Raw genomic sequence first — 115,343 nt, 5'->3', positions numbered from 1 at the left:
GGCCCGCCGTGCAGATGACGGCCAGCACCTCCCGCTCGCCCACCTGCTCGAGGATCTTCTCGGCGTCACGCGACGCGTCGATGACGATCACTTCGTCGTCGTCGCCGATGATCCACGTGTTGTTCTCGACCTTGTGCTCGGTGCCGTCGATGTCGACGACGCCCTCGGTCACCACTCGCTCGATACGCGCTGTCACGTTTCCGAACTCTAGCCCGTCTGCCCGACAGCGCGAATCGTGTTCACCGGCCTAATCCTCGAGCCGCGGTGAGAAGGCCCCGAAGGGCACGTCCAGGTCCTGGTCCCGGGCGTCGCGCAGGGCCAACTCCGACAGCGCGATCACCCAGCCCGCGTCGGCCGGCCAGGCGATGGCCCACAACCAGTTACCGAGCGCCTCACCGGCGTAGACCGCCCGGTCGTCGACGCCCCCCACGCACCACATGGCGGTGGGATGGCCGAGCACCTCGATCTTGGCGTTCGGCGGCCCGGCGTCGAATCCCTCGCCGGGGTCGGGACCGTCCAGCCCGGCGAAGGACGCCCCGAGCCCGATGCCCGGCTCCTCGGCGATGATCAGCAGGTCGGCCGGACCCTCCGCCATCAGCGACGGCCCGGACAGCGCCACCACGCTCGCCCGGCCCCCGGTGCGCTGGTCGCCCACCTCGGCGAATCCGGTGACCAGCCAGCCCGGTGGCAGCGGCCAGGGCAGCCACACGGGCACCACGGAGGTCTTGCGCATCGCCTCGAGCGCCATGCTGGTCGGCGGATGGGGAGGCTGGTAGGGCAGGACGTCGCCGTGCGTGTCGCATCGGAACGATGTCGACCACGCGCTCGGCCCGTGAAGCGGGCCAAAACACCGTGGGCAAGTTGGTGCCGCTCTCACAGCTACCCACGCTGCTTCTTCCAGGGTCGTCGCGTCAAGACCGGTTCACGTTATCCCGTCGTAATCTTGGTCATGTGCGCGTAAATTGTGTCGGCGCGATTATTTTCGACGCCTCTGACCGGCTGCTCCTCGTCCAGCGGGGCCATCCTCCCGGCATGGGCCTGTGGTCGATCCCCGGCGGGCGGCTGGAGCCCGGCGAGAGCGACATCGCGGGGGTGCGGCGCGAGGTCCTGGAGGAGACGGGGCTGCACGTCGAGGTCGGCCGGCTGGCCGGCACGGTGGACCGCCCGGGACCCGGCGGGGTCACGTACGTGATCCGCGACTACCTGGCCAGCGTCTCCGGAGGGGTGCCCACAGCGGGGGACGACGCCGCGGACGTGCGGTGGTACGGCATGGCCGAACTGGCCCACCTGCCCCTCTCAGAAGGACTCCTGGAGTCCCTGGCCGCCTGGGGCGTGCTGCCGAGGTGACCATGGACTCCCCGTGCTGGGTGACCGCTCGGGGCTATCGGTTCGCGGTCAGGCTGGAGGTCCACAGGATCAGGTGGTCGGCGTTGTACGTCGTGGACCGGCCGAGTGCCACCACCTCCGAGCCCGACACGGCCACCGCCGTCAGCCACTGCGCGCCCTGGCCCGCCAGGCGGTCCTTGGTCAGGACCATGCGGTTCCACGACAGGCCGTCCTGGGAGGTCCAGGCCGCGCTGTCGCCCTCGCCGGGCACGCCGTGCCAGCCGACGGCCACCAGTCCTTCTTCCGCCGCCGCCAGGTCGAACGCGTCCGCCGCCTGGTCCGCCGGCAACCAGGCGGTCCGCCAGGTCTCGCCGTCGTCGTCCGAGACGGCCGCGAAGGCACGGCGGGCGCCTTCCGTGATCGCGGTGCCGATGGCCACGAGATCGCCCTGGTGAATCGTGACCCGCCGGAGCCCGGCCGAGGTGGCCTCCGGCGGGGCCACGCGGTGGCGCGGGCTCCAGTTCACGCCGTCCTCCGAGTACCAGACCACGCTGCTCTCCTGGTCGGCGGCGCCCGAGCCGCCCACCGCCACGTACCCGTCGCCGCTCGCGACGACGTCGTGGATCCGCACGCCTGAGCCACCCTGCGGCAGCTTCTCCGACCTGGTGAACTTGCGCAGGTCGGGCGTGAACCACATGGCCGCGCGCACCGTGCCGGCCTCGTCCCTGGTCTCGCCGGCCAGGACGTAGCCGCGCGCGCCCGCCGCCACCACGTGGGTCTCCAGCGAGACGTGGCCGGCGTCGCGGGCGAGGTCACCGGTGTCGTTCACCCGCTTCCAGCTCTCGCCGTCCTCGGAGGTGACGAGGAGGGGGTCGATGACGCCCACGTTCGTCTCGGTGCCGCCGACGGCCAGCCAGCCCCGGCCGCCGTGCGCCACGTCCTCCAACGACTGCCTGCCCGCGCCGCCGAGGCTCATGGACTTCCAGCTCTGCCAGTTCTTGATCGTCCACAGGCCCGCGTCGCCCGAGGCCGAGCCGACCGCGACGTATCTGCCGTCGTGGCTGGCCAGGCCGTTGGTCTCGCGCGCGACCCGGGTCAGGCCGTCGACCTGGGCGAGCTGGACGCGCGACGCCTGGCCGCGCGGCGGCGCGGCCAGGAGCACGAGCTGGTTGTCCACGTCGGAGGCCGCCTGGTCGCCGCCGGCGAACAGGGTGCCGCCGTCGGAGATCGTGAACCCGCGTAACGTCGCGCCCCGCAGGTCGCCGAGGTCGGTGCGCTTGTCCCAGTCGCCGCCGTCGGTGGTGGTCAGCACCGCGTATTTGTCCAGCCCCGCCTGCGTGATCGCCGCGACGCCCGACGGGTAGGAGATCAGCGACTCCACGCCGGGGCTCTCGCCGCTGAGCCCGCGGATCGAGCCGCACTGTGACCACTGCGCGCCGGTCGGCGAGCAATAGACGCGTACGTCCCCGGCGACCGTGCGCTGCCGCGTCGGCACCAGCACGAACCGCTTGGGTAGCACCGCCACCGTACCGGTCCGCGGCACCGCCTCGGGAAGCTGGAAGCCGGTCGCCTGCCAGGTGCGCCCGCCGTCGGCCGAACGCAGCACCCGCGAACCCTCGCCTTCCGCGGGCTGCCCGATGGCCACGACCGTGTCGCCCTTGGCGACCACCGCCTTGATCTCCCGTACCTCCAGGCCCCTGGTCTCGACGCGCTCCCAGGTCCGGCCGTCGCCGGATCGCCAGGCCGCGGGGCCCGAACCGCCGTCGTCTCCCGTCGTACGTCCCACCGCGACGAACCCGGAGTCCGTCCTGGCGATGTCGTGGATCTGGTCGCCGGCCCGGAACGCGGCCATCCCGGTCTGCTCCACGGCCGTCCAGCTGAACCCGTCGGTGCTGGTCCACAGGCCGCGCCTGCCCGACGTCGCGTCGTCCCCGCTGGCCAGCCAGCGGCCCGCGCCGCCGACCACCCGCTGGACCGTGGGCGTCGCGGCACCGCTCACCTGGCCGAGCTGCCAGGTCTTGCCCGCGTCCGGGGAGAACAGGAAGAGCGGGCGCGGGGTCGGGCTCGTCGTGTCGCTGCCGACGGCCACCACCGTGCGGCCCACCGAGGTCATGTCGTTGAGCTTCTGGTCGGTGCCGTCGCCGGCGGCCGGAACGGTGAACAGCTCGTCCCCCGAGCGGCCCGTGCCCGCCTCCAGCCGCAGGCCGGAGGAGTCATCGCCGGCCCACCGCCACACGAGCACACCGGCGGCCGCCAGGATCGCCACGGCCAGGCTGACCACGATCGGGACCGCCCTGCTGCCGCGGTGTACCGGGCTGGACCTGCGCAGGGCGGCGGGGGCCGGGCCTCTGTGGTGCCTGCCGCTCGACCCCTGGGGGCGGGGTGGGCCGGTGGCGACCAGCCGATCGGGCCGCGTCGGCCGCCCCGCCGGCGGCCTCCCGACCCGCCGCACCGCTTCCCCGTCTTCCTCACCTTCGTCCCGCTCATCCCGCCAGGCGGCCTCATCGTGCCACTCCAGCTCGTCCTGCCGATCGGCCTCGTCGTGGTGCGCGGCGTCGTCCTGCGGATCGGACGTCTCCGCCCGCCCCTGGACGGGGAACGCGAGCCGATAGGGAGCCGTCCGGGGGTCCCGCCGGGGCACTGTGTCCCCTTCCTCGGGCGCGGACTCCTCCTCGGGCGCGGACTCCCGCTCAGGCGCCGCCTCCGCACCGGAACGAGCCGCCTCCACCTCCTGGGCCGCCTCCGGGTCAGCCGCCCCCGAGCCGGCCGCCTCCGAGCGGGCAGCCTCCGAGCGGGCAGCCTCCGAGCGGGCAGCCTCCGAGCGGGCAGCCTCATCGCCGCCCGCAGCCCGAACCTCCTCGGCGCCCCCGGTCGGGACTTCCTCGGCGCCCGGAGTCCGGGCCTCCCCGGTGCTCGCGGCTTGGGCTTCCTCCGCTCGCCCGCCCCCGGCCTCGGGGCTGGACGGGCCCGCCCCCAGGCGGGGGTCGGCGTGGAGGGGGCCGCCGGCGACCAGCTTGTCCGGGCGGTTGACGATGCGGCGGGGCCGGCGGCGCAGCGGGGGCTCGGGTTCCGCCGTCGCCGAGCTGTACGGCCTGCGCCCCTTGGGCGACTCCTGCGGCTCCTCCGGAATGGGCGCCGAGAACGGCGGCATCCCCCAGGGCGAGGTCAGGGGCAGCCCCCTGGCCCGGTCGTCGGTGGGGCCAGGCGGGGAATGGCTGATCCGGGGCTCTTCGGCGGATTGTGGTTCGGAGACGCCCTCAGGATGCGGGTCGTCGTCATCCGGCGATCGCCGTGGCGGTTCGCTGGGGCCGGAGGCCACGCGCCATACCTCCTAGTCGATCTTGTGATGCGGGTGCCACTTATCGAGTCGGACCTGGTCGTTCCACAGGATCCAGACCAGCATGCCTGAGCCGGAATAGCGAGACCTCTCTAGCGAGATTCCCAGCACCTTCCGCCCGATTTATTCAGAAATATCACTTATCGCACGCTTTTTGGCTAGATACAACGCACCCCACGCGTACACCCCGAGCTGCACCACGGTCCCCGCCAGCGCCTCCCACGGCACCGGCACCTTGCCCTGATTCAGCGCGTTGTCCAGCTCTCCGGCGGCCGCGCTCAGCCCGAAGGCCACCACGTTGTTCATGACGTGCAGCGCGATGGACACCTCCAGCCCTCCGGTCCGCACCACCAGCCACGCCATGACGGCCCCGAAGGCGAACACGTCCACCAGCCCGATCCACGAGTACCCGTGCAACGAGGCGAACAACGCCGACCCCAGGACGATGGCCCAGACGGGATTGCGTACGTGCGCCCCGACCGCCTGCACCAGCCAGCCGCGGAAGACGTACTCCTCGGCGGCGGCCTGGAACGGCACCAGCAGCACGATCGCGATGAGCGCGGGCAGGAAGACCGCCCATCCGCTCCAGCCGAACATGGGCCCGGAGCTCGCGCCCGTCAGCGACAGCACCAGCAGTTGCGTGCCCTGCCCCAGCGCCAGCGCCACGACGGCCAGCCCGGCACAGCTCAGCAGCCACGGCCAGCGCAGCCGCCCGGCCACGGACGACAACGTGCCGGGCCTGCGCCGCTGGACGAGCGCCGCCGTACCCACCACCAGCGCCAGCACGGGAGCGATCGACAGCAGCACCACCACCAGCCCGAACACCGGGTCGCCGAAGAGGTCGCCGGTGGGGTCCAGCGGCGCCGGGATGCCGAGGATCGCCGCCAGCACCAGGCCCGCGTAGACGACCACGATCCCGATGACGAAGAACCCGACCGCGACGATGAGCGTGCCGACGACCGCCCGCCACGGCTGCGCGGCGGCGTTCCTGGCCAGGTGGTCGTAGCGGACTCCACGCGGCATCGGCAGGAACCAAGGAGGTGGCGCCGGCCGGTAGTAGGGATGGCTGGGCGGCGGCGCCCCGTACGGAAGGTGAGGCCCTGGGTTTTCCTGCATCTATACATTCTGTCCGCCTGATGAGCATAAGTTCACAGACGGCCCGCCCTTTTAGGCGGATGCTCGGGGGCGTAGCCATTCCAACCCTGGGAGCAGTCCATGTCTAGGCTGGGACCTGTCATCACCCTCACGGCGGGCGCGGTGCTCGCCTTGGGGCTGGGTGTCGCCAGCATCACCGCGGCACCGGCGGCGAACGACACCGCCGCGAACACCGCCGCCGAGGCACCCGCGCCTGAGGAGACCATCACCGAAGCGCCCCCGCGGGAAGAGACCACCGCGGCCGAATCCCCCGCACCGGAGGAGAGCACCGCGGCCGAGTCCCCCGCACCCGAGGGGACGGCCGCGCCGGCGCCCGAGCAGACGGCGCCGAAGAAGATCGCCAGAGCCGACTACGGCGGCCGCGTCAAGGGCAACGGCGGCCTCATCGCGATCTCGATCAGGGACGGCAAGGCCATCGGCTACTTCTGCGACGGCAGGACCGAGGCCTGGTTCAAGGGCAAGGAGTCGGCGGGCGAGCTGGACCTGACGGGCTTCGGCGAGGCCAGGATCACGGCCACGCTGGGCGGCGGCCAGGCCAAGGGCAGGCTGGCCATCGGCGGCAAGAAGTGGAGCTTCGCCGCGCCCACGGTGGTCAAGCCGTCGGGCCTGTATCGGGCCACCGCGATGGTCCGGGGCGCCCGGCTGCGGGCCGGCTGGATCGTACTGAAGAACCCGCAGGGCGGGTTCACGCAGGTCGGCGCGGCCTTCGTGGACGAGGAGCAGCTCAACGTCCCCGAGTTGGACAGCGACCGGCCCACCTCCCCCGTGACTCTCGACGAGGCCACGCTCTACCCGAAGGACGTCGACGGCTTCATCCAGGAGATGCAATGACCACCGTCCACCAGCCCTCCCGCGGCCTCACCCCGCTGCTGGCCCCGTTGCTGATCGGCGCCCTCGTGGTGCTCGCCCTCGGCGTGTACGGCCGGGCGCACACGCCCACCGGGTTCGCCGTGGGCGTGGCCGGGTTCTCCGCCGCGCTGCCGATGAAGGCGTGGCTGACGACCGGGGCGTTCCTGCTGGCCATCGTCCAGGTGGTCTCGGCCCTGTCGATGTGGGGCAGGCTCGGGGTCTCCATCCCGCCGGCCGTGCACCGCTGGTCGGGGCGGCTGGCGTTCCTGCTCACGATCCCGGTGGCCTTTCACTGCCTCTACGCCCTGGGCCTGCAGTACGACGTGCCCAGGGTGCTCGCCCACTCGCTGCTCGGCTGCTTCTTCTACGGCGTGTTCACCGCGAAGATGCTGGCGCTGCCGAAGCGGGACGCGCCCGGCTGGACGCTGCCGGTGCTCGGCGGGCTGACCTTCACCGCGCTCGTCGGGCTCTGGCTGACCTCGTCGTTCTGGTTCTTCACCGCCATCGGCTTCAAGGTGTGAAGGTCTTCGTACGCGTGAGCCCGGCGGCCCGCCCCTTGGCGGCCACGACGAGCGCCATCTTGCGCGAGGCCTCGTCGATCATCTCGTCGCCGAGCATGACCGCGCCGCGCTTCTCCACCGAGGTGTAGTAGTCGTACGCCTCCAGGATGAGCTCGGCGTGGTCATAGTCCTCCTGCGTCGGCGAGAACACCTCGTTGGCCGCGTCGACCTGCGAGGGGTGCAGCACCCACTTGCCGTCGAACCCGAGCGCGGCGGCCCTGCGCGCCACCCGCCGGAACCCCTCGAGGTCCTTGATCTGCAGGTAGGGGCCGTCGATCACCTGCAGGTCGTGCATCCTGGCCGCCATCAGCAGCCGCATGAGGATGTAGTGGTAGGCGTCGCCCTCCTCGTAGCCGGGCGGCTGCTCGCCGACGACCAGCGAGCGCATGTTGATCGACGCCATGAAGTCGGCCGGGCCGAACACGAGCGTCTCCAGCCGCTTCGAGGACCCGGCGATGGCGTCCACGTTGACCAGGCCCCGGGCGTTCTCGATCTGCGCCTCAAGACCGATGCGGCCCACCTCGTAACCCATGGTCTTCTCGATCTGGGTGAGCAGCGTGTCCAGCCAGACGACCTCGGTGGGATCCTGCACCTTGGGCAGCATCAGGCAGTCGAGGAACTCCCCGGCCCCCTCGACGATCTCGATCACGTCCCGGTACGTCCACTGCGTCGTGAGGTCGTTGACCCTGACCACCCGGGTCCTGCCCGACCAGTCGCCCTCGCGCAGGGCGGCCACGACGTTCTTGCGCGCCTCCTCCTTGGCCAGCGGCGCGACGGAGTCCTCCAGATCGAGGAAGACCTCGTCCACGGGCAGGGTCTGGGCCTTCTGCAGGAATCTCGGATTGCTGCCGGGCACGGCCAGCACCGAACGACGTGAGCGCATGCGCCCACGCTACTTGCTCCCCCGGCCCGGCGAGGCGTCCGCCCGCACCGACGCGGCACCTGGAGCGGCCGGGGCGAAGCGGACTACAGTCATTGGCGTGAGCGACAACACCGCGGCCATCGAGGAGGGCGCCAAGAAGTCCGGCATCCTCTGGCTCACCCTCGACCGGCCCCGCCTGGCCTGGCACGCCTGGCACGACGGCGCGATCTACGTGGTGACCGGAGGCGGGGAGCAGCGGTTGCCGGGGCTCGACGCGCTCGACCGGGTCCGCGTCACACTGCGCAGCAAGGACAACGGCGCCAGGCTGGTGGAGTTCGAGGCGGCGGTCGCGGTCGTCGACCAGGCCACGGCAGGCGAGGCGGTGGCGGCGCTGGCCAAGGAGCGGCTCAACGCCCCCGACACCGAGCACCTCGCCGAACGCTGGGCCCGCGACTCCACCGTGCTCCGCCTCACCCCTGACCGCTGATCGCGCGCGGGCCGCTCAGCTCTGGGCCACGGCGCCGAGAGGCTCCTCGCCCAGGCCGGGCACGCTCCCGGGTGCCGCCGGCGGCGGAGGAGGGACGGAGGCCGTGGCGGTCTGCGCGAGGAGCGCGCCGGACAGCACGATCAGCCCGCCCACGACCTGGAACGCGCCCAGCGTCTCCCCCACCAGCGCCCAGGCCAGGACCGTGCCGGCGATGACCTCCAGCGACGCCACGGTGGCGCCCACGGCGGCCGACAGCCGCCGCACGGCGGTGATCCCCAGGATGTACGCGATCACGGTCGCGACCAGCACCATCCACAGGTACGCCACCAGCACCGGCAACGTCTGGGCCCCCGGGGCGGGCGTGGCGGACCCCGCGAACGCCTCCCACGGGACGTCCCACGGCCGCGCGAACGGGACCAGCACCACGGTCGCCCCCACCATCCCCCAGGCGATGAGGCCGAGCGGATGCAACTCATCCCCGAAGCTATCGCCCATCAGGAAATATCCGGCGCAACACGCCCCCGCCAGCAGGCCGAGCAGCAGGCCCAGCGCGTCCAGCCGCAACCCCTGCCAGGCCTCGACGACGATCCCGAGGCCCACGACCGCGACGACCGCCCCGATGTACGACGCCCGCGCCAGCCGTACCTTCCGTACGAGCCGCACCCACGCCACCACCATCACCGGCGACATGAACTCCAGCAGCAAGGCGATCCCCACCGGCAACCGCGTGATCGCGACGAAGTAGAGCCCCTGTACCCCGGCCACCCCGACGACCGCGAACAGGCCGACGAACGGCAGCTTGGACCGCGGGATCCGCAACGCCCGCGGCTTGACCAGGGCCAGCACGGCCACCAGCACCAGCCCGGCGCCCGCCATCCGGAGCCACACGGCCTCGATGGGCGCCAGCCCGGCCGCTATGAGGTATTTCGCCATAGGACCCGAGAACGCGTAGCAGCACGACGACACGAACGCGAGTGCGAGCCCCGCATACCTCATCACACACCACCCAGAGTAATTACCGTTAAGCGGGTTTGATACTGACATGTACGGCATCCCCGGCGCAACGGGGTACCGCTGTTAGCCTGGCGACGTGCAGATCTTCGTGGCCCGGCTGCCTGGGACCCCGGTCTTCGATCCCGCGGGCGACCAGATCGGGCGCGTCAGGGACGTCGTGGTCGGCCTGCGTCTCGCACGCCGACCGACCGTGCACGGCCTGGTGGTGGAGGTGCAACCGCGCCGCCGGGTGTTCATGCCCATCACCCGCGTCCGCCGCATCGAGGCCGGATCCGTGGTCTTCACCGGCCGGCTCAACCTGCGCAGGTTCGAGAAGCGCGGCACCGAGACCCTGGTCATCGGCGAGATGCTCGACCTGACCGTGCGCTACCAGGACCAGCCCATGACCGTCTACGACGTGGCCATGGAGGAGATCACGAAGTCCGCCTGGGAGATCACCAAGGTCGCCCTCTACAAGGGGCGGCGGCGCGAGCCGCGGACGGTGGACTGGGGTGAGGTGTCCGGGTTCGACATCTTGCAGGCGGACCAGGGGGCGGCCGGGCTGATCGCCGCGTTCGAGTCGCTGCGGGCCGCCGACATGGCCAGCGCGCTGCACGAGCTGCCGAGCAAGCGGCGCGTGGAGATCGCCCGCGCGCTCAACGACGACCGGCTGGCCGACGTGCTGGAGGAGCTGCCGCCCGACGACCAGATCGGCATCCTCGGCACCCTGGAGCCGGAGCGGGCGGCCGACGTGCTGGAGGAGATGGGCCCCGACGACGCCGCCGACCTGCTGCACGACCTGCCCGAGGAGCAGGCGACCAGGCTGCTGGCCCTGATGGAGCCCGGTGAGGCGGCTCCGGTGCGGCGGCTGCTGACCTATCCGGAGACCAGCGCGGGCGGCGTGATGACCAGCGAGCCCGTGATCCTGCCACCCACCGCCACGGTGGCCGAGGCGCTCGCGCACATCAGGCAGCAGGACCTGACGCCCGCCGTCGCCGCCCAGGTCTACGTGACCCGGCCGCCGACGGAGACGCCGACGGGCACCTACCTCGGGGTCTCATACTTCCAGCGGCTGCTGCGGGAGCCGCCGTCCGCGCTGCTCGGCAGCGTGATCGACCCCTCCATCGACCCGATCAGACCGGATCTCACGCTGTACGAGGTCACGTACTTCATGGCGAACTACAACCTCGTCGCCGCGCCGGTCGTGGACGGGCTCGGGCGGCTCGTCGGCGCGGTCACCGTCGACGACGTTCTCGACCACCTCCTCCCCGAGGACTGGCGCGAACGCTCCACCCACCCGGACCCGGGCCGCGACGCACCAGAGCCCGGCCCCAGCACACCGGACCCCGACCCCGGCACACCGGAGCCTGACCCCGGCTCATCGGACTCCGGCCGCGACGAGAGCGGGCGGGACCGGGCATGACGGCTGAACGCCTGGACCAACCGCGGGCCCTGCGCCGCCCGCTGCGACCGCACTACGACCCGGAGACGTTCGGCCGCCTCTCGGAGCGGATCGCCCGCTTCCTCGGCACGGCCCGCTTCATCGTCTACATGACCGTGTTCGTGGTGGTGTGGCTGATCTGGAACCTGGCGGTGCCACCGCAGCTCCGGTTCGACCCGTACCCGTTCATCTTCCTCACGCTGATGCTGTCCCTGCAGGCCAGCTATGCCGCGCCACTGATCCTGCTGGCCCAGAACAGGCAGGACGACCGCGACCGCATCCAGTACGAGCAGGACCGCGAGGCCGCCGAGCGCAACCAGGCCGAGATCGAATATCTCACCCGCGAGATCGCCGGCCTCCGCATCGCGCTCGACGAGGTGGCCACCCGCGACTACCTCCGCTCCGAGCTCACCCGCCTCCTGGAGGAGCTCAAGGAGCACCGCTGAGCGCGCGCTACCGGGGCCCGTGATCGAGCTTGGCGAGCACGGCCCGCACCGGGCCGATCTCGTCAGCGCCCAGCATGTCGAGGAACTGGGTCCGCACGCCGCGCAGGTAGGTCGGCGTCGCCTCGGCCAGGCGCTCCGCCCCGCGCTCCGTGAGCACCGCGAACAGCCCGCGCGCGTCGTCCGCGCACGCCTCCCGCGAGACCAGCCCGTCACGCTGCAACCGATCGATGAGCCTGGTCAGGCCGCTGCGGGAGAGCAGGACACGGCCGGCGAGATCATTCATCCGCAACCGCCGCGCCGGTGCCTCCGCGAGCTGCGTCAGCACCTCGTACGAGGCCAGCGGCAGATCGTGACCGACCAGCAACTCCGCCTCCAGGTGGCGGGTGATGCGCACCTGAGCCCGCTGCAACATCCGCCAGACCGCCAGTTTCTCGGTGGTGAGGCCCTCGTCGCGCAGAAGAGTCACGGAGTAACCTTAAGACGTTGTTGCACAGACACCTAACAGCGCGGATTAACCCCGTGAGGCCCGAGGTTCATACCATGGAGGGGCATCCTCACTGACGTCCAACGCCTGTGTCACATATACCAACTAAGGAGGGACGGCACTCCCTCGTGCCGAGACATCCATGGCACCAACCCAGGAACAGGTGACGGCCGCCCTCGCCACCGTCATCGACCCCGAGATCCGTCGTCCGATCACGGACCTCGACATGGTCAAGAGCATCGAGATCGCTCCCGATGGGGCGGTGCGCGTGGGGGTCTACCTCACCGTGGCCGGATGTCCGATGAAAGACACCATCCGCCGTGATGTCACCAACGCCGTCGCCAAGCTCGATGGTGTGACCGGCGTCCAGATCGAGATGGACGTCATGAGCACCGAGCAACGCAAGACGCTCCAGACCAAGCTGCGGGGCGACCGCGGGCCGGAGAAGGAGATCCCGTTCAACCAGCCGGGCTCGCTGACCCGCGTGTTCGCGGTGGCCAGCGGCAAGGGCGGGGTCGGCAAGTCGTCCGTCACGGTCAACCTCGCCGCGGCGATGGCCTCGACCGGCCTCAAGGTCGGCATCGTCGACGCCGACATCTACGGCCACAGCGTTCCTCGCATGCTGGGCGCCGCCGAGCGGCCCACCAAGGTCGAGGACATGATCATGCCCCCGGTGGCCCACGACATCAAGGTCATCTCGGTCGGCATGTTCAAGCCGGAGGGCAACACGCCGGTGGTCTGGCGCGGGCCGATGCTCGACCGGGCGCTGCACCAGTTCCTGGCCGACGTCTACTGGGGCGACCTCGACGTGCTCCTCCTCGACCTGCCGCCCGGCACCGGCGACATCGCGATCTCGGTGGCGCAGCGGCTGCCGACGGCGGAGATCCTGGTCGTGACGACGCCGCAGATGGCCGCCGCCGAGGTGGCCGAGCGGGCCGGGTCGATCGCGGCCCAGACCCACCAGCAGATCGCCGGGGTCATCGAGAACATGGCCTGGCTGCCCTGCCCGCACTGCGACGAGCGGATCGCGGTGTTCGGCGAGGGCGGCGGCCAGACGGTCGCCGACGCGCTCACCCGCACGCTGGGCGCCCGCGTACCACTGCTCGGCCAGGTGCCGATCGACCTGCGCCTGCGCGAGGGGGGCGACGAGGGCAAGCCGCTGGTGCTGACCGAGCCCGACTCACCGGCCGCGGCCGAGTTGCGCAAGATCGCGGCGGGCCTGAGCAAGCGCTCCTCCAGCCTGAAGGGCCTCCACCTCAACCTCTCCCCCCGTAAATAATTCCATCCTTTAGGGCCAGCACGGTGAGTTCGCCTCACCGTGCTGGTGCCTCACATCCCGGGGAGGGACGGTTACCGCGCCCCGTTTCCATCTTTTACGGCCAGCACGGTGGGCTCCACCCACCGTCGCTGGTGTCCGACATTCCAGGGAGACGGTTACCGACATCCCCGCTTCCCCGCCACAACGGCCGGGCACGGCCACCTGGGTGGTGAATCGCCGTCCTGAACCGTGACGTGGGTGTGGACCCAGGACCGCGAAGAGTCGTGGGCCCGAGATGTGAAGAATCGTGGGCCTGAAATGGCGAAGGGCGATTCGTGCGGGCGCACCGCGCCGGGAATGGTGAATCCTGGCGGGGCGGAGGGGCCGGGGTTGGGGTCTGTGGGGCGTTGAGGGCGTCTGTCAGGTCGCTTCGGCGTCGTAGGGTGGGATCTCCCCGTAACCGAGCGCGTTCTCCGGCTCAGGCGCGTACGGAGCCGTTGCGGCCGGCTCCAGCTCCCGCGACCTGTCGGAGTTGTTCCAGTCGTCCTCGAGGTCGTCGAGGAGGTGCTTGCGGACGAAGTTCCGCGGGTTGAGGTCGGCGGGATCGAAGTTCTGGAACTCGGGCCCCAGGCCGGACCGCAGGTCATCGCGGGCGTTGTTAGCCATCCGGCGCAGGTTGCGCAGCGTTTTCCCGGCCTGTGAAGCGGCCTGTGGCAGCCTTTCGGGACCGAAGACGAGCAGCGCGATGACGATCAGCGCTCCGATCTCCGCCCACCCGAGTCCGAACACCCTGAGCTCCTACCGCGCGGTCCGATCACTCCGGGGACGACCCCGGTCCCTCCACAGACTAAATGCTCCCGTGGGTGCGTCGCCCGTCCCCCCTAGGTCATATCACCCAAAATCTCCCCACAGCTCACCCGACCTGAACCACCCCGCCACCCGCCCGCCCATCTGAAGCGACCACACCCGGCACGACCTCGGCCCCCACACACACGCGCACCGGCCCACTATGGCGTCCGTCACTTTTCCGCCGGCAAGGCCGGGCACGCCGCTCACCCTGACGGCCCGGCTGGAGGTCAAGCTGGTGGACGGTCCGGGCCAAAAGTGAGCCCGCTCCGCGCGGGCCACGGCGGTACGACCGCCGTGGCACCGCGGATCAGGAGGGTGTCGGCGTGGGGACCGGCTCGTCGTCGGCGGTGACGATCAGGGTGGCGTTGTGTTCCTGACCGGCACGCTGGTACTTGATGGTGACCTTGGCACCCGGCGTCTTGCTCCGGATCAGGGCGATCAGCTCGGTCCCGTCCTGCAGGGCGAGCCCGTCCATCTCCAGGATCACGTCGCCGGCCTTCAGCCCGGCCTTGCCCGCGGGCCCGTCGGCGTCCACCGGCTGCTGGCCGTTGGCGGGCTCCGAGGCGATACGCACACCCTGGCCCCGGTACTGCTGATCCAGGATGACGCCGATCTTGGGGCGCTTGGCCTTGCCGGTGGTGATGAGATCCTCCGCCACCCGCCGCGTCTGGTTGACCGGGATCGCGAAGCCCAGGCCGATGCTGCCGCTCTGGCTGTTGATCGAGCGGCTCAGCGTGGCGATGGCCGAGTTGACCCCGACGACCTCACCCTTGCCGTTCACCAGCGGCCCGCCCGAGTTGCCCGGGTTGATGGCGGCGTCGGTCTGGATGGCGCTGATGTAGGCGGGCTCCTCGTTGCTGGTGCCGGTCTCGTCGCCCGCGATGACCGGGCGGTTGAGTGAGCTGACGATGCCGGTCGTCACCGTGCCGGTCAGACCCAGCGGGGAGCCGATGGCGACGACCGGGTCGCCGACCACGACGTCATCAGAGTTTCCGAGGTTGATCACCGGGTTTCCGAACGACTCCTCCGGCTTGATCACGGCCAGGTCGGAGCCCGGGTCACGGCCGACGATGCGGGCCGTCGTGGTCTTGCGGTTGTTGAACATGACCCGGATCTCACCGCCCTGGGCGGCCACGGCGACCACGTGGTTGTTGGTCACCACGTAACCGTCCTTGATCAGGAAGCCTGATCCTGACGCGCCCTCGGTGCTGGTGCTGTTACCGGCCTCGATCGAGACCACGCTGGGCAGGACCCGCGACGCCACGCCCGCCACCGAGTCGGGATCCCGGTTGGTCGCGCCCGTCGGAGCCGGGCCGAGGCTGTAGTTCGGGTCGCTGCCGGAGCTGCTCGGCCTGGTGAGCAGGTAGGTGCCGACGCTGCCGAGCAGCGAGGCCGCCACGGCGATGAGCGCGGCGATCGTGACGAGCGTGCCGGTGCCGGGCGGGCGCCGGCGCTGCCCGGCCAGGCTGTGCGGGCCCGTGGGCGGTGGCGCCCAGCCCGCTCCCATGCCCAGCGCCTGCTGCGGAGGAGGCGGCGGCAGCGGAGCTCCGCCGGGGGAACCGCCGAAGAGGCCGCCCTGCGGGCCGCTGCCGGGCCCGCCGAAGGGACCGTTGGCGGGACCACCGAAAGGTCCGCTCGGGGAGCCCCCGCCGGGAGCGACGCCTGCGGCCCCATAGGGCGGCCGGCCGCCGAACGAGGGGGCCTCGTAGGAGCGCGTGCCCCCATCCGGAGGACCGAACGAAGGACTCTCGTAGGAGCGCGTGCCGCCGTCCGGAGAGCCGAACGAGGGGGCCTCGTAGGAGCGCGTGCCGCCGTCCTCGGGAGCGCCGAACGACGGGCGCTCGAACGGCGACCCCTCGGACGACGGGGTCTCATAGGAACGGGTCCCGCCGTCCGGTGAACCGAACGAGGGACCCTCGTGGGAACGCGTGCCGCCGCCGTCCGGCGAGTCGAACGCGGACCCGCTGTAGCGGGGCCCGGTCTGCGTCGCGCCGTCGTTGCCTGGCGGAGCGTAGGAGGAACCGGTCCGCGGGACGTCGGGGGCCGGGGAGAAGTCGGGCTTGGGCGCCGCGCCGCCGCAGGACGCGTACGGTGGCGTGCCGTTGGTCTCGGAGCGGTCCGACGGGTCACCCCAGTCCGAGCCGAACGAGAGGGGCGGCTCAGGCCGCCGGCCCGGCTGTTCGGGCGAGTCCTCCGCGGGCAGGAAGTCCGGCCGCCCCTGTGGTTCGGGGGAGTCCGACGGCTTGCGTCCTTCGGTGGGGCGCGTCTCGTCGGTCATCTAAGTCTCACCACTCCTTGACTCGGCCACCGTAATCGTCGCTCTTACGGCATACGAGGGTCATAAAGCATTTGTCAGGAATCGCCTATGACAAATCCCGAACCCAGATCGTATGCCCCGCGCACCGCTGACTACGCCAACCCAAGCATCCACGGCATACCGGGGCATCAAGGTGTGGAGGTCGAGGGTGCGCCCGTCGGCGAGGTCCGAGCCTGCTGGAACAGCTCCACGGGCGGCGCCGGGTTGCCCTGGCCGACGCCGCTGGCGGCGAAGAAGGTGCCCAGCGCGACCGCGGCCGAGACCACCCCCACCGCGACGTATGTCGTGCGCCGCCGGCTACCCCGTCCAGGGCCAGAGCCACCGCCGGTCGCGTCCCTGCGCGGGCGGTTGTCCAGCGGAGCGATGCTGTGCGGCCCAGGGATGGGCACTCCACCGAACGTGCGGGAGGGAAAAGGGCGCTCCCTCGGCGGCAGCGGCCCTCCCGGCTCCGCCATCCGGAGCAGGGACATCGTCAGGTCGGCAGGCATCGCCGGAGTGTCCAGCGAGCGCAGGCGGGACTTCAGCGCCCGCATCGACTCGACCTCTCGCCTGCAGTCAGCGCAGAAGGTCAGATGTGCCAGCGCGCGTTCGCGGTCGGTGTGGTTGAGCTCGCCGTCGACGAGCGCCGAAACGCGTTCTCCAAGATGAGCCATATCAGACTTCCTCCCCACGGATCACGGTCGGGGGGAGTTGGGTATTACGGGGGGCCCGGTGATCGAGCGCCTCCCGCAACTGCGCCCGGCCACGGTGAATACGGCTTCGGACCGTACCCAGCTTGACGCCGAGCGTGGCCGCGATCTCCTCATAGGACAGGCCCTCGATGTCGCACAGCACGATCGCGGCCCGGAACTCGGGGGCGAGCGAGTCGAGGGCGGCCTGGATGTCGGGCTCCAGGTGGGCGTCGTCGAACGCCTGCGCCGGGGACGGCTCACGACCGCGCAGCCGCTCGGCCGCGTCGTCGGCCAGCCCCTCGAAGCGGATGCGCTGTTTGCGCCGCGCCATGTCGAGGAACAGGTTGGTCGTGATCCGGTGCAGCCACCCCTCGAACGTGCCCGGAGTGTAGCTCGACAGCGACCTGAAGACCCGCACGAAGACCTCCTGGGTGAGGTCTTCGGCATCGTGGACATTGCCGGTCAGCCGGTATGCCAGCCGATACACGCGTGCGGAATGAGTCCGCACCACTTCCTCCCATGTGGGAGGAGTCCAATCAGACGACACGGGAGTATCCGCCTGGTGGTCGCTTTCGTCCACCAGAACTCCTCTCTCTGGGACCACCGCTACCGCCATAGTGCCTGGTTTCGTCCCTTCGTGCGCACTGCCTGCCTTCCGGACCGGCAAAGCCCGTTTAAACCTGCAACGCCTTAGGACCCTCTTGAGTTCCCGTCCCGGCGTGTCTCCCCTAGGCTGCGATCGGTGCCAATCAGGTGTATGACCTTTTGCGACGATCGCACGAAAGCGGGGGGAGGAGGCCGATGACCAGTCCGGTGGAGGCCACTCTGGCCTATGCGGAGCAGTTCCATCAGGAGGATGAGATCCTGCACGCGGCGCGTCAGCGCGGGCTGGAGGTGGGGGCCACGCCCATCCTTCCCGGCGGTGGCGCGGCGCTCTGCTTCCTCGCCACCGCCGTGAACGCCAAATCCGTGGTCGAGATCGGTACGGGCTGCGGCGTATCGGGTTTGTGGCTGCTGCGCGGCATGCGTACGGACGGCACGCTGACGAGCGTCGACGTCGAGCCGGAGCACCAGCGGCTGGCCAGGCACGCCTTCGCCGAGGCGGGCTTCGCCGGCGGGCGGGTGCGGCTGATCTCGGGCCGGGCGCTCGACGTGCTGCCGCGGCTGTCGGACGGCGGTTACGACATGGTGTTCGCCGACGGCGCGAAGCAGGAGTACACGGACTATCTGGCCGAGGCGGTCCGGCTGCTCCGCGTCGGCGGCATCGTGGCCTTCGACAACATGCTGTGGGACAACCGCGTGGCCGACCCGGCGCAGCGCGACTCCGACACGGTCGCGCTGCGCGAGGTGGGCAAGCTGGTGCAGTCGGACGAACGGCTGCGCTCGGTGCTCATGCCCCTGGGCGACGGCCTGCTGGCCGCCATCAAGGTCGCCCGCTGAGACACCCGCTCCCATGAAGACTGCCCGGTAGACCTCGCGCGGTGCGGGTCTCCCGGGCAGAACTCATGCGGGCGGGGCCGTTCAGCCCCGGGTGAGCCACTCCAGCAGCAAACGCACACCGAAACCGGTGGCGCCCTTGCTCAGCGTGCCCTCGTCGACCATGCTGCGGCCCACCCCCGCGATGTCCAGATGAGCCCACGGCCGCTTGCCCGAGAACTCCCGCAGGAACAGCGCCGCCGTGATCGATCCCGCCCCGTATGTGCTGCCCGACTCGACGTTGGCCATGTCGGCGATCGACGACTCCAGCCCGGCCGCGTATTCGTCGATCAGCGGCATCCGCCACAACCGGTCGTCGCTGGCCTCCCCGGCCTCCAGGAGCTGCTTGGCCAGCAGGTCGTCGGAGGCGTAGACGGCGCCGAGGTTGCGGCCGAGCGCCACGGTGATCGCCCCGGTGAGCGTGGCGATGTCCACGACCACGTCGGGGTCGAGCTCGGCGTCGGCGTAGGCGAGCGCGTCCGCCATCACGAGCCGGCCCTCGGCGTCGGTGTTGAGCACCTCGACCGTGCGGCCGCCGTAGTGTGTGATGACGTCACTGGGACGCTGGGACGTGCCGGAGGGCATGTTCTCGGCGGCGGCGACCAGGCCGGTGACCCGCACCGGTGCCCCCAGCTCGGCCAGCGCGCCCAGGACGGCGATGACCACGGCCCCGCCTGCCATGTCGGTCTTCTGCGTCTTCATGTTCTCGTTGGGCTTGAGCGACAACCCGCCCGAGTCGAACGTGATGCCCTTGCCCACCAGCACCACGTGCCGCTGCGCCGGCTCGGCGGGCGTGTAGGAGAGCTGGATGAGCCGGGGCGGGCTGGCCGAGCCCTGCCCGACGGCCAGGATGCCGCCGAACCCGTCGGCCCGCAGTTGCTCCTCGTCCCACACCCGGACGGGCAGCCCCCGCTCGGCGGCCTGCTCGGCCAGCCAGGCCGGATTCTTGACGGAGGCGGGAGTGTTGGCCAGGTCGCGGGTGAGCGCCACCGCCCGCGCCACGGTCTGCGCCCGCCGCACCTGCTCCTCGTCCGCGCCCACGAGGACCAGCGCCCGCACGGTCTTCTTGCCCGGCTCTCCGATCTTGAACGAGTAGGCGGCCAGCAACGCCGCCTCCGCGAACGCCGCGTGGTCGCCGGCCGGCACCACCACGGTCAGCGTGTCCCGGCCCTTGGCCCGGCGGGTGAGAGCGGCGGCGGCCTTGCGCAGGGCCTTGGGAGAGCCGTCGCCCACGCCGTAGAGCAGCACGCGGCCCACGCCGCCGGCCCGCGCCACCGGCACGTCGACGATCTCCCCCGCCTCCCCCTTGGCCTCGTAGTGAGCCAGCAGATCGGGCACCGGCAGGTGCAGCTCGACCGCGTGCACGGGATCGAGATCGGCGGCATAGGGTACGGCCAGCAGCTCGGCGTCGTCGGGAATCTCGGCGACCACCGTCGCAGTGGTCTCAATGGGCACGGAACATCTCCTCAAACGTCAGCGACCCTGGCGCCGGACTTCGCCAGGGTCGTGGAACAAGTGTCTCTCGGGAGCTCTCAGCCGACGACGTTTTTCAACGCCTCGCCGAGCGCCTTCGCCTCGTCGGCGGAAATCTCCACGACGAGCCGGCCGCCACCCTCCAGGGGGACCCGCATGACAATGCCGCGCCCTTCCTTGGTGACCTCGAGCGGACCATCGCCGGTCCGCGGCTTCATCGCCGCCATGCGTGCATCCCTTCCTGCCTTGGGCTCCCGCGGCCCGCGATTTCCGACCTCCCGTGGGGGGCGGTCGGCGCATTCACGTCTTCTGTGATGTCCTATTCTCCCGCATCGAGAGCCCTCATGGGTAACGATCTCCTCCCAGAATGCGTTGTAGAGCCAAGCGATGACGGCCAAACTGGACTTCGTGCACGCTCGCGCCGCTCTGTTCGACCTGTATGGAGACCACCTGCGTTCACGAGGTGGGCAGGCGTCCGTCGCCGCGCTGGTCAGGCTCATGAAGCCGTTGGAGATCGCCGCTCCGGCCGTGCGCACGGCGGTTTCCCGAATGGTGAGACAAGGATGGCTGCGGCCGCTCAAACTGCCGCAGGGCGCCGGCTACGGGGTGACGCCCAAGTGTGTCAGGCGGCTGGACGAGGCCGCACTGAGAATTTACCGAGCCGGCGCGCTGACCTGGCACGGGCGCTGGCACGTCATCGTGTTCGAGCCGGTCAGGGAGCGGCCGAGGCGCGAACGCCTGCGGGCCGACCTCACCTTCCTCGGCTACGCGTCGCTGTCAGAGACGACGTGGATCGGTCCACGATCGTCGATCGAGCTGGACAATCTGCTCGAAGCCGAGGAGGTGCGGGCCGACAGGTTCGACGCGGCGCTCGAAGGCGATCCGCGTGAGCTGGTCTCCCGGGCATGGGATCTGACCGCCATCGGCGAGGCGTACGAGCAGTGGCACGCCGACGCTGTCACGCTGATCAGCACACTGCCCGAGGGAGCACCGGCGGACCAGGTGTTCGCCACGCGGAGCAGGCTGGTGCACGGCTGGCGCAACTTCCTGTTCCGCGACCCCGGCCTGCCGCCCGAGCTGCTGCCCGCGGGCTGGCCCGGCGAGAAGGCCAGGGCCTACTTCGAGCAGGAGGCCGTCCGGCTGCTGCCCGCAGCCGCCACGTTCGTCGACAGGGAGTTGAATTGATCCGCTATGACGTGGCCGACGCCGTCGCCACCATCACACTCGACCGCCCCGACGCGATGAACTCGCTGACCGTCGAGACCAAGCAGGCCCTGCTCGCCGCGCTGCGCGGCGCGGCCGACGACCGCGCGGTCAGGACCGTGCTGCTCACCGGCTCGGGCCGGGCCTTCAGCGCGGGCCAGGACCTGCGCCAGCACGCCGACAACCTGGAGGCCGGCCGCGGCCTGGACGACACCGTCCGGCGGCACTACAACCCGGTCGTCGAGCTGATCACCACGATGGCCAAGCCGGTGGTGGCCGCCGTCAACGGCGTGGCCGCCGGGGCGGGCGCGTCCCTCGCCTTCGCCTGCGACCTGCGGATCGCCTCGGAGAAGGCCAAGTTCGCGCTGGCGTTCGCGGGCATCGGCCTGGCCCCCGACTCGGGGGCGTCGTGGACGCTGCAACGCCTGGTCGGCCGGGGCCGAGCCGCCGAACTGCTGCTGCTCGGCGAGCCGCTCGACGCGCCCCGCGCACTGGAGCTGGGCCTGGTCACGCGCGTGGTCCCGGCCGGCGACCTGCTGAAAACCGCCCAGGAACTCGCCGCACGCCTCGCGCAGGGCCCCACCCTGGCCTACGCCGCCACCAAGCGGGCGCTGGCCTACTCCGCGACGCACTCGCTGCCCGACTCGCTGGCCATGGAAGCCGACCTTCAGGACGAATGCGTGGCCACCCGGGATCACCTGAACGCCACGCATGCCTTCCTCGCCAAAGAACCCCCGACCTTCAACGGTGAGTAACGGCCCCGCCACGCTCCCGATACGATATTCCTGGCGCCATGCAGCACTCCGATGCCTCGCGCGTGCCCGCCCCGCACGACTTCGCAGCCCTTCGCGCCGCGGCGGTCGACCTGCTGACCGGCGGCGCGATCGACGTCTCCGATCCGGTCTACGCCAGGCCGCTGGCCAGGCTGAGCACGACGGCGGCGGACTGGCTGGCCCAGCTCATCCCCTCGGTGATGTGGCCCGACCTGCCGCTCGAAGGCCGGCCGGGCAACGTCACGGGCAGCTACGCCCGGCTGCGCCTGATCGCCACGGCCTGGGCCACGCCGGGCACCGCGCTGCACGGCGACGACGCGGTCGCGGCGAAGGTGGTGGACGCGCTCGACCTGCTCCACGAGCGCCACTACAACGAGAGCCTGCCCGAGACGGGAAACTGGTGGTTCTGGGAGATCGGCACGCCGGCCGAGCTGTCCCGCACGTGCGTGCTGCTCGGCGACCGGCTCGACGCGGGCAGGCTCGGCGCGTACGTGGGGGCGATCGACCGGTTCTGCCCGGACGCCGACTGCCGGGCGGGCAACCCGCAGGCCGGCGAGAGCGGCGCCAACCGGGCCGACAAGGCCGCCATCGTCGCCTTCCGCGGGGTGGCCGGGCGCAGCGCCGACAAGCTGGCGCAGGCCCGCGACGGCCTGTCGGACGTGCGTGGCGGCGGCCGGCACAGCGTGTTCGGCTACGTCGAGTCCGGCGACGGGTTCTACCGCGACGGGTCGTTCATCCAGCACGGCGACGTCGCCTACACCGGCTCCTACGGCCTGTCCCTGCTCACCGCGGTCGCCCAGACGCTCGCGCTGCTGCGCGGGTCGCCGTGGGAGGTGACCGACCCGGGGCGGCGGCTGGTGCTGGACGCGGTGAAGGCGTCCTTCGCCCCGTTCGTCCACGACGGGCTGCTGATGGACACGGTCAGGGGGCGGGCCGCCACGCGGCAGGCGTTCTCCGACAGCGTGGCCGGTCACGCCGCGACCGGGGCGGTGCTGCTGCTCGCGCAGAGCGCGGAGGAGCCGTACGCGAGCCGGCTCAAGGGGCTGGCCAAGGGGTGGATCGAGCGCGGCAGGGCACGGCCCTACCTGGAGCACGCGGACGTGCCGGAGACGCGGCGGGCGGTCGCCGTGCTGGACGACAAGACGATCGAGGCCGCGCCGGGGCCCGTCGGGCACTTCGTGTTCCCCTCGATGGACCGGGTGGTGCACCGGCGGCCCGGCTGGTCGTTCGCGGTCAGCATGTCGTCGCGGCGCATCGCCGCCTACGAGGCGATCAACGGCGAGAACCTGCACGGCTGGTACACCGGCGACGGCATGACCTACCTCTACGCCGGCGACCCGGGCCACTTCGGCACGGACTTCTGGCCGACGGTGGACCCGTATCGGCTGCCCGGGATCACGGTCGACACCCGCACCCGGGAGGACCTCTCCTTCCGGGCCTACCGCCCGCCCAACGCGGTGGCCGGGGGCGTGGTGCTCAAAGGCCGCTATGGTGCCGCCGCCATGGAGCTGCTCGGCGACGGCGTGAGCCTGCAGGCGCGCAAGTCGTGGTATTTCCTGGACAACGCCGTGGTGGCGCTCGGCAGCGGCATCACCAGCCTCGACGGCGAGGCCATCGAGACCGTGGTGGAAAACCGGGCCACGGACGCCGAGCCGTACCTCGGGGACGGGTGGGCGCATCTGGCGGGCGTGGGCGGCTACGTGTTCGACGGGGCGCGCACCCTCGTGGAGACGCGCACGGGCCGATGGCGTGACATCAACGCGGGCGACGACACCGCCGGCGCCCTCGACCTCGTCACGCGGCGCTACGTGACGTTCTGGCTGGATCACGGCCGCCGCCCCGTGGACGAGTCCTACGCCTACATCGTGCTGCCGAACGCCAGCCGCGAGCGGACCCGGGCCTATCGCGGCCGGCGTCCCGTGCGGGTGCTGGTCAACACCTCGCGGGTGCAGGCCGTGCAGACGGGCCCGTTGGTCGCTGCCACGTTCTGGGGGGCGGCCGAGGTGGCGGGCATGGGCGCCGACGCGCCGTGCCTGGTGCTCATGTGGCGCACCGGCGAGCGCGTCACCCTGGCCGTGGCCGACCCGAGCTGGACGGTGGACGAGGTGACGCTCACGCTCGACCGCCCGGCGCGCGACGTCGCCTGGTGCGACGACACCATCACCGTGAAGACGGGCAAGCACCCCGCCGTCGTCGCCCGGCTCGGCGGGTCACGCGGCGGCACCCACACCGCCGAACTCAACGTGTACGCGCCACGCAACCCTCGACGTGATCGTTGACCAGGCCGATGGCCTGCATCAACGCGTAGGCCGTGGTCGGCCCGACGAACCTGAAGCCGTGCCCCTTCAGCTCCTTGGCCAGAGCCTTGGAGCCCGGGGTGATGGCCGGCACGTCGGCCATCGTCTTGGGCACCGGCGAGTCCGGCTCGGCGAAGCGCCACACCAGATCCGACAGGCCCCCGGGCAGGTCGAGCGCGGCCCTGGCGTTGCCGATCGCCGCCTCGATCTTGGCGCGGTTGCGGACGATGCCGGGGTCGCCGAGCAGGCGCTCCACGTCCTGCTCGGTGTAGGAGGCCACCTTGGGGATGGAGAAGTGGTCGAAGGCGGCGCGGAAGTTTTCCCGCTTGCGCAGGATCGTCAGCCACGACAGACCCGACTGGAACGCCTCCAGCGCCACCCGCTCGAAGACCTCGTCATCGCCCTTGAGCGGGCGGCCCCACTCCTCGTCGTGGTAGGCGATGTACATGGGGTCGGCCATGCCCGGCCACCAGCAGCGGGTCAACTCGGTCACGAACGCTCGTCCCCCTCTTTGCCGGCCGCCGCGGCCTCGCCCTGAAGCCCGTCCCCGTCCCTGGCCCCGGCCACCTCCACGGGCTCGCGGCCGGCCTCGATCCCGTCCGCCTGGGCCTCGTCGGGCTCCGTCTCGTCGGCCTTCGTCTCGTCGGCCTTCGTCTCGTCGGCCTTCGCCTTGTCGGGCTCCGTCTCGTCGGGCTTGGTCTCGTCGGCCGGCTTGGCTGCGTCCTCGGGCTCGCCGGGCTGGTCGTCCCAGGGCTCGGCGGGCTCGGCTTCGGTCGTGTCCTGGTGCCCGTCGGGCCGGCCGGCGCCGGCCGGGGGCACGTGCCACTCCGGGTCCTCCGGCGGGTGGCTCAGCTCCGCGGCGCCGTCCCAGGCGACCGCGGTGCCGCTCGCCGTCACGGGGTCGCCCGCCTCCGGCAGCTCCCGGGGCACGGGCGGGGCCTCAGGCTCATGGTCGGTGCGTAGCCCCGCCCCCGGCCCGGCATGAACCTCCTGGCGCGCGTGGAGCCGGCTCGACAGCAACTCGGACACCCGCTGCTCCAGCACCGCGATCCGGGTGTCACGCGCGCTGATCGCGGTGGCGGCCCTGCGCAGGGTCTCGTCGACACTGGCGGTGTGGTAGCCGACCAGGTTGACCGGCAGTTGCAGCGCCATGAAGTCGACCGCCGTGAGCTGCCCCGGCTCGGGCAGGTCGAGCGGCGGCACGTCCGGCGGGAACTCGGTCAGCTCACCGCCCCTACCGAGGGAGACCAGGACCACGCACGCCAAGATGGCGATGGCGGCGATGGCGAGTATGACCAGCACATTGGCATCGTACTCACACCACTGGGGCACGAGGTCCCGCACTTGCCGCGGCCGGTGCGTCTCCGGGCGCGGCGGGCACCGCGACCGCGCAGGTCACGCCGCCCGCGCGCGCCGTCAGCCGGTGGCCTCGCCGAGTTCCGCGACGCTGGGCCTGACCGGCTGGGTGCGGGCCTCCAGATGGGTGAACGCCTCCTGCACGGTGGTGGTCCAGGAGATCGCGTCGAAGACGTCGGCCCGGGTGAAGCCCTCGTCGTACAGGCCGGTCACGAGCTGTCTGAGCGGCTCGTACAGGCCCCAGGGGTCGAGGATCACCAGGGGGCGGTCGTGGATGCCGATCACCCGCGCGGTCCAGATCTCGAAGAGCTCCTCCAGCGTGCCGATGCCGCCGGGCAGCACCAGGAACGCGTCGGAGCGGGCGTCCATGAGGCCCTTGCGCTCGCGCATGCCGGGGGTGACGATCAGCTCGTCCGACTCCTCGTCCGCGATCTCGATGTCCACCAGGACCTGCGGGATCACGCCTATCGTGCGTCCGCCGGCGGCGCGGGCGGCCGAGGTGACCGCGCCCATGCAGGAGACCGTGGCTCCGCCGCTGACCAGGGTGTGGCCGCGCTTGGCGAGCTCGGCACCGACTTGTCCGGCCAAGTCGATGTATTTCAGGTCGATGTGCTGACTTGAGGCGCAGAAGACGCAGATGTTCACGAAGCGCCGCCTATTGGGGCTCGGCGTACTGGGCCTCCGTGGCTTCCAGCTCCTCCATGCGCTGCATGGAGCGGGCCCGGTCGGCGTCCACGATGATGCGGACGGCCTCGTCCACGTCGTCGGTGACGGAGATCAGGTCGAGGTCCTGGGCGGCGATCTTGCCGGTGCTGAGCAGGGTCGCCTTGATCCATTCGAGCAGCCCGCCCCAGAACTCCGAGCCGACCAGCACCACGGGGAAGGAGGTGACCTTGCGCGTCTGGACCAGCGTGAGCGCCTCGAACAGCTCGTCCAGCGTGCCGAAACCGCCGGGCAGGGTGATGAAGCCGCAGGAGTATTTGACGAACATCGTCTTGCGCACGAAGAAGTAGCGGAACTCGATGCCCAGGTCCACGAAGTCGTTCATGCGCTGCTCGAAGGGCAGCTCGATGCCGAGCCCGACCGACACCGCGCCGCCCACCTCCTGCGCGCCGCGGTTGGCCGCCTCCATGACGCCGGGCCCGCCGCCCGTGATCACGGCGTAGCCCGCCTCGGCCAGCGCCCGGCCGAGTGCCTGGCTCATCTCGTAGTCGGTCGAGCCCTCGGTGGTGCGGGCCGAGCCGAAGACGGTGACCGCCGGGGGAAGCTCGGCGAGCTGGCCGAAGCCCTCCACGAACTCGGCCTGGATGCGCAGCACCCGCCACGGGTCCATGTGCACCCAGTCGGAGGATCCCTGACGGGCCAGCAGACGCTCGTCATGGGTGGAGGTGGGGACCAGGCTGCCGCGGACGACGGCCTGCCCTTGACGGCGTTCTCGACGGGGTTGTTCCATGCGGGTTACGGTAGCCTCCTTCTCTTACGGTCGCGAAACCCCTGGTAGACCGGGGAAAGCGGGTTCTTGAAAAAACTTGGGAACTGCGGGGAACCAGATTTCTACCAGTCTGCGTCTAATCGTCGAGGGTGCTGCTCGGGACTGAAAGTGGCTTTCCCCGCCAAATGGCCGGCGAGGAAAGCCACTTTCATGTGTGGGGTCTGTCAGGCGGAGAGCCAGTCGAGCATGGCCCGCTCGCTCTCGACGATCTTGGGCAGCGACACGTACTCCCCTTGCTGGTGCGCCAGGTTCGGATCCCCCGGCCCGTAGTTCACGGCGGGGACGCCCAGCGCGGAGAAGCGGGCGACGTCCGTCCAGCCCAGCTTGGCGCGCGGGGTGCCGCCGACGGCCGCGCTGAAGGCGGCCGCCACCGGATGGGTCAGCCCCGGCCTGGCCCCGGGCGCGGCGTCGACGAAGCCGACCTCGAATCCGTCGAACACCTCCCGTACGTGCTCCTGCGCCTGCTCGATCGACAGGTCGGGGGCGAAGCGGTAGTTGACGGTCACCACGCACAGGTCCGGGATGACGTTGCCCGCCACCCCGCCCCGCACGCCCACCGCGTTGAGGCCCTCGTGGTATTCGAGCCCGTCCACCACCGGCAGCCGCGCCTCGTAGGCGTTCAGCCGGGCCAGCACCGGCTCGATCCCGTGGATGGCGTTGACCCCGAACCACGACCTGGCGCTGTGGGCGCGCTTGCCCGGCACGGTGACCTCGGCGCGCAGCGTGCCCTGGCAGCCGCCCTCGATGACGCCGTCGGTCGGCTCCATCAGCACCGCGAAGTCGGCCGCGAGCCAGCCGGGGTGGTCCCTGGCGACCCTGGTCAGGCCGTTGCGCTCGGACTCGACCTCCTCGCAGTCGTAGAAGACGTAGGTGACGTCCCGGTTCGGGGCGGGCAGGGTGGCCGCCAGCTTGAGCGCGACCGCCACGCCGGCCTTCATGTCGGACGTGCCGCACCCGTACAGGAGGTCACCCTCCACCCGGCTGGGCAGGTTGGCCGCGACGGGGACGGTGTCGAGGTGCCCGGCGATCAGCACCCGCTCGGAGGCGCCCAGGTCGGTGCGGGCGACGACCGTCTCCCCGGACCGTTCGACCTTGAGGTGCGGCAGTGCGGTGAGCGCCCGCTCGACCGCGTCGGCCAGCGCCCGCTCGGCGCCGCTCACCGACTCGATGTCCACGATCGCGGCGGTCAGCGCGCGTACGTCCTGCGTCAGGTCAAGCATCAGGTGTTCACTCCGTGTTCGCGCAGCACCTCGTTGAGCGCCGCCTTGTCGTGCCGCTCCCCCGGCTCCAGGCGCTTGATCACCAGCACGCACGGCAGCCCGAACGTGCCGCCGGGGAACTCTTTCTGGCGGGTGCCGCCGACGGCCACACTCCAGTCGGGGATGCGGCCGCGGGCCAGCTCCTGCCCGGTCTGGACGTCGATCACCGGGATGGACGCCGACAGGATCGTTCCAGCGCCGACGACCGCGCCCCGGCCGACGCGGGCACCCTCGACGATCATCGCGCGGCTGCCGATCAGCACGTCGTCCTCCACGACGACCGGGACGGCGTTGGGCGGCTCCAGCACGCCGCCGATGCCGGATCCGCCGGACAAATGCACATTTTTCCCGATTTGGGCACAGGATCCGACCGTGGCCCACGTGTCGACCATCGTGCCGGAGTCCACGTACGCGCCGATGTTCGTGAAAGACGGCATCAGCACCACGCCCGGCGCCAGATAGGAGCCCCAGCGAGCGATCGCGCCCGGCACCACCCGCACCCCGTCGAACGAGCTCTTCAGCGGGTGCCTGTCGTGGTGCTGGAAGTCCCCGACCTGCGTGCGGGCCATGCCCAGCACCTTGAAGCTGAGCAAAATGGCCCGCTTGGCGCGCTCGTCCACCACCACCTCGCCGTCGACCAGGTGCGCGGCCCTCGCCTCACCCCTGTCGAGCAGGTCGACCGCGCTGACCACGAGGTGGCGCGCATCAACGTCGGCCGGCGAAAGCTCCGCGCGGCGCTCCCACAGCTCGTCCACGACCGGTGACATCGGTGACGAGGTGCTCACGTGACTCATGGCCACGGAGCTTATCCGGCCGGGTAGGTTTCTCAGGGTGCGCATGCGCTTCTCCCGCGGAGTCATCACCATCGCGATCATCGTCATCGTGCTGGCCGTGGCCATCTCCGTGGGCCTCTACCACCTGCTGAAGAGGGCGACACCGCTGGCGGTGCCCGAGGCGCACTGCACGGTCCGCTCCCCCGAGGGCGAGCTCTACCTCTACCCGGAGCAGGCCCAGATCTCGGCCACCATCGCAGCCGTCGCGGCGCGTCGCAGGCTGCCGGAGCGGGCCGTGGTGATCGCGTACGCGACGGCGTTGCAGGAGTCGAAGCTCTACAACCTCGACTACGGCGACCGCGACTCGGTGGGGGTGTTCCAGCAGCGCGAGTCGCAGGGCTGGGGCAAGCGCAAGCAGCTCATGGACCCGGTCTACGCCACCAACAAGTTCTTCGCCGCGCTGGTCAAGGTGAAGGGCTACCGAAAGCTCCCGCTGGCGGACGCGGCCCAGGCTGTGCAGCGCTCGGCGGGCGGTTACGCGTACGCGCAGCACGAGCAGGACGCCAAGATCCTGGCCGCCACCTTCACCGGCCGCGTCCCCCAGTCCCTGCACTGCTGGTATCCGCCGGGCAAGGGCTCCCCGCCCCCGCCCCAGGCCGAGCAGGCGCGCAAGCAGCTCGCCAAGGCGCTGGGCAGCATGGCCATCACGACGAAGCGGCGCGGCTGGCTGATCGCCTCGTGGTCGGTGGCGCACGCGGAGAAGTACGCGCTGAGCCACGTCGGCTACGGCGGCGCCATCTGGTCCAACAACATGGAGCTCGAAGGCTGGCAGACCGGCGGCAAGTCGACCGACCGCCGGGTGGAGCTCTCCTGACCCGGTCCGCCGGGTCAGCGGGCGCGGCGGACGATGGAGATCGAGCCAGGCGGGAGCGGCTGGGCGTAGGCGGCCGTCCAGGCGCCGCCCTGGATGCGCTCGAAGGAGAGCAGGCGCCCGTCGGAGGCGCGGTAGTCGGCGAAGTCGAGCAGGCCCCGCTCGGAGTTGCCGGTGTTGCCCTCGCTCCGGAACGCGGCCGTGCCCCGCTCGATCGGGAAGAACTCCACGCCCTCCATGATGAGCATGCTCTTGGCCGGCACCATGCCCTGCGTGGGCACGTCCGTCCAGAGCTGCACCTCCAGGTGCGGCGGCTCGCCCGGAAGCACCTCCACGGACAGCCACTGGTGGCGCCGGGACCGGTCACGCAGCAGGTATTCGGTCCACTGGTTACCCTGCCAGGAGACGTGCATGGCGCCGAGCACGCGCGCGGGAGACCCGTGCACCTCGATCCGGTCGTCGACGCGGATCGTGCGAGGGTCGGTGTAGTCGGAGCCGGCATGTCCGGGCGCGCTCACCGGCGCCGGCAGCGGCGGGGTCTCGACGGGAGCGACCTCGACCGGCGGCGCGCTCGTGCGCCCCTTCCTGTCCTGCCGCAGGGTGGCCAGGAAGGCCCCCAGCAGCAACAGGATGGTGACGATGCTCAGCCCGAGAACGACCATGGAGGTCATGCTCATCGATCAGCTCGCTCCACTCGCGGTCTGCCTCGGCACAAGCCCTTATCAATTTGTTGCGATCACCATGTTTTGCGATCACCGTGTTTGCGATCAACGTGTAAGCGATCAAGCCCGTGCGGCCGGGCTATGACGCGCGATCCTACTGGAGGCGGCGCACTGCCGCACTGATCCGCTCGTCGGTCCCCGTGAGGGCGATGCGGACGTGCCGCCCACCTGCCGGTCCGTAGAACTCGCCGGGCGCGACCAAAATCCCGATTTCGGAAAGCTTGCCGACCTGATCCCAGGCGCTCTGCCCGTTGGAGGCCCAGAAGTAGAGCCCGGCCGTCGAGTGGTCGATGCTCCACCCCGCCTTTTCCAGCGCGGGCCGCAGCAGGGCGCGGCGGGCGGCGTAGAGCTCGCGCTGCCGCTCGGCGTGCTCGTCGTCGGACAGCGCGACCGTCATCGCCACCTGGGCCGGCCGGGGCATGAGCATGCCCGCGTGCTTACGGGTCTCCAGCAACTGCTTGACCAGGACGGGATCGCCCGTCACGAACCCGGTGCGGTAGCCGGCCAGGTTGGAGCGCTTGGAGAGCGAGTGAACCGCGAGCAGCCCCTCGTGGGAGCCCCCGCAGACGTCGGGGTGCAGGATCGAGACGGGTTCGTCCTCCCAGCCGAGCTCGATGTAGCACTCGTCGGAGGCCACGACCGTGCCGCGCTCGCGGGCCCAGGACACGATCTTGCGCAGGTGTTCGGCCGGCAGCACCCGGCCGGTGGGGTTGGCCGGGGAGTTGACCCAGAGCAGGTCCACCTTCTCCGGGCCGAGGGCGAGCGTGCTGTCGGAGGCCGTGCCCACCGCCCCGGCGAGCCGGGCGCCCACGTCGTAGGTGGGGTAGGCCAGCTCGGGGAAGACCACCCGGCCGGCCCCGAGGTAGGTGGGCAGCCAGGCGACGAACTCCTTGGAGCCGATCACCGGGAGCACGTCCCGCTGGTCGACGGTGACGCCGTGCCGGCGGCGCAGCCACGCCGCCGCGGCCTCGCGCAGCTCCTGGGTGCCGTGAGTGAGCGGGTAGCCGGGGCTGTCGGCCGCCCCGGCCAGTGCGTCCTGGACGATCCGCGGCACCGGGTCGACCGGCGTGCCGACCGACAGGTCCACGATGCCCCCTGGATGGGCCAGCGCGCGCTTCTTGTAAGGCTCCAGCCGGTCCCAGGGGAAGTCGGGCAGTTTGTTCACGGTTCTCCAGGGTTGTGCGTGGGCCATGCGAAAGCGCACGCCGACGGGGCGCATCCGGCCCGGATGCCCCCGTGCGTGGCGTGGCGGGACTCGCTAGTGGTCTTCACCCTGCGGCGGCAGAGCGGCCACCACCGGGTGGTCCTTGTCTATCTTGCCGACCTTCGAGGCGCCACCCGGCGAGCCGAGCTCCTCGAAGAAGTCCACGTTCGCCTTGTAGTAGTCCTTCCACTGCTCGGGAAGGTCGTCCTCATAGAAAATCGCCTCGACGGGGCATACAGGCTCACACGCGCCGCAGTCCACGCACTCGTCGGGGTGGATGTAAAGCATGCGCTCGCCCTCGTAGATGCAATCGACGGGGCACTCCTCGATGCACGCCTTGTCCAGGACGTCCACGCAAGGCTGCGCGATGACGTAGGTCACCTCGAGCTCCTTCTTCTCCGCACCATGGCATGACTTCTGACCGCGGTTTGCTAGGCCCTAGTATTGCCGTGCTTGCCAGCTGGCCGAAACGGAGGGTGGCAAACTCGTGTCCGCGCGCCTTGTCATCACCATCACAACTCAGGACATTGGTGCCCGGATCACCACCCGAAGGCGCGTCCCGGGCGGGTTTCGCGATGCGGTCGGGATCCTGGAGTCCTGGGAGGATGGCGTGCTCAATATACGTAAAAAAGATGGCACGCTCGTGGAGATTTTCGCGGAAACGCTGGTCGCGGCCAAGGTCGTTCCGGCCGCGCCTCCTCGACCTCGACCGAAGTAACGGTAAGTATTCGAGCTGTGACCGTACGTACCTGCGCCGCCGCAGCAGCCATCCTCGCCAGCGCCGGATGCGGCGCGTCGTCCACCGAGCCCGACGCGACCGATCCCAAGAAGCTCCCGCCGATCAACGTCCGGGCGGGTTCGATGAAGGCCGGTTTCGGCACCATCGAGCGGCTCGTCGAGGCCGCCAAGCGTGAGGGCCAGCTCAATGTGATCGGGCTGCCCCGCGACTGGGTGAACTACGGCGAGGTCATCGACACCTTCGCCGACAAGTTCGACATCAAAGTCAACGAACTCGAACCGGGCGCGAGCAGCAGACGGGAGCTGGAGGCCGCCCCGAAACTCAGGCCGGACGTGTTCGACCTGACCCTGGACGTCGCCGTCGCCCAGGCGGGCAAGTTCGCCCCGTACAAGGTGGCGGGCTGGCAGGACCTCCCCGACCCGATCAAGGACCCGGCCGGCAACTGGTACGCCGCCTATGGCGGTTACATGTCCATCGGTTACGACCCGCGCGCCGTCAAACCGCCCGCCACCTTCGCCGACCTGCTCAAGCCCGGCTACCGGGTCGCGCTCGACGGCGACCCGCTGCGCTCGGCCTCGGCGTTCGACGGCGTGCTGGCCGCCTCCCTGCGCAACGGGGTACCGCAGGCCTCCCAGGGGGTGGACCTGTTCGCCCGGCTCAAGCAGGAGGGCCGGCTCACCGACCTGACCAAGGCCAACGCCATCGTCGCCTGGGACTACCTGAACGCCGCCCGCAGCGCCCACCAGTCCGACGCCTGGCAGGTGACGATCCCGCGGGACGCGCCGCTCGGCGACTACCGCGTGCAGGCGATCAACAAGGACGCGCCGCATCCGGCCGCCGCCCGTCTCTGGCAGGAGTTCCTCTTCTCCGACGACGGCCAGAACCTGCTCCAGAAGGGTTTCGCCCGCCCGGCCCGGGGCGAGGCCATGCTCATGAGGGGCTCGCTCGACGCCGAGCAGGCGGCGAAACTGCCCAAGGCGCCCGGCCCGCCGGTGCTGGTCACGATCCCGCAGGCCGACGCGGCCAAGGCGTACGTGAAGGAGGAATGGTCCAAGCGCGTGGGGTGAGACCGAAGTGACTTGATATGTCGTAGGGACGTTCAGGCTCTAAAGTGAACAGACAGCACGGCCACGGGGGCCCGATGTCTGACCGAATGAGAGCTGATCGTCTTGCGATACGACACACCGAGCTTGGAGCGGTGGAACAGTCGCGCCTACGACAGCAGCTTCGGCTACGTCTCCACGCAGGGCGCACCCCTGGTCGACCTGCTGGATCCGCGTCCGGGCGAGCGCGTGCTCGACCTCGGGTGCGGGACCGGGGTGCTCACCGCGCAGATCGCCTTCAGGGGCGCGGACGTGCTCGGCATCGACGGCTCGGCCGCGATGATCGAGAAGGCGCTGGCGCAGTATCCCGGGATCAACTTCATCGTCGGTGACGGGCACGACTTCAGCGTCGCGGACCCGTACGACGCGGTGTTCTCCAACGCGGCGCTGCACTGGATGAGCCGCGACCCCGTCACCGTGATAGCGAACGTCCGCGAGGCGCTGCGGCCCGGCGGGCGGTTCATCGGGGAGATGGGCGGGGCGGGCAACTGCGCCGAACTGACCGCCGCGATGCTGACCGCGTGGCGCGAATACGGCCTGCGCGAGCCCGACCTGCCGTGGTACTTTCCCACGCCTGCCGAGTACGCGCGCCACCTTGAGCAGGAGGGCTTCGTGGTCCGGTTGCTCGAATATTTCGATCGGCCGACCCCGCTCGACGAGTGCCCCGGCGGGGCCGCGGACTGGGTGCGCATGTTCGCCGCGTCGGTGCTGGAAGGGCTCCCGCCGGACATCGTGGAGCCCCTGCTCCACCGCGTCAACGAACTGGCCGCACCCGCCCTTCGCAGGGAAACCGGCTGGATGGCGGACTACGTGCGGCTACGCTTTGCGGCGGTTCGGCGTTGATGCGTCGTGCATGATGCGTAGGGCAGATTTGCCGGACTATGGTCTGTTCCGTGGGCGGCGAGTTTATGGCTGCACCGCTGCGGCGGCGTGAGGGGCTGGTGAACGGAACGGGATGAACTTCTGTCTGAGCGACCTCGTACCACCGTTGAGGTGGAGCGACGCGTCGACGATCACGCTGCTCACCGGGCAACCGGACCTGCCGGACGCGTGGTGGCGCAGCCTGCCCATGCCGCACGTCCTGGCGGCCATCGGCCCCGAGCCGCTGGGTGAGCTGCTGACGGAAATCGCCCTGGAGCACTGGCCCGCGGCCGCGGTGGGCGACGTCATGCCGGCATTGCACGTGCTGGACCCGGAGGAGGCCGACGAGCCCGCCGTCGCGATCGCGCTCGACCGGGCCGGATCGTGGGCCGGGCTGCTGGCGCTGACCAGCAGGCAGCTCGTGGACCAGCCCTTCATCAAGGCGCGGCCGGTGCTGAACACACTGTTCACGGCGGTCCTGGCGCGGCTGGCGCACCCGGTGCAGTGGCACGCCCCCGTCGAGGCCGGTGCCGCGTCCGACGCCTCCCCGGCGCTGGTGCCGGTGCCGGTTCCGCACGACGCTCCGCTCCAGGAGTGCCCGGACGCCGGCGAGCCCGCGCGTGACGAGGAGCCCTCGCCCGCCGCCGGAGTGCCTGAGCCGGTCGCTCACGTGCCGGAGCATGCTCCGGAGGCCGAAGAGCCGGGCCGGGAGGCGGTCGCGGCCGAGCGGGCCGCTGAGCCGCTCGAGGAGGAGGTCCCGCACGAGCCCGTGGCGCAGTTCCCCGCCGTCGTGGCCGAGCGGGAGGCCACCGGGGACGAGCCCCATGAGGGCGCGCCCGAGCGGTGGGCCGCCGCGGCCGACCAGCCCGAGGCCGGGGCCGAAGGCGCGGAGCGGGCGCCCGAGTACGACACCGCCGACGAGCCCGCGCCCGAGCCCGCCGAGGAGGTCGCCCACCAGGAGGCGGCCGGGGAAGAGGCGCCGGAGCAGGAGCCCGCCCACCAAGAGGAGCCGGTCGCCGAGGGCGCGGACGGAGACGCCGAGCCGGCCCACGCCGCCGCCCCCGGAGAACAGCACGAGGAGCAGCCCCCGGACCACGAGCTGGCCGGGCTCATCGAGGCCGCGTTCGCCGGGCTCGACGACAAGAGCTGGGCAGTCGCACAGAACCGGGTCTTCACCGACCAGCCCTCCGCCGTCGACCAGCTCGCCAAGCTCTTCGCCGTCCCCCCGGCCGAGATCACCGCCACCGAGTACGAGCTCCGCACCCGCCTCGACCAGTGGCTGGGCAGCGACGAGGCGGCCCCGTACCGCGCCCACCTGGACGAGCTGCGCAGGACGATCGGCCCGGCGGCGCCCAAGGATCAGCTCATCGGCGCCGCCGACTGGCACAACATGGAGATCCGCGCGCTGGAGGTGCCCGCCTGGCAGTTCGTGCTGGCGACGCTCCCGCCGGAGCTCCCACCGCCCCCGCTGCCCCGGCGCAAACCGCCGGCCGGGGCGCAGTCGGCGTTCGGGCCGGTCCAGACGCCGCCTCCGGGCCTGCCGCAGTTCCAGGCGTTCACCCCGGTGACGCCTCCGGCGGCGGAGGTCAACGGGGCTCCGGACGAGGACGAGGACGAGGACGACGGGGCCGACCAGCCGCTCAAGGACGTCTCCCAGACCAGGCGCTGCTTCCGGCAGCCCGACGGCCGGTGGTGGTTGCGGATCGACGTGACGGCCGAGCAACTGGCCGGGGGCGAGTGCCCGTTGCCGACCGGGTTCGCGACGTACCTGGACCTGTCGCCCGGCGAGACGAGGACGGTCAGGAGCGCCGCGGGAGAGCTGACGATGACCTGGCACGGCAGACCGGTGCTGCAGTCCATCGAGCGCCTCCTGGTGGACGTGGGAGCGCGCGAGGGCGGGCACCTCTTCCTGACGCTGTCGGACGAGGGCGTGCTACGGGCCAGGCACCTGCCGGTCGCCGCGCAGGGCGCGGAGCAGATCACCAAGGCGCTCCGCCTGGTCGGGTACACGGCCCCGGGCGGCACCCGGGACCAGGCGGCCAGGGTGATCGCCACCAGGATCGGCCTGACCGGACCGGTGAGCCTGCCAGAGCTGTTCACCAGGCTCCGCGAACGCGGCGACCGCGACCTGCTCGCTCTCTTGGACTGAGCCGGTGCCGCGGCTCGCGATCGGCCCTGAGTTTCCCAGGGAGCTCAGCGCACTGGCCCAGCCGGTGCGCAGGGACGCCGTGGTCGCGCTGCGCCGATTCCTGCTGAACGTGGCCGGCGCCCCGCACCCCGAGCGGGTCAGGGGCGGCCGGGATCCCCGGGTCGCGACGCTGCGCCTGGCCGAGAGGCACCGCGGGGTGGTGGTGCGGCACCGTGACGTCTACTGGCTGCGTACGGTGCTGCCCGACCCCGACGCCTGGTCGTACGCCCGCCGCCACCGCTACGGCGTCAACCCGGTGCTCGGCGTCGTCGAGGTGTGGGACGCCGAGGCTCTGGAACGGGTCGAGCCCGCATTACGCCGGTCGGCCCGGTCGCCGGGGCTGTTCGACCCGATCTGCGACGGCGACCTGCTGGCGCTCGGCCTGGACGGGCAGGCGCTGCCGCTGTTCAGGCTGATCACGACCGAGGCCGACGTCGCCGCGCTCGAACCCCTGCTGCCGCCCACCCAGCACGCCCCGCTCGCCGTGCTGGCCCGCGGCGGCTCGCTCGCGGAGGCCTGGCGGGAACTGGACGCCTGGCGCGTGTCCGGCAGCACCTGCCGGACGACCGCACGAAACGACCGGAGCCGGCCCGACAACCCGGTCAGCGGGCCGGGCGGCGGGCCCGTCGACACCGAGGACCTGCACGCGGCGCTGCTGCGCAGCCCCGACCGGGCGGCCTTCGTGCCCGGCAAGCTGGAGCTCGACCGGGTGCTGAAGGCGCCGGCCTGGTGCACGTTCCCGCACCCGCCGCAGCACCGGCTGGCGCGGGCCGCCCGCTACGAGCAGCCGGTGCTGGTCGTGGGCGGGGCGGGCACCGGCAAGACGGTCATCGCCCTGCACCGCGCCGCCCACCTGGCCGCGCACGGCAGCGGGCCGGTGCTGCTGGTCACGTTCTCGCAGGGGCTGGCCGACGAGCTGGCCGCGCGGCTGGACGAGCTGATCGAGGACGAGGTCATACGCAAGCGGGTCGAAGTGGACAACCCCGAACGCCTGGTCATGCGGATCGTGACCGCCTCGGAGGGCCGCCGCCCCTCGCTGGTCGGCCCCGGGGCACGCTCGCTGGCCGAACTGACGGACGAGGCGACCAGGCTGCTGTCCCGGGATACCGGAGATCTGCTCGATGATGTGGAGCCGGGACGCAAGCCGTACCGTCACATCATTGTGGACGAGGCTCAGGACGTCAGCCCGGCGCAGTGGCGGCTGCTGCGCGCGGCGGCGCCGCACGCGCATGACGACCTGTTCGTGGTCGGCGACCCGCACCAGCGGATCACCGACACGCGGGTGGTGCTCGGCGCGGTCGGCATCCCCGCCGTCCAGCACACGCTCAACCTCTCCCACCGCCTGCCCCAGGAGTTGCTGTCGTTCGTGATCCGGCTGCGCGGCGGCGGCCCCGCCAGCGGCCTGGTCAAGGGCATGACGGCCATGTACGGGCTGCGTTCGGAGCGAAACGGCGACCGCCCGGTCGTCCTGGCCTACGACACCCCCGAGGCGGAGCTGGCCGGGCTGCGGGCCACCATCGAGTCGTGGCTGGCGGACGGCGTGCCCGCGGACGAGCTGGCCGTCGGCGCCCGGAACGCCGGGCTGGTCCGCGACGCCAAGCGGGCGCTGGACGGCCTCGACGTACGGGTGGCGACCTTCTCCCAGCTCAAGGGACTGGAGTTCGAGCGGGTGGCGCTCATCGGCGTGACGGAGGGCGTCGTGCCCGAGCCGCCGCCGGCCGACCCTGACGCTCGGGCTCGTGCCCTGCAGCGCGAACGGAGCATACTGTTCGTCGCCTGCACTCGTGCCCGGACGATGCTCTATATCTCCCATTCCGGAAGGGGAAGCCCGTTTCTACCCCTCTGATCACATAGTCTGAACTGCGGATATACTCCCACAGCCGGTTGGACCTCAATGAACCTCAGCCTGAGCGACCTCGCGCCACCACTGCGCTGGACCTCCCCTGGTCAGATAGCGCCGATCGTGGAGGAGCCCCAGCTGCCCGAGGCCTGGTGGCAGGCGATTCCTCTCGACCGTGCGTGCGCCATCGTGGGGACGCAAACCGTGGCGGGCCACTTCACCGAACTGGCCGTGGCCTGCTGGGGTCATCTGCTGCTCGGCGACATCCTGCCGCTGCTGCGCTTCTCCGACCCCGCCGAGGCCGAGCGCACTCCCGAGATGCTCGGCAAGGACGTGGTACAGAAGCTGTTCACCGGCGTCTTCGAGCGGCTGCTCGAACCCGTGCCGGAGGCGGTGCCCGCGCCGTCCAGGCCGGACAAGCCGCTGCCCGAGCTGATCGACGAGTTGTTCGGGGCGATGGACGACCGGCAGCGGGCCATCGCGCGCGACCGCCTGTACGCGGCGCAGCGGGTCACGCTGGACGAGCTGGCGCAGCGGTTCTCCGTGACGCGGGAGCGGATCAGGCAGATCGAGCGCGACCTGCGCGACCACGTGGAGTCCTGGCTGGGCGGCCCCGAGGCGAGCGCGCTGGCCACGCACGTCAACTGGCTGCGGGGCCGGCTGGGCTCGGCGGCGCCGGCCGACGACCTGCAGGCCGCCGTGCCGTGGCACCGGGCCGAGCTGCGCTCGCTGGGGATCCCGGTCTGGCGGTTCGTCCGTACGCTGCTGACCGGCTACGAGCAGGCCGACGGATGGCTGGTGGCGGGTGGGGCCGACGAGCTGAGGGAGAAGACGCGCCAGCTCTTCGCCGACGGGCCGCACCCGCTCGGCGAGGCCGTGACCATGGTGACCCAGCTCGGCGTGCGCGAGGACGTGGCCGAGCGATGGATCGTCGCCGTGCCCCAGCTCCGCGTGCTGGGGCAACATGTGGTGCCATGGCCGCGCAGCATCAACGAGAAGGCCGAGGCGGTGCTGGCGGTGGCGGGCGCGCCGCTGTCCCCGGAGGAGATCCAGGAGCGCATCGGCGAGGACTACAGCCTGGTCGGCATCCGCAACCAGCTCACCGCCGACGACCGGTTCCGCCGGGTGGACCGGAACAAGTACGGCCTGACCCGGTGGGGCGGCGACGAGTACCTGGGGATCAGGGAGATGATCGCCAGGGAGATCGAGCGGGCCGGCGGCGAGGCCTCCGTGAGCACGATCGTGGCCAACCTGACCTCGCGTTACGAGGTGAGCGAGAGCTCGGTGCGAGCCTACTCGGGCGGGCCCGGGTTCGAGCGCACGCAGCGGGGCTGGATCCGCGTGGCGGGGACCGCTCCTGGCGGCGAGTCGGAGCCGTACCAGCCGCGCAAGGACGTGTCGCTGACCCGGCGCAGCTTCCGCTCCCGCGACGGACGCTGGTGGCACCGGGTGGACGTCAACGCCGAGCACCTGCGTGGCTCGGGGTCGCCGCTGCCCACCGGGTTCGCGGCCTACCTGGGCATGGCGCCGGGCGGGCAGCTCACCGCCTCCTCACCGTCCGGTGACGTGGTCATCAGCTGGCACAACCAGCCGACCATGGGATCGATCCGCAACGTGCTGGCCGACTTCAAGGCGAGCGAGGGCGACCACGTGTTCCTGACCGTGTCGGACGGGGGCGAGCTGCTGACCCGCTACCTGCCCGCCGCCCCGGTCGGGCTGCCGCCGGTGAACCGGGCGCTCTACCTCATCGGGATCACGGCTCCCGTCAACTCGGAGATCGAGGGGTTGCGGCTGATCGGGGCCAGGATCGGGGTGTCCGACTTCGCCACCCGCGACGAGATCCTGGAACGCCTGCGCGAACGCGGCGACCGCGACATCCTCGGCTTCCTGGGCGGGTGACGCGCGGGCGTTCCCGGTTTCCCGGGCGGATGGCGGCGGATAGGCTCGGGTAGGTGCTGCGGATCTACGACACGCGGGCCCGGCAGGTCGAGGAGATCGCCGCCGGGCGGGCGCTGCGGATTTACTCGTGCGGGCCGACCGTCTACCGGCACGCGCACGTGGGCAACCTGCGCACCTACCTGATGTCCGACCTGATCAGGCGGGTGCTGGAGCTGCGCCGGGTGCGCGTGCTGGCCTGCCGCAACATCACCGACGTGGGCCACCTCTCCGACGAGGGCGTGGACAAGGTCGTCGCGCAGGCCCAGGCCGAGGGCCGTTCGGTGCGGGAGCTGGCCCGTTCCTACGAGGACGCCTTCGTCGCCGACACCGCCACGCTCAACCTCCGCCCGCCGGAGCACTCCCCCCGGGCCTCGGAGACGATCGAGCTGATGGTCGAGCTGATCGCCAAGCTGGTCGAGCGGGGGCACGCGTACGCGGTGCCGGACGGGTCGGTGTTCTTCGACGTACGGACATTTCCGACTTACGGCGAGATTTCCGGAAATCGACTCGACGCGCTCAAGCCCGCTCACCGCATCGACGCCGTCGACTCCCGCAAGCGTTTCCACGCCGACTGGTCCCTGTGGAAACCGGCCGACGGCGAGCTGAGCTGGGAGACGCCGTGGGGACGGGGCTTCCCGGGGTGGCACGTGGAGTGCTCGGCCATGTCGCTGCGCTACCTGGGCACCAGCTTCGAGATCCACACCGGCGGAATCGACCTGCGCTTCCCGCACCATGAGGACGAGCGCGCCCAGTCCGACTCGGCGGCCGGGCACGAGGTGGTGCGGCACTGGGTGCACGGGGAGCACCTGCTGTTCGACGGCCGCAAGATGGCCAAGTCCACCGGCAACGTGGTGCTGCTGTCCGACGTGGTCGCGGCCGGGCTCGACCCGCTCGCGGTGCGGCTGGCGTTCCTGGAGCACCGCTACCGGCAGCAGCTCAACCTGACATGGGACACGCTGCGCGCCGCCGACCGCACGCTGCGCAGGTGGCGGTCGCGGGTGGCCGGGTGGGCGGAGTCCGTCAGCGCCCCCATGGCCGCCGACCACGTCCAGCGGATGGAGGCCGCCTTCGAGGACGATCTGGACACACCGGCGGCCCTGCGCATCCTGCGCGAGCTCGAACGCGAGGAGTCGGTGCCGCCGGGGGCCAAGTTCGAGGCGTTCCTGCACGTGGACCAGGTGCTGGCCCTGGACCTGTCGAAGGAGATCGGCCGGGCACCCACGCTGCCGCCGGGCGCGGGAGAGCTCCTGACGACACGGGAGCGAGCCCGCGAGGACCAGAACTGGGACACGGCCGACCGGCTCCGGGACGAGCTGGCCGAGCTGGGCGTCCGCGTGTCCGACACCCCCGACGGCCAGACCTGGTCCCTCTCCTGAAGCCGGACCAAGGCTGGGGACATACGGGTCGATACTGGTGAGCTCGCCTATTCCTACAGGGTGAGCTTCACCGCCGAGGATACGTTGTGCTTAGCCGTGAGGGCGATCGGAGCCTCGGGGCGCACGAACATGCCCCACGTTCGCGATGTACTCGCCGCAGTGGTGCGCCCGGCCCTCCACATGCCCGCTTAGCGCCTCACCTGCCAGCCGGGACAGGGACCGCTGCAGAAACGAACGCGGCGTGCTCGGCGGGGACGTTGTTGGGACGCGCAGGGATCATGCCTTATGACGTCATGTCCTAGCCAGTTAATCGCGGAGCTCGTCTCTTCAATCCTGACCGGTCCGGGGCCTTCGCAGTTCCGGTCAGGCGACGCGTTGCCAGGTGTCCCCGAAGTCGGCGATGACCTTCAGCTCTCCGCCCAGGGCATGGATGTACAGGCTGAGGGTGGCCAGTTCGGCGATGGATCCGTTCTCGATCGCCGAGACGCGCTGCTGGGACACCCCCATCGCCTCCGCCACCTCGGCTTGGGTCAGCCCGACCTTCTTGCGCATCTCAGCCAGGAACCCCCCGCGCACCTGGGCCATCCGGCGCTCCCGTGCCTCCTCCAACGCCTGCCGGTCGTCGGGGTGGACGAACTCGGTGATGAACTCCTCACGCGTGTAGGAATGAAACTCAGTGCTCATGGCAACTCCTTCAGATACGCCTGATACCACTGCTCGGCCAGCGGGACGGCTTGTCGATACCAATGGTTCCATTGCCCGGACTTGTCGCCCGCGATCAGCAGGACCGCGTTGCGGAGAGGATCGAAGATGAACAGGATCCGCACTTCGCTGGTTCCGCTGGACCCGGGCCGCAACTCTTCGAGGTTGTGCAGGTCGGAGCCGCTGATCCGATCCACCAAGGGGCGTCCCAGGGCCGGACCCTCATCCAAGAGTCGATCGATGGCCTCGGCCACCAGCCTCCGCGTCACCGGATCTCCAGTACGCAACTCGTGGAGCCAGTCGCGTACCTGGGTGGTCAACACCAGTCGATATACCATCCGCCCTCCAGACACAACAATCTTATTGTACGCCGAGAAGGGCGAGTGAACTCCCGCTTCCGATGCCCAGGATCCCAGCGTCTGCGGATCGCCGTGCGTGATTCCAAAGCCCCGGACGGCCCCATGCCGCACTTCACCCTTTCGGAGCGGGAAGCCTTCGCCGAGGGGTGATCGACGGCGAGTTCGACGCGCTTGCGTCATGAAGCTCCTCGGCGAGTTCAACGACCTGGGCGGAATATCTGGTTGTCTTATGCGCACAACGCCCGATCGCATGCCGGTCGGGCGTTCTGCATGCTGGGGCCTGTTTGCCCGCCATAATCCAGTGCGGAGCGCCGGCCCGCAAAACCCAGCCCGCCGCCTCACGTTTCCCGGTCAGCAGTGGGTGGGCGAGAGCGGGGTTTCTGGGCGGGCTTCGGACTGTCCTTCTGGCAATCGGGCCACGAGTGGACTGCTGGCGGGCGGGTTTCTGGGTGGGGCCAGACGGGCAATCACCTCGGCGGGCAACGGGTGAGTGATGGGGCCGGAGGCGCGGGGGTGCGCCGGTTGGCGCCTGAATGGAGACGGTCTGAGCTCCGTGCGCGGAGCGCGTGCTCGCGAAGCCCTTTTGTGCTCGGGGGTCCACGTGTGCGGACTGAGGAGTGAGCTTGGGCTGGGAGACTTGAAGGCCAGTTCGGTGATTGGAGGTGTCGGTGAGGCCGTACGCGTGGATGCCGTGGCCGTGGCGGTGGCTTGCTCGGGTGGTGAGCGTGCTGCTCGCGCTGGCCCTCGTGCTGGCGGGGGTCCTCGTGTACACGGTGCGCAGGTCGTTCCCACAGGTGGATGGGTCGCTGCGGTTACCTGGTTTGTCGGGGAGTGTGGAGATTTATCGCGATAAATCAGGAATCCCGCACATCTATGCCGACACCGCCGCGGACCTGTTCATGGCCCAGGGGTTCGTCCACGCTCAGGACCGCTTCTACGAGATGGACTTCCGCCGCCACACCACCGCCGGCCGGCTGTCCGAGCTGTTCGGCCCGTCCACGCTCGAAAACGACAAGGCCCTGCGGACCATGGGCTGGCGCCGGGTCGCCGCGCAGGAGCTGCCTGGGCTGGCCCAGGAGACCCAGGACCTGCTGAACGCGTACACCAAGGGCGTCAACGCCTGGCTCGCCGCCAACCCGAAGGCGTCCGACCGCAGCCTCGAATACTCCGTCCTGAAGCTGCAGAACGGTTCCTACCAGCCGGAGAAGTGGACCCCGGTCGACTCCCTGGCGTGGCTCAAGGCCATGGCGTGGGACCTGCGCTCCAACCTGGAGGACGAGATCGACCGGGCGCTCGCGCTGACGAAACTGCCCAGGGAGCGGGTCGACCAGCTCTACCCCGGCTACCCCTACGACCGGCACTCCCCCATCGTCACCCAGGGCGCGATCCAGCGGGGCCGCTTCGACCAGCTCGCGGTGCCGCGCCAGCGGGCCGCCACGGCGCTCAACCAGGCCGCCAAGACGCTCGACGCCGTGCCTGACATGCTGGGCACGGGCGACGGCGACGGCATCGGCTCGAACTCGTGGGTGATCTCCGGCGAGCACACCGCCAGCGGCAAGCCGCTGCTGGCCAACGACCCTCACCTCGCGCCGCAGATGCCCTCCGTCTGGTATCAGGTCGGGCTGCACTGCCGGAAGGTCACGGCCGAGTGCCCGTACGACGTGACGGGGTTCTCCTTCTCCGGCGTGCCCGGTGTGATCATCGGGCACACGGGTAAGGTCGCCTGGGGCTTCACGAACCTGGCTCCCGACGTGGCCGACCTGTTCCTGGAGCAGGTGGACGGGGAGACATACCTGTACAAGGGCCAGCAGCTCAAGCTGGAGACCCGGCAGGAGCAGATCAAGGTGGCGGGCCGCGCGCCCGTCACGATCAATGTCCGGAGCACCCGGCACGGGCCGCTGATCAACGACGTGATCGGCGACGCCAGACCGAGCGGCGAGGCGAACGCGGTGGCCTTACAGTGGACGGCGCTGACCCCCGGCCGCACGGCCGACGCCATCTTCGCCCTGAACAAGGCGGGCGACTGGGACGAGTTCAAGGCCGCGGCGGCGCTGTTCGACGTGCCGGCCCAGAACCTGGTCTACGCCGACACCTCCGGCAGGATCGGCTACCAGGCCCCCGGGCGCATCCCCGTACGCGAGAACGGCGACGGCACCTGGCCGGTGCCGGGCTGGACCGGCGAGTACGACTGGAAGACCGCGCCCATCCCCTACGACGAGCTGCCCTCGGTGGAGGACCCGGCCGACGGCTTCATCGTCACGGCCAACAACGCCGTCATCGACCCCGCCCGCTACCGGCCGCTGCTGACCAAGGACTGGTCGTACGGCTACCGTTCCCAGCGCATCCGCGACCGCGTCGAGAAGGCCATCGGGGACGGCAAGGTGGACGCGAGGACCATGTCGGAAATCCAGCAGGACACCTACAACGGGTTCGCGGAGACGCTGGTCCCGGCGCTGATGCGGGTGGACCTGGCCGGGCCGAGCGTCCAGGCCAGGCAGTTGCTCGACAAGTGGGACGGCATGCAGGGGCTCGACTCCGCCGCGGCCGCGTACTTCAACGCCGTCTGGCGGCAGGTGCTCGTGCTGACGTTTGACGACGACCTGCCGCCCGCGGCCCAGCCCAGCGGCGGCGACCGCTGGTACGAGGTGATCCGGGGGCTGCTCGACCGCCCGGACGACCCGTTCTGGGACGACGTGACGACGAAGAACCGCGAGGAGACCCGGGACGACATCCTGCGGCAGGCGATGGCCTCGGCCTACCAGGAGCTGTCCGAGCGGCTGGGTGACGACATCGCGGCGTGGCGCTGGGGCGACCTGCACCAGTTGGAGCTGGTCAACGGCTCTCTGGGCGCTTCGGGGATAGCACCGGTCGAGGCGCTGTTCAACCGCGGTCCGCTCGCGGTGCCGGGCAGCAAGGACGCCGTCAACGCCACCGGATGGAACGTCCAGCGCGACTACACGGTCAACGCCCTCCCGTCGATGCGCATGATCGTCGATCTGTCGGACCTGGACAAGTCCCAGTGGATCAACCTGATGGGCGCCTCCGGCCACGCCTTCCACACCAACTACTGGGACCAGGCGCAGACCTGGGCCAGAGGCGACCTGCTGCCGATGCGCTCCAGCCCCGAGTCGGTCAAGAAGGCCGCCGCCCACACCCTCAAGCTGAACCCGTGACCACCGCCCGGGTGTCACCCGCTGCGTCGCCACCGCCGCTCGTCCAGTTCGTCCCGCTTGGTCAGGACGACGTTCCCGACCGTGAAGGCTCCCGCGATGGGGAACCGGTAGCGGTAGCCGACGGCGAGGATGAGGCCATTGGGGCCAGATTGCCTGGTCGCGCGCCCGATGACTGAGATCAGCAGACCGAGCGGAGTGGCGAGGTTCAAGTAGTTTGCCGCACGCCGGAACCGGAAGCGCCTGTCCATGCGTCTCACCCTTGACCAATCTTGACAAGTCGGAATAACGATCCCAGTGTCCTGAAATCTCCCCAAAGAGCAGGATTATGAGATTCTCCATCCTGGGCGCGCTGCTCGGTACCGTCGCACTCGCAGGAGCCGGCGGGCTTGCGATCACCCAGACGTCAGCGTCCGATCCCATCCGATCCGATGACGGCCGCGTTGGCCTGCTAGGCGCGCAAGTGGCCTTGACCACCAACGATCCGACCACGAGTTCCACCCCGACGACGACGCCCACCACTGAGGATTACGTCGCCACCACCAAGGTGGTCAAGCGACGGGGTGTCTCCTATCTGGATGTCTCCATCACCTCTCCCACCGCGGCCTTCTTCTCGGTCAAGCAGAGGGTGTGCCAGGGCAGGTCGTGCAAGACGACCAGCGCCGACGTCGCGGTCACCACAGGCGAGGGCCAGGCTTCGAAGAGGCTTGGCTGGGGCTCGTACAAGAAGCGCGGTAAGGCGAGCGTCGGCATGGTGCCCCTGCCTACCGTGACGGTGACCGAGCAGGTGCCGGTCCCCGGTCCGACGGCCACGGTGACGTTCACGTGCCAGCCGAGCGTCGAGCCGACGGAGACGTTGCCGCCGACGGACACGCCGCCGCCGACGGACGTCCCGACCAACCCCACGGACGTCCCCACGGACGTCCCCACGGACGTCCCCACGGACACGGCCTCGCCGACGGACACCCCGCCGGTCACCGAGACCCCGACCGAAACGCCGACTGACACCCCGACCGAGACGCCCACCGAGACGCCCACCGAGACTCCTACCGGGACGCCGACCGACACCGTGTCCCCGCCCGTGGAGCCCACGGAGGAGATCCCCACGTGCCCGCCGGCGGAGCCGACCGAGCTGCCGACCGAGGAGCCCACTGACGTCCCGACGGACACGACGTCGCCCACGGACACCAGCGTCCCGACCGACACCAGCGTCCCGACCGACACCAGCGTGCCCACCGACACCGCGACCACCGAACCCACGGAAACGCCCACCGCTCCCGCCCAGTGACGCGGAGATGTGACGATCGATGATCGGGCCAGGCCGAGTGCCTGGCCCGACTCATGCCCGGGTCCGGCCGCGCTAGAGGCTCTTGTAACGGCCCTCGTGGTAGATCAGCGGCGCGCCCTCGGACGGCGTGCCCAGCCCGGTGACCCCGCCCACCACGATGGAATGGTCCCCGCCGTCGTGTACGGCCGTCGTGGCGCACTCCACCGTGGCGATGGCCCCGTCGAAGAGCGCCACCCCCGACTCCCCCCGGTGATGGGGCCACCGGGCGAGCTGCCCGTTCAGCGGCCGCCCCCGATGGGCGTAGAACCGCGAGGCGTCCTCCATGGAGGCCGGCAGCACGGACACCCCCCACACCCCGGCCTCCAGCACCGCGTCGTGGAACCGGGAGATCTTCTCCGCGCAGAACAGCACGAGCAGCGGATCGAGGGATACGGAGGTTAAGGAGTTGACCGTCATGGCGTGATCCACATCACCGAGCCTGGTCGTGACTATCACGACTCCGGTGGCGAAACGGCCGATGACCTTGCGATACGTTTCCGGGTCCGCATGCCGCTCGATCGAATGCACAAAATTACTTTATGCCGCTACGTCGGATCCTTAGGGTCGTAGCCCCGCAGCAACCAGGATGCGCTGCTCGACGAGGGCGAAAGCAAGTAGGCCGCCACAAGCCCGGCCAGGCCCCCGTACAGGTAGACATATCCGGGAGCTCCCTCGGCGATCACCAGGTCACCGGACCCGAGCTGCAACGTGAACGGCATCGTCACCAGCAGCCACCCGACCGCCGTCGTGAAGGCCCCGAGCCGGGCGCGCATCAGCTTGCCCGCGGCCAGGCACACCCCGAACAACGCCAGCACCCACGCCCCCGCCGCGACCGGAAGCGGACCGAACTGCCACACCGGATGCGTGAACCCGCCCACGACCCCCATGACGACCCCCAGCACGAAGAGCATGCCGTACGCCGCCCCGCCCAGCGCCGACTCGGCCTGGCTGCGATGTTCCATATCGGATGAGGTTAGTCGATGCCCGCGAAGAGATCATTCTCGCGGTTGTACGGCTCACCGAGCCCCCCGGCCTCCACCGGCGGCCCGGGCACCGGCGGCCCCGGCACCCCCATGGCCAGGGTGTAGTGCTCGACCCCCATCGCCTCCTGCCCGACGTTGTTGGACAGGGCGAACCACGGGTCGTCCACGGTGATCTGGGTGGCGTGCGCGCGCATGGCGTCGAGCTTGTGCCGCAGCCACGGGCGGGCGTCGATCTCGGTGGTGACGTCCTCGTCCATGCAGCCGAACGGCATGTCGTCCACGTTTTCGAGCAGGAACCCGACCCCGGCCGCGCGCAGCGCCTCCACCGAGCGGCGCATCACGGACCTGGTGGTGGCCGTGTGGTAGAACTTGGCGATCTGCCACGGCTCGCCCGTGCCGAAGCCCTCCTTCGCGGCCAGCTCGAACGCCCTGCGCGCGACGCGGTGCGCCTGGATGTGGTCGGGATGGCCGTAGAAGCCGTTGTCGTCGTACGTGACGAGCACCTGAGGACGCAGCTCTCGGATGACCGTGACCAGCTCACCGGCCGCCTCGTCGAGGTCGGCGCGCCAGAACGCGTTCGGGGCCTCGTTGGAGGCCACACCCATCATGCCCGAGTCCCGCCAGCGGCCCGCCCCGCCCAGGAAGCGGTGGTCCGCGACGCCGAGCGCCTGACAGGCGGCCGCCAGCTCCCCGATCCGGTACGGTCCGAGCGCGTCGTCCCGGTCGGCGGCCAGGTGGGCGAGGTCCGCCGGGATGATCTCGCCCTCCTCCCCGAGCGTGCAGGTCACCAGCGTGACCTGGGCGCCCTCGGCGGCGTATTTCGCCATGGTCGCGCCGGTGCCGATCGACTCGTCGTCGGGATGGGCGTGCACGAGGAGCAGCCGTCGCTCAGTCATGCCCCCGAGCGTAACAATGAGGCGTAGCTGGCAGGATTGGCCCATGAGTGAAAGCTTCCCCCGCCTGTCTGCCAGGACCCGCCGGTTCACCCTCGGGGTGCCCAGGAGTTTCACGGTCTCCCCTGACGGCGGCCGGGTGATCTTCCTGCGCACCAGGACGGGCACCGACCCGGTGACCTGCCTGTGGGAGCTCGACGTGGAGACGCACGTCGAACGCCTGGTCGTGGATCCGCGCGAGATCCTCGCCGACGACGGGGAGGACCTGCCGCCGGAGGAGCGGGCCAGACGCGAGCGCAGCCGCGAGGCGGCGGGCGGCGTGGTGGCCTACGCCACCGACGCGGGGGCGGCCAGGGCCGTCTTCGCGCTGTCCGGCGGCCTGCACGTCGTGGACCTCGCGAGCGCACAGGTCCGGCGACTGGAGACGCCGGGGGCCGTCATCGACCCCCGTCTCTCCCTCGACGGCCGTCATGTCGCCTACGTCACCGGGGGCGCCCTGCGCGTCCAGGACCTGGTCACGGGCGAGGACCGGGCGCTGGCCACACCGGAGTCGGAGACGGTGACCTACGGGCTGGCCGAGTTCATCGCCGCCGAGGAGATGGACCGGATGCGCGGCTACTGGTGGGCGCCCTCGAGCGACGCCCTGCTGGTCGAGCGCGCCGACGAGGCCCCGGTGCGGACCTGGCACATCGCCGACCCGGCCAATCCGGCCCGGCCCGCGACGGCCCAGCGCTATCCGGCCGCGGGCACGCCCAACGCCGTCACCGAGCTCTACGTGCTGGGGCTCGACGGGTCGCGGGTGGCGGTGCCGTACGCGGAGGAATACCTGACGACGGCGGCCTGGGACCCTCACGCGCTGTCGATCGTGACGCTGACGCGTGACCAGCGGACGATGCGGCTGTTCACCGTCGATCCGGCGACCGGCGCGGCCACGCTCGTGCGCGAGGACACCGATCCCGCCTGGGTCGACATCGTCTCGGGGGTGCCCGCGCACCTCGACGACGGCTCGCTGGTCTGGGTGGCCAACTCCGAGGGCGGCCACCGCCTCTTCGTCGGCGACCGCGCGGTCACGCCGCCCACGCTGCAGGTGCGGGCCGTGCTCGACGTCGACCACGACAGCGTGCTGTTCAGCGCGAGCGGCGATCCGACCGAGATCCACCTGTGGACCTGGGACGGGCATTCACTCCTGCCGGTCTCGACCCGTTCCGGGGTGTTCTCGGGGCGGATGTCGGGCGGGGTCGGCGTGCTGACCGAGCAGAGCCTCGACGCCGAGGGCGTGTCGACCACGGTCGTGCGGCGCGACGGCATGGCGGTGCCGATCCCGTCGGTGGCCGAGCGTCCCGGCCTCGACCTGCGGGTCTCGCTCGGCCGTTCCGGCCGCCGCGAGCTGGCCACCGCCGTGGTGCTGCCCTCCTGGCACGAGCAGGGCTCGGCCCGGCTGCCGGTGCTGATGGACCCGTACGGCGGCCCGCACGCGCAGCGGGTGCTCAACCGGCGCGGCACGTTCCTGGAGAGCCAGTGGTTCGCCGAGCAGGGCTTCGCCGTCGTCGTCGCCGACGGGCGCGGCACTCCCGGCCGGGGCGTCGACTTCGAGCGGGCCGTGCTCAACGACCTGGCGTCCCCGGCGCTGGAGGACCAGATCGACGCCCTGCAGGGCGTGGCCGAGCAATATCCCGACGACCTCGACCTGACGAGGGTGGCCATCCGCGGCTGGTCGTTCGGCGGCTTCCTGGCCGCGCTGGCGGTGCTGCGCCGCCCCGACGTGTTCCACGCGGCGGTGGCGGGGGCGCCGGTGACGGACTGGCGCTTGTACGACACGTGCTACACCGAGCGTTACCTGGGCCATCCGGACGAGCAGCCCGAGGTGTACGAGAAGTCCTCGCTCTTCGCCGACGCCGCCAAGCTGGAGCGCCCGCTGTTCCTGATCCACGGCCTCGCGGACGACAACGTCGTGGCCGCGCACACGCTGCGCCTGTCGTCGGCCCTGCTCGCGGCCGGGCGCCAGCACAGCGTGCTCCCGCTCTCCGGCGTCACCCACATGACGCCCCAGGAGGTCGTGGCGGAAAACCTGCTGTTGCTCCAGGTGGACTTCCTGAAGCGGTCGCTGGGCGGGCCGTGGGCGGAGCACGCCGCCCAGCCCTGACCGTCAGGAGGAGTGGGTGGCGGAGGTGGGCGTGCCGTGCCAGCTCGCCCACAGGGCCGCGTACGAGCCGCCCTCCGCCACCAGCTCATCGTGCGACCCCAGCTCGCTGACCCGCCCGTCCTCGACCACGGCCACCCGGTCGGCGTCGTGTGCCGTGTACAGCCGGTGCGCGATGGCGATCACGGTCCGCCCCGCCAGGACGGCGGCCAGCGAGCGCTCCAGATGCCGGGCCGCCCGGGGGTCGATGAGCGAGGTCGCCTCGTCCAGCACCAGGGTGTGCGGGTCGGCGAGCACCAGCCGGGCCAGCGCGAGCTGCTGCGCCTGGGCGGGCGAGATGGCCGATCCGCCGGAGCCCACCTCGGTCTCCAGCCCGGACGGCAGCTCGCGCACCCAGTCCAGCGCGTCCACCGCTTCGAGTGCCTTCAGCACGGCCGGGTCGTCGGCGTCGGGCCGGGCGATGAGCAGGTTGTCGCGCACGGTCCCCTTGAACACGTGATGTTCCTGGGTGACCAGCGCGACGTGCCCCCGCAGGTCGTCCAGCGGCAGCTCGACCAGCGGCACCCCGCCGACGGACACGTGCCCGGCGCGCGGCCCGTGGATGCCCGCCAGCAGCCGGCCCAGCGTGGACTTGCCGGCCCCGGAGGGCCCCACCATGGCCAGCCGCTCGCCGGGCTGCACGGTCAGCGAGACACCGTGCAGCACGTCGCGGCCCTCCCGGTAGGCGTACCGGACGTCGGCGGCCTCCAGCGCCTCTCCCGAGGGCCGGGCGGCGGAGGTCGTACGGTCGTCGGGCACGTTGGCCACTCCGAGCAGCCGGGCCATCGCCGCCCCGCCCACCTGCAGCTCGTCGATCCACATCAGGAACCTGTCCAGCGGGTCGATCAGCTGCTGGGCGTAGAGCAGGCCGGTGGTCACCGCGGACAGCTCCACCCATCCGTTGGTGTAGAACAGCCCGCCGACCAGCAGCGCGGCCACCACCGGGAGCACATAGCCCAGCTCCACGGCGGGGAACCACACGGTCCGCAGTCCGAGGGTGTAGCGCTCGGCGGAGTAGGAGCGCCGGATGTCGTCGTCGGTCCGCGAGCGGCGCCGGGCCTGCAGTCCGAGCGCCTCCACGGCCCGGGCGCCCTCGACGGTCTCGGCCAGGCCCTCCGTCATGTCGGCGTAGGCGGCGTTCTCGCGAAGGTAGCCGTCACGTGCCCGCTTCAGGTACCGCCGGGTGGAGAGGTGGATGATCGGCCCGGCGATCAGCATGGGCAGCATGAGCAAGGGGCCGACCAGCAGCAGCGCGCCCACGGTGATCACGAAGGTGACCATCGCGATCAGCGTCTCGGGCACGGCGTGCCGCACGGTGCGCGACAGGGAGTCCACGTCCCGCGAGGTCCTGGTGATGAGGTCGCCGGATCCGGCCCGCTCGACGGTGGACAGCGGCAGCGCGAGCACCCGCTCCACGAACTCCTCGCGCAGCTCGGCCAGCACCTTCTCGCCGAGCCTGGCGGAGGCCAGCACCGCGTACCGCATCAGGACGCCCTGCAGCAGCAGGAAGGCGCCGATGGCGGCGGCCACGACGGCGACGTCGACCTGCCGGCCGAACTGGAGGTCCTCCACCAGCCCGCCGAGCTGCCAGGGCACGACGAGGCCGGCGACGGCGGCCAGCCCGTGCATGAGCAGGGCCAGGAAGAGCCGGCGCGGATATTTCAGTGTCAGGCGCCTGGCGTAGGCACGCACCTGTTTCCGATCGGCGACCGGCAGGATTTCGCGGGCCACGAGTCAGTCCTCCCCACGGGTCACGGTCGCCGCGTATTCGGGCGAGGTGTCGAGCAACTGCCGGTGCGTGCCCTCGGCCAGCATCCGCCCGTCCGCCATGTAGATCACGTGGTCGGTACGGTCGAGCACCAGCGGGCTGGTCGTGCAGACCAGCGTGGTCCGCCCGGCCCGGGCCTTGCCCAGCCGGTCGGCGATGCGCGCCTCGGTGTGGGCGTCCACGGCGCTGGTGGGCTCGACCAGGATGAGCACCTCGGGGTCGGCCAGCAGCGCCCTGACCAGCCGCAACCGCTGCTGCTGCCCGCCGGAGAACTCCCGACCGGCCTCGGTCACCCGCGCGTCGAGCCCGTCGGGCAGGGCCTCGACGATGTCGAGCGCGCAGGCGGCGTACAGGGCCTGGCGGATCTGCTCGTCGGAGGCGTCCCCGCGTACGTCGAGCTCGTCGCGCAGCGTCCCGGTGAACAGCCGCGCACCGTTGTCGGCGACCAGGATCCGGGAGCGCACCTCGGCGACGGGCAGGGTCGCGAGGTCGACCCCGCCGAAGGTGACGTCGCCGGTGGCGTAGCGGCCGAGCCGGTCGGCGACGGCGATCGCGTCCTCGGGACTGGCGGCCGCCACGGCGGTGAGGACGCCGGGCTGGATGGTGACCCCGCTGTAGGAGTCGCGCAACACCCCGCCCGCACTGTCCGCCGCCCCGCCGGTGATCTCGGGCTCGATGGACAGGATGCGGATCACCCGCCCGGCCGCGACGTGCCCCTTGGTGAGCTTGTCGGCCGCCTCGGTGAGCGTGCGCATGGGCCCGATCAGGAACACCGCGTAGAGGTAGAACGCGACGAGCTGCCCGGTCGGGATGTCCCCGGCGAGGGCGAACGAGGCCCCGATGCCGGTGACGATCGCGATGAGCAGGCCGGGCAGCACGATCTGGGCGCCTTCGAGCACCGACTCGACCCCGGCCACCCGCACGCCCGCCCGCCGTACGCGCTGCGACTCCTCGTGGTAGCGCTCGGCGAAGACCTGCTCGCCGCCGATGCCGCGCAGCACCCGCAGCCCGGCCACGATGTCGGCGGCCCTGGTGGACAGGTCGCCGGTGAGCTGGCGCTGGCGCCGCTGCCGCCGGTGCAGCGGCCGCAGCAGCGGGCCGACGGCAACGGCCATGAGCGGCACCCCGAACAGGACCAGCAGTCCCAGCGGCAGCGAGGTCGAGATGAGGATCACGGTGACGGTGACGATGGCCACGACCGAGCCGGTGGCGCGCAGCAGGATGTCGATGGAGCTGCCGATGTGGGCGATGTCGGAGTTGCCGACGCTGACGACCTCGCCGGTCGAGAGCCGTTTCGGCAGCGTCGGGCCGAGCCTGGCGGCCTGCCTGGTGGTCAGCTGCACGGTGCGGTAGGCGGCGGCCAGCCAGTTGTAGACGGCCATCCGATGCCGCATGATCCCGGTGAACGCCTGCACCAGCCCCAGCCCGAACAGGATCGCCGCCCACGTCAGCAGGGCCCCCGTGTCCTTGGCGGTGACCGCCTCGACGCCCTTCCCGAGCACGGCCGGCATCAACGCCTGCACCAGCCACCACAGGGTCGCGAACCCGATGCCGGCGAGCAGCGAAGGGGCCTGGCGCCGCGCGTTCCACCACAGATAGCGGATCGGGCTGCGGATGTCGGGCACGCCGGGATCGGCGTCAGGGAGGGAGCGCATAGCCTGACCAGCGTGGCTGGTTTCCCGACCCCGAGCAAACGATTTTCCCGCAGCTAGGAAGCCCGGAGACGCCGGCCTCGGCCCCCGTCCCGCGCGCCGGATCCCACGGCTGTGCACACGGGCACCTTCCGCCACCCGCCGCACAAGTGATCTTCACGAGGGTTAACGCGAGCGATCTTTACAAGATGCATCCGGGGTCCGCGAAGGCGTCTCTCGCGGCCTTCCCGCTCATCTCCCTCGCACCCGCGATTTCCCACCGTTTGGGCCTTTTGCCCAGCCTTACATCGTGTATCGGTCCTGCCTCCGACCGCGCGCCGGGGCCTCCGGGAGGGCCGCCGGTACGCCAGAATCGACCCTTGTGAAGCACGGGTACACCAACAGCACGTTCGGCGACGGCGCCCTGGTGGTCAAGTGTTACCAGGGCCCGGAGGCGGCGTTCAGGCTGAGCACGGAGAGCAGATACCTGCGCCGCCTGCGCGGCCGCCTCCCGGTTCCCCGCGTCCACCAGGTCACCGAGACGAGCCTGACCACCCGCTTCGTCTCCGGTGCCCACGGTCAGGACCTCCTGGACGAGGGCCGCGCCGTGGAGGTGCTCGCCGAGTGCGGCCGCCTGCTGGCCCGCATCCACCGGCTGGGCATCGTGCACGGCGACTACGGCCCGCAGAACCTGCTGTTCGATCCGGCCACGTTCGAGGCGACCGCGATCCTCGACTGGGAGTGGGCCCACCCCGGCCGCCCGATCGAGGACCTGGCGTGGTGCGAGTGGATCGTCCGCAGCCACCACCCCGAGCACGTGCCGCTGCTGCCGCACTTCTTCACCGCGTACGGCGACCTGGTGCCCGAATGGCCGCAACGCCAGGCGGCCATGGTGGAACGCTGCCACAGCCTGATCGACTTCTGCGCCCGCTGGGAGCCGGGCGGCGGCGGCGAGAAGCTCTGGCGGCAGCGGCTGGAGACCACGGCCTCCTGGACGGAGTGACCCCCCGACCGGCTGTGACCGGATTCAGCGCAGTCCTCTGATCAGCGTCACGGCCTGGTCGAGCAGCCCCTTCTCCCGCTCGCTCCACCCCCGGTCCGATTCCCGCACGGCCCTGGCCCGGTCGAGCCCGCCGGTGTAGTCCATGGCGGCGCCGAGCTTGGCCAACTCGGCCAGGTCGGCGGCGTGACCGCGCTCCATCGCGGCCGCCAGCTCCCGCGCCTCGGGCGCGCCGCCCGAGGTCTGCTCCCCCCTGGCCACCAGCACGAGCTGGTCCAGGTGCGCCCGCACCAGCGTGACGAATCGCCGGTCGAAGTCCTCGCCCCGCGTCCCGGCCAGTGCCCGCAGGTCGTCGGCGGTGGGCATGCCCGGCATGTCGTGCGCGGCGTGCGGGTTCTCGCCGGTCACCCGGGCCTGGGCGAGCAGGGCCCGCAGCCTGCCGCGCCCGGTCTCGTGCTCCTTCCCGAGCCGGCCGGCCAGCTCGGCGAGCGCCCGGCTGTCCGAGCGCCCGGGCACGAGCGCCAGCAGCGGCAGCGCGCGGGTGTGCAGCGCCTCGGCGAGCTGCAGCCAGGCCACGTCGGTCGTGGTGAAACGCGGCTGCGGGGCGGCGGGCGTCCGCGGCCGCGGGGTGGAGGGCGTCGTGGTGTGCGCCGCCGGGGAACGCGGCTCCCCGGCGGCGGCCGAGCAGCCGAGGAGCAGGGCGGACATCAGCAGGAACACGAAGACCCGGATCACCGGCGTCCCCCTTGGTAGGGCCCGGGCGGCCGGGCCGCCCGGGCGAGAGTCAGCGCTCAGGACGGCCGGCCGTCGGCGCCGCACTTGATGATCGGCCGGATGCAGTCACGCACCCGGCGCTCCATCTCCGCCGGCGGCCAGGCGTTGAAGAAGTCGCCGTGCATCGTGAACCCGCCACCCGAGGACAACCGGAAGTGCGACGGGTCGCCGCTCACCGGGTAGCGGATCACCTGCCGCAGCTTCGGCACGGGGACGGGATGCGTGGCTGGGCACGCCTGGTTCACCGGGTAGGCCATGTGGCTCTTGTGGTCGGCGGAGTCGAGGTCCCGCCCGTTCCAGCACTGCGGGAAGTCCAGGTACGACTCCAGCATCGTGCCCGACGGGCAGTTGACGAAGTCCTTCGACGCCCCCACGTGCCCGGCGTGCAGGCACGACCACCGGGAGATCGTCGTGCCGTCCGGCCCGGTCGCCTTGGCGTTCCCCGCCACGATCCGCAGCCCCAGCGGCAGCGGCTGGATCTGGGCGGTGATGTCGCTGCGCACGCCCTCACCGAGGTAGTAGAACGTGACGATGGCGGGCTCCACCGCGGCGCCGTCCCGGTAGAGGGTCGGCACCCAGTACGACGACTTGTCCACGGCCGGGTTGCAGTTCGTGGCGCCGTTCAGGAGGTCGTTGAGCTGGGTGTGGGCGTTCGTGACGCGGCTGCCGAAGAAACTGTGCATGTGTGAGGCGCCCGCCAGTCCGGGGAAGACGATCGGGTCGTCGGGCAGCCGGTGGCTGAACGGGCAGTCGGCGAGGAACTCCGCCACCCGTACGATCGGCACTGCCTGCGCCGGCGCCGGCACGATGGCCAGCAGCCCGAGCAGCAGTGATGAGAGGGCGAGCAGTCGTCTGGTGAGCATGGCGGCTCCCTTGGCGATCATTGGTAAACCCGTACGTCGACGGCGGCCGAGGCGGGGAAGGCGGCGTTCTCGGTGGAGGAGGCGGTGACGGGCCTGCCCTGGGACAGGAGGGGGTCGGCGGCGGCGGTCGCGACCGGCACCGCCGTGAGCGCCAGGGTGAGGAGGAGTGCGAGGACTGTCCCCAGGCGGCGCACGCCTGGGGTGGGGGGTGGACTCACGACGTCTCCGTCAGGGGGTGGGGGACGGTAGTTCGGGGAGCGCTCCCTGAGAAGGAGCGTGCTCGCGTCGTTGACCCCTGTCAAGGTCGCGGTTAACCACCCGAAACCTCCCCGACGCACGGGAAGGCGCCATCCCTCGGCCCTTACCAGGCAACCACCGCCCTCACCAGGGCCGATACCCAGACTCCCGCAGGAGCCCAAAGAGGTCACCAGCCCCGCGAAGCAGCCGAACCGTCACCTCCTTGACCGCCCCACCCACCGTCTCATCACGCCCCGAGGGAGCGCTCTCTCAACTACCATCGGGGCATCAGCACCGCGTAGTCCAGGCCCGCCAGCGACTCGGCGGACTCCATCGCGGCCTCGAACCGGTCGAGTCCGAACACGTGGGCACCCACCGGGCTCAGGTCGAGCGCGCCGGAGCGCACGAGCTCCCACACCTCCAGGGCCGTACGCGAGTCGAACATGAAGGAGCCCGTCACGGTGAGCTGCCGGCGCTGGATGCGCTGATACGGCAGGGCGAGGTCGTGGCGTACGCCGCCGACCAGCACGGCCGTGCCCCGCAGGCGCAACGCGTCCACGCAGGCCAGCGTCGGATCCGTGGTGGGAGTGGCGCCGATGACGTCGAGCAGCAGATCCGCCCCATCGTCGGTCTCCGCCAGGAGGGCCGCGGTGTCACGGGCCCGGTCGCCGGTCAAAACCACGGGCCGCACCCGGGGGTCGAGCTGGGCCAGCGCGGACAGGGCCGACTCCCGCCGGCCGGTCACGATCACCCTGGCGGCCCCTCTGGCGAGCGCGGCCATCGTCCCGGCGCCGCCGAGGTTACCCGTCGCCCCGTTGACGATGACGCTCTGCCCGCCGCGCAGACCGCCTTTGCGCAACCCGCCGTCCGCGATGGCCAGCGAGGCCAGGAACGGCAGTAGTTCCGTCCGCTTCCACTCCTGACCGCCGGGCAGCGTGGTCAGGCACGAGGCGGGATAGCACGCCTGCTCGGCGAAGCTCCCGTGCCGCCACACCGCCTGCATCCGCGCGGACCGGGGCGTGCCCGTGCCGGTCCAGCCGATGAGGATCTCATCCGGCGAGCCGACGGCGTCACCCGAGGAATAGAGCGAGTTGCACAGCACCAGATCGCCGACCTGATGACCGAAGACGTCCTCCGCCACACCCCGCACCCGCCCCACACACGTGGGCCCGGGCACCAGGGGCGTGGGCAGGTCGTAACCGAGGCTCCCGTCCAGCACCTGCCGCGTGTAGGAGGGCACCCGCACGGCCAGCACATCGACGACCACCCCACCCGGTCGCGCCACCGGATCGGGAACATCGGTCATCGACCAGGGACCACCACTTTGTTCAAGCCAGATAGCACGCATGATCACAGGCTATTGCCCCCTACTTCGCCTGCCTTCTACCAGCCCTGAGCCTTGAGGCCTGCTGTTCGGCGCGACCCAGCAGACCGAGGCACAGGATCTGGCCGACCTGGGCGCCGCCTACGCCGCCTACCGCGGGCTTCGGCAACCGGTCGCGTTCGGCGGCTGGCGCGAGGGGCTCGACGAGCTACTCCGCCTCGGGGAGGAGCGCGCCGTACCTGTGATCATCGACGAATTCCCCTACCTGGTCTCGGCCACACCCGCGCTCCCGTCCTACCTGCAGCAGGCGCTCAGCCCGACGGGCCATGCCAAGGAGCGCACCCGTACTCGCCTGATCCTGTGCGGCAGTGCTCTCACCACGATGGCCCAGCTGCTCGGCGGAGGCGCCCCGCTCCGCGGCCGGGCGGTGCTCGAGCTGGTCGTGCGCCCCTTCGGGTTTCGCGACGCCGGTGCTTTCTGGGGATTGACGGATGACCCGGAGCTGGCCTTCCGGGTTAACGCGCTGGTCGGCGGCACGCCGGCGTGCCTGGAGATGTGCGGCGGTTCAGGGCCCGCCCATCGCGACGGTTTCGACCGCTGGGTGCAGCGGCGACTGCTCAACCCCTCCTCCGCGATGTTCCGCGAGGGCGGGCTGCTGCTGCGCGAGGAACCATCGATCTCCGATCCCACCTCGTACGCCGCCACGCTGACCGCCATCAGCGCCGGCAACCACCGCCGCTCCGAGATCGCCGCCGCTCTCGGCCGCCCGACCAGCGCCATGGCCCACCTGCTCACCGGCCTGCAGAGCATCGGCCTCGTCGAGCAGATCGACGACGCGCTGCGGGACAAGCGCAGCGTGTTCAGGGTCGCAGAACCGATCGTCCGGCTGCACCAGCTCGTCACGCAGCGGCGGGAGCCCGAACTGGTCAGCGGCCAGTCCGCCCGGGTCTGGCGGGCGAGCGCCGACACGGTCGCCGCCAAGATCTACGGCCCTCATTTCGAGGACCTCGCCCGGCAGTGGTGCTTCCTGCACGCCGCCGGCGACACGCTCAACGGGACGGCGAGCGCCGTACGCCCCAGCGACATCCCGTGCCGCGCCCATCGCCGGGGACACGAGCTCGACATCGTCGTGACGGAGACGAGCTCCTTCGCCACCGACCGGATCACCGCGATCGGCGAGGCCAAGGGCACCCTCACCCCCATGGACGTGCCGCAGTTGCACCGGCTGGAGCATCTGCGCGCTCTGCTGCCCGACGACAAGGTCGACCGGCAGCCCAAGCTGCTGCTGTTCGCACGCTCCGGATTCACCGACGACCTGGTGGCACTGGCCCACGGCCGGGCCGACGTGGAGCTCGTCGACCTGGCTCGCCTGTATACGGGGGAATGACCACTTAGGAAGCGTCAGCGCTACCTAATTTGTATGTCATAGAGCATACTAATTAGGTGACGTCACTGCAGAAGCCGGACCGAGTCCTGTCCCGTGAGGCCGAATGGGCTGCCCTGGCCCAGTTCGTACGACATCCGGACCCCAGCCTCCGCCTCGGCGTCGTGTCCGGACGTCGCCGGGTGGGGAAGAGCTTTCTTCTTCGAGCTTTCACCGAAGCCACCGGCGGCCTCTACGTGTCGGCCGTCGCGGAAGAGGCGGTGGTGCCCGCGCGGCGGCGGCTTGCCGCGGAGATCGCACGCTACGCGGGAATCGGTCCGGATCTGGTAGCCGATGCGAGCTGGGAATCCCTCCTCTCCACCGCGATCGAGCTGACAGCCCGTCATGGTGCCGGCGGGGCGCCGGGGGCGTTCGTCATCGACGAGTTGCCGTACTGGATCGCCCACTCACCCGAGTTGCCCGGCCTGCTCCAACTGCTCTATGACCAGTCCCAGGCAGGTCAGGGGGCGGCGGGCGGCGGGCGAGTGATCGTCTGCGGTTCGGCCATGTCGGTGATGAACGAGCTGCTCTCAGGGACCAAGGCGCTACGCGGACGGGCGGCCATCGACATGCGCCTCCACCCGTTCGACCTGGACACCACCGCACGGCACTGGGGCATCGACGACCCCGCCGCGGCGCTGGGAGTGCACGCGATCCTCGGTGGCGCCCCCGGATATCGCCGGCTCTCCAACGCCGAGCCGCCGCGCACCTCCGCCGAGTTGGGCGACTGGGCCGCCGCCACCGTCCTGGACCCGCGGCAGGCGCTCTTCTCCGGCAGCGAGGCCGAGTACCTGCTGCGGGAAGATCCCAAGTTCACCGGCAGCGCGCTGCACTACGCGATCATCAATGCGGTCGCGAACGGCGCCACCAGTCCGGCGAAGATCGGCGGGTTGCTGGAGCAGCCTCGTTCGGCGCTCGCCCGCCCTGTCGATGCGCTGGTGAGCGCGGGATACCTCCGGCACGACACCGACCCGCTGTGGGAGAGACGCCCCGTGATCACCGTGGCCGATCCCATCATCCGGTTCCACAACCTGATCACCGTTCCTCAGCGCGATCTCGTCGAGACCGGTCAGTCGAGGGAAGCGTGGCGACGTTCACGGCCCACCTTCGCCGCCCGCGTCCTCGGGCCGCACTTCGAGAGTTGCGCCAGGAGCTGGCTCCGGGCACGGGCCGATCCCGCGTTGCGGGGTGAGGCCGGCCTGGTGACGTCGACGGTCGTCAACGACCGGAAGGGGCAGGCGAAGCACGAGATCGATGTGGTCGCCCTGGACAAACGGTCAGGGAGAGCACACATCAGCTTCATCGGTGAGGCCAAAGCGACGCTCACCCGGCGGGGCACGGCGGATCTCGACCGGCTGGACCGGCTCAAAGCGCTGCTGGCGGAGCACGGGCACGACACCACCTCCTCGGTGCTGGCGCTGTTCTCGACGGAGGGGTTCCGGCCCGACCTCGTCGATGCCGCCCGCCGCAGAGGAGACGTACTGCTGGTGGATCTGCCGACACTGCTCGGAGCGAGCGACCCGCCGGTCGTTCCCGGATTCACGGGGGCGTGACGAGCGGGCGCGTGTTCGCGTGCCCGAAATCCCCCACTTTGATCGAGTCCGACCGGACTCAAACCCGTCCTGACCTCCCACCGCCTGCCGGTCAGCCGGGCCGGCGGGCCTCCTGCTCCGGCCCCCAGACCCGCAGGAAGGTCCGTACGGCCGCCCGCGCCACCGTACGCAGGTCGGCCTCGTCGATCGCCAGGGTCCCCATCTGCGTCCGGGCCTCCAGCGGCCCGACGAGCAGGGAGGTGAGCTGCTCGGCCGCCAGCTCGGGCTCGGTCGCGCGCAGGCGCCCCGCCAGGGTGAGCCGGGCCAGCCGGTCGGCCAGCGCCTCGTTGAGACGTTGCGGCCCGTGCCCTTTGACGATGTCCAGGGCGTCGGGGAACGTGGTGATCTCCGTGTAGAGCAGCCGGCGCAACGCGCACGAGCGCTCGTCGGTGTGCAGCACCAGCAGCGTGTACGCGACGTCGTCCAGCGTGGCGCACAGGTCGTCACCGGGATCGGCGAGGGGTTCGAGCGCGGCCAGCCGCTCGTCGAGCACGGCCCGCGCGGTGGCCTCCAGCGCGTTCCTGAACAGCGTGGCCTTGTCGGTCATGTGGTTGTACACCGTGGGCTTGGCCACCCCCGCCTCGTCGGCGATGTCCTGCACGCCGGACTGCGCGTAGCCCTGGCGGGCGAACACGGTGAACGCTCCCGCCAGGATGGCCTGCCGCTTGTCGATACGCCCCCGCGAGGTCGTCGTCATGCACCCACTTTACCCACCGGTTCAACTCCATGGACGCGCGGGTTGCGAACTGACGCACTGGATAACTACTTTGAACCCATGAGTTCAATATCGGACGACCGCTTCGACCGGCGCCTCCTGGCGATGATCGGCGTCATCCTGCTCGGCGGGCTGCTGGGCATCCTCAACAGCACGATGGCCGCCGTCGCCACCGACACCCTGGCCACGGCGTTCAAGACCTCGCTGAGCACGATCGGCTGGGCGTCCACCGGCTTCCTGCTGGCCGTCACCGCCACCATCCCCTTCACCACCTGGGCCGTCGACCGCTTCGGCGGCAGGCGCCTGTGGCTGGCCGGCCTGCTGCTGTTCCTGGCGGGCGCGCTGGCCGCCGGGCTTTCCTGGAACGTCGGCAGCCTGATCGCCTTCCGTGTGGTTCAGGGCCTCGGGGCCGGGCTGCTCGACCCGCTCGTACTGATCCTGCTGGCCAGGGCCGCCGGCCCGCACCGGGCCGGACGCGTGATGGGAATGATGGGGGTGGTGCTCTCGCTCGGTCCCGTACTCGGGCCGATCGCGGGCGGTGCGGTGCTCGACAGCCTGTCGTGGCGCTGGATGTTCCTGCTCAGCGTGCCGATCGGGGCCGTGGCCTGGTTCCTGGCCCTGCGCATGATCCCCACCGAGGGCCAGGACGACCGCCCCGCGAGCGGGCGGCTCGACGTCATGGGGATGGCGCTGCTCGGCCCCGGGTTCGCGGCCGTCGTCCTGGCCCTGTCACAAACCGCCGAACAGGGCGGGATCGCCACCTGGCAGGCCCTGCTCCCGCTCGGCGCCGGCGTCGTCCTGCTGATCGGGTACGCCGTTCACGCAGCCAGGTCCAAGGCCCCGGTGATCGACCTGCGGCTGTTCGCCAACCGGGGTTTCACCGCGAGCGTGACCATCATGGGACTCGGCGGGATGGCCCTTTACGCCTCCCTTTTCGCCCTGCCCCTGTACTACCAGCAGGCGCACGGCCACGACGTGCTCACCGCCGGGCTGCTGATGACACCGGTCGGGCTGGGCGGCGCCCTCGCGATGCCGCTGGCCGGGCGGCTGTCGGACCGGCTCGGCTCGCGCGGGCCGGCTACCGGCGGCGCGATCCTGGCCGCGCTCAGCGCCTTCGCCTTCACTCAGGTCGAGGCCGCCACGCCGGAGGTCTGGACGGTGCTGGGCGCGCTGGCCATCGGGCTGGGCAGCGGGTGCTTCAGCGCCCCCACGATGGGCTCGCTCTACCGTACGCTGCCACCGGCCCTGGTGGCGCAGGGCAGCTCCGTGCTCTACATGCTCAACCAGCTCGGCGCGGCACTCGGCGTCGCCGTCGTCACGCTCATCGTCCAGACCTCGGGCGACGTGGTCACCGGCCTGCACGGCGTCTACTGGTTCGCGACCGCCATGATGGTGATCGTCCTGGCCGCCATCCCGCTCCTCCCCGGCAAACCGCAGCAACAGGACGCGTCGGACGTACTCGCGAAGACCTCCTCCTGACGCGGAAGACCCAGCCCCGCCCAGGGCACGACGTCGCCCGCACCACGTCCTCTCCGAGCGGGCCACGCGGCCCGCCCGGAGTCCCGTCTCATCCCTTGTAGTTGAAGATCTGCCGCAACGTGTGCCGCACCTCCACCAGGTCCTGCTGGTCCGCCATGACCTGGTCGATGGACTTGTACGCCTCCGGGTGCTCGTCCACCAGGGCGGCGGCCCGGTCCGCGTTCCAGGTGCGGCCGCTCATCGCCTGGGTCAGCGAGGCGGCGGACAGCTCCTGCTTCGCCCGCGTCCGCGACATGCGCCGCCCCGCGCCATGCGAGCAGGAGTTGTACGACTCCGGGTTCCCGCGCCCGCGCACGATGTACGACCGCGTGCCCATCGAGCCCGGGATCACACCCTCGTCACCGACGTCGGCCTTGATGGCCCCCTTGCGGGTGATCCAGAGAGACTTGCCGTAGTGCGTTTCCATCTGTGTGAAATTGTGGTGACAGTTGATGGTTCGCACCCGCTGTCCCTTGCCGGCGACCTGGAACAGGGCGTTGATCAGCACCTTGTCCATCCGCGCCCGCGAAGCCATGGCGTAGTGCTGCGCCCACAGCATGTCCTCGATGTACGCGGTGAACTCCGGTGTGCTCTGCACGAAGTAGGCCAGGGCCGGGTCCTCCAGACCGATGGCCTGCTTCTTCATCAGCTTCTTGGCGCCCGTGATGTGCATCTGGGCGAGCTGGTTGCCGATGCCGCGCGACCCGGAGTGCAGCACCGTCCAGACGTGGTCCCGCTCGTCCAGGCAGACCTCTACGAAGTGGTTGCCGGAGCCCAGGGTGCCGAACTGGTCGGCCACCTTCTTGGTCTGCTTGACGGTGAGGTCGGTGTGCGGCAGGCCCAGATCGCTGAGCGCGCGATCCACGGACGGGTCGTCGTGGCCCTTGCCCACGCCGGCGGGGATGCGGCGCTCCACCAACGGCATCAGGGCGGCCAGGGTCTCGGGCAGGTCGGCGGCCGTGAGCGTGGTCTCCGTGGCCACCATGCCGCACCCGATATCTACGCCGACGGCGGCGGGGATGATGGCGTTCTCGGTGGGGATGACCGAGCCGACCGTCGCACCGATGCCGACGTGCGCGTCGGGCATGAGCGCGACGTGTCCGGAGACGAACGGCAGGCGGGCGGTACGTGCGGCCTGCATGATCGCGCCTTCGTCGATCTCGCTGGCCCACGACAGCAGGTTCGGTGCGGGCTGGTTCGGCATGGAAGAAATCTCCTCACTGGTTCTTGATCAGTGTGTCGCCACCAGCAGGGAAATCCCACTCATTTTATCGAATATGGGTTTGCGGCTGTTCGGGTCCAGGATCCGGATCGTCCCTTCCCCATGGAGTCGGTGGAGGGACACGTGCTCGCCTCGACCGCTTCGGTGCCCTATGGGAACTGTGTCGAGCCCAACGGATAAAGACGGTCGTGACAACCACCTCAGAACGGGAGCTCGTTTTGACGGATCCCCCATCTCCCGGCGGCCACCGGCCATCGGTACGCGGTCAAGCGGGCCTGCTGGATCATCAGGACGACTCCACCGTCATCGAAGCCTCCCTGGACCTACCGGAGTGCTTCGCGGTGCTCTTCGACCGGCATGCCGCCGTGCTGCACCGCTACGCCGTGCGGCGCCTCGGACCTGAGCACGCCGAGGACGTGGTGGCCGAGGCGTTCACCAGGGCGTTCGAGACGCGCCACCGGTACGAATTCGACCGTACGGAGGCGTTGCCCTGGCTGTACGGCATCACCACGAACGTCATCGGCCTGCACCGGCGTGCCGAAGTACGCGGTTACCGGGCCATGGCTCGTACGGGTGACGACCCGGTGGTCGCCGCCTTCGACGATCGGGTGGCCGCCCGGGTCTCCGCATCGGCCACCCGGCGACTTCTGGCCGCCGCACTCGCGAAGCTCGGCCGCGGTGAGCGAGACGTGCTGCTGCTGATCGCCTGGGGCGATCTGACGTATGAGGAGACGGCGCAGGCGCTGCAGGTGCCCATCGGCACGGTCCGGTCACGCCTGTCACGCGCCCGCCGCAAGGTCGCGCACGCTCTGGGCGGCACCAATCCGGCTGAGACGAGAGAGGAAGACCATGACCGACCTTGAGCTGATCAAGCAACTGCGCTCGGAGGTACCGGAAAGCGACCCGGACGCCTTGGCCGACGCGCGGGGGCGGCTGCTGACCACGATGGACCGCACGTCGGCTCCCCGGCGGCCCCGGCGGCCTCGGACCGTGCGGGTCACGGGCCTTGCCGCTGCCGCGGTCGCACTCACGGCGGCCGTCGCCGTCGTGATCGCCCCGGGTCCGCCCGCGCCCGTCAAGCCACCGGCCTCCGCCGGTGCCGCCCTGCCACTGACCTCTGCCAAGAACATCCTGCTCATGGCCGCCACCAGCGCGGAGCGTGCGCCACAGGATTCCGGGACCTACTGGCACATCAAACAGGAGAGCGAAAACGGCCGGCTCCGAGAGGAGAGCTGGACCACGCGCGACGGGCGGCGGTGGAGCAGGGGCATGCCGGGCCGCGAGCCCGGCGTGGTGAAGGAGGACTCGGCCACGTTCTGGCTGGGACCGGAGAACGCCGAGGTCGGCATGGAGGATCTCAAGGCGTTGCCCACCGACCCCGAGACGTTGAAGCAGCGGCTCACCGAGACGCAAAAGGGCGGTGGCCCCGGCGAGCTGGACATCGCTTTCCTGCCGCTGGTCTCGCTGATCGCGGAGTTGCCCGCGCCCGCGGACGTCCGTGCCGCGGCGTTCCGCGCGCTCGCCTCACTGCCGAACGTGCAGCGGCTGGGCGCGGCCGAGGGCGGGGAGGCGCTGACGATCCCCGATGGGAAATGGGAGATCAAGCTGGTCGTCGATCCCAAGACCTCCCGGGTGACCCGTAGCAATCTGCTGCCCACCGCTGACGGCGGGCTGTCGGGCGCGAACAAGGGATTCATCAAGCTGACCACAGGTTGGACGGACCAGCTCCCCCAGTAAGGGGTCCGCCCGCCGATCGCGGCCTTCGGTGAAGGCCGAAAGAGATCATTTCCCTTCGCACATGAGGTAGATCATGACTTTAGGCAAGTTGATCCTCGCCGCTCTGCTGGCGGGAACGATCGGTGTCACCCCGGCACCGGAACCGGCACCACAGACTCCATCTCAGCAGGTCAACCGGGTGACGCTGATCACCGGTGACCGGGTGGTGGTCACGGGGGCGGGGCATCGCGTCGAGCCAGGACCCGGCAGGCAGGTCGACTTCTCCAGTCAGGTGCGCGGGGGCCACCTGTACGTGATTCCGGCGGATGCCGCGCCGTTGCTCGCCCAGGGCGTGCTGGACCGGCGGTTGTTCGACGTCACCCAGCTCCTGGCCTGGCGGTACGGCGATGCCGACACCCCCGACATCCCCGTCATCGAACAAGGCATCACCACGTCACTGGGCTCCTCGGGGGTACGGCGGCTGTCCGCTCTCGGGATGAGCGCGGCCCGTGTGCCCAAGGCGAACGCCGCGCAGTCCTGGCGGAATCTCATGGGGGCTCGCACCCTGGTGGCGGGCCGTACCAAGGTGTGGCTGGACGGCCGTAGGTCGTACACGCTGGATGAGAGCGTCAAACAGATCGGCGCACCGCAGGCGTGGCAGCAGGGGCTGACGGGCAAGGACGTCACGGTCGCGGTCCTCGACTCCGGCCTCGACACCGAACACCCGGACCTGAAGGACGCGGTGACGCAGGAGCGAAACTTCAGCGACGAACCGGACATGCGCGACAACGTCGGCCACGGCACCCACGTCGCCTCGATCGTGGCCGGCAGAGGCGAGACGTACCGGGGCGTGGCCCCGGGGGCGAGTCTGGCCATCGGGAAGGTAGGCGGACCCGCGGGCCCGACCGACTCGGCGATCCTTGCCGGTATGGAGTGGGCGGCCGTCGAGGTGAAGGCCAAGGTCGTCAACATGAGCTTCGGCAACCCCGACGCCCTGGAGCTGGATCCGTTGGAACAGGCGGTGAACACGCTGTCGGAGCAGACCGGCACGCTGTTCGTCGCGGGGGCGGGCAACGACGCCCCTAATGGTCGTGTCCTCAGTCCTGGCAGTGCCGAGGCGGCACTCACCGTAGGCGCGGTGGACAAGCAGGGCTTGATAGCCGACTTCTCCAGCCCGGGGCCGCGCGTGAGCGACCACGCGATCAAACCCGACGTGACCGCGCCCGGGGTCGACATCACGGCCGCCGCTGTCGGGGGCGGCTACCGCGTGATGAGCGGCACCTCGATGGCCGCCCCGCACGTTGCGGGAGCGGCCGCGATACTGGCCCAGCGCCACCCGGACTGGACGGGCGCGCAGCTCAAGGCCGCGCTGATCGGCAGCGCCGCGCCCGCCGAGGGCGCCACGCCCTACCAGCAGGGCGCCGGGCTGATCGACCTGACGCGGGTGCTGAAGCAGCAGGTCGTGACCAAGCAGGCCAACCTCTGGGCGCCCTTCCCCTGGAACGGCACCGGCGAGCGGACGACGACCAAGACGATCACGTACGCCAACTCAGGCGACGCCCCGATCGACCTCGACCTGTCGGCGCAGGGCGAGGTGCTGAAGCTGCCGGCCGGAAAGGTCACGGTCCCGGCCAGGGGCGAAGCGTCCGTCCCCCTCACCATCGACGCCACCGGCAAGGAGCCCGGCGACTATCCCGGAACCGTCACCGCCACCTCCGGGGACACGACGGTGCGCACGCTCGCCGGCGCCTACGTCGAGCCGGAGTCCTACAACGTCACCATCACGACCGTCGGTAAGCAGGGCCAGCCGATCCAGCCCTACCGCAGCGAGATCTACGACGCGAAGACCGGGGCCGTCCATATCCCGAGCTTTCGGGATGGCGTGGCCACGGTACGGCTGACCAAGGGCGACTGGAACTTCTTCGCCGACATCTCGGAGAAGGTCGACGAAAAGTCGATCAAGACGGTCGCCGACTCCCCGTTCCAGGTCGATGACGGTGACCAGCAGCTTTCGGTGGACACCCGCCAGGGCAAGCCGGTCACGATCACCCTCGACGACCCGAGCGCCGAACTCCAACGCGGTTACGACTTCGGGCTGGTGCATGGGGCCTGGAACACCTCATGGGCGAGCGGCTCGGCCGACGCCAACAGCCAGCTTTTCGTCGTTCCCGTCCACCGGCCAGGCCTGACTTACACGCTGCAGACCACGTGGCTCAGCAAGGACGTCTCGCCCAGCCCGTACGTCTACAGCCTCGTCGACCGTCGCACCGACGGCATCCCTGAAGATCCCGTCTACCACGCCAGGCAGCAGGATCTGGAGAGGGTCACCGCGACCTACCGGGCCTCGGGAATGGCCGCCACGGGCACGCCGATGGCAGTACTGCAGACCGGCGAGCCCGACGCCTCGTGGTTGCATCAGCTACTCGAGATTCCCCTGCCCGGCAAACTCACCCACTACCGGACGCCCGGGCTGACCTACCAGAGCGGCCTTCAGTTCGGCACCTCGCTGATCTTCGACGGCGGCAGGCTCGCCAAGCGCGGCCGACGCAGTGAGGTGTGGAACACCGCGGTCATCGGACCGTCGTTCCTGCTGCCGAGCAGCAGCCGTACCGGTGACAAGCTGACCTTCTCCGCGGTGGGGATGTTCGCCGACGGGCAGCCGGGCAGATCGGGTTCCGACACCGCCGCCACCGGCACCGGCACCCTCGCCACGGACGGGCGGACGCTGGCCACGGCCGACCTCGCCGGCTGCGTGGTCTACGAGCCGGGAGGGTGCGAGTTGCACGCCGACGTGCCCGCCGGGTCCGGCGCCTACACGCTGACCGCGTCGATGCGCCGGCAGGCCACGCTCTCTACGGAGGTGACATCGGTCTGGACGTTCCCGTCCGCGACCACCGCCAAGCAACAGCCGCTGCCCCTGATGGCCGTCCGCTACAGCCCCGAGGGCCTGGACGACTCCAACCGCGCCAAGCCGGGCAGCACGACCCGCTTGCCTTTGTGGGTTGAGCGCAATCCCGGCTCCACGAAAGCGAAGGCGAAGTCGATCCGGCTGGAGATGTCCGCCGACGACGGCGCCACCTGGCGTGGCATCCCGGTCACCCGAACCAGCTCCGGCTGGACCGCCATGCTGGCGAACCCGCGTACGGCCGGGTTCGTCTCCCTCCGCGCGGTGGTCACCGACACCGCCGGCAACGCAGCGACCCAGACGATCACCCGCGCCTACGCCGTCGGCTGATCCACAACGGTGAGGGCGTCCCAAGGCGGCGCCCTCACCACTCCAATCATCCAGAGCTCTGGCTGGCGAACATGACGCGGTCCGCCGCACCTCACCGTCACAGCGTTTCCCAGCCGCGCATGACGATGTCCGCAGCCCGCCGGGCGGCCGCCAGGTGCTCCTGCTGATGGGATCCAGCCCGTCAGGCCGCAGCCGGTTGTACTGATTGACCGCAGCCGGCTCGGTTATCCGTCTCGGCGGTGGGGGCCGGCGGCATACAGGCTCGGCACGCCGCCTGTGCGGTCGGCGGGCTGTACCCATGATCATTCACTGGCCTATGCGGCCGTCGATCCGCTCTCTCAGCAGATCGGCGTGGCCCATGTGGCGGGCGTACTCCTCGACTATTCCGAACAGCGCCTCGCGCAACGACATCTGCCCTCCACCGCTGCCGTGCAGATTCAGGGGATCGTCGCCGGTGATGTCGAGACTGGGCGCCTCGGCCACGTACCGCGTGGCGAAGTCCACCTCCGTACGCCATGCGTCCCACGCCTCCGCGACCACCTGGGGGTCGGGAACAGCGCCGTCGAAATCGCCGTCACGGTCGGTGTCGGAGCAGAACAACCGGGGCACGTCCTGCCCCGCCATCAGCACCCGGAACGTCGCCCGCTCCATTTCGGCCAGGTGCCGCACCAGCCCCAGGAGCGACATCGTCGACGGCTCGACGGACCGCCGCGCCATGGCCTCCGCGTCAAGGCCCGCGCATTTCATCTCCAGCGTGAGGCGTTGGCAGCGCAGCGATTCCACCAGCGTGGTGCGCTCGTCGCCCAACCTCGGCCCGTGCTCACGCGGGTCGTCGTCAGATGGCTTGCCGTCCTCGGTGAACATGTCGGCTCGTCGGGTCGTCGCCATGACCGCAATCATGGGCGATACGCACAACGGCCGACAACCGATTAACCACACCTCCCGGCCGCGGTCATCGTCCGATGTGGGTACGGCCGGGACCGGCCGAATGGACCCGTTCCCGGTAAGCGCGAACATGCCCACTCACCAGGTTGGGCGGTTCCGCCAGCGGCCAATCCCGCATCTCCAAACTATTCCCATTGCGAAGCGCCAGTGATCTCCTTTACTCCCGGCAGGTTTCCGGTCCCCCGCTTGACCTGCTCCACGGCCCCAGGGGCGCGAAGGACGACGTAGAAACTCTCGGGGGCGGCGTCGGACGACTTGGTCTGTGGTTTCCCGAAGATCCGCCAATAGCGGTCCTTGCCGGCGTGTACGTGATCCTCGAAGTAGATCGGACCGACGCTGTCGATGGAGCGGAGGGCCTCGTAGACGGCGGGCTTCTCCTCAGCGGTGGGCGCCCCGCGCCCGGAGCATTTCGTTCCCTTCTCGTTCTCCTGCTGCGGGCAGAGATGGATGCCCAGGTCGGCCTTGCCGACCCAGAAGCCGGTGCCCAGCGTCATCACGTCCACGACTCCGCCCAATGCCTCGATCTTCCGGACGTGGTCGCCGGTCAGCGTGGACACCTTCGCTCGGAAGGATTGCGGCATGTCGGATTCGCTGGTCGCCGCGATGAGCTCCTTGTTCCTGGCGAACGTCGCCTTGAATTTTGCCAGCGCCTCGGCGCGGGATATGAAACGTACCTCGGAGACCTCGGGCGTATTCCGGAGGACGCGTTCCACCTCTCGCGTCTGCGTGGCTGTGATTGCACGCCCGCCGCACTTTTCCTGCACCATCCCCTTGTTGCAGAGAAACACCGAGACACTGCCCGTGGTCGGCCATGGCGCGTCTGGGGGAGGCAGCGGCCCGGGAGGAGAGCGGTAGAGGAGCCAGGTCCCCACGCCGAGCCCTACCAGGAGGGCGGCCACAGCCACAATGATCGCCGGCAGCTTCCAGCGTGCGGTGGTGACGGCACCGGCGCCGGGATCCCTCATGTTCGTCCCAACAGACACACGCCAGAATGTGCCTGGCGGCCTGACCATGGTCAAGTCAAAACTCGCGGGGACGGCGTCGGACGACATGTCCTTTCACCTCGCGAAGACCATTGGGGGAAGTCCTTGGTGGGCTCTCGTTGCACGAGGATCACGTCAGAAGCTCACATCGATCACCGCGCGTCATCCCAGCTCACGCAGCGAATGGCGGCTGCCGTTCTAGGTGAGGAGGTAGGCCCCGTGCGGCGGCAATGCCGACCCGGTGGGCCCTCGTCAGCGACGGCAGGGAGGAACCGCCCTGCGCTGGAGCATGGACGCCAGTGAGAGGTCCGATTCACGCCACTGGAAATCCGGAAATACGCGGGACGCTCAGGTCATGGACACAGTGACAGAGACCCAGGTCAGCGGGGAGCAGTCCGGCGGGCAGCGAGCCGCCGATGCGTGGACGGTCATGGAAAGGTTCTATGCGGCCGAAGCCGCGTACGTGGCCGCGGGTGGTTTCGGCAAGGCCAGTTACGAATCCGTCGCTGCCCTCCTGGACCCGGAGGTGGTGCTGCACCAGGCTCCAGGACTGCCGTTCACCGGGTCCGGAGTCTGGCGCGGGCATGAGGGAATGGAACGATTCCTGGCTGTTTTCAGTGAGGTCTGGGAGTCGATGGAGTTCCTGGAACAAGAACATTGGGGGGACGCGAACACCGTCATCGTGCGGAATCGGGTCCGTTTCCGGGCCCGCGCCACCGGCAAGGACGTCGACACCTTGATCCTGCAACTGATCACCGTGCGGGACGGGCGCATGCTGGAATGTCGTCCGTTCTATTGGGACCCCCAAGGCGTGGCTGAGGCTTGCGGGCCCGCCGACATGTGACCATGGATGGGCGGACCCCGGGGGTTCGTTCCTGAGCTTGTCATCTGATTTACGGCGAGCCCGCCACTTCCGCCACCAGCGACAACCTCCATGGCTGCCGCCGCTGGCAGTAGCCCATCCCACGGCTCCGGACCTCACGGACAGCCACGCACCAACCGACTTGACGCCGCTCCGAGTAGCTCGCTCCGGTGGTGTCCCGCCGAGTGGTGGGTCAACGATTCCGTTGTGCGTTACCAAGCCGAACGGTGGTTGAGCGGAAACCACACCGCTGTACGGGACACCATCGGCGGTGGCCAGGCAATCTCCGCAGGCTGAGCCCTGTCCACCCTTAGCCGAACCGCAGCCACCCCCTGGCCGCAGCCGAACCGTGGCCGCCTCAGCCAGACCACGGCCACCTTTTAGCCGGACTGCGGGCCGCCCCACAACCAGACCGTGCCCGCCCTCCAGCCGCCACCCCGCAACCGGGCCGTGGCTGTCCCCGTGAGGAACCGCCGCCACCCATTAACAGCCAGGGCATCGCCGGCCAAGGGGTGGGCATCGGGCGGCCCACCTACTCGCCTTACTTGGCGTTGGCCTTGAGGTAGTCGCTGTTCATCTGGGCGATCGCGTCCAGGGGGATGCCCTTGGGGCATACCGCTGTGCATTCGCCGGTGTTGGTGCAGCCGCCGAAGCCTTCCGCGTCCATCTGGTCCACCATGGCCCTGGCCCGGGAGAGGCGTTCCGGCTGGCCCTGCGGGAGCAGGCCCAGGTGGGTGATCTTGGCGGCGGTGAACAGGGAGGCCGAGCCGTTCGGGCAGGCGGCCACGCAGGCGCCGCAGCCGATGCAGGTCGCCGCGTCGAACGCCGCGTCCGCGTCCTCCTTGCGTACCGGGACGCTGTGGGCGTCCGGGGCGGAGCCGGCGGGTACGGAGACGAAGCCGCCCGCCTGGATGATGCGGTCGAACGCGCTGCGGTCCACCACCAGGTCCTTGACGACCGGGAAGGGGGCGGCTCGCCACGGCTCGATGGTGATCGTGGCGCCGTCCTCGAAGTGGCGCATGTGGAGCTGGCAGGTCGTCGTCGCGCGCTGTTCGCCGTGCGCCACGCCGTTGATGACCATGCCGCACATGCCGCAGATGCCCTCGCGGCAGTCGTGGTCGAAGGCGATCGGGTCGTCGCCCTCGACGATGAGGCGCTCGTTCAGGACGTCCAGCATCTCCAGGAAGGACATGTCCGGAGAAACATCCTCTACCCGATAAGTCACCATTCGTCCGGCGTCGTCGCGGCCGCTCTGCCGCCAGACACGAAGGGTCAGATTCACTTGTAGCTCCGCTGGGTCATCTTGACGTACTCGTACTCGAGCGGTTCCTTGTGCAGCACCGGCTCGCCGGTGGCGGAGAACTCCCAGGCCGAGACGTGCGCGAAGTGTTCGTCGTCGCGCAGCGCCTCGCCGTCGGCGTCCTGGGACTCGGCGCGGAAGTGGCCGCCGCAGGACTCCGTACGGACCAGGGCGTCCAGGCACATGAGCTCGGCCAGGTCGAAGAAGTCCGCCACCCGCCCGGCCTTCTCCAGCACCTGGTTCAGCTCCTCGGCGGTGCCGCTCACCTTGACGTTCTCCCAGAACTCCCTGCGCAGCTCGGGGATGCGCTCCAGCGCCTTGCGCAGCGACTCCTCCGTACGCTCCATGCCGCAGTAGTCCCACATGAGCTTGCCCAGCTCGCGGTGGAAGGAGTCGGGGGTGCGGGTGCCGTTCACGGCCAGCAGGCGGTCGATCTTGGCACGGACCCGGATCTCGGCCTCCGCCACGGCCTCGTCGTCCACGTCATCGAACGGACCAGCAGCCAGATAGTCCCCGATAGTGGTGGGAAGCACGAAATATCCGTCGGCAAGCCCTTGCATCAGCGCCGAAGCGCCCAGCCGGTTCGCCCCATGGTCGGAGAAGTTGGCCTCACCGATGACGAACAGGCCCGGGATCGTCGTCTGCAGGTCGTAGTCCACCCACAGCCCGCCCATCGTGTAGTGCACGGCCGGGTAGATGCGCATCGGCACGTCGTACGGGTTCTCGCCGGTGATCCGCTCGTACATCTCGAACAGGTTCCCGTACTTCTTCTCGACCGCCGAGCGCCCGAGCCGGGCGATGGCGTCCCGGAAGTCCAGGTAGACGCCCAGCCCGCCGGGGCCGACGCCGCGGCCCTCGTCGCAGACGTTCTTGGCGGCGCGGGAGGCGATGTCCCGGGGGACGAGGTTGCCGAAGGCGGGATAAATCCGCTCCAGGTAGTAGTCGCGCTCCTCATCCGGGATGTCCCCGGGGGCCCGCGTGTCATTCATGCGCAGCGGCACCCAGACGCGGCCGTCGTTGCGCAGCGACTCCGACATGAGCGTCAGCTTCGACTGGTACTCGCCGGAGACCGGGATGCAGGTCGGGTGGATCTGCGTGTAGCAGGGGTTGGCGAAGTACGCCCCGCGCTCGTGCGCCCGCCAGATCGCCGTGGTGTTGCAGCCCTTGGCGTTCGTGGACAGGAAGAACACGTTCCCGTAGCCGCCGGTGGCCAGCACCACGGCGTCGGCCAGGTGCCGCTCGATCTCGCCGGTCACCATGTCACGCACGATGACGCCGCGCGCCCGCCCGTCGGCGACGATCAGGTCGAGCATCTCGTGCCGCGTGTGCATGGTCACGGTCCCGGCCGCGACCTGCCGCTCCAGCGCCTGGTACGCCCCCAGCAGCAACTGCTGCCCCGTCTGCCCCCGGGCGTAGAACGTACGCGACACCTGGGCCCCGCCGAACGACCGCGTGTCCAGCAACCCGCCGTACTCGCGGGCGAACGGCACCCCCTGCGCCACGGCCTGGTCGATGATGTTCACCGAGACCTGGGCCAGGCGGTAGACGTTCGACTCGCGGGAGCGGAAGTCGCCGCCCTTGACCGTGTCGTAGAACAGCCGGTAGATGCTGTCACCGTCGCCGCGGTAGTTCTTCGCGGCGTTGATCCCCCCCTGCGCGGCGATGGAGTGCGCGCGGCGCGGCGAGTCCTGGTAGCAGAACGACTTGACGTTGTAGCCGAGCTCGCCCAGCGTCGCGGCGGCCGAACCGCCGGCCAGGCCGGTGCCGACCACGATGACGTTGAGCTTGCGCTTGTTGGCCGGATTCACCAGCTTCGCGCTGAACTTTCGCTTCTCCCACCGCTCTTCGATGGGCCCGGAAGGAGCCTTGGTGTCCCGGATCTCGGGGCCCTGCGAATATTTCACTTCACAACTCCGAACGTGATCGCGAGGGGCGGGGCGAGGAAGCCGATCACCAGCACGGCCGACAGCAGCCCGGCGGTCATACGCAGGGCCCGGTAGCGGGTGCGGTTGGCCCAGCCGAGGGTCTGGAAGGCGCTCCAGACGCCGTGCCGCAGGTGCAGCCCGACCATGACGACGGCCACGAGGTAGATCAGCGTCACCCACCACCGGGACGCGTCGAACCCGGCGACCATCCGGTCGGCGGGGGCCGCGTCGAAGCCCTTGGGGTTCACGACGCCGAAGGTCAGGTCGAGCAGGTGCCAGATGACGAAGAGCAGGATCGTGATCCCGCCGAACCGCATGATGTGCGTGGTGTAGCCGGCGGCCTGCGACTTCTTGGCGACGTACTTCACCGGCCTGGCGTGGTGGGCGCGGCGCGCGAGCGAGATCGCGGCCCACATGTGCGCGACGACCGAGACCACGAGCACGATCTCGATGATGGTCAGCACGGTCCGGTAGGGCGCGAGCGGCTCCAGCAGCGTACGCAGCGCGTGGGCGTAGTCGTTGAAGGAGTCGTGGCCGAGGAAGATCTTGAGGTTGCCCAGCATGTGGCCGATCAGGAAGAGCACCATCACGGCGCCCGTGACGGCCATCACGGCTTTCTTACCGTTGGAGGAGCCAAGGAGCCCGACGCGTTTCCGGGAAGGGGCGGCCCTGGGGGGAGTAACAGGCGCGGTGGCGGCACCGCGTTCTATCGTGGCAGTCACGTCATCTGAAGCTAGGTTAACCAGGGATGATCCGTCCAAGTCATCACAGGTCTGGTTTCCATAGCCTGGGGCTATGATGCTTGGGTCAGGCGGTCGTCGACCCCGGCCGGGCCCTCCCGGTGCGAGGAATATCACATGCAGTTGCAGCAGCTCGCGTACTTTGTCGCGGTGGCGGAGGCCCGGCATTTCACCCAGGCGGCCGAGCGGATGGGAGTCGCCCAGCCGTCGCTCAGCAAGCAGGTCAAGGCCCTGGAGAGCGATCTGGGCGCCCCGCTGTTCTCCCGGGCGCGGGGCAACGTCACGCTGACCGCGGCCGGCGAGGCGCTGCTGCCGCTGGCCCGCAGGATGCTCGCCGACGCCGACACCGCCCGGCAGGAGGTGGCCGAGCTGGCGGGGCTCAGGCGGGGCCGGGTCCGGCTCGGGGCCACGCCGTCGCTGTGCGCGGGGCTGCTGGCCGACGCGCTGGCCCGCTTCCACCGCGCGTACCCGGGGATCGAGCTGCTGGTCGAGGAGGGCGGCTCGCGCGACCTGGTCAGGGCGCTGGCCCGGGGGCAGCTCGACATGTCGCTGATCATCATGCCGCTGCAGAGCGACGACCCCTCACTGGTGACCCGGGAGATCCTCAAGGAGAACCTCGTGGTCGTCTCGCCCTCACACGCGCCGGCGAAGAGCACGTACATGGAGATCGGGGAGCTGCGCAGCCGGCAGATGGTGATGTTCCGGCCCGGCTACGACCTGCGGGAGGCGACGCTGGCGGCGTGCCGGCACGCCGGGTTCGAGCCCGTGCTCGCGGTGCAGGGCGGGGAGATGGACGCGGTGCTGCGCTTCGTGGAGGCCGGGCTGGGAGTGGCCGTGGTGCCCTCGATGGTGCTCGACGGGCGACCCGGGCTGTCGGGCACGCCGCTCGCGCCGCCGGGGCTCACCCGGACGATCGCGCTGGCCCACCGCAAGGACGTGGAGCCGACCAGGGCCGCACAGGCGTTCCGGGAAACCTTACTGTCATTTGTGGTGGAGGCCGGGCATGAGGGCACGCTTCCACAAGGGGTGGAGCTCATCGCAGAATGAGCACCAACCGGACCGACTTCCCGGAGAGGCGTCTTGACGGCACATCTCTCAGAAACGCTGACGCTGCTCCTCATCGAGGATGACGACGGCGACGCGATCCTCGTCGAGGAACTGCTGAAACAGGCCGAGGCGCCCCCGCGGATCTTCCGGGCGCGCAGCCTGCGGGAGGCCGAGGCCAGGCTCTCCGCCAGGATCCAGTGCGTGCTCGTGGACCTCTCCCTGCCGGACACGAGCGGGCTGGAGACGCTGGAGAGGGTGCTGGCGCTGGCGCCGCACACGGCCGTGCTGGTGCTGACCGGGCTCAGGGACGTGCACGTGGCGGTCTCGGCCGTGCAGGCGGGCGCGCAGGACTACCTGGTCAAGGGGGACATCGACGAGCGGCTGCTGGCCCGGGCCATCCGGTACGCGATCGAGCGCAAACGCGCCGACCAGGCCCACCTCCGGCTGGTTCAGGCGGAGCTGACGACCAAGGAGAACGCCCGGCTGGAGAACGCGCTGCTGCCCGGCGCGCTCCTGCGTACCACGGCGATCGAGCACGTGACCCGCTACCTGCCGGGCAGCGGCGGGACGCTGGCCGGCGACTTCTACGACACCGTCCAGACCCCGGACGGCGCGGTGCACATCGTGGTCGGCGACGTGTGCGGGCACGGCCCGGACGAGGCCGCGCTGGGCGTGGCGCTGCGCATCGCCTGGCGCGCGCTGGTGCTGGCCGGGCAGACGGGCGACCGCCTGCTGCGCACGCTCGACACCCTGCTGCGGGCCGAGCGCCAGGCTCCGGAGATCTTCACCACGCTCTGCATGGCCACCCTCACCCCCGACCTGTGCCACGCCAGGATGCGCGTGGTCGGCCACCCGCCGCCCGTGCTGGTGCGCGGGGGCGTCGTCGAGGTGGTGGACGGCGCTCCGTCGGGCCCGCCGCTGGGCATCTTCCCCGACGCCGAGTGGCGGGTGATCGACGTGCCGCTGGGCGAGGAGTGGTCGATGATGCTCTACACCGACGGCCTGATCGAGGCGGCGGTGGGCGACAGCGACCGGCTGCTCGGCGTGGACGGCCTGCTCGACCTCGTACGCGAGCACGGCACCATCGACCTGGACCGGCTCATCGCCCGCGCGGGCACGCTGAGCGACGACCTCGCCGTGGTCCTGGTGCGGAGGAGGAGACCATGAGCATCCACCCGCTGCCGCCGCCCAGGGAGCCGATCGGCCTCGGCAGGCTGCCGGTGGCCCGCTGGTTCCTGGCCATCGGGACGGTCGGGGGCCTCGCGTTCGTGGCGGGGGTCGCGATCACCACGGTCATGAGCGCCCGCGCCCGCGAGATGAACCCGCGTCCCGAGGTGGCCGCGCAGCTCGACCGCCTGAACGTGGCCCTGGTGGTGCTGTTCGTGGTGCTGCTGGCCTGCGGTGTGGGGCTGGCCGCCATCGTGCGCTACGCGGTGCTGAAACCCATCGCGCAGCTCACCGGCCAGGTCCGTACGGTCGCCGGCGGCGACTTCGACCACTCCCTGCACGTGGACAGGCCGGCGGAGCTGGCCGAGCTGTCGAGCCACGTCGACTCCATGCGCGCCCGCATCGTTTCGGCCTGGCGCGTGGCCGCCGACCAGGCCGAGGAACTGCGCAGGTCGAACGGCGAGCTGGAGCAGTTCGCCTACGTGGCCAGCCACGACCTGCAGGAGCCGCTGCGCAAGGTCGCCAGCTTCACCCAGATGCTGGAGCAGCGTTACGGCTCCCAGCTCGACGACCGGGCCAAGCAGTACATCCACTACTCGGTGGACGGCGCCAAGCGCATGCAGTTGCTGATCAACGACCTGCTCGACTTCTCCAGGGTCGGCCGGACCAGCGGCGAGCGGGCACCGACCGAGACCGGCCGGGCGCTGGAGACCGCGCTGGAGAACCTCTCGGCCACCATCGAGGACGCCGGGGCCACAGTCACGCGGGACCACCTCCCCCGCGTCCACGGCAACCGGCTGCAGCTCACCCAGCTCTTCCAGAACCTGATCGAGAACGCCGTCAAGTTCCGCTCCGCCGAGCCGCCCCTGGTGCACATCGGGGTCACCAGGAACGGCGACATGTGGGAGTTCAGCTGCTCGGACAACGGCATCGGGGTCGAGCCGAAGTACGCCGACCGCATCTTTCTGATCTTCCAGCGCCTCCATCCGCGCGACGTCTATCCGGGCACTGGCATCGGCCTGGCCCTCTGCCGCAAGATCGTCGAGTATCACGGCGGCCGGCTCTGGCTCGACGGCCCCACGGCGGGCCGGGGCGCCACATTCCGCTGGACACTGCCCGTGGCTGAGGACGCCGCAGGGAAGGACGGTTCAGGAGATGACGATGCATGATTGGCGCCCGATCGAGGTGCTCCTGGTCGAGGACGACCAGGGGGACATCCTGCTCACCAAGGAGGCGTTCGACCTCAACAAGGTCCGCAACCGGCTGCACGTGGTCACCGACGGCGAGCAGGCGCTGGCCTACCTGCGCAGACAGAACGGCTTCGCCGGGGCGACACGCCCGGACCTCATCCTGCTCGACCTCAATCTGCCCCGGATGGGAGGGCTGGAGGTGCTGGCCGAGGTCAAGGCCGACGCCGCGCTGCGCACGATCCCGGTCGTGATCCTGACCACATCGGAGGCCGAGGAAGACATTTTACACAGTTACCGGCTCCACGCGAACGCTTATGTGTCCAAACCGGTAGACTTTGAACAGTTTATCCGGGTTGTCCGGCAAATAGATGATTTCTTTGTGACTGTGGTGAAGCTCCCGTCTCCGGGACAGGGGGCCTGACGGGCGTACGTGACAGGAATCACAGCGGGTCATCGAAATTGTGAGTGACCCCGCTCACAAAACCCGATGCGGTCGTCGTAACGTATGCCCCACCAACGCGCGCCTGGGCGGATGACGTCGTGCGCGCGCCCTGCGATACGAAAACCCGGACCGACTGCGTGGCAGGGTCCGCGGGAGGTGGAGAGGTCCGCGATGACCCAGACGACGCCCGAAGCTCCGGCCAGAAGGCAGCGTGCCCAAGTCAAAGTGCGCACTCTGCGCACGGACAGGTGGTGGCTGACGCCGCTGCTGACGTTCCTCGGGCTCAGCTCGTTCCTGATCTACGGTGTGTGGGCGATCATCGACAACAGCTTTTTCGTCGACCCGTACGTGGCGCCGTTCGCCTCGCCCTGTCTGGTTGACGTGGCCTGCCCCGAGGGCGCGCAGCTCTTCGGCTGGACGCCGATCGGCGACTGGTGGACCCTGCCGCCGGGGCTGCTGATCCTCGGCCTGCCCGGCGGGTTCCGGCTGACCTGCTATTACTACCGCAAGTCGTACTACCGCTCGTTCTGGCTGTCGCCGCCGGCGTGCGCCGTGCAGGAGCCGCACGGCAAGTACACCGGTGAGCGCCGCTTCCCGCTGATCATCCAGAACATCCACCGGTACTTCTTCTACGCGGCCATCGTCATCGGCCTCATCCTGGCCTACGACGCCATCCTGGCGGTCGTCCACAAGCCGGAGGGTCTGGGCAGCTGGATCCTGATCGTAAACGCCGTGCTGATCAACGCCTACACGCTGTCCTGCCACTCCTGCAGGCACATCACGGCGGGCAGGCTCAACCACTTCTCCCGTCACCCGCTGCGGTATCGGGCCTGGACGTTCGTGTCCAAGCTCAATGCCAAGCACCAACCCCTCGCGTGGGCCTCGATGTTCTCCGTCATGGGCGCCGACCTGTACGTCCGACTGGTGGCCAAGGGCATCATCGCCTTTCCGTTCGCGTAAGGACCAGCTTCAGTGGAAAACTCGCTTAACACAGAGCGTCACGAATACGACGTCATCGTCATCGGCGCGGGCGGCGCCGGCCTGCGGGCCGCGATCGAGGCCCGCCAGCAGGGCAAGCGGACGGCGATCATCTGCAAGTCGCTGTTCGGCAAGGCGCACACCGTCATGGCCGAGGGCGGCGCCGCCGCCGCGATGGGCAACGTCAACCCTGACGACAACTGGATGGTGCACTTCCGTGACACCATGCGCGGCGGCAAGTTCCTCAACAACTGGCGGATGGCCGAGCTGCATGCCAAGGAGGCGCCGGACCGCGTCTACGAGCTGGAGGCCTGGGGCGCGCTGTTCGACCGCACCAAGGACGGCAAGATCAGCCAGCGGAACTTCGGCGGGCACGAATACCCGCGGCTCGCGCACGTGGGCGACCGCACCGGGCTGGAGCTCATCCGTACGCTGCAGCAGCGGGTCGTGGCGCTCCAGCAGGAGGACTACGAGACGCACGGCGACTACGAGGCCTACATCAAGGTCTTCGCCGAGTGCACGGTCACCCGCCTGCTCAAGGACGGCGACCGGATCGCCGGCGCGTTCGGCTACTGGCGTGAGTCCGGAAATTTCGTGCTTTTCGACGCCCCGGCCGTCGTCCTGGCCACCGGCGGCATCGGCAAGTCGTACGTCGTCACCTCCAACTCCTGGGAGTACACCGGCGACGGCCACGCCCTGGCCCTGATGGCCGGCGCGAAGCTGATCAACATGGAGTTCATCCAGTTCCACCCCACCGGGATGGTCTGGCCGCCCTCCGTGCGCGGCATCCTCGTCACCGAGTCCGTCCGCGGTGACGGCGGCGTGCTGCGCAACTCCGAGGGCAAGCGCTTCATGTTCGACTACATCCCGGACGTCTTCAAGGACAAGTACGCCACCTCCGAGGAGGAGGGCGACCGCTGGTACACCGACCAGGCCAACAACCGGCGCCCGCCGGAGCTGCTGCCGCGTGACGAGGTGGCCCGGGCGATCAACGCCGAGGTGAAGGCCGGTCGCGGCTCACCCCAGGGCGGCGTCTTCCTGGACGTCTCCACCCGGCTGCCCGCCGAGGAGATCAAGAAGCGGCTCCCGTCGATGCACCACCAGTTCAAGGAGCTGGCCGACGTCGACATCACCGCCGAGCCCATGCAGGTGGGCCCGACCTGCCACTACATCATGGGCGGCGTCGAGGTGGACGCCGACACCGGGGCGGCGGCCGTGCCGGGGCTGTTCGCGGCCGGCGAGGTCTCCGGCGGCATGCACGGCTCCAACCGGCTGGGCGGCAACTCGCTGTCCGACCTGCTGGTGTTCGGGCGCCGGGCGGGCGCGGGCGCGGCGGCGTACGTGGACGAGCTGGCCTCCAGGCCCCAGATCGCCCCGGAGTCGGTGTCCGACGCGCGCGAGGAGGCGCTGGCGCCGCTGGGCCGGGCCGGCGAGAACCCCTACGAGGTCCACCACGAGCTCCAGCGCACGATGAACGACCTGGTCGGCATCATCCGCAAGGCCGGCGAGATCTCCGAGGCCCTGGGCGTCGTGGAGAAGCTCAAGGAGCGCGTACGCCTGGTCGGGGCGGCCGGCTCGCGCATCTACAACCCGGGCTGGCACCTCGCGATCGATCTGCGCAACATGGTGCTGGTGTCGGAGTGCGTGGCGCGTGCCGCCCTGCGGCGCGAGGAGAGCCGCGGCGGGCACACCCGCGACGACTTCCCCGTCATGGACCCGGAATGGCGCCGCAAGCTGCTCGTCTGCTCCAGCGAGGACGGCACGACCGTCCAGGTGGAGGAGCAGCTCCAGCCGACCATGCGCGACGACCTGATCGCCCTGTTCGACAGGGACGAGCTGACGAAATACCTCACCGACGAGGAAATGGCCGAATTCGACGGGATAGCGAAGAAGTCATGAGCTACAAGGCAAAGTTCAAGGTCTGGCGCGGTGAGGGCGGCGAGGGCAAGCTCGAGGACTTCACCGTCGAGGTGAACGAGGGCGAGGTCGTCCTCGACATCATCCACCGCCTCCAGGCCACCCAGGCACCTGACCTGGCGGTGCGCTGGAACTGCAAGGCCGGCAAGTGCGGCTCGTGCAGCATGGAGATCAACGGTAAGCCGCGACTCGGCTGCATGACCCGGATGTCCACCTTCGAGGAGGACGAGACCATCACGGTCACGCCGATGCGCACCTTCCCGGTGATCAAGGACCTCGTCACGGACGTCTCCTTCAACTACCAGAAGGCCCGGGAGATCCCGTCGTTCACCCCGCCGGAGGGGGTCCGGCCCGGCGAATACCGGATGAAGCAGGTCGATGTCGAGCGCTCGCAGGAGTTCCGCAAGTGCATCGAGTGCTTCATGTGCAACAACGTCTGCCACGTGATCCGTGACCACGAGGAGAACAAGGCCAACTTCTCCGGCCCTCGCTTCCTCATGCGGATCGCCGAGTTGGACATGCACCCGTACGACGTGGCCGACCGCCAGGAGGCCGCCCAGGAGCAGCACGGGCTCGGTTACTGCAACATCACCAAGTGCTGCACCGAGGTCTGCCCCGAGCACATCAAGATCACCGACAACGCGCTGATCCCGATGAAGGAGCGCGTGGTGGACCGCAAGTACGACCCGCTGGTGTGGCTGGGCAACAAGATCTTCAAGCGCGCCAAGTAGCGGCTCGCCGAACGCGGCAAAGGGCGGGGACCGGAATTCCGGTCCCCGCCCTTTGCCGTCTTCCTACTTCTTACGCCCCCAGCGCCGGCGCTTGGAGTCAGGCATCTCCTTGGTCGGCTCGGTGCCGCCCTTCTCCGGCGCCGCCGGCTCCGCGTCCGGTTTGTCGGGCAGCGGCTGAACCGCGGTCGCTTCGGTGTCGGCCGCCACGTAGGGAGGCGGATCGTAGTCGCGCGGGCCGTCGTCCAGCCCCGGCTTCGGCCCCGGCTCGAACAGCGACGACGACCGGCCCGTGGACTGCTGCCACGGCTCCGAGTCGCCCGACTCCGCCCACGCGGCCGGGGCGCCGAACGGGCGCTCGGTGTCGTCGTCGTACGGGCTCGCGCCGCCCGGCGGGATCTCCGACGACGGGGTCTCCGAGGGCTGGATCACCGGCTCGAACGGGTCGCGGAACTCGCGTGCCTTCGGCTCCGGCGGCTCGCTGTAGGAGTCGAAGTCGTCCGGGTGCAGCACCATCGGCTCCGGCGGGGCCTCGGGCGCGGGCGGCTCCTCCATATAGCCCTGGTGCGGGTACGGGTGCTGATCGTGGTAGACGGCGCCGTACTGGGCCTGGCCGCTCGGGTAGGTCTGCACGGGCACGAAGGAGATGATCGGCGCGTACGCCGTGCCGCCCGGGTAGCCCGGGGCCGGGAAGGCCGCCGCGGCGTATCCGGGACCCGCCGGATATCCGCCGCCGGACGGCATGTCCGGCCGGCCTGCCTGGGGTCCCGCCTTACGCACCGCCGCCGCGTGGGCCATCCGGCGCAGCCGCCCCTCGAAGATCAGCACGGCGAAGAGCGCCAGCAGGACCAGCACCAGGGCCGGGATGCTGAGCTGCTGCGTGAGCGTCCGCTGGTCGAACTCCGGCGCCGCCTGCCGCAACTCCAGGACCGCCTCGGTCGAGGCGGCCTCCGTCTCGCTCGGCGTCGCGCTCGGCACCGGCTGGCTGGTCGCGACGGCCGGCAACTCCACGGACGGTTCGGGACTCGATGAGGTGGGCGGCACCTCGATGCTCTGCGTGGGCAGCGGCTGCAGGTTCTGCGTGGGGGTGCTCGACGGCGTGCTGATCGGCGGGGGTGAGGAGGTCCTGGTCGGCGTCGGCGACTTGGTCGGCTTCGTGGGCTTCGCGGTGACGGTCTTGGTGATCGTCGTCTCCGGCGTGTCCAGCGGCTGCTCAGGGGACGGCGTGTCCAGCGTCGTGGTCGTGGTGATGGTCACCGTGGTCTCGGGCACGGCGTCGCACACCTCGCCCACGTCACACGGCTCCACCGGGTCGTACGCCGCGGACGCGTTCGCGCTCTGCACCACGAACGGCGTCACCCCTGCACCGGCCAGACCCAGTGCCAAGACGATTGCGGACACGGCCGTCGCTCGCCTGCGTGCCACCGGAAGCCTCCGCCTAAGTCCCTAGAACCATGGTCAAGGGAATACTAGTCGGGTAAAAGTAACGGTAAAGGCCGAATTACAACACCTTTCGTCCCTTACGGCCCCGTTGTACCGTGCCAATCCCCCAAAGCCCGCCCAGAAGCAGCCCGATCCCGCCGGCCACCCCCACGAACCCCGCCGGCCCATCCAACGGACTCACCCAAGCCACGGGCCGCACCGGCTCAAGCACCCCACCGGCCTCCCATGGCAGCGGCGCCACCCCTCGCGCCTCCTCTTCCCCCATGGACCCCACCGCTCCAGCCGTAGCCTCTGGCAGCCTGAGCGCTTGAGCCCCGACCCCCGGCATCCCAGCCTGCACCCCACCAGGCATCCCAAGCACCCCGGACGCCCCAGGCGGCATCGAAGGCGGAACCCCGGCCGTCCCCTCAGACCGCAGACCCGACGCCACCCCCGGCCGTGCACCCGAGGCCGCCCCTGGCAGCGCACCAGACGCCCTCCCGGGCTGAGGTCCTCGCACCACCCCAGGCTGCGCTCCCTCCCCGCGCGCCACCCGAGAGCCCGCCGACGCCTGCGGGGCGGTGCCACCCCGAGCCTGTGCGCGAGCACGGGGCTGGGTCTGCTGAGGGACGCTCGTAAGAGCCTGCTGCGACGCGCCGGAAACCGCCTGCTGAGGCACGGCCTGCGGGAACCCCAAGCCGCTGTCACCCCTTATCTCTCCCAGCGCCCAAGGCTCCGCACCGGCCACCGACCTCGGCGCCACACCGCCCGCCACCGACCTCGGCGCCACACCGCCCGCCACCGACCCGGGCGCCGTGCCACCGGCCACCGACCCCAGCGCCATACCACCAGCCACCGACCCCGACCCCAGCGCCATACCACCGGCCGCTGGCCCACTCGCGGCGGGGATGCGGCCGGAACGCGCGGTGGTGGGCGCAGGCTGCCGACCCTGCGCGCCGGCCCACAGAGGGTCGGTCCCGCCGGCAGCCGACTGGCTGACCGGCCCGGGCAGTGCCTGGGCGCCGTGGCAGCGCGTGGCCGGGACACGAACGGCCTGACCAGAGAGCGTCGCCGCCTCACCCGTGATCGCGGGCGCCTCTCCGGGGGATGTCCCCGCCTCACCCGAGGCATCGGCACCACGCCCCGCGGACGCCTGCATAGCGAGCACCGACGCCCCACCCGCGCGCGTGACCGCCTGGCCGCGTGTCGCCGCCACCCGGACGCCCCTGGCCATCCCGTTCAGCCGCACCCGGAACCGCTGCACGTCCCCGGTCCTGACCCACTTCCCGTTGTCAGGCACGTGGACCTTCTCCAGCATCAGTGACACCCCAGCCGCCGCCACGGGCATGGAGGGGACCGCCACCAGGATCAAGGCTCCAGCGATGATCCATCCACGACGCATCACTCCCACTCCCCCGCTGCGACATATCACTTCTAGTAACCATTCTGTCACAGAGAGGAAGGGGTTAATCTCACTGGAGCAGATTCTCCACGGTCTTCATGACGTTGAGATCGGCCTGGAGCCACTCGACGTCGTAATACTCGCCGGGACCCAGCCACCGCAGCGCCAGATGCTCCTTGGCCTCCGGCTCCCCCGCGGGCAGCGAGCACAGCCAGACGCGCACGACGTACCCGTCGGACAGGGGCCAGTCACCGCCGACCCGCTCGCCGACCACGACCTCGACGCCGAGCTCCTCGCGGCACTCCCGGACGAGCGCCACCTCCTCGGCCTCCCCCGGTTCGACCTTGCCGCCGGGGAACTCCCAGCCGCCCGCGAGGGCCGGGGGCTCGGCGCGCTGGGCGGCGAGCACCCGGCCGCCCGAACCGACGATCACTGCGGCCACGACCACGACAGCACTCATGCGTTGGGCTTTCTCATCGAATTTCCTTGAAGCGTGGAGACCCCGGGCTTCAGCCCTGGGGAGGAAACACGGCACGGTGCCGCAGGATTTGCCGGTACTGAGGTTGATCGGCGTGTCCCGTCACCGGCTGCACCCCACACCCGCCCAAGAGCAGGCGCTGGCCGAGCACGAGTCAGCGCTGCTCGGCGTGCGGGATCGTGCCTGCGAACCGTGAACCTCAACCTGTCCTCCTCCCAGCATGAGATGGGTTGAGATCCCCCGGATTCATCCGTGGGGAGGATGTCAAAGGGACGGATCCTGCAGCTTCTTGAGCTGCTCGATGACGTCGGCGTTCTGCAGCGGACGGGTGAAACCCACCCGGTTGGTACGGGACTCGTAGCTCGTGACCTTGATCGGCCCGCACAGCCGGCACCTGGCCTCCAGCATCTTCCCCTTGGACACGACGAGCCCGACATGCCCAGGGCTGGTGGCGGACGTGCCGGGTCCCGAGTTGAAGAACACCAGATCCCCCGGCTGCTCTTCGCCCTCTAAAATCCGAATTCCGAACGGCCACTGCGTGAACGTCGTACGGGGAATCTGCAACCCCGCAGCACGATAGGCGGCGTAGATGACCCCCGAGCAGTCAAACGAGTCCGGCCCCGTCCCGCCCCACAGGTACGGCTTGCCGCGCTGCGCCAGCGCGTACTGCAGGATCTTGGTCACCACCTCGCTGGGCGCGGCCGCGATCAGCGGGTCGTCGCAGTCCTCCGAGGCCTGCGGCGGCACCTCCACCGCGCCGGACTTGGCATAGTTCCTGGCGATCTCCTCGACCTGGTCGACGTACCACCAGGCCCTGTTGTAGACGAACAGCGCCCGCCGTACGTCCTCCGGGGCCCCGTTGCGCCTGAGCATCTTGGCGGCGCCGAGGATGGCGTCGGCCGGGTTGTACACGTCGCCCACGCCGTCGCCGTCACCGTCGGAGGCGTACCCGTTGAACTTCGACGACATCGAGATCCGCGCCTTGCCGCCCCACGTGGAGATGAGGAACTGCATCGGCCCGGCCGCGCCCGCGTAGTTGGTGCCGCTCTTGACGCCGGGCAGGTCGGACCGGCCGTGGTCGGTCTCGCGCTTGCCGACGGCGGCCAGGATGTTCCACTGGACGCCGACGTCCTTGCCGTATTCCCGGTACAGCTCCAGGTAGTCGGCGGGGATGTCGGCGGTGCCCGAGTCCGAGACCTCCTCCACCTGCGTGGTGTCCTCGCAGTCGGGCGAGGTGCCGCCGTCGGTGATGAAGGACGGGAGCGAGATCAGCAACAGCGGCGACACGATCACCGCCACCAGCAGCAGCGCCCCCGCCAGCCCGATCAGCAGGAAAAGGCGGGCCCGTGAGGAGTTCACGCCGGGTCCCCGTCCTGGCCCTCGGTCGCCGGCAGCACCTCGAAGATCCGCCAGTCGGTCCCGGACTGGCTCACCGTGACCGCGAGGTCGTCCGTGACCTGCTGGTTGCCGCTCTTGGCGGTGACCTGCCGGCTCTCGGTGACCACGAAGACGACCGAGCTCTTGTCGATCTGCCTGATCTCCTTCACGCGAGCCGTGGCCGTGGAGACGATCTCGTCGCTGCGGTTGCGCTCGATGGTGCCCGCCGAGGTCATGGTCCTGGCCAGGATGCCGCCGAGCTCCGCCGTCGTGTACGCCTTCAACCGGCCCGCGTACGCCGCCGGATCCTCGTCATAGCGGAAGGTGCCGTAGACGGCGGTGAACCGCTCGGCCAGGTCGGCGGCCGCGGCGAGTTGCTCCTTGCTCAGCGGCAGGTAGGAGTAGACGTCGAACGGTGCGGAGCTCGCGGTCGCCAGCGGCCTGCTCGTCGGGGCGGGAGCGCCGGCCGCCGACGTGGTGGCGACGGGGCCGGGCTCGGGCTCCTCTCCCGGGTCCGGCCACATCGTCAGGTAGATGCCGACCGCGGCGATGACCACGACGATGGCGGCGAAGGCCACCCCGCGCCTGTCACCGGGCTGCGCCATGTTCAGTCCTTGTCAGGGTTGTTCGGTTTGAGCCAGAAGGGCACGGAGGGATCGCCGCCTTCGGAGCCGCCGTTGCGGCTGCTGCGCAACCACAGCGGGGGCGCCTCCGAGCCGCGGGACGACCGGTCGTCGGAGCCGAAGATGCGGGGACCGGGCGCGGTGCCGCCGGACCTCGGTGCGCCGCCGCCCGACCGGGAGCCGCCGCCGGAGCGCGACCCGCCCGACCGGGAGCCGCCGCCGAACAGCCCGCCACCCGAGCCGCCGGAGCCGCCCGACCCGCCGGAGCCGGAGCCGCCGGAGCCGCCCGACCCGCCGCCGAACAGCCCTCCGCCGGAGCGCGTGCCCCCAGACCGCGACCCGCCCGCGCCGCCGAACCTCGACCGTCCCCCGGTGCCGCGCGAGCCCGCCGAAGCGCCGCCACGCGGCGCCCACCCGCCGGACCGGCCACCGAACCAGCCGCCATCCGAGCCGCCGGAACCGCCGGAACCGCCGGAACGGGACGTGCTGCCCGAGCCGGACGCGACGCCCGAGCCGGATCCGCCACTCGCGCCCGGCACGCCGCCCACCCGCGACCCGCCCGCGCGGGTTGGCGTACCGCCCAGGTTGAGCGGCGGAGCCGTACCCCGGCGCGGCTCCATCGGCACTCTGCCGGTCGCCTTGCCGCCCGGCTGGTCGGTGTCCAGCGGCGCCGCCGTGGCCGGGATCCGGACGCCGCCCGGGTTGCCGTCGCCTTCCTCGGCGCGTACCCGGGCCTGACCGGCGGTGGCCGCCGTCGCCGCCACCCCGGCCGGGTTGGCCGCGCTCGCCGCCCTGATGAGGGGCTCGGCCTTGCGCAGGCCCCAGCGGCCGATCCGGGCCGAGGCGACCGGCGGCAACGCACCCGCCGAGCGTTCGAGCACGGAGGAGGAGGCCGCCTCGCCGAGCATGCGGGTGGTGACCGTGTGCCCGCTCATCGAGGCGAACAGGTGCTGGAACGGCCGCCGGTAGAAGAACACCGCGATCGTCAGCAGGGCCATGAACAGCACCTGCAGCCCCCAGGGCATGGCGGTGGAGATGATCAGCGCGTACCCGTAGACGAGCACGCTCAGCACGATCGTCAGCACCGCCTGTCTCAGCAGAGTGCCCACGAGCATCTCCACCCAGCGCATGGCGACGATCCGGCCGCTGCCCGGATGTACGCCGATCAGCAGGAACACCGGCCCCAGGATCAGCAGCAGCAGGAAGCCCACCTTGAGCACCAGCAGAGAGACCGCCACCAGGAAGATGAGCGTGCCCGCCACCAGGGCCGCGATGAACGCCCCGACGGCCACGCCGAGGCGGTTGGACCAGTCGCGGCCGGAGAAGACGGTGTAGCGGGGGTCGTTCCTGAGCTTGTCGGCCAGCGCCGCGTACTCGGACTGGCGCGCCCCCACGTCGGGGGCCGGCTGGCCGGCGACCGCGGGCGGGATCGACTGGATCTCCAGCATCTTCCTGCCCCAGTCGCGCACGATCGGCTGCTGCGGGTCAGCGGTGCCGAACTGGCCCACCAACCAGGGCTTGCAGACCAGCGTGGACCACAGCGCGTCGGCGTTCTGCTCGACGCCCGGCGTGCCGTTCTGGCCGTAACCGCCCGCCTTGACCTGCGGGTCGGCCGTGCCGGGTGGCGGCAGGCAGGACGCGCCGCCCGCGCCGGGCAGGCCGGAGAAGGCGGAGTTGACGACCTCGCCGGTCTTGTCGGTCACGACCTTGCCCAGCCCGGTGAAGTCGCCGGGCCTGCTGAAGAACCAGACCGCCACGGTGACCGCCAGCACCATCCAGATCACGCCCTCGGCGGTCGTGGTGGCCCGCTTGCGGATCAGCCCGTACCAGGCCAGCCAGATCGCACCGAGGATCACGATCGGGCGCAGGTACGGCCAGTACATGGCGTTGGACAGGTTGGTGATGATGTCGTCGACCACGTCCTTGATCGACTGGAGCGGTCCCTCGGTCGCCGCGGCCTGGTAGGTGGTGATCGTCAGCCGGTCGACGGCCTTGGCCGCGGTGAAGATGCCGTTGGCCCACATGTTGCCGAGCACGGCGACGTAGTCGGAGCAGCCCAGCTCGTGCGTGTGCCAGAACTGACCGCTCATGCCGAACTGGCCGTAGTTGGTGGTCGGCGCCTGTGCCCCGCCCTCGGGGACCGGCGGCTGGATCATGCCGTCGGTGCCGCTGCCGACCACTTCGGGGGTGAGCGGCGGCGACAGGTCGCACGGGGCCGCCGCCGCCGGGGTGGCCAGACCGCCCACCACCACCGGTAGTACGAGGATTCCGGCGATGAGCGCAAGCGCCAGCGCCAGCCGTCGGGATAGTCGGATCTTCATGACCGTACCTCCTGCGCCCTGCCCACGCCCCCTTGAAGATCATCATGCCCGGCGACGCCGGGTTTGTCGTGTGTCGGGTTCGTGTCGAGCCAGCGGAGAAGTTCTTCGGAGATCAGGTCTACTCCGATGCGGCCGGCCCTGCCATCCAGATCGCGGAATACGCATTCGCCGTTGCCCAGCGAGCGCAGCACGGCCTTGTGCTCTTCCGACGGTTCCACCCCGAGCAGCGACATGACGTGGTCCACCTCCACCCGTTCGGTGGACCGGAACGCGAACACGGACGAGAGGCAGTTGGTCACCTGCTCGTTCAGCAGGTCTCCCGCGTTCTGGGAGACCAGCACGAGTGCGGTGTTGCGGGAGCGACCCATCCGGCTGACCTCGGGCACCAGCTTGGCGCCCTCGGGCGTGGAGGTGATCGCCCACGCCTCGTCCAGGAAGATCGCCTTGGGGGCGCGCCGGTCGAGACTGTTCATCAGCCGGCGCGCGAACTGGGACACCAGGTAGAGCAGCGCCACCGACAGCCGCTGCTCGTAGGAGTAGTCGTCCCTGGCCGTCGTCACGTCCGGCAGCGTCAGCCCGCCCAGCGTGAACACGGTCGTCCAGCCCTCGGTGTCGACCTGGTCGCCACCCGAGGGGTCGAAGCACAGCCTGGCCAGGTGCATCTCCGACATGGAGCGCAGCACGGCGCCCAGGTTCTTCGAGGCGGGGTCGTCGGCCCGCTCCAGGAAGTCGACGACCTTGCCGAGCGAGGGGTCGGGCGCGTTGGACACGGCGGCCACCGCCTGGATCATCGCCGACTCGCGCTCCTCCGACATACGCGGCAGCAGCAGCCGCAGCGTCTCGGTGGCCATGGTCTTCTTGGCCGCGATGTCGTCGCCGAACGAGAACGGGTCCAGCAACCCCGGCGCGGCCGAGCCCAGCGGGATGATCCTGGCCTTGCGACCCCGCTTCTCCAGGAGCTGTACGAGCGACTCCGCGTCGCCCTTCGGGTCGATCACCGCGACCGTCACGCCCCTGAGCGCCATCTGGTAGATCATCAGCAGCGCCAGCGTGGTCTTGCCGCCGCCGGGCTCGCCGGTGATCGCGATGGCGGTGGGCCGGTTGCGGGTGGCCGCGAGCAGCGGGTCGAAGTGCACGATGCTGCGGGCCCTGCCGACGGTCTCGCCGATGTACGGGCCGAGCCAGCCCTCGCTGCCCTCGTCCAGCCGGTCGCCCACGTCGACGGTGGCCGTGGCCATGCCGCCCGCGATCGTACGCAGGGGCTGGCGTTGCGCGTAGGCGTTGACGCGTACTTTCTCGCCCGGCAGCGCCTCGCAGAACAGCGAGAACTGGTCACCCGTCGAGTTGACCACGTCGATGCCCATGTCGCGGAAGTGCTCGACGACGGCCTCGACCCGCTGCACGCAGATGTCCTCGCTCGGGGCCGCCACGATCAGGCGGTGCCACCCGTACACGAACGGCAGGCGCGCCTTGGTGATGCCGTGCTCCAGCATGCGGGCCGCGTCGATCTGCTCGGCCAGCGCCAGCGGCGCCTCCGCGCCGGCCTCCCGGATGTGGTGGTCCATGTCACGGGCGTGCGCCAGCTTGCGCGCCACGTCCCTGGACGCCTTGACCGGCGGGACCAGCCGCATCCGCGACGAGATCTCCACCGGGAACGGGAGCTGGTCGGCGAAGTGCATCCACGGCTCGCCGTCCGGGAACGGCATGAGGTCGGGGAAACGGGCGAACGACAGGTGGGCCACGTAGGAGTCGCCCTGCGGCTGCACGATGCGCAGCAACGACCTGCCGTTGTGGATCTCGCCCTCGACCAGCGACTCGATCTCGCCCTTGCCCCAGCGCCGTTTCGGGCTGGCCGACGGCGGCGGGTCGCCGAGCGCGCCCGCGGCCGCGTGCTGGAACAACCACGCCACCTCGACGGAGGTGGCGTGCCTGGCGTAGAGGGCGCTCGACGCGAGCGCCCTGCCGAGGCGTTCGGCCTGCTCGGTCCAGCGGCCGATCTCGCTGTCGGGGACGTGGTCGTCGTCCATCCCGAGCGCCTTCTCGGTCTTCTGGTAGAGGCCGAGGAGCTGGGCGAGCACGCCGCTGCCGAGCTGCTTGCCGCGCGGGCCGAGCCGGACGCCGAGATAGACCTCCTTGGACCAGAAGTCCTTGGCCCAGACGTGCCGGTACATCTCCTCCAGGTAGTCGCGCCAGCCGGATCCCTCGTCGGACGTGGCGTTGAGCGCCATCGCCCACTCCGCGGCCGGGTAGGTGCGGTGCGCCACCCGCAGGTGGACCTCGGCGTCGGGCATCCTGATCGCGGCCAGTGCGATCGTGATGTTGGTGGCCAGCGCCTCGCGTTCCTCGGGGGTGACGAACTCGTAGCTGACCGTCGGGAGACGGAAGTACGCCCATGCGCAGGTGTCCGTGAGCAGGATGCGGTCGTCGAAATAGCGCACCGCGAGGCGTTGGTGCGCCCGGGACGCCCTGCTCATGCCGCCCCCTCGGCGCATGAACGGGCCAGACCTGCTCGCTTGTTCACTTATCGCTCACCGATTCTCGTGCCCGGGGGGTCACTCGCCAACTCCTCTTCGCTCAGTCGTACGGTCTGTGCCGCAAAGCCCGCGACCACGACACCGGCGAGGGCGAGGTAGGCCCGCCGCCCGGCCGCGCGCAACTGCCCGGGATCGACCACCTCGGCGCCGCCGGGCGCCAGATCGTCCTCCCAGGGGACCCGGACGATGGCCCGGCACCTGCCGCTGGCCACCGACTCCGCCTGCTCGACGTCGGCCATCGAACGCCTGCTCACGCCGTTGACCACCATCACGGCACGCCTGCGCAGCTCCGCGCAGCCGTGCCCGTCGAGCCACTCGTACGTCATCGCCACCGCCTCGGACGCCTCCTCGCTCGCCGGGACCACCAGGACGAGCTGGTCGGCGTACGGCAGGACCCGGGCGGCCAGCGCGGCGGCCGGGTCGATGACGGCCAGCTTGTAGTGGTGGTCGAGCAGGCGCATGGACTCGCCGAGCCGGTGGTCGGAGAACAACGACCGGTCCGCGAGCCGCTGCTCGGCGCCCGCGTCGGAGTCCGCGCCGATCACCTCCAGTCCTGAGGCCGTGCGGGTGGTGTACCCGCGCATCGTGAGATAGCCGCTGACCCGGTCGAGCCCGGACAGCAAGGAGGTGAGGGTCTCCGGGGTCTCCGGCTGGATCTTGCTGGTCAGGGTGCTGCCGCCGGTGTTGGCGTCGACGGCCACGACCCTGTCGTCGCGGTATTTGGCGAAGGTGTGGCCGAGCATGAGGGCCGTGGTGCTCTGACCCGCGCCGCCGGTGCAGCCCAGGACGACGATCCGGCGGCTGCCGCCGAACACGCCCCTGGCCCTGGCCTCGTCGACCTCGGACCCATCGGTACGCACCCCGCCGCCGCCGACGACCACCTGCGCGATCCGCCGCCACCCGCCTGAGTCCCGCCCCACGACGGACTCGACCCTGCGCACCCGCCCTTCACCGGGCCGGTTACCGGGCACGGGCGCCACGAACTCCTCCCCCGGACCGTCGCCCACGACGGGCCCCGGCGCCACCCGCTCACCGACCACACCGGTCATCGGCACGACCCGATCATCGTCCCGCCTCTGCCCGGCCCCGCCACGACCACCGACACCCCCCGGCGCCACGTCGCCGCCCACACCCTTCGACCCATCGCCACCCGCAGACTGCCGACCCTTACCAAGGGCGCCCCGCGCCACGTCACCGACCGCACCCCTCGGCCCGTCACCGACCACGGACTGCGGCGCATCGCCGATCTGGCCGGCCGGGCCCGCGCTGACGTCGTGTGCGGCCGGCGTGGTCTCGTCGCGACTCTCCCGCTGCTCGCCCTCGGCCGGATTGCCAATCGCCGCGGGACGATCACCCACCGCAGAACGGCCACCTTCGCCCGGCCGACCGTCCTCACCCACCCCGGCGGCGTGCCCGGCGGCGGATGGAGGGCCGGCCGCAGAACCGTCGCCCCCAGCCGGAGAACCAGTCGCAGGACGGTCGCTCCCAGCCGGAGAGCCATCCACTGGACGGTCACTCCCGGACGAAGGACCACCTGCTGGACGGTCACTCCCGACCACAGGATCATCCGCAGGACTGTCGGCACCCGCAGGAAGGCCGGCCCCCAGAGGGCCGACGCTCCCGGGGAGGCGGTCGTCACCGGCGGGATGGTCGCTTTTCGCGGGGCGGGGCAGGGGTTTGGCGTCAGGGTTGAGCGGCGACCAGATCCGCTGCGGGCCGGACGGCACCAGCGACGGGCTCAGCCGGGGCGGCTGCCCCTTCCTGTGCTGGTCCCGCGCGACTTCGTCCTCGCCCCGCGACGCGTCGCCCTGATCGGCGGGTTCCTCCGAGAGGACCGGCGCGTCTGCGCTCGCCGCGAGCTTCCGCAACCGCCGCAGCGCCTCGGTGTCGATCGGCTTGCCCGCCGCGGGCTTGCGACTTTCCGCCGTCCGGATCGGCACGACCGCCCCACGCGCGACCTCGGCCTCCCCGACCAGCCGGTCCACACGCGCGGCCTCGCCTTCCATCTCCCGGCCTCCGCGAGCGGCCCCCGCGCCGGTCTCCCGGCCTCCGCGAGCGATCCCCGTGCCGGTCTGCCGGCCTCCGCGAGCGATCCCCGCCTCAGTCGGCAGGTCACCGCGCACCGGCTCCGCCCCCTCGGCGGCTCCGTCCGCGGCCTTCGGTACGTCCTGCTCGCGACCCCTGGCTTCCCGGCCGGCCTTCCCGCGGGCGGCGACCTCATGGGGGGCCCGGTCTCCGCCGTCGGACTCCGGTCCGGCGACGTGCCGCCCGGCGCCGAGCTCCCGGCTCGCGACTTCGGCGTCACCGCGCACGACGGTCAGCGGTGTGTCCTGACGGCGTTCCGGACCGCCGGAAAGGCGTTCAGGGCCACCGGAAAGGCCCTCCTCGCGGCGTATGAGCTCTCCCCCGGTCTCAGGTGCCGGGGACGATGCCGACTGGCGTACCCGCGATCTGAGGGCGGGCGCCGCGCCCCGGCGGTTGCCCCAGCGAGTGGTGGCCGGCTCGGCGACGGGGGCCGTCGCGGCGGCGGCGGCAGCGGCGGCCACGGCCGGGCGGACCTGACGGGGACCGGCGATCCGCTGGCCCTCGCGCTTGGCCTGCGGCCGGCGCGCCTTGCGCGGCGCCTTCGCCTTGGCCCGCGCGGGAGCGATGCGCCACACGCGGCCGGCGAACGCGATCGTCTCCGGCTCCGACATGGGCGCGAGGCGGCACCAGGCCTTCGGCTGGCCGAGGTAGCGAAGCTGGGACTCCAGAAGCTCGGTGAGGCGCTTGCCCTCGATGACGGGACGGGTGGACAACCATGTCACGATCCCGGGCGGCACCAGGAACAGCACGTGCCACGGCATCTCCACCGGCACGCCGACCAGGACCAGCAGGAGCGACCACGGCACGAACACCCCGACGAAGACGCCGATCCAGACGATGGGCAGCGGCATCGGCAACCGTAGGTCGTACAGCTTGTAAAGCCGCTTCTCTATCCGCCAGATGTTCGTATACGTGGGCAGGTCCACGCGGTCCTCCTCTCCACCCGCTCGTACATGACCGCCGCGGAGCGGTCTCAACCCTTACTTGATGCCCAGTGCGCCCGCGATCGCCTTCGCCGTCACCTCAATGATGTTGGGAACGTAGAAGATCACTCCGATGGCCACAGCAAGTATGAGGAACTGAACGAACCGCGTGATCTCGCGGGTGAAGAGGAAGAAGAGCGCCACCACGGACACGACGACCAGGAACAACGGGGCGAAGAACGCGCGCAGGAAGTCGGCTAGCCCTCCGGTGTCTATTCCGGTCGGTGTCGGCGTCGGCGACATCGCGATCAAGGTGAGCACTACGGTCTTCAAGGTCACTTCTTGTCCTCCCGGGGGGTACCGAACAGCAGCGCGGCCGTGCTTCTATCCAACGACGCGACCAGCGCCGCGGATGTCGGCGACGAACCACTTGTCGCCCTGCTTCTCGACGGTCAGGCGATATGCCTGCTCCAACTGCCCGCCGACCGCCGCAGGGTCGGTGGTGTCGGGGGTGGGCGGGACCTCGCCGTTCGGCACGGCCCACTTCACCACCGCCTGTATCTCTCGGGTAGCACCCCCCACAGGCACCACGATTTCCTTGAGCCCGGCAAAGGTGAAGGTGCCGGCGAAGCTCGGCAGGCTCTTGCCCGCGGCCACGTAGCGCTGGAGCCCCGCGGCTCCGGAGGCGTAGTCGGTGAAGAAACCCTCCAGCTGTGGTTTGAGGTCGGCCGCGGCCGCCTCGTCGATCTCCGGCGGGGCGAGCTGCGGCACCTCGGCGGGAGCCGGGGCGGGCAGCACCGCCGGGCGGCCGGCGACCGCGAACCGCCCGCCGCCCTCGTCGCCGGAGTAGTAGACCGGGACGGACAGCATCAGCCTGCGCGGGCCGGTCTGGAACGCCACGCTGATCACGGCGTTGTGAGCGTCGGACGCCTCGATGTCGTAGGGCTGGATGGCGACCGCCGCCATCTGGCCGTAGCCGTCCCATCCCATTTGCGGGTCCATGCCCTCGGCCAGGAACGCCGCCAGCTTGCGTGACCTGCTCGCCGCGTCCTCCGGGTTGAAATTCAGATAGACCCCCGCGAACTGGGCCGCGAAAGCCATGCCCCGCTCGGCGGGGAATCCGTGGTTGACCTGCACGACGTCATTGGGCGCCGCGGTCTCTTGCTGAGTAAACCGCTCAAATGGGGCACGGACCCCATTAACCACGATAACTATGATAAGCGCCCAAAGAATGATGCGACCGGTCCATACCAGCCAGCGTCCGCCGCCGCCCGACCACCCGCCACGACGCGGCCTACGGGGTGGTGGCGCGTCGAAGTCATCGGTGTCCAGGCGCGCGGAAAGCTCGGGGTCGCCAGCGATCCGAGGATCGTGCTGGACGGTAGACCTACGAGCCATCACGCCTCCGCTCGCGCCGATCCCCCCGGCTGGCGCGGTGTCGTCCGTTGCCGATCCCCATCATCCGCGGTGAAGTAGTCACCCTATCCGGTCTCCGCCATTCTTCCAGAAAGCCACGCCCATGCTGCAGGCATGACGGGCCTGACGGCAAACCGGGCACGCGTGACTCACCGTAGTGCCGATTCCTGGCAGTTCCCGGTAGAAACGGCTTTTGACCAGGCCAGACGCCTAAAATCGCATAGCCGGGCGGCCACGGATTCCTGTCCAAAGCAGGCATGGACGCTCAGCGACCTGCGCAATCGGTATGGGACGCGAGCGCAAGGGCGCAAGATCCAACCCGCCGCCCAGGCCCCCGAGTCCCCTTCAGACGACCGCCCGACGGGCTCCGGGACTCCCCGGCCCACCCCCGCCACCCGGCGGGCTCCAGAGGGCTTTGAGGCCGCCCGGCGGGCTCCAGGGGCACTGGGACCGCCTGACCCTCAGGCGGGCTCGGGATCCTGCGAGGAGTGCGGCTGTCTCCTGCCGCGCAGGTCCACCACGGTCGGCTGGACCGCCCGCTCCAGGGAGCCGCGCAGGTCCGTCAGCATCTCGGCCGCGTCCCGTTCACGCATACGAGTCACCATCTCGTTGCGCTCGTCGGCCTTCCTGCGCAGGTACGCCTCACGGTTGACGCGCAGGCCGTACATGAGCTCGACCCTGATCAGGGCCAGTTCCTCCTCAAGACTGATGCCGGCGAGCGTGGGCGCCGGACGTCGTCTCCGGATGATGCGACGGATCATGGGGCCTCCCGAGTCAGCGTGAACGCCGTGAGATTCGACGCGCAGGAGCCCACAGTGGTTGTCGCATCAGTTGTCCCGGCATCAGATGACCCGCCGCTTCCGGGAGTCACGACTGTGACGAGCCTGCACCGCCGCCTCATCGCCAGTAACGTAGCGTAGTGAATGGCAACCCTTGGTGATCGAACCGCCGGGAACCAGACTGCCCGCCCCCGCGACGACGGCCATCGCGGCCGCGCTCGCCGCGAGCGGGCTCATCGCGCCCACCACATGTCCGACGTCCCGGCGTTACGCGCTCACCGGGACGTCACGGCCGCGGCGGCGCCCGCCCGGGTCCCCGACAGCGAGTGTGCCGAGGACGGCGGCGCGATCCTCCCCGTGGGGCGGGGCAAGGCGATCTGCCGCGGCGGCGTGTGGGACAACGAGCAGATCCACTTCGGCCGACCGCCGCGCTCAGACGTTGAAGCGGAACTCCACCACGTCGCCGTCACGCATGACGTAGTCCTTGCCCTCGATGCGGGCCTTGCCCGCCGAGCGGGCGTTGGCGATGGAGCCCGCCTCGACCAGCTCGTCGAAGGAGACGACCTCGGCCTTGATGAAGCCGCGCTGGAAGTCGGTGTGGATCACGCCGGCCGCCTCGGGTGCGGTGGCGCCCTTGCGGATCGTCCAGGCCCTGGTCTCCTTCGGCCCTGCCGTGAGATAGGTCTGCAGGCCGAGCGTCTCGAAGCCGACCCTGGCGAGCTGGCGCAGCCCGGACTCCTCCTGGCCGACCGACTGCAGCAGCTCCAGCGCCTCCTCCTCGTCGAGCTCGACCAGCTCCGACTCGATCTTGGCGTCGAGGAACACCGCCTCGGCGGGGGCGACCAGCGTGGAGAGCTGCTCCCTGAGCGCCGAGTCGGTCAGCTCGTCGGCGTCGAGGTTGAACACGTACAGGAACGGCTTGGCCGTCAGCAGGTGCAGCTCGCGCAGCTCGTCGCGGTCGAGGCCGCTCTCGAAGATGGTCTTGCCGGTCTCCAGCACCCGCAGGGCGCCCTCCGCGGCCTCCAGCGCGGCCTTCTTGTCCTTGTTGTTGCGCGCCTCCTTCTGCAGGCGCGGGACGGCCTTCTCGACCGTCTGCAGGTCGGCCATGATCAACTCGGTGTTGATGGTCTCGATGTCCCGCTTGGGGGAGATCTCGCCGTCCACGTGGGTGACGTCCGGGTCGGAGAAGACCCGGATGACCTGGCAGATCGCGTCGGTGTCACGGATGTTGGCGAGGAACTGGTTGCCCCTGCCCTGCCCCTCGGAAGCCCCCTTGACCAGGCCCGCGATGTCGACGAACTCGACCTTGGCGGGCAGGACGCGGGCGGAGTCGAAGATCTCGGCCAGCTTGGGCAGGCGGTCGTCGGGCACGCCCACGATGCCCACGTTGGGCTCGATGGTGGCGAACGGGTAGTTCGCGGCGAGCGCGTTGCCGGACTTGGTCAGCGCGTTGAAGAGCGTGGACTTACCGACGTTGGGCAACCCGACGATGCCGATGGAGAGGCTCATGCGCCCGACTCCGTCGGCCGCACGAGCCTTGGGCTGCTGTGTTTGATGGTTCCCTCGCTTCGCTCACTCACGGAGCCAAAGTTTACTTGCTCGGCGCGTACGGACAGCTCACAGGACGGAGGGCCCGGCACACAAGCGGAAGGTCCAGGCGTGTCGGAAAGATTCGCGCCCGGATGTCCTGCAATCATCGATCAAGTGGACGTCGTGTCGCTTCTCATAGGTCTCGCCGTCGGGCTGCTCGTCGGATTCCTGCTGGCCAGGACGCGGGCGGCGGTGCGCGTGGCCGAGGCGGACGCGCGGGCCAGGTCGGCCGCCGAGAAGCTGGCCTACGTCGAGGAGCAGCTCGCCGAGCGCTTCCAGGCCCTGTCCACCCGCGCTCTCGACGCGAACAACGTGCGCTTCCTGGAGCTGGCCGAGACCAGGTTCGCGGCCGGCCGCGCCGAGGCCGCAGGCGACCTCGACCAGCGCAAGCAGGCCGTCGAGCACCTGGTCGAGCCGCTCAAGGACGCCCTGGCGCGGGTGGAGTCCCAGCTCCGCGACACCGAGTCCGGCCAGCGCGCGGCGCGGGCGGAGCTGGCCAAGCAGATGGAGTTCGTACGGCAGAGCAACGAGCAGTTGCGCTCCCAGACCACCGCCCTGGTCAGGGCCCTGCAACGGCCCGAGGCCCGCGGCAGGTGGGGCGAGCTGCAACTGCGCAGGGTCGCCGAGATCGCCGGGATGCAGCACTACTGCGACTTCGAGGAGCAGGTCACCGAGGGCTCCATGCGCCCCGACATGGTGGTCCGGCTGGCCGGCGGCAAGAACATCGTCGTCGACTCCAAGGTGTCGCTGGCGGCCTATCTGGAGGCCGCGGAGGCCGCCGACGAGTCGCTGGCCACGGTCCGGCTCGACGCGCACGCCAGGCACGTGCGCGAGCACATCGACCGGCTGGCGGCCAAGTCCTACTGGCAGGGGTTCAACCCGTCGCCGGAGTTCGTGGTGCTGTTCATCCCCGGGGAGGCGTTCCTGGCCCCGGCGCTGGAACGCGATCCCGGGCTGCTGGAATACGCCATGACACGGCGGGTGCACATCGCCACGCCTACGACGCTCATCACGATGTTGCGTACCGCGCACTACGCCTGGCAGCAGGCCGCGCTGAGCGAGAACGCGCGGGCCGTGTTCGAGCTGGGCAAGGAGCTGTACGAGCGGCTGTCGTCCCTGGGCAGGAACGTCGAGTCGCTGGGCAGGGCACTGACGCGGGCCGTGGAGGCGTACAACAAGTCGGTCGGTTCGCTCGAAAGCCGCGTCCTGGTCACCGCGCGCAAGCTGCACGATCTGGGCGTCGTGGACGGCGACCTGGAGTCCCCCGAGATGCTCGACGGCCTGCCCAGGCCCCTGGCCTCCCCGGAGCTGCTGGAAACCTCTTCTGCCCCAACGTCGCCTCTCCTCTCCCACTCGAACGGTAAGTTGGCCAACGGGCCGCAATAAATGGGGGGTGGGTCAGTGGGTGAGAAGGGCAGGCGTCCCGCGGTCAGGCTGACCGCTCGCGGCGCCATCGCACTCGCCCTGGTCGCCACCTTGGCCGGGTATGTCCTGACGGCCCTGCTCGACGTCGAATACATCGTCGGGGCGGCGTTCGTGCTGGCGAGCCTGCTGGGCGTGGTCCTGGTCAACCGCCGCGAGCTGCTGTCGCTGGTGGTGACACCACCGCTGGTGTTCTTCTGCGCCACGCTGTTCGTGGAGCTGGGGCGCGCGTTCGGCTCGGTGTCGATCGTGCAGTCGCTGGCGCTGGGGCTCTACACGTCGCTGACGCGGGGCGCGCCGTGGTTGTTCGCGGGCTCGGCGCTCGTGCTGGGCCTCGCCTGGCGGCGCGGGCTCCGCGACAACGTACGCGAGCTGCGGGAGGAGCTGAAGGCGGGCGCGGCGGAGGTGCCACGCCCGCGGCAGCCGTTCGTGCCCGAGCCCGAGGGCTATTTCGAGCCCAAGGTCTATGGCACCCCGCGCGGGGACGACTAGGACGCCCCCGGTCCGCGGATCCCGGTCAAGACGCCCGCAGGTCCCTGCGCAGCTCGTGGGGCAGCGCGAAGCGCATGCTCTCCTGCACCGGCTGCACCTCGGTCACGTCGTCGAACCCGTGCTTGGACAGGTGCGCCAGCACCTCCTCGACCAGCTCCTCCGGCACCGACGCGCCGCTGGTCACGCCGACCGTGGTGACCCCGTCGAGCCAGCCGTCGTCGATGAAGGAGGCGTTGTCGACCAGGTAGGCCGCCTGCGCGCCGTAGTCCTTGGCCACCTCCACCAGCCGCTTGGAATTGGAGGAGTTTTCCGAGCCGACCACGATGACCAGCTCCGACTCCGCGGCGATCTCCTTGACCGCCACCTGCCGATTCTGCGTGGCGTAGCAGATGTCGTCGCTCGGCGGGTCGATCAGCGTGGGGAACCGCTCCTTGAGCCGGGCGACGGTCTCGGTGGTCTCATCGACCGAGAGCGTGGTCTGGGACAGCCACACCAGCTTGTCCGGGTCCTTCACCTGGACCTTGCCGACGGCGTCGAGCCCGTCCACGAGCTGGATGTGGTCGGGGGCCTCACCCGAGGTGCCCTCGACCTCCTCGTGGCCCTCGTGCCCGATCAGCAGGATGTCGTAGTCCTGCGCGGCGAACCTCTTCGCCTCGTTGTGCACCTTGGTGACCAGTGGGCAGGTGGCGTCGATCGTACGCAGGCGGCGCTGCTTGGCCTCGTCGTGCACCGCGGGAGAGACGCCGTGGGCGGAGAAGACCACGATCTCCCCCTCGGGCACCTCCTCGGTCTCTTCGACGAAGATGGCGCCCCTGGACTCCAGCGTCTTGACGACGTGGGTGTTGTGGACGATCTGCTTGCGTACGTAGATCGGGGCGCCATACTGCTCCAGAGCCTTCTCGACCGCTACCACGGCTCGATCGACTCCGGCACAGTATCCCCGTGGCTTGGCTACGAGGACTCGGCGGGAAGTGGGGGTCTGGGGCTCCATACTTTCTATGCTACGTGGAGCGGCCATGCGGCCCGCGCGTGCGTGGTTGCCCGCGGTTTGCCAGACTGGCCGTCCAATACTGACCTCCCAGGGAGACGTTCATGTCCCTCAGCGACGTGATACGCAACATCACCAAAACCGTCACCAACAAGGACGAACTTAAGGAGAAGGCCAAGGACCTGCCGCTTCTTGTCGTCCAGACCACGCTCAGCGCCGCCGGGCAGGCGTTGCTGCTCGTGGACCGGGTGAAAAACTCGATCAAGGGTCTGGGCGGGAAGGAGCGCAAGGAGGAGGAGTACGACTCCCGGCCCTCCGCGGCCGACCAGATCGCGGCGGCCCCGACCGAGGCGAAGGCCGACGAGAAGGGGGAGGAGGACAAGCCCGCGCGCAGGGAGCCGGTCATCTTCGCCCCGCGGCCCGGCTCGGCCGAGCCCAACGGCGCCGCCAAGACAAAGCCGGATCCCGTCATCTTCGCCCCGGCGAGCAAGACCGACAACGCGCCCGAGGCCGCTCCGAAGGCCGACACCACGGCTGCCACGGCCACGGTCACCGAGCCGGAGGCGGCTCCCCAGCCGGCCGTCACGGAGGAGCCCGCGCCCACCACCGAGCCCACCCCCGCCACCGATGTGACGCCCGCGCCCGCCACCGAGTCGAAGGCCGCCGTGACGGAGGAGGCCGAGCCGGTGACCGCGCCCAAGGCGCCTGCCGCCGAGGCACTCACCGCCGACGCGCCCGCCACCGAGGTCGAGGCCACCAAGCCGGCCAAGCCCGCCAAATCCACCAAGGCAGCCAAGGCCGCCAAGGCCCCTGAGGCCGCAGAGGCTGCCGCGCCGGTTGAGGCGAAGGCCGCTGAGACGGCCGCCCCCGAGGCACCCGCTGCCGCGTCCGAGGGCGCCGCCGGGGAGCCGGCCGAGCCGCTGCCCGGCTTCTCCGGGCTGACCGTCGCCTCCCTGCGCGCCAGGATGCGGGGCAAGACCGCCGAGCAGATCGGCGACTACCTCGCCTACGAGCAGGCGACGGCGGCGCGGCCCGAGGTCATCCGGATGTTCGAAAACCGCCTGGCCAAGCTGCAGGCCGGAGAATAGTCCCGGCCACCGCGTAGTCTTCCGCCATGACCTCGAAGACCACGCCCGAGTCACCCCTGCCGATCCGTACGGTCCTGCAGATGGTGGGCGGCTGGATCGGCAGACTCGGCACGGTCTGGGTCGAGGGCCAGATCACCGACCTGAGCGCCCGCGGCGGCACGGTGTTCCTGACCCTGCGTGACCCGGTGGCCAACGTGTCCGCCCGGGTCACCGCCCCGCGCGGCGTCTACGAGGCGAGCGTGCCGCGCCCGACCGACGGCGCCAGGGTCGTGCTGCACGTCAAGCCCGATTTCTGGGTCAACAAGGGCTCCTTCGCCTTCACCGCCCTGGAGATCCGCCCGGTCGGGGTGGGCGAGCTGCTGGCCCGCCTGGAGCGGCTCAGGCAGTTGCTGGCGGCCGAGGGGCTGTTCAACACCGACAGGAAGAGGCGGTTGCCGTTCCTGCCCGCCACGGTCGGCCTCATCTGCGGCCGCGACTCCGCGGCCGAGCGCGACGTGCTGGAAAACTCCCGGCGGCGCTGGCCCGCCGTGCGGTTCAAGGTCGAGGAGGTGGCCGTCCAGGGACCGTACGCGGTGGGCGAGGTGACCGAGGCGCTGCGCAAGCTCGACGCCGACGCCGAGGTCGACGTGATCGTGGTGGCCCGCGGCGGCGGCTCTCTGGAGGACCTCCTGCCGTTCTCCGACGAGACGCTCATACGCGCGGTGGCCGGCTGCCGCACCCCCGTGGTGAGCGCGATCGGCCACGAGCAGGACAGCCCGCTGCTCGACCTGGTGGCCGACGTGCGCGCCTCCACCCCCACCGACGCGGCCAAGAAGGTCGTCCCCGACGTGGGCGAGCAGCTCTCGCTGGTGCGCCAGCTCCGCGACCGGGGCCGCAGGGTGCTGAACGGCTGGCTCGACCGCGAGATGTCCTGGCTGACGTCGGTGCGCTCGCGCCCCTCGCTGGCCGACCCGGTGCGCGAGCTGGAGCGCCGGGCCGAGCAGGCCGAGGCACTGCGCGACCGCGCCAGGCGCTCGCTGTCCGGCTCGCTCGACCGCGCCGCCGACGACCTCGTCCACCTGCGGGCCCGCCTCGTCGCCCTGTCCCCCGCGGCGACGCTGGAGCGCGGCTACGCCATCGTCCAGCACCCGTCGGGCGAGGTGGTGCACCTGGCCAAGGACATCGCCCCCGGCGCGCCGCTGACGATCCGCCTCACCGACGACCGCCTGTCCGTACGCGTCGAGGACCCCGGACATGACGGAAACCAGGGCGCATAACCGATTGGTGGTCTACGTTCGGAGGGCAATCTGCTCTGCCTCATGACCTGACCTGCGAGGCGTGCGGATCGCCGGATCGTCGCGGGGCTCCGCGCGGCCGTCAGAACGGGGCGTCCTCGGAGTGGCCCGAGGCGGCGTCGGAGCGGCGGGCCATGGCGGCGGCCAGCTTGACCCTGGCGCCCTGCAGCCACTCCTCACAGACGGCCGCCAGCTTCTCGCCCCGCTCCCAGAGCTCGATCGACTGCTCCAGGGTCAGCCCGCCGGTCTCGAGGCGGCGCACCACCTCGGTCAACTCCTCGCGAGCCTGCTCGTATGAGGGCGTCGCCTTCTCTTCTGCCACGGTGACCACCCTAGACGTGCCGGCCGACATCCGCAGATCAGTCAGCCCTGGGGCCGCTGCTTGAGCGTGCCCGCCAGCTCGGCCAGCTCCGGCCAGTCGGCCGTACCGGTGATCACCAGGGTCACCTCGGGCGACACCCGCACCAGCGAGCGCTGGTTCTTGTCCTCGCGGTAGCGCCGCTCCCACGTGGCCCCGCCGACCTGCTGCGTGCCGACGGTCTTGTCGCTGTTGGCCATGCGGCTGGCGAACCCGGCGGCGGGCTGCTCGTTGCTCTGGGCGAACATCACGTGTTGCCGCTCGGCCGTGGCGTAGCCGATGTAGAGGACCTTTGCGCCGTTCTCGCCCTCGGCGATCCTGTTGCTGTTGGAGATCCAGTTGGCCGGATCCCGCTGCGGGGCCCACACGCCGTACGGCACCGAGTGGCCGAAGTTGGCGACGGTGATGGAGTAGTCGAGCCGCGGGATGTGCTCCTCCCGGCTCTGCGGCGCGATCAGCAGGAACAGCCCAGCCCCCGCGAGGCAGACGAACAGCGCCACCGCATACCCGTAGAACCCTTGTGTGAAACGTCGCACACTTGGCGAGATTACCCGTTGCCGGCGCCGGTCGCCGAAGTGGCCGGGCGGATCTGGCCGATGATGGCCAGGACGTCCTCGGCCATGACGCGATCGCCCGAGCGCACCACCTCGGACACGGCCGCGGCCAGCGCCCCGGTGATCACCACGGCGAGCGCCGTCTCGTCCTCGAACAGCGCCGCGTTGCGCTGCGCCCACGTACGCAACCGGTCGCGCATGACCACCTCGAAGCCGGGCGGCCCGTCGCCGCGCAGGAACAGCGCGGCCAGCTCGCGATCCTCCAGGCACTCGTCGAGGTAGGCGCGGGCGGCGCTGATGAACACGCGCATCGGGTCGCTCTCACCGGCCGCGCGGGCGGCACGGACGGCGTTCTTGGTCCGCTGGGTCAGCGTGGCCTGGAAGTCCTCGAACAACGTGAGGTAGAGGTCGGCCTTGCCGGAGAAGTGATGGTAGAGGCTGCCCACGCTGGCGTCGGCCCGTGCCACCACGTCGGTCACGCCCGCCTCGGCGAAGCCCTTGGAGACGAACACCGCCCTGGCGGCGGCGAGCAGCGAGCTGCGCGTGGCCGCGCCACGTTCGGACGTGCGCGGCGGGGAGACCGCGTTTTCCACATCGCTCATTCGGGATCTCCTCCATGGCGGGGCGCCATGCTCCATGGTGAAGGCAAGATCCTTGACACGCACCCGGTATGGCGCAAATCCGTTCGCCGGTTATGCACGGCGACCATGTCGAAGTTTACTGATGTCCCCCTCGACCGACCCTGAACCCGGGCAAGCCGGTCACAACAGGTGCAGCCCGGCAGATTAACCCCCTCAGACCGGGAAAAGAGAGCCCTCTACGATCGAGTCAGACGTCCCCACGAGGAGGCCACTCATCATGTCCGATCAGACATCCGTCCCGGCGGAGCTCGCCACGGGCGAGCACGCGCCCGATCGAAACCTGGCGATGGAGCTCGTCCGGGTCACGGAAGCGGCCGCGATGGCGGCGGCCCGGTGGGTTGGCCGAGGTGACAAGAACGGCGCCGACGGGGCGGCCGTGAACGCCATGCGCCAGTTGATCAATACCGTCTCCATGAACGGCGTGGTGGTCATCGGCGAGGGCGAGAAGGACCACGCGCCGATGTTGTTCAACGGCGAGCGCGTCGGCGACGGCAGCGGCCCCGACTGCGACGTGGCCGTGGACCCCATCGACGGCACCCGGCTGACCGCGCTGGGCATGCCCGACGCGGTGTCGGTGATCGCGGTGAGCGAGCGTGGCTCGATGTACGATCCGTCGGCCGTGTTCTACATGGAGAAACTGGTCACCGGCCCGGAGGCGGCCGACGTGGTGGACATCGAGGCGCCGGTGGCCGTCAACATCAACGCGGTCGCCAAGGCCAAGCACTGCTCGGCGTCCGACGTGACGGTGGTCGTGCTGGACAGGCCCCGGCACGAACGGCTGGTCAAGGAGATCAGGGAGACCGGCGCGCGGATCAAGTTCATCACGGACGGTGACGTGGCCGGCGCGATCATGGCGGCCCGCGCGGGCACCGGCATCGACCTCATGCTGGGCGTGGGCGGCACACCTGAGGGCATCGTGGCCGCGTGCGCGCTCAAGTGCCTGGGCGGCGTGATCCAGGGCAAGCTCTGGCCGCGTGACGACGCGGAGCGGAGCAGGGCCGTGGCCGCCGGGCACGACCTCGGCCAGGTGCTCACCACCAACGACCTGGTCAGCTCCGACGACGTGTTCTTCGCGGCCACCGGGATCACGAACGGCGAGCTCATGCGGGGCGTACGGTTCAGGGCGGGCTCGGCGGCGGTGACCCAGTCGCTGGTGATGCGCGGGCGCTCGGGCACGATCCGCAGGATCGAGAGCGAGCACCAGCTCTGGAAGCTGCGGGCCTACAGCGCCATCAACTTCGACACCGCGGGCTGACCGAGGAACCGCCACCGGCTGATCGGAGACCGCCACCGACTGGCCGGCATCCGCCGGGGGCCGGCCAAAAACCGTCGCCGGCCGGTCAAAGACCGCCGCGGGCGGCTGCTGTCAGCGGCGGCGCTTGCGGCGGGGCGGCTCCTTGACCTTGACCTCGCCGGCGAAGTTGGTGGTGCGGACCTCGACCACGGGCGCGTCCGGCTCGGTCGGCTGCTTGGTGAGGCGCACCGTCTTGTCCTTGGCGACCCGGATCACCTCCAGCCCTTCGGGCACGTGGATCTCCAGGCCGCCGAAGACGAGTGTGGCGTTGATGATGATCCGCCGGTTCTGCAGGATCGCGTCGCGGAGGTCGAGCTGGGTCGTGCCGAACATGGCCGTCACCCCGAGCTCGGCCGGCACCACCCAGCGGCCGCCGCGCTGCTCCTTCTTGAAGATGGCCGACACGGGACGGCCGTCGAGGTTGAGCGGCTGCTCGTCGGCGGGCAGCAGGTCGCCGGTGAGCCCGGCCAGCTCGCCCAGCGTGCGCGCGGCGTAGAGCACGCCGAGCCGCTCCTCCAGCTCCTCCAGGGTGAGCCGGCCGTCGGCGTGCGCGTCCTGCAGCACCTGCGCGATGCGCTCGCGGTCGGCGTCGGAGGCGCGCAGCTCGTGGGTCTGCGGCACGTCGCCGGACGTCTGGGGGCGGCGCGCCGACACGATCTCTTCTGCCAGACGCTCCCCGACTTCCTGCAGCTTCGGCAACCACGATCCCGCGCGTTCGTTCACACATCCGACGATAACCGGCGTCGGCCGGATTCGCTCGTCCTGAACGAACCCGCATCTGCGGATTCGCGCCAGAAGTCCAGGGATTTCCTCCTCCAGCTCACAGTTCGCCTCGGCGTGGCGGTCGATCAGGAGGTAGATTGATCGTTTCGGAATCACCGCGTCCCCCCGGCCGTTGATCCACCAAAGGGGAGGTTGTGAGTGCATCGACCGGCGCGATGGGGCCTCGGCGCGGCAGCCGCGGGCCTGGCGACGATCCTGGGCCTGGAAGTGGCGAGCCTCGGCGAGATGGACCCGCTCAGGCGGACCATCAGCGAGCACGGCCTGGGCCCGGACGGCTGGATCTTCGGGGTCGGGGTAGCGCTGCTGGCGAGCGGCTCGGTGGCCATAGCGGTCTCCCTGGCACGCAAGCGGCTGGCCGGGCTCTTCGGCACGATCGCGCTCCTGGGCTGGAGCGCCGGGCTGCTCGTGACGGCCTGGTTCGAGAAGCACGACTGGTCGGTCGGGCCGAGCCTGAGCGGCAACATCCACCGGGTGGGCAGCTTCGTGGCCTTCCTCAGCCTGCCGCTGGCGGTCGTGATCATCGCCAGGCCGTGGCGGCGGCGTGAGCGATCGCGGGCCGGGCTGGTGGCCTTCGGGCTCGGGATCTGCTCCGTGTTGTGGGTGGTGGGCATCGGTACGGCGATTCTCGTCGGGGCGAGCCACGGGTTGTCCTGGTGGCGGGTCATGCCGCTGGGGCTGGTGGAGCGCGGGCTGGCGGTCACCGAGGTGGCCGCGCTGCTGGCGCTGGGCGTGTGGGCGGCGGCCGGTCACCTGGGCGAGCACGCCGGGCCGAGCACGGAAGGAGGGGGGCCGCAGGTCGTACCTCCCGTGGAGGGGCGCGCCACGTCGTGACGCTGGCGCGCGGGCATGCCAGCCGCTAACCTGACCCAGCCTCACGTTTGATTTCCCCCGGTCAAGGAGGCCGCCGTGCCGTCCTTACGTGATCGCCAGGCCCGGCTCGCCGCGTACGTCGTCTACGGCGTACAGGGGCTGTCGTTCGCCTCACTGCTCATCCAGGTCGCGAACCTGCAGGCCAAGCACGGGCTCGACGAGGGCACGCTGACGGCCGTACTGCTGATCGTGCCCGTGTTCGCGGGGGTCGGCAGCGTGGCGGCGGGTGCGTTCGCGACCAGGTTCGGCAGCGGGCTGCTGCTGCGCGTGGCCCAGCCGGCGGTGGCCGTGGCCGTGGTGCTCGCCGGACTGGCGCCGAGCGTGCCGCTGCTGATACCGGTGCTGCTGCTGTTCGGGCTGGCGGTGGGAGCGGTGGACGCGGGCATGAACATGCAGGGCGTGGCGGTCGAGCGCAGGTACGGCGTCGAGGTCCTGAACGGGTTCCACTGCGTGTGGAGCGTGCTCGGCATGGCCGGGGCGCTGTGGGCGGCCGCGGCCGCCGACCTCCCGCTGCCGCTCATCATGGCGCTGCCGATGGTCCTGGCGGTGGCGGGCTCCCTCTACGCCGGGCGGCACCTGTGCACCGCCGAGGAGGAGAAGGCGGACGAAACCACCGTGACGCCCACCGGCCGCTTCCCCTGGCGGCCGATCATCCCGCTCTGCCTGGCCATGAGCTTCCTGTACGTCGGCGACGCCGCCGTGTCCAACTTCAACACCGTGTTCATGAAGGAGGTGCTGGAAGCCGGGCCGCGAGTGATCCCGCTGGCCTACGTGGCCTACCAGGCGACCACGCTGGCCGTCCGGCTCGGCGGCGACCTCCTGGTCAGGCGGTACGGCCCCGCCGCCATCGTGCGGATCGGCGGCCTGATCGCCACCGCCGGCCTTCTCGGCGTCGTCCTGGCCCCCAACCAGCCGCTGGGCATCGTCGCGTTCGGCCTGACCGGGATGGGACTGGCGGTGGTGGCACCGCAGTCGTTCTCGGCGGCGGGCCGGCTCGACCCGGCGGGGACCGGCGTGGCCATCGCCCGGGTGAACCTCTTCAACTACGTCGGCTTCATCGCCGGCGCCGCCCTGGTGGGCGGCATCGCGGAGGCCGCTGACATGCGGGTGGCGTTCGCCGCGCCGCTGGTGCTGGCCGCCGCCATCATCGTGCTGGCCCCGGGCTTCCAGCCCAGACAGGCCGTCCCCGCCTGACCACCCGCTCCCGACCGCCCTTCAGCGTCGGACCTCGGCGACCTCGACGGTGCGGCGTTCGCGCAGTGACAGGTCGGCGGCCTCGGCCACGTACAGGGCCTCCAGGGCGTCCTCGATCGGGCACAGGCTCTCGTCGCTGGTCAGGAAGCCGTCGATCTCGTCGCGGTAGGCGGTCTCGAAGCGGGTGACGAAGTCCGGCCAGGGCCGTTCCCCGCTCGGCGGGCCCTCGGTCGTGTGCAGGGGGGCGCGCGGGCCGAGGCCCACGGCCTGGGTGCGCCTGGTGCCGGCCAGCTCCATGCGCACGTCGTACCCGCCGCCGTTGTAGCGGGAGCCCTGCAGGGTGGCCAGCGTGCCGTCGTCCAGCGTGAGCAGCGCGGCACTGGTGTCGACGTCGCCCGCGGCGGCGAAGAACGGGGCGCCGCGGTTGGCCCCGGCCGCGTGGACCGAGACGACCTCGCGGCCGGTCACCCAGCGCAGGATGTCGAAGTCGTGAATGTGACAGTCGCGGAAGATGCCGCCCGAGGTCGCGATGTACTCGGCGGGCGGCGGCGCGGGGTCGGCGGTGACCTGGTGGACGCGGTGCAACTCCCCCAGCTCACCGCCGCGCACCGCGCGCGCCGCAGCCGCGTACCCCGGGTCGAACCGGCGCTGGAACCCGACCTGCACCCGGTTGCCCGCGCTCGCCTCCAGCACCTTGACGGTGTCGGCCACCGTGCCCGCGACCGGCTTCTCGCAGAAGACCGGGATGCCCCTCCCGCATGCCCTGATGATGAGCTCGGCGTGGGTGCCGGTCGGGGTGGCGATGACCACGGCGTCCGACTCGAACGGGTCGCCCGGCCGGCCGTACGGCGACGTACGCTCCGGGTCGGCCACGACGAGCTCGTCCACCAGCGGATGCGCGGCCAGGGTGGCGGCGTGGAAGGCCCCGATCCGGCCCAGGCCCAGCAATCCCACACGCATGACATCTCCGATCAGGCTTTCTTCCTTCTTAGGCCGATCCTTCTCCCTCAGTCAACATTTTGTCCTGACATTCTGACCTTCAATGCTTGGACCGCCCCGACCGCCTGGTGCGCCGGCAGCCGGGCGAACCCGACCACCATCGCCGCCAGGCCCTGCGAATCCCGCATCGGCGCCACCGGCTCGGCCGACAGGCCGGCCTCCCGCGCGATCCTGGCCGTCTCGTGCCCGTCCCAGCCGGCCGGCAGCTCCAGGTAGACGTGCAGGCCCGCGTCGATGCCCCTGACCTGGATCTTGGGCATCTCCTCGGCCAGCGCGCCGACCAGGGCGTCCCGGCGGCGCCGGTATTCCCTGCGCATCCGGCGTAGATGCTTGTCGTAGCCGCCCGAACGCAGGAAGTGGGCCAGCGCGTGCTGCTCGATGACCGGCGAGCCCAGGTCCAGCTCGCCGCGCGCCCGGCGGATCGCCTCGGCCAGCTCGGCGGGCGCCGCCACCCAGCCCAGCCGCAGGCCGGGAGCCAGCGCCTTGCTGACGCTGCCGGAGAGGATCACCCGGTCGGGGGCCAGCCCCTGGAGGCAGCCGACGGGGTCGCGGTCGAAGCGGAACTCGGCGTCGTAGTCGTCCTCCAGGATCACCCGGTTGCCCGCGTTCGCCCACTCCATCAGGGCGGCCCGGCGCGGCGGGGAGAGCACCACGCCCGTCGGGTACTGGTGCGCGGGCGTGACCAGCACGGCGTCACCGGCGAGCCGGCGCACGTCCAGGCCCTCCTCGTCCACGGGCACCGGGATGAGGTGCGCGCCCGCCCGCCGCAGCAGCGGGATCTGGCGGTGGCTCGTCGGGTCCTCCACCGCCAGCCGCAGCGGGCGCTGCTGGGCGAGCACGTGCAGGACCAGGCTGAGCCCCTGCGCCACGCCGCCGACGACGACGAGGTTCTGTGGGCGCACGTCGGCCGCCCTGACCCGCCGGAGGTAGCCCGCCAGCTCTTCCCGCAGCTCAGGCACGCCGCCAGGGTCCCCGTAGTCGAGGGCGTCGGAGGGTACGGTGGTCAGGACGTGCCTCACGGCCGCGAGCCAGCGTTCACGGGGGAAGTGGCTGAGGTCGGGGGAGGTTGGACGATGACCGTAATAGGGCGTGCGCCCGGGGGTGCCCGCCGGCCCGCGCACCGGCCCGGGCCCCAGCGGCACGCGCGACCGTGCGCGCTGCGAGGAGCCGGCGCGGGTGGCGGTCCTGGGCGTGACCTGGGTGCCGACACCCACCCTGGACACCAGGAAGCCCTCGGCGACGAGCTGCTCGTACGCCTCCACCACCACTCCCCTCGACACCTGGAGGTCGGCGGCGAGGTCGCGGGTGGCGGGCAGGCGGGTGCCAGGAGTGAGCCGCCCACCCCGGATGGAGTCACGCAGCTCAGAGGCAATCTGACCGGCGATTCCCCCCTTATCACGATTTATCTGGATATGGAGGTCGGCCATATTGGTCCTGTCTTCTGGCGGGACATTGGACTGTTTGTGCGAACCATTGTCTCCCTAGCATCCTTCGCATGAGAAACGGAATCGTGGGCGCCGCCCTGGCCATGTTCCTGGTCGGGACCCTGGCCGGAGTTTCGGGGCTCGTGGCCGGCTATCCCTTGTACGGCGGACAGGCAGT

General features: G+C 70.5%; 105 protein-coding genes (2 of these 105 cut by a window edge). 45 read left to right on the top strand and 60 right to left on the bottom strand.

Translation table 11 applies throughout. From position 1 onward, the window contains the following. Nucleotides 1–196 carry the start of an MBL fold metallo-hydrolase gene (locus ABGB18_RS28055; RefSeq protein WP_347698596.1) on the bottom strand. 524 nt of this gene lie to the left of the window's left edge, so the window shows 196 of its 720 coding nt (coding positions 1–196); the start codon lies at nt 194–196; its stop codon lies beyond the left edge, outside the window. A gap of 51 nt (nt 197–247) precedes the next feature. After that, complete coding sequence (locus ABGB18_RS28050) at nt 248–877, bottom strand: DUF6758 family protein (protein WP_347698595.1); 630 nt, start codon at nt 875–877, stop codon at nt 248–250. A gap of 74 nt (nt 878–951) precedes the next feature. Between ABGB18_RS28050 and ABGB18_RS28045 the strand changes: the two genes are divergently transcribed. Continuing rightward, nucleotides 952–1,347: an NUDIX hydrolase gene (locus ABGB18_RS28045; RefSeq protein WP_347698594.1), complete on the top strand. Its 396-nt coding sequence runs from the start codon at nt 952–954 to the stop codon at nt 1,345–1,347. Between the two features lie 34 nt (nt 1,348–1,381). Here ABGB18_RS28045 and ABGB18_RS28040 read toward each other — a convergent pair whose 3' ends face one another. Then, nucleotides 1,382–4,645: a hypothetical protein gene (locus tag ABGB18_RS28040; RefSeq protein WP_347698593.1), complete on the bottom strand. Its 3,264-nt coding sequence runs from the start codon at nt 4,643–4,645 to the stop codon at nt 1,382–1,384. 141 nt (nt 4,646–4,786) lie between these two features. Then, nucleotides 4,787–5,779 (bottom strand): type II CAAX endopeptidase family protein, encoded by a 993-nt coding sequence (locus ABGB18_RS28035; protein WP_347698592.1) that lies wholly within the window; start codon nt 5,777–5,779, stop codon nt 4,787–4,789. 99 nt (nt 5,780–5,878) lie between these two features. On the opposite strand from ABGB18_RS28035, the gene ABGB18_RS28030 reads away from it, so the two are divergent. Next, nucleotides 5,879–6,649: a hypothetical protein gene (locus ABGB18_RS28030; protein ID WP_347698591.1), complete on the top strand. Its 771-nt coding sequence runs from the start codon at nt 5,879–5,881 to the stop codon at nt 6,647–6,649. Continuing rightward, complete coding sequence (locus ABGB18_RS28025) at nt 6,646–7,188, top strand: DUF6529 family protein (protein WP_347698590.1); 543 nt, start codon at nt 6,646–6,648, stop codon at nt 7,186–7,188. The genes ABGB18_RS28030 and ABGB18_RS28025 overlap by 4 nt, the downstream gene beginning before the upstream one ends. Here the strand turns inward: ABGB18_RS28025 and ABGB18_RS28020 are convergent. Beyond that, nucleotides 7,178–8,110 carry a CoA ester lyase gene (locus ABGB18_RS28020; protein WP_347698589.1) on the bottom strand — a complete coding sequence of 311 codons (933 nt, stop codon included), beginning with the start codon at nt 8,108–8,110 and terminating at the stop codon, nt 7,178–7,180. The genes ABGB18_RS28025 and ABGB18_RS28020 overlap by 11 nt on opposite strands. 97 nt (nt 8,111–8,207) lie before the next feature. On the opposite strand from ABGB18_RS28020, the gene ABGB18_RS28015 reads away from it, so the two are divergent. Further along, nucleotides 8,208–8,576 (top strand): hypothetical protein, encoded by a 369-nt coding sequence (locus ABGB18_RS28015; RefSeq protein WP_347698588.1) that lies wholly within the window; start codon nt 8,208–8,210, stop codon nt 8,574–8,576. A gap of 15 nt (nt 8,577–8,591) precedes the next feature. Here the strand turns inward: ABGB18_RS28015 and ABGB18_RS28010 are convergent, their stop codons facing one another. Next, nucleotides 8,592–9,572 carry a DMT family transporter gene (locus ABGB18_RS28010; protein ID WP_347698587.1) on the bottom strand — a complete coding sequence of 327 codons (981 nt, stop codon included), beginning with the start codon at nt 9,570–9,572 and terminating at the stop codon, nt 8,592–8,594. A 94-nt stretch (nt 9,573–9,666) separates the two neighbouring features. Here ABGB18_RS28010 and ABGB18_RS28005 point away from each other — a divergent pair, with 94 nt between their 5' ends. Continuing rightward, nucleotides 9,667–10,992 carry a CBS domain-containing protein gene (locus tag ABGB18_RS28005; protein ID WP_347698586.1) on the top strand — a complete coding sequence of 442 codons (1,326 nt, stop codon included), beginning with the start codon at nt 9,667–9,669 and terminating at the stop codon, nt 10,990–10,992. Then, nucleotides 10,989–11,456 (top strand): DUF1003 domain-containing protein, encoded by a 468-nt coding sequence (locus ABGB18_RS28000; RefSeq protein ID WP_347698585.1) that lies wholly within the window; start codon nt 10,989–10,991, stop codon nt 11,454–11,456. Before ABGB18_RS28005 ends, ABGB18_RS28000 begins: the two co-directional genes overlap by 4 nt. A gap of 7 nt (nt 11,457–11,463) precedes the next feature. Here ABGB18_RS28000 and ABGB18_RS27995 read toward each other — a convergent pair whose 3' ends face one another. Continuing rightward, a complete protein-coding gene (locus ABGB18_RS27995; protein WP_347698584.1) occupies nt 11,464–11,922 on the bottom strand; it encodes a MarR family transcriptional regulator in 459 nt (152 codons plus the stop codon). 160 nt (nt 11,923–12,082) lie between these two features. Between ABGB18_RS27995 and ABGB18_RS27990 the strand changes: the two genes are divergently transcribed. Next, entirely contained in the window at nt 12,083–13,219 is a 1,137-nt protein-coding gene (locus ABGB18_RS27990; RefSeq protein ID WP_347698583.1) for an Mrp/NBP35 family ATP-binding protein, read from the top strand. A 399-nt stretch (nt 13,220–13,618) separates the two neighbouring features. Here the strand turns inward: ABGB18_RS27990 and ABGB18_RS27985 are convergent, their stop codons facing one another. The 4 genes from ABGB18_RS27985 to sigE form a co-directional block, all read right to left on the bottom strand. Next, entirely contained in the window at nt 13,619–13,987 is a 369-nt protein-coding gene (locus ABGB18_RS27985) for a sec-independent translocase (protein ID WP_347698582.1), read from the bottom strand. A 367-nt stretch (nt 13,988–14,354) separates the two neighbouring features. After that, nucleotides 14,355–16,325, bottom strand: a complete 1,971-nt coding sequence (locus ABGB18_RS27980; protein WP_347698581.1) for a trypsin-like peptidase domain-containing protein — start codon at nt 16,323–16,325, stop codon at nt 14,355–14,357. A 167-nt stretch (nt 16,326–16,492) separates the two neighbouring features. Then, nucleotides 16,493–17,017 (bottom strand): zf-HC2 domain-containing protein, encoded by a 525-nt coding sequence (locus tag ABGB18_RS27975; RefSeq protein WP_347698580.1) that lies wholly within the window; start codon nt 17,015–17,017, stop codon nt 16,493–16,495. Nucleotide 17,018: 1 nt separating this feature from the next. Next, complete coding sequence (gene sigE / locus ABGB18_RS27970) at nt 17,019–17,651, bottom strand: RNA polymerase sigma factor SigE (protein ID WP_347698579.1); 633 nt, start codon at nt 17,649–17,651, stop codon at nt 17,019–17,021. Nucleotides 17,652–17,836: 185 nt separating this feature from the next. Here sigE and ABGB18_RS27965 point away from each other — a divergent pair, with 185 nt between their 5' ends. Continuing rightward, on the top strand, nt 17,837–18,475 hold the full coding sequence (locus ABGB18_RS27965; protein ID WP_347698578.1) for an O-methyltransferase: 639 nt from the start codon (nt 17,837–17,839) through the stop codon (nt 18,473–18,475). A gap of 81 nt (nt 18,476–18,556) precedes the next feature. Here ABGB18_RS27965 and ABGB18_RS27960 read toward each other — a convergent pair whose 3' ends face one another. Both ABGB18_RS27960 and ABGB18_RS27955 read right to left on the bottom strand, forming a co-directional pair. Continuing rightward, the gene (locus tag ABGB18_RS27960) at nt 18,557–19,966 is read right to left on the bottom strand and encodes a leucyl aminopeptidase (protein ID WP_347698577.1); all 1,410 of its coding nucleotides are present in this window, start codon (nt 19,964–19,966) and stop codon (nt 18,557–18,559) included. Between the two features lie 77 nt (nt 19,967–20,043). Further along, nucleotides 20,044–20,211 carry a DUF3117 domain-containing protein gene (locus tag ABGB18_RS27955; RefSeq protein WP_020545024.1) on the bottom strand — a complete coding sequence of 56 codons (168 nt, stop codon included), beginning with the start codon at nt 20,209–20,211 and terminating at the stop codon, nt 20,044–20,046. Between the two features lie 160 nt (nt 20,212–20,371). On the opposite strand from ABGB18_RS27955, the gene ABGB18_RS27950 reads away from it, so the two are divergent. From ABGB18_RS27950 to ABGB18_RS27940, 3 genes are read left to right on the top strand one after another with little or no spacing between them, the layout of a single operon-like run. After that, the gene (locus ABGB18_RS27950) at nt 20,372–21,169 is read left to right on the top strand and encodes a PaaX family transcriptional regulator C-terminal domain-containing protein (RefSeq protein ID WP_347698576.1); all 798 of its coding nucleotides are present in this window, start codon (nt 20,372–20,374) and stop codon (nt 21,167–21,169) included. Continuing rightward, a complete protein-coding gene (locus ABGB18_RS27945; RefSeq protein WP_347698575.1) occupies nt 21,166–21,942 on the top strand; it encodes an enoyl-CoA hydratase-related protein in 777 nt (258 codons plus the stop codon). Before ABGB18_RS27950 ends, ABGB18_RS27945 begins: the two co-directional genes overlap by 4 nt. 38 nt (nt 21,943–21,980) lie before the next feature. Then, entirely contained in the window at nt 21,981–24,239 is a 2,259-nt protein-coding gene (locus tag ABGB18_RS27940) for a polysaccharide lyase 8 family protein (RefSeq protein ID WP_347698574.1), read from the top strand. On the opposite strand, the gene ABGB18_RS27935 is transcribed toward ABGB18_RS27940, so the two are convergent. From ABGB18_RS27935 to ABGB18_RS27910, 6 genes are all read right to left on the bottom strand, one after another. Next, entirely contained in the window at nt 24,199–24,717 is a 519-nt protein-coding gene (locus tag ABGB18_RS27935; protein WP_347698626.1) for a DNA-3-methyladenine glycosylase I, read from the bottom strand. The genes ABGB18_RS27940 and ABGB18_RS27935 overlap by 41 nt on opposite strands. 29 nt (nt 24,718–24,746) lie before the next feature. Then, nucleotides 24,747–25,559, bottom strand: coding sequence for a hypothetical protein (locus ABGB18_RS27930; RefSeq protein WP_347698573.1), 813 nt, complete (start codon nt 25,557–25,559; stop codon nt 24,747–24,749). 114 nt (nt 25,560–25,673) lie between these two features. Then, a complete protein-coding gene (locus ABGB18_RS27925) occupies nt 25,674–26,258 on the bottom strand; it encodes a TIGR00730 family Rossman fold protein (protein ID WP_347698572.1) in 585 nt (194 codons plus the stop codon). Nucleotides 26,259–26,268: 10 nt separating this feature from the next. Then, the gene (locus ABGB18_RS27920) at nt 26,269–27,066 is read right to left on the bottom strand and encodes a TIGR00730 family Rossman fold protein (RefSeq protein ID WP_347698571.1); all 798 of its coding nucleotides are present in this window, start codon (nt 27,064–27,066) and stop codon (nt 26,269–26,271) included. Nucleotides 27,067–27,269: 203 nt separating this feature from the next. Continuing rightward, on the bottom strand, nt 27,270–28,325 hold the full coding sequence (gene dapE / locus ABGB18_RS27915; RefSeq protein ID WP_347698570.1) for a succinyl-diaminopimelate desuccinylase: 1,056 nt from the start codon (nt 28,323–28,325) through the stop codon (nt 27,270–27,272). After that, the gene (locus tag ABGB18_RS27910; RefSeq protein WP_347698569.1) at nt 28,325–29,158 is read right to left on the bottom strand and encodes a 2,3,4,5-tetrahydropyridine-2,6-dicarboxylate N-succinyltransferase; all 834 of its coding nucleotides are present in this window, start codon (nt 29,156–29,158) and stop codon (nt 28,325–28,327) included. Before ABGB18_RS27910 ends, dapE begins: the two co-directional genes overlap by 1 nt. A gap of 43 nt (nt 29,159–29,201) precedes the next feature. On the opposite strand from ABGB18_RS27910, the gene ABGB18_RS27905 reads away from it, so the two are divergent. Beyond that, nucleotides 29,202–30,011 (top strand): hypothetical protein, encoded by an 810-nt coding sequence (locus ABGB18_RS27905; RefSeq protein WP_347698625.1) that lies wholly within the window; start codon nt 29,202–29,204, stop codon nt 30,009–30,011. A gap of 14 nt (nt 30,012–30,025) precedes the next feature. Here ABGB18_RS27905 and ABGB18_RS27900 read toward each other — a convergent pair whose 3' ends face one another. From ABGB18_RS27900 to fdxA, 3 genes are all read right to left on the bottom strand, one after another. Next, entirely contained in the window at nt 30,026–30,685 is a 660-nt protein-coding gene (locus ABGB18_RS27900) for a DUF4178 domain-containing protein (RefSeq protein ID WP_347698568.1), read from the bottom strand. 139 nt (nt 30,686–30,824) lie between these two features. Further along, on the bottom strand, nt 30,825–31,895 hold the full coding sequence (gene dapC / locus ABGB18_RS27895; protein ID WP_347698567.1) for a succinyldiaminopimelate transaminase: 1,071 nt from the start codon (nt 31,893–31,895) through the stop codon (nt 30,825–30,827). A 93-nt stretch (nt 31,896–31,988) separates the two neighbouring features. Next, nucleotides 31,989–32,315: a ferredoxin gene (fdxA, locus tag ABGB18_RS27890; protein WP_347698566.1), complete on the bottom strand. Its 327-nt coding sequence runs from the start codon at nt 32,313–32,315 to the stop codon at nt 31,989–31,991. A 106-nt stretch (nt 32,316–32,421) separates the two neighbouring features. Between fdxA and ABGB18_RS27885 the strand changes: the two genes are divergently transcribed. The 7 genes from ABGB18_RS27885 to cysS all read left to right on the top strand — a co-directional run bounded on the left by ABGB18_RS27885 (nt 32,422) and on the right by cysS (nt 41,979). Further along, the gene (locus ABGB18_RS27885; RefSeq protein WP_347698565.1) at nt 32,422–32,652 is read left to right on the top strand and encodes a hypothetical protein; all 231 of its coding nucleotides are present in this window, start codon (nt 32,422–32,424) and stop codon (nt 32,650–32,652) included. 17 nt (nt 32,653–32,669) lie between these two features. Continuing rightward, on the top strand, nt 32,670–33,740 hold the full coding sequence (locus tag ABGB18_RS27880; protein ID WP_347698564.1) for an ABC transporter substrate-binding protein: 1,071 nt from the start codon (nt 32,670–32,672) through the stop codon (nt 33,738–33,740). A gap of 102 nt (nt 33,741–33,842) precedes the next feature. Further along, nucleotides 33,843–34,619, top strand: coding sequence for a class I SAM-dependent methyltransferase (locus tag ABGB18_RS27875; protein ID WP_347698563.1), 777 nt, complete (start codon nt 33,843–33,845; stop codon nt 34,617–34,619). 112 nt (nt 34,620–34,731) lie between these two features. Next, nucleotides 34,732–36,786 (top strand): hypothetical protein, encoded by a 2,055-nt coding sequence (locus ABGB18_RS27870; RefSeq protein WP_347698562.1) that lies wholly within the window; start codon nt 34,732–34,734, stop codon nt 36,784–36,786. 4 nt (nt 36,787–36,790) lie between these two features. Then, complete coding sequence (locus tag ABGB18_RS27865; protein ID WP_347698561.1) at nt 36,791–38,671, top strand: UvrD-helicase domain-containing protein; 1,881 nt, start codon at nt 36,791–36,793, stop codon at nt 38,669–38,671. Between the two features lie 117 nt (nt 38,672–38,788). Continuing rightward, nucleotides 38,789–40,564, top strand: a complete 1,776-nt coding sequence (locus ABGB18_RS27860) for a sigma factor-like helix-turn-helix DNA-binding protein (RefSeq protein WP_347698560.1) — start codon at nt 38,789–38,791, stop codon at nt 40,562–40,564. A gap of 53 nt (nt 40,565–40,617) precedes the next feature. Further along, nucleotides 40,618–41,979, top strand: coding sequence for a cysteine--tRNA ligase (cysS, locus tag ABGB18_RS27855; protein ID WP_347698559.1), 1,362 nt, complete (start codon nt 40,618–40,620; stop codon nt 41,977–41,979). Between the two features lie 363 nt (nt 41,980–42,342). Here cysS and ABGB18_RS27850 read toward each other — a convergent pair whose 3' ends face one another. Both ABGB18_RS27850 and ABGB18_RS27845 read right to left on the bottom strand, forming a co-directional pair. Further along, the gene (locus ABGB18_RS27850; RefSeq protein ID WP_347698558.1) at nt 42,343–42,663 is read right to left on the bottom strand and encodes a helix-turn-helix transcriptional regulator; all 321 of its coding nucleotides are present in this window, start codon (nt 42,661–42,663) and stop codon (nt 42,343–42,345) included. Continuing rightward, nucleotides 42,660–43,004, bottom strand: a complete 345-nt coding sequence (locus tag ABGB18_RS27845; protein WP_347698557.1) for a type II toxin-antitoxin system RelE/ParE family toxin — start codon at nt 43,002–43,004, stop codon at nt 42,660–42,662. The genes ABGB18_RS27850 and ABGB18_RS27845 overlap by 4 nt, the downstream gene beginning before the upstream one ends. Before the next feature lie 722 nt (nt 43,005–43,726). Here ABGB18_RS27845 and ABGB18_RS27840 point away from each other — a divergent pair. Next, nucleotides 43,727–46,213, top strand: coding sequence for a penicillin acylase family protein (locus ABGB18_RS27840; RefSeq protein WP_347698624.1), 2,487 nt, complete (start codon nt 43,727–43,729; stop codon nt 46,211–46,213). A 14-nt stretch (nt 46,214–46,227) separates the two neighbouring features. On the opposite strand, the gene ABGB18_RS27835 is transcribed toward ABGB18_RS27840, so the two are convergent. Beyond that, complete coding sequence (locus ABGB18_RS27835; protein WP_347698556.1) at nt 46,228–46,461, bottom strand: hypothetical protein; 234 nt, start codon at nt 46,459–46,461, stop codon at nt 46,228–46,230. 212 nt (nt 46,462–46,673) lie between these two features. Here ABGB18_RS27835 and ABGB18_RS27830 point away from each other — a divergent pair, with 212 nt between their 5' ends. Beyond that, nucleotides 46,674–47,498, top strand: coding sequence for a hypothetical protein (locus tag ABGB18_RS27830; RefSeq protein WP_347698555.1), 825 nt, complete (start codon nt 46,674–46,676; stop codon nt 47,496–47,498). A 72-nt stretch (nt 47,499–47,570) separates the two neighbouring features. On the opposite strand, the gene ABGB18_RS27825 is transcribed toward ABGB18_RS27830, so the two are convergent. The 3 genes from ABGB18_RS27825 to mshB are packed head-to-tail and all read right to left on the bottom strand — an operon-like array spanning nt 47,571 to nt 49,416. Next, entirely contained in the window at nt 47,571–48,065 is a 495-nt protein-coding gene (locus ABGB18_RS27825; protein WP_347698554.1) for a flavin reductase family protein, read from the bottom strand. Between the two features lie 17 nt (nt 48,066–48,082). Beyond that, nucleotides 48,083–48,499 carry a DUF6113 family protein gene (locus ABGB18_RS27820; protein WP_347698553.1) on the bottom strand — a complete coding sequence of 139 codons (417 nt, stop codon included), beginning with the start codon at nt 48,497–48,499 and terminating at the stop codon, nt 48,083–48,085. 11 nt (nt 48,500–48,510) lie between these two features. After that, nucleotides 48,511–49,416: an N-acetyl-1-D-myo-inositol-2-amino-2-deoxy-alpha-D-glucopyranoside deacetylase gene (gene mshB, locus ABGB18_RS27815; protein ID WP_347698552.1), complete on the bottom strand. Its 906-nt coding sequence runs from the start codon at nt 49,414–49,416 to the stop codon at nt 48,511–48,513. A 43-nt stretch (nt 49,417–49,459) separates the two neighbouring features. Here mshB and ABGB18_RS27810 point away from each other — a divergent pair, with 43 nt between their 5' ends. Then, nucleotides 49,460–51,556, top strand: a complete 2,097-nt coding sequence (locus ABGB18_RS27810; protein WP_347698551.1) for a prolyl oligopeptidase family serine peptidase — start codon at nt 49,460–49,462, stop codon at nt 51,554–51,556. A gap of 3 nt (nt 51,557–51,559) precedes the next feature. Here ABGB18_RS27810 and ABGB18_RS27805 read toward each other — a convergent pair whose 3' ends face one another. Together ABGB18_RS27805 and ABGB18_RS27800 are read right to left on the bottom strand one after the other, a co-directional pair. Next, complete coding sequence (locus ABGB18_RS27805) at nt 51,560–53,323, bottom strand: ABC transporter ATP-binding protein (RefSeq protein ID WP_347698550.1); 1,764 nt, start codon at nt 53,321–53,323, stop codon at nt 51,560–51,562. Between the two features lie 3 nt (nt 53,324–53,326). Next, nucleotides 53,327–55,015 (bottom strand): ABC transporter ATP-binding protein, encoded by a 1,689-nt coding sequence (locus ABGB18_RS27800; protein WP_347698549.1) that lies wholly within the window; start codon nt 55,013–55,015, stop codon nt 53,327–53,329. 358 nt (nt 55,016–55,373) lie between these two features. On the opposite strand from ABGB18_RS27800, the gene ABGB18_RS27795 reads away from it, so the two are divergent. Then, entirely contained in the window at nt 55,374–55,994 is a 621-nt protein-coding gene (locus ABGB18_RS27795) for a phosphotransferase (protein ID WP_347698548.1), read from the top strand. Nucleotides 55,995–56,018: 24 nt separating this feature from the next. Here the strand turns inward: ABGB18_RS27795 and ABGB18_RS27790 are convergent, their stop codons facing one another. The 4 genes from ABGB18_RS27790 to ABGB18_RS27775 all read right to left on the bottom strand — a co-directional run bounded on the left by ABGB18_RS27790 (nt 56,019) and on the right by ABGB18_RS27775 (nt 59,171). Next, on the bottom strand, nt 56,019–56,726 hold the full coding sequence (locus ABGB18_RS27790) for a DUF305 domain-containing protein (protein WP_347698547.1): 708 nt from the start codon (nt 56,724–56,726) through the stop codon (nt 56,019–56,021). A 56-nt stretch (nt 56,727–56,782) separates the two neighbouring features. Further along, nucleotides 56,783–57,628, bottom strand: a complete 846-nt coding sequence (locus tag ABGB18_RS27785; RefSeq protein ID WP_347698546.1) for a DUF1996 domain-containing protein — start codon at nt 57,626–57,628, stop codon at nt 56,783–56,785. Nucleotides 57,629–57,645: 17 nt separating this feature from the next. Then, nucleotides 57,646–57,846 carry a hypothetical protein gene (locus ABGB18_RS27780; protein WP_347698545.1) on the bottom strand — a complete coding sequence of 67 codons (201 nt, stop codon included), beginning with the start codon at nt 57,844–57,846 and terminating at the stop codon, nt 57,646–57,648. Between the two features lie 293 nt (nt 57,847–58,139). Beyond that, entirely contained in the window at nt 58,140–59,171 is a 1,032-nt protein-coding gene (locus ABGB18_RS27775; protein WP_347698544.1) for a zinc-binding dehydrogenase, read from the bottom strand. A gap of 259 nt (nt 59,172–59,430) precedes the next feature. On the opposite strand from ABGB18_RS27775, the gene ABGB18_RS27770 reads away from it, so the two are divergent. Continuing rightward, the gene (locus tag ABGB18_RS27770; protein WP_347698543.1) at nt 59,431–60,576 is read left to right on the top strand and encodes an ATP-binding protein; all 1,146 of its coding nucleotides are present in this window, start codon (nt 59,431–59,433) and stop codon (nt 60,574–60,576) included. Between the two features lie 56 nt (nt 60,577–60,632). Next, nucleotides 60,633–62,165 (top strand): ATP-binding protein, encoded by a 1,533-nt coding sequence (locus ABGB18_RS27765; RefSeq protein WP_347698542.1) that lies wholly within the window; start codon nt 60,633–60,635, stop codon nt 62,163–62,165. A 91-nt stretch (nt 62,166–62,256) separates the two neighbouring features. Here ABGB18_RS27765 and ABGB18_RS27760 read toward each other — a convergent pair whose 3' ends face one another. After that, the gene (locus ABGB18_RS27760) at nt 62,257–62,901 is read right to left on the bottom strand and encodes a TetR/AcrR family transcriptional regulator (protein ID WP_347698541.1); all 645 of its coding nucleotides are present in this window, start codon (nt 62,899–62,901) and stop codon (nt 62,257–62,259) included. Nucleotides 62,902–62,979: 78 nt separating this feature from the next. On the opposite strand from ABGB18_RS27760, the gene ABGB18_RS27755 reads away from it, so the two are divergent. Further along, entirely contained in the window at nt 62,980–64,398 is a 1,419-nt protein-coding gene (locus ABGB18_RS27755) for a DHA2 family efflux MFS transporter permease subunit (protein WP_347698540.1), read from the top strand. Nucleotides 64,399–64,486: 88 nt separating this feature from the next. Here ABGB18_RS27755 and ABGB18_RS27750 read toward each other — a convergent pair whose 3' ends face one another. After that, nucleotides 64,487–65,641 (bottom strand): RtcB family protein, encoded by a 1,155-nt coding sequence (locus tag ABGB18_RS27750; protein ID WP_347698539.1) that lies wholly within the window; start codon nt 65,639–65,641, stop codon nt 64,487–64,489. A gap of 206 nt (nt 65,642–65,847) precedes the next feature. On the opposite strand from ABGB18_RS27750, the gene ABGB18_RS27745 reads away from it, so the two are divergent. From ABGB18_RS27745 to ABGB18_RS27735, 3 genes are all read left to right on the top strand, one after another. Continuing rightward, nucleotides 65,848–66,522, top strand: coding sequence for an RNA polymerase sigma factor (locus ABGB18_RS27745; protein ID WP_347698538.1), 675 nt, complete (start codon nt 65,848–65,850; stop codon nt 66,520–66,522). Continuing rightward, a complete protein-coding gene (locus ABGB18_RS27740) occupies nt 66,509–67,396 on the top strand; it encodes a CU044_5270 family protein (RefSeq protein WP_347698537.1) in 888 nt (295 codons plus the stop codon). The genes ABGB18_RS27745 and ABGB18_RS27740 overlap by 14 nt, the downstream gene beginning before the upstream one ends. 73 nt (nt 67,397–67,469) lie before the next feature. Next, nucleotides 67,470–70,610 (top strand): S8 family serine peptidase, encoded by a 3,141-nt coding sequence (locus tag ABGB18_RS27735; protein WP_347698536.1) that lies wholly within the window; start codon nt 67,470–67,472, stop codon nt 70,608–70,610. Between the two features lie 306 nt (nt 70,611–70,916). Here the strand turns inward: ABGB18_RS27735 and ABGB18_RS27730 are convergent, their stop codons facing one another. Then, complete coding sequence (locus ABGB18_RS27730) at nt 70,917–71,498, bottom strand: DinB family protein (RefSeq protein ID WP_347698535.1); 582 nt, start codon at nt 71,496–71,498, stop codon at nt 70,917–70,919. Between the two features lie 182 nt (nt 71,499–71,680). Then, nucleotides 71,681–72,607 carry a permease-like cell division protein FtsX gene (locus tag ABGB18_RS27725; RefSeq protein ID WP_347698534.1) on the bottom strand — a complete coding sequence of 309 codons (927 nt, stop codon included), beginning with the start codon at nt 72,605–72,607 and terminating at the stop codon, nt 71,681–71,683. A 295-nt stretch (nt 72,608–72,902) separates the two neighbouring features. Here ABGB18_RS27725 and ABGB18_RS27720 point away from each other — a divergent pair, with 295 nt between their 5' ends. After that, entirely contained in the window at nt 72,903–73,382 is a 480-nt protein-coding gene (locus tag ABGB18_RS27720; RefSeq protein WP_347698533.1) for a nuclear transport factor 2 family protein, read from the top strand. A 559-nt stretch (nt 73,383–73,941) separates the two neighbouring features. Here the strand turns inward: ABGB18_RS27720 and ABGB18_RS27715 are convergent. The 3 genes from ABGB18_RS27715 to ABGB18_RS27705 are packed head-to-tail and all read right to left on the bottom strand — an operon-like array spanning nt 73,942 to nt 77,347. Next, nucleotides 73,942–74,682 (bottom strand): succinate dehydrogenase/fumarate reductase iron-sulfur subunit, encoded by a 741-nt coding sequence (locus ABGB18_RS27715; protein WP_347698532.1) that lies wholly within the window; start codon nt 74,680–74,682, stop codon nt 73,942–73,944. Next, on the bottom strand, nt 74,679–76,604 hold the full coding sequence (locus ABGB18_RS27710; RefSeq protein WP_347698531.1) for a fumarate reductase/succinate dehydrogenase flavoprotein subunit: 1,926 nt from the start codon (nt 76,602–76,604) through the stop codon (nt 74,679–74,681). Before ABGB18_RS27710 ends, ABGB18_RS27715 begins: the two co-directional genes overlap by 4 nt. After that, on the bottom strand, nt 76,601–77,347 hold the full coding sequence (locus tag ABGB18_RS27705; protein ID WP_347698530.1) for a succinate dehydrogenase cytochrome b subunit: 747 nt from the start codon (nt 77,345–77,347) through the stop codon (nt 76,601–76,603). Before ABGB18_RS27705 ends, ABGB18_RS27710 begins: the two co-directional genes overlap by 4 nt. A 135-nt stretch (nt 77,348–77,482) precedes the next feature. On the opposite strand from ABGB18_RS27705, the gene ABGB18_RS27700 reads away from it, so the two are divergent. The 7 genes from ABGB18_RS27700 (at nt 77,483) to ABGB18_RS27670 (ending at nt 84,837) form a co-directional block, all read left to right on the top strand. Next, nucleotides 77,483–78,412: a LysR family transcriptional regulator gene (locus ABGB18_RS27700; protein WP_347698529.1), complete on the top strand. Its 930-nt coding sequence runs from the start codon at nt 77,483–77,485 to the stop codon at nt 78,410–78,412. Between the two features lie 33 nt (nt 78,413–78,445). Next, nucleotides 78,446–79,579, top strand: coding sequence for a fused response regulator/phosphatase (locus ABGB18_RS27695; RefSeq protein WP_347698528.1), 1,134 nt, complete (start codon nt 78,446–78,448; stop codon nt 79,577–79,579). Next, entirely contained in the window at nt 79,576–80,748 is a 1,173-nt protein-coding gene (locus ABGB18_RS27690; protein ID WP_347698527.1) for an ATP-binding protein, read from the top strand. The genes ABGB18_RS27695 and ABGB18_RS27690 overlap by 4 nt, the downstream gene beginning before the upstream one ends. Beyond that, the gene (locus ABGB18_RS27685) at nt 80,735–81,190 is read left to right on the top strand and encodes a response regulator (RefSeq protein ID WP_347698526.1); all 456 of its coding nucleotides are present in this window, start codon (nt 80,735–80,737) and stop codon (nt 81,188–81,190) included. Before ABGB18_RS27690 ends, ABGB18_RS27685 begins: the two co-directional genes overlap by 14 nt. 192 nt (nt 81,191–81,382) lie before the next feature. After that, nucleotides 81,383–82,171, top strand: coding sequence for a hypothetical protein (locus ABGB18_RS27680; protein WP_347698525.1), 789 nt, complete (start codon nt 81,383–81,385; stop codon nt 82,169–82,171). 12 nt (nt 82,172–82,183) lie between these two features. After that, the gene (locus tag ABGB18_RS27675; RefSeq protein WP_347698524.1) at nt 82,184–84,088 is read left to right on the top strand and encodes a fumarate reductase/succinate dehydrogenase flavoprotein subunit; all 1,905 of its coding nucleotides are present in this window, start codon (nt 82,184–82,186) and stop codon (nt 84,086–84,088) included. After that, the gene (locus ABGB18_RS27670; protein ID WP_347698523.1) at nt 84,085–84,837 is read left to right on the top strand and encodes a succinate dehydrogenase/fumarate reductase iron-sulfur subunit; all 753 of its coding nucleotides are present in this window, start codon (nt 84,085–84,087) and stop codon (nt 84,835–84,837) included. Before ABGB18_RS27675 ends, ABGB18_RS27670 begins: the two co-directional genes overlap by 4 nt. Nucleotides 84,838–84,900: 63 nt before the next feature. On the opposite strand, the gene ABGB18_RS27665 is transcribed toward ABGB18_RS27670, so the two are convergent. The 12 genes from ABGB18_RS27665 to ychF all read right to left on the bottom strand — a co-directional run bounded on the left by ABGB18_RS27665 (nt 84,901) and on the right by ychF (nt 101,703). After that, a complete protein-coding gene (locus ABGB18_RS27665; protein WP_347698522.1) occupies nt 84,901–86,235 on the bottom strand; it encodes a hypothetical protein in 1,335 nt (444 codons plus the stop codon). A 1,493-nt stretch (nt 86,236–87,728) separates the two neighbouring features. After that, nucleotides 87,729–88,118, bottom strand: coding sequence for an NUDIX domain-containing protein (locus tag ABGB18_RS27660; protein WP_347698521.1), 390 nt, complete (start codon nt 88,116–88,118; stop codon nt 87,729–87,731). Between the two features lie 282 nt (nt 88,119–88,400). Beyond that, nucleotides 88,401–89,495 (bottom strand): bifunctional lytic transglycosylase/C40 family peptidase, encoded by a 1,095-nt coding sequence (locus ABGB18_RS27655; protein ID WP_347698520.1) that lies wholly within the window; start codon nt 89,493–89,495, stop codon nt 88,401–88,403. Next, the gene (locus tag ABGB18_RS27650) at nt 89,492–90,118 is read right to left on the bottom strand and encodes a hypothetical protein (protein WP_347698519.1); all 627 of its coding nucleotides are present in this window, start codon (nt 90,116–90,118) and stop codon (nt 89,492–89,494) included. The genes ABGB18_RS27655 and ABGB18_RS27650 overlap by 4 nt, the downstream gene beginning before the upstream one ends. A gap of 2 nt (nt 90,119–90,120) precedes the next feature. Then, nucleotides 90,121–92,457 carry a type IV secretion system protein gene (locus ABGB18_RS27645; RefSeq protein WP_347698518.1) on the bottom strand — a complete coding sequence of 779 codons (2,337 nt, stop codon included), beginning with the start codon at nt 92,455–92,457 and terminating at the stop codon, nt 90,121–90,123. Next, nucleotides 92,454–94,931 (bottom strand): ATP-binding protein, encoded by a 2,478-nt coding sequence (locus ABGB18_RS27640; RefSeq protein WP_347698517.1) that lies wholly within the window; start codon nt 94,929–94,931, stop codon nt 92,454–92,456. The genes ABGB18_RS27645 and ABGB18_RS27640 overlap by 4 nt, the downstream gene beginning before the upstream one ends. 47 nt (nt 94,932–94,978) lie before the next feature. Beyond that, a complete protein-coding gene (locus ABGB18_RS27635) occupies nt 94,979–98,002 on the bottom strand; it encodes a TcpE family conjugal transfer membrane protein (protein WP_347698516.1) in 3,024 nt (1,007 codons plus the stop codon). A gap of 54 nt (nt 98,003–98,056) precedes the next feature. Further along, entirely contained in the window at nt 98,057–98,302 is a 246-nt protein-coding gene (locus ABGB18_RS27630) for a hypothetical protein (RefSeq protein WP_347698623.1), read from the bottom strand. Nucleotides 98,303–98,383: 81 nt separating this feature from the next. Then, nucleotides 98,384–99,136 (bottom strand): conjugal transfer protein, encoded by a 753-nt coding sequence (locus ABGB18_RS27625; RefSeq protein ID WP_347698515.1) that lies wholly within the window; start codon nt 99,134–99,136, stop codon nt 98,384–98,386. Between the two features lie 740 nt (nt 99,137–99,876). Further along, nucleotides 99,877–100,176 carry a hypothetical protein gene (locus ABGB18_RS27620; protein ID WP_347698514.1) on the bottom strand — a complete coding sequence of 100 codons (300 nt, stop codon included), beginning with the start codon at nt 100,174–100,176 and terminating at the stop codon, nt 99,877–99,879. A gap of 81 nt (nt 100,177–100,257) precedes the next feature. Further along, entirely contained in the window at nt 100,258–100,431 is a 174-nt protein-coding gene (locus ABGB18_RS27615) for a hypothetical protein (protein WP_347698513.1), read from the bottom strand. 195 nt (nt 100,432–100,626) lie between these two features. After that, the gene (gene ychF, locus ABGB18_RS27610) at nt 100,627–101,703 is read right to left on the bottom strand and encodes a redox-regulated ATPase YchF (protein WP_347698512.1); all 1,077 of its coding nucleotides are present in this window, start codon (nt 101,701–101,703) and stop codon (nt 100,627–100,629) included. A gap of 186 nt (nt 101,704–101,889) precedes the next feature. Here ychF and rmuC point away from each other — a divergent pair, with 186 nt between their 5' ends. After that, nucleotides 101,890–103,170 (top strand): DNA recombination protein RmuC, encoded by a 1,281-nt coding sequence (gene rmuC / locus ABGB18_RS27605; RefSeq protein ID WP_347698622.1) that lies wholly within the window; start codon nt 101,890–101,892, stop codon nt 103,168–103,170. Between the two features lie 15 nt (nt 103,171–103,185). Beyond that, nucleotides 103,186–103,698: a DUF6542 domain-containing protein gene (locus tag ABGB18_RS27600; RefSeq protein WP_347698511.1), complete on the top strand. Its 513-nt coding sequence runs from the start codon at nt 103,186–103,188 to the stop codon at nt 103,696–103,698. A 25-nt stretch (nt 103,699–103,723) separates the two neighbouring features. Here ABGB18_RS27600 and ABGB18_RS27595 read toward each other — a convergent pair whose 3' ends face one another. Next, nucleotides 103,724–104,689, bottom strand: coding sequence for a 4-hydroxy-3-methylbut-2-enyl diphosphate reductase (locus ABGB18_RS27595; RefSeq protein ID WP_347698510.1), 966 nt, complete (start codon nt 104,687–104,689; stop codon nt 103,724–103,726). A gap of 101 nt (nt 104,690–104,790) precedes the next feature. Between ABGB18_RS27595 and ABGB18_RS27590 the strand changes: the two genes are divergently transcribed. Then, entirely contained in the window at nt 104,791–105,774 is a 984-nt protein-coding gene (locus ABGB18_RS27590) for a hypothetical protein (protein ID WP_347698509.1), read from the top strand. 26 nt (nt 105,775–105,800) lie between these two features. After that, nucleotides 105,801–107,030 carry an exodeoxyribonuclease VII large subunit gene (gene xseA, locus ABGB18_RS27585; protein WP_347698508.1) on the top strand — a complete coding sequence of 410 codons (1,230 nt, stop codon included), beginning with the start codon at nt 105,801–105,803 and terminating at the stop codon, nt 107,028–107,030. Nucleotides 107,031–107,130: 100 nt separating this feature from the next. Here the strand turns inward: xseA and ABGB18_RS27580 are convergent, their stop codons facing one another. The 3 genes from ABGB18_RS27580 to ABGB18_RS27570 are packed head-to-tail and all read right to left on the bottom strand — an operon-like array spanning nt 107,131 to nt 108,562. Then, nucleotides 107,131–107,370 (bottom strand): exodeoxyribonuclease VII small subunit, encoded by a 240-nt coding sequence (locus tag ABGB18_RS27580; protein ID WP_347698507.1) that lies wholly within the window; start codon nt 107,368–107,370, stop codon nt 107,131–107,133. A 41-nt stretch (nt 107,371–107,411) separates the two neighbouring features. Then, nucleotides 107,412–107,942 carry a DUF4245 domain-containing protein gene (locus tag ABGB18_RS27575; RefSeq protein ID WP_347698506.1) on the bottom strand — a complete coding sequence of 177 codons (531 nt, stop codon included), beginning with the start codon at nt 107,940–107,942 and terminating at the stop codon, nt 107,412–107,414. Between the two features lie 11 nt (nt 107,943–107,953). Next, nucleotides 107,954–108,562 carry a TetR/AcrR family transcriptional regulator gene (locus tag ABGB18_RS27570; protein WP_347698505.1) on the bottom strand — a complete coding sequence of 203 codons (609 nt, stop codon included), beginning with the start codon at nt 108,560–108,562 and terminating at the stop codon, nt 107,954–107,956. 256 nt (nt 108,563–108,818) lie between these two features. Between ABGB18_RS27570 and glpX the strand changes: the two genes are divergently transcribed. Further along, on the top strand, nt 108,819–109,856 hold the full coding sequence (gene glpX / locus ABGB18_RS27565; RefSeq protein ID WP_347698504.1) for a class II fructose-bisphosphatase: 1,038 nt from the start codon (nt 108,819–108,821) through the stop codon (nt 109,854–109,856). Between the two features lie 111 nt (nt 109,857–109,967). Here glpX and ABGB18_RS27560 read toward each other — a convergent pair whose 3' ends face one another. Further along, nucleotides 109,968–110,618, bottom strand: coding sequence for a DUF1707 domain-containing protein (locus ABGB18_RS27560; protein ID WP_347698503.1), 651 nt, complete (start codon nt 110,616–110,618; stop codon nt 109,968–109,970). Nucleotides 110,619–110,816: 198 nt separating this feature from the next. Here ABGB18_RS27560 and ABGB18_RS27555 point away from each other — a divergent pair, with 198 nt between their 5' ends. After that, nucleotides 110,817–111,509 (top strand): DUF998 domain-containing protein, encoded by a 693-nt coding sequence (locus ABGB18_RS27555; protein ID WP_347698502.1) that lies wholly within the window; start codon nt 110,817–110,819, stop codon nt 111,507–111,509. A gap of 75 nt (nt 111,510–111,584) precedes the next feature. Beyond that, on the top strand, nt 111,585–112,742 hold the full coding sequence (locus ABGB18_RS27550) for an MFS transporter (RefSeq protein ID WP_347698501.1): 1,158 nt from the start codon (nt 111,585–111,587) through the stop codon (nt 112,740–112,742). Between the two features lie 21 nt (nt 112,743–112,763). On the opposite strand, the gene ABGB18_RS27545 is transcribed toward ABGB18_RS27550, so the two are convergent. Beyond that, on the bottom strand, nt 112,764–113,702 hold the full coding sequence (locus ABGB18_RS27545) for a Gfo/Idh/MocA family oxidoreductase (RefSeq protein WP_347698500.1): 939 nt from the start codon (nt 113,700–113,702) through the stop codon (nt 112,764–112,766). Nucleotides 113,703–113,749: 47 nt separating this feature from the next. Beyond that, the gene (locus tag ABGB18_RS27540) at nt 113,750–115,168 is read right to left on the bottom strand and encodes a PLP-dependent aminotransferase family protein (RefSeq protein WP_347698499.1); all 1,419 of its coding nucleotides are present in this window, start codon (nt 115,166–115,168) and stop codon (nt 113,750–113,752) included. Nucleotides 115,169–115,236: 68 nt separating this feature from the next. Here ABGB18_RS27540 and ABGB18_RS27535 point away from each other — a divergent pair, with 68 nt between their 5' ends. After that, on the top strand, nt 115,237–115,343 hold the beginning of the coding sequence (locus ABGB18_RS27535) for a DMT family transporter (RefSeq protein ID WP_347698498.1). The gene runs 769 nt beyond the window's last position; 107 of the gene's 876 nt are visible here — the first part of the coding sequence; it begins with the start codon at nt 115,237–115,239; its stop codon lies beyond the right edge, outside the window.

The sequence above is a fragment of the Nonomuraea sp. B12E4 genome (assembly GCF_039871825.1).
Lineage (GTDB): Bacteria > Actinomycetota > Actinomycetes > Streptosporangiales > Streptosporangiaceae > Nonomuraea.
The sequence above is the reverse complement of the archived record's forward strand: the minus strand, read 5'-3'. Positions and strand labels throughout refer to the sequence as shown.

Bases quoted from the DNA above. Each gene is read 5' to 3' on its own strand.
- ABGB18_RS28035 (WP_347698592.1), bottom strand. From the start codon at position 5,779: ATGCAGGAAAACCCAGGGCCTCACCTTCCGTACGGGGCGCCGCCGCCC.
- ABGB18_RS28030 (WP_347698591.1), top strand. From the start codon at position 5,879: ATGTCTAGGCTGGGACCTGTCATCACCCTCACGGCGGGCGCGGTGCTC.
- ABGB18_RS28025 (WP_347698590.1), top strand. From the start codon at position 6,646: ATGACCACCGTCCACCAGCCCTCCCGCGGCCTCACCCCGCTGCTGGCC.
- ABGB18_RS28020 (WP_347698589.1), bottom strand. From the start codon at position 8,110: ATGCGCTCACGTCGTTCGGTGCTGGCCGTGCCCGGCAGCAATCCGAGA.
- ABGB18_RS28010 (WP_347698587.1), bottom strand. From the start codon at position 9,572: ATGAGGTATGCGGGGCTCGCACTCGCGTTCGTGTCGTCGTGCTGCTAC.
- ABGB18_RS28000 (WP_347698585.1), top strand. From the start codon at position 10,989: ATGACGGCTGAACGCCTGGACCAACCGCGGGCCCTGCGCCGCCCGCTG.
- ABGB18_RS27990 (WP_347698583.1), top strand. From the start codon at position 12,083: ATGGCACCAACCCAGGAACAGGTGACGGCCGCCCTCGCCACCGTCATC.
- ABGB18_RS27980 (WP_347698581.1), bottom strand. From the start codon at position 16,325: ATGACCGACGAGACGCGCCCCACCGAAGGACGCAAGCCGTCGGACTCC.
- ABGB18_RS27975 (WP_347698580.1), bottom strand. From the start codon at position 17,017: ATGGCTCATCTTGGAGAACGCGTTTCGGCGCTCGTCGACGGCGAGCTC.
- sigE (WP_347698579.1), bottom strand. From the start codon at position 17,651: ATGGCGGTAGCGGTGGTCCCAGAGAGAGGAGTTCTGGTGGACGAAAGC.
- ABGB18_RS27965 (WP_347698578.1), top strand. From the start codon at position 17,837: ATGACCAGTCCGGTGGAGGCCACTCTGGCCTATGCGGAGCAGTTCCAT.
- ABGB18_RS27955 (WP_020545024.1), bottom strand. From the start codon at position 20,211: ATGGCGGCGATGAAGCCGCGGACCGGCGATGGTCCGCTCGAGGTCACC.
- ABGB18_RS27950 (WP_347698576.1), top strand. From the start codon at position 20,372: ATGACGGCCAAACTGGACTTCGTGCACGCTCGCGCCGCTCTGTTCGAC.
- ABGB18_RS27940 (WP_347698574.1), top strand. From the start codon at position 21,981: ATGCAGCACTCCGATGCCTCGCGCGTGCCCGCCCCGCACGACTTCGCA.
- ABGB18_RS27935 (WP_347698626.1), bottom strand. From the start codon at position 24,717: ATGGCCGACCCCATGTACATCGCCTACCACGACGAGGAGTGGGGCCGC.
- ABGB18_RS27920 (WP_347698571.1), bottom strand. From the start codon at position 27,066: ATGGAACAACCCCGTCGAGAACGCCGTCAAGGGCAGGCCGTCGTCCGC.
- dapE (WP_347698570.1), bottom strand. From the start codon at position 28,325: ATGCTTGACCTGACGCAGGACGTACGCGCGCTGACCGCCGCGATCGTG.
- ABGB18_RS27910 (WP_347698569.1), bottom strand. From the start codon at position 29,158: ATGAGTCACGTGAGCACCTCGTCACCGATGTCACCGGTCGTGGACGAG.
- ABGB18_RS27905 (WP_347698625.1), top strand. From the start codon at position 29,202: ATGCGCTTCTCCCGCGGAGTCATCACCATCGCGATCATCGTCATCGTG.
- ABGB18_RS27900 (WP_347698568.1), bottom strand. From the start codon at position 30,685: ATGAGCATGACCTCCATGGTCGTTCTCGGGCTGAGCATCGTCACCATC.
- ABGB18_RS27870 (WP_347698562.1), top strand. From the start codon at position 34,732: ATGAACTTCTGTCTGAGCGACCTCGTACCACCGTTGAGGTGGAGCGAC.
- ABGB18_RS27850 (WP_347698558.1), bottom strand. From the start codon at position 42,663: ATGAGCACTGAGTTTCATTCCTACACGCGTGAGGAGTTCATCACCGAG.
- ABGB18_RS27840 (WP_347698624.1), top strand. From the start codon at position 43,727: ATGCCGTGGCCGTGGCGGTGGCTTGCTCGGGTGGTGAGCGTGCTGCTC.
- ABGB18_RS27835 (WP_347698556.1), bottom strand. From the start codon at position 46,461: ATGGACAGGCGCTTCCGGTTCCGGCGTGCGGCAAACTACTTGAACCTC.
- ABGB18_RS27820 (WP_347698553.1), bottom strand. From the start codon at position 48,499: ATGGAACATCGCAGCCAGGCCGAGTCGGCGCTGGGCGGGGCGGCGTAC.
- mshB (WP_347698552.1), bottom strand. From the start codon at position 49,416: ATGACTGAGCGACGGCTGCTCCTCGTGCACGCCCATCCCGACGACGAG.
- ABGB18_RS27810 (WP_347698551.1), top strand. From the start codon at position 49,460: ATGAGTGAAAGCTTCCCCCGCCTGTCTGCCAGGACCCGCCGGTTCACC.
- ABGB18_RS27800 (WP_347698549.1), bottom strand. From the start codon at position 55,015: ATGCGCTCCCTCCCTGACGCCGATCCCGGCGTGCCCGACATCCGCAGC.
- ABGB18_RS27785 (WP_347698546.1), bottom strand. From the start codon at position 57,628: ATGCTCACCAGACGACTGCTCGCCCTCTCATCACTGCTGCTCGGGCTG.
- ABGB18_RS27775 (WP_347698544.1), bottom strand. From the start codon at position 59,171: ATGACCGATGTTCCCGATCCGGTGGCGCGACCGGGTGGGGTGGTCGTC.
- ABGB18_RS27760 (WP_347698541.1), bottom strand. From the start codon at position 62,901: ATGACGACGACCTCGCGGGGGCGTATCGACAAGCGGCAGGCCATCCTG.
- ABGB18_RS27755 (WP_347698540.1), top strand. From the start codon at position 62,980: ATGAGTTCAATATCGGACGACCGCTTCGACCGGCGCCTCCTGGCGATG.
- ABGB18_RS27750 (WP_347698539.1), bottom strand. From the start codon at position 65,641: ATGCCGAACCAGCCCGCACCGAACCTGCTGTCGTGGGCCAGCGAGATC.
- ABGB18_RS27740 (WP_347698537.1), top strand. From the start codon at position 66,509: ATGACCGACCTTGAGCTGATCAAGCAACTGCGCTCGGAGGTACCGGAA.
- ABGB18_RS27735 (WP_347698536.1), top strand. From the start codon at position 67,470: ATGACTTTAGGCAAGTTGATCCTCGCCGCTCTGCTGGCGGGAACGATC.
- ABGB18_RS27730 (WP_347698535.1), bottom strand. From the start codon at position 71,498: ATGGCGACGACCCGACGAGCCGACATGTTCACCGAGGACGGCAAGCCA.
- ABGB18_RS27725 (WP_347698534.1), bottom strand. From the start codon at position 72,607: ATGTCGTCCGACGCCGTCCCCGCGAGTTTTGACTTGACCATGGTCAGG.
- ABGB18_RS27700 (WP_347698529.1), top strand. From the start codon at position 77,483: ATGCAGTTGCAGCAGCTCGCGTACTTTGTCGCGGTGGCGGAGGCCCGG.
- ABGB18_RS27690 (WP_347698527.1), top strand. From the start codon at position 79,576: ATGAGCATCCACCCGCTGCCGCCGCCCAGGGAGCCGATCGGCCTCGGC.
- ABGB18_RS27685 (WP_347698526.1), top strand. From the start codon at position 80,735: ATGACGATGCATGATTGGCGCCCGATCGAGGTGCTCCTGGTCGAGGAC.
- ABGB18_RS27680 (WP_347698525.1), top strand. From the start codon at position 81,383: ATGACCCAGACGACGCCCGAAGCTCCGGCCAGAAGGCAGCGTGCCCAA.
- ABGB18_RS27670 (WP_347698523.1), top strand. From the start codon at position 84,085: ATGAGCTACAAGGCAAAGTTCAAGGTCTGGCGCGGTGAGGGCGGCGAG.
- ABGB18_RS27660 (WP_347698521.1), bottom strand. From the start codon at position 88,118: ATGAGTGCTGTCGTGGTCGTGGCCGCAGTGATCGTCGGTTCGGGCGGC.
- ABGB18_RS27650 (WP_347698519.1), bottom strand. From the start codon at position 90,118: ATGGCGCAGCCCGGTGACAGGCGCGGGGTGGCCTTCGCCGCCATCGTC.
- ABGB18_RS27645 (WP_347698518.1), bottom strand. From the start codon at position 92,457: ATGAAGATCCGACTATCCCGACGGCTGGCGCTGGCGCTTGCGCTCATC.
- ABGB18_RS27640 (WP_347698517.1), bottom strand. From the start codon at position 94,931: ATGAGCAGGGCGTCCCGGGCGCACCAACGCCTCGCGGTGCGCTATTTC.
- ABGB18_RS27630 (WP_347698623.1), bottom strand. From the start codon at position 98,302: ATGTCGCCGACGCCGACACCGACCGGAATAGACACCGGAGGGCTAGCC.
- ABGB18_RS27620 (WP_347698514.1), bottom strand. From the start codon at position 100,176: ATGATCCGTCGCATCATCCGGAGACGACGTCCGGCGCCCACGCTCGCC.
- ABGB18_RS27615 (WP_347698513.1), bottom strand. From the start codon at position 100,431: ATGAGCCCGCTCGCGGCGAGCGCGGCCGCGATGGCCGTCGTCGCGGGG.
- ychF (WP_347698512.1), bottom strand. From the start codon at position 101,703: ATGAGCCTCTCCATCGGCATCGTCGGGTTGCCCAACGTCGGTAAGTCC.
- ABGB18_RS27595 (WP_347698510.1), bottom strand. From the start codon at position 104,689: ATGGAGCCCCAGACCCCCACTTCCCGCCGAGTCCTCGTAGCCAAGCCA.
- ABGB18_RS27590 (WP_347698509.1), top strand. From the start codon at position 104,791: ATGTCCCTCAGCGACGTGATACGCAACATCACCAAAACCGTCACCAAC.
- xseA (WP_347698508.1), top strand. From the start codon at position 105,801: ATGACCTCGAAGACCACGCCCGAGTCACCCCTGCCGATCCGTACGGTC.
- ABGB18_RS27570 (WP_347698505.1), bottom strand. From the start codon at position 108,562: ATGAGCGATGTGGAAAACGCGGTCTCCCCGCCGCGCACGTCCGAACGT.
- glpX (WP_347698504.1), top strand. From the start codon at position 108,819: ATGTCCGATCAGACATCCGTCCCGGCGGAGCTCGCCACGGGCGAGCAC.
- ABGB18_RS27545 (WP_347698500.1), bottom strand. From the start codon at position 113,702: ATGCGTGTGGGATTGCTGGGCCTGGGCCGGATCGGGGCCTTCCACGCC.
- ABGB18_RS27540 (WP_347698499.1), bottom strand. From the start codon at position 115,168: ATGGCCGACCTCCATATCCAGATAAATCGTGATAAGGGGGGAATCGCC.